At 41.9% G+C, this 115,343-nt stretch carries 83 protein-coding genes, 1 tRNA gene and 1 pseudogene (2 of these 85 only partly in view); 36 read left to right on the forward strand and 49 right to left on the reverse strand.

The window, feature by feature from the left end; genetic code table 11:
* From KQP79_RS02760 to folE, 5 genes are all read left to right on the forward strand, one after another.
* Positions 1-487, forward strand: partial view of a DUF1599 domain-containing protein gene (locus KQP79_RS02760; RefSeq protein WP_015532310.1) — the 3' portion only. 56 nt of this gene lie to the left of the window's left edge; the window shows 487 of its 543 coding nt (coding positions 57-543); the start codon falls outside the window, past its left edge; its stop codon occupies positions 485-487.
* On the forward strand, positions 477-1,835 hold the full coding sequence (locus KQP79_RS02765) for a BT_3928 family protein (protein WP_234120518.1): 1,359 nt from the start codon (positions 477-479) through the stop codon (positions 1,833-1,835). Before KQP79_RS02760 ends, KQP79_RS02765 begins: the two co-directional genes overlap by 11 nt.
* Before the next feature lie 107 nt (positions 1,836-1,942).
* Complete coding sequence (gene tpiA / locus KQP79_RS02770; RefSeq protein WP_004297259.1) at positions 1,943-2,698, forward strand: triose-phosphate isomerase; 756 nt, start codon at positions 1,943-1,945, stop codon at positions 2,696-2,698.
* A 140-nt stretch (positions 2,699-2,838) separates the two neighbouring features.
* A complete protein-coding gene (locus tag KQP79_RS02775) occupies positions 2,839-3,282 on the forward strand; it encodes an SPOR domain-containing protein (RefSeq protein ID WP_004297260.1) in 444 nt (147 codons plus the stop codon).
* Between the two features lie 7 nt (positions 3,283-3,289).
* Positions 3,290-3,880: a GTP cyclohydrolase I FolE gene (gene folE, locus KQP79_RS02780; RefSeq protein WP_004297261.1), complete on the forward strand. Its 591-nt coding sequence runs from the start codon at positions 3,290-3,292 to the stop codon at positions 3,878-3,880.
* A gap of 29 nt (positions 3,881-3,909) precedes the next feature.
* Here the strand turns inward: folE and dnaG are convergent, their stop codons facing one another.
* The 8 genes from dnaG to recJ all read right to left on the reverse strand — a co-directional run bounded on the left by dnaG (position 3,910) and on the right by recJ (position 15,002).
* Positions 3,910-5,991, reverse strand: coding sequence for a DNA primase (gene dnaG / locus KQP79_RS02785; protein WP_004305478.1), 2,082 nt, complete (start codon positions 5,989-5,991; stop codon positions 3,910-3,912).
* A gap of 106 nt (positions 5,992-6,097) precedes the next feature.
* The gene (locus tag KQP79_RS02790) at positions 6,098-6,871 is read right to left on the reverse strand and encodes a prephenate dehydrogenase (RefSeq protein ID WP_004297263.1); all 774 of its coding nucleotides are present in this window, start codon (positions 6,869-6,871) and stop codon (positions 6,098-6,100) included.
* 57 nt (positions 6,872-6,928) lie between these two features.
* Positions 6,929-7,990: a bifunctional 3-deoxy-7-phosphoheptulonate synthase/chorismate mutase type II gene (locus KQP79_RS02795; protein ID WP_004297264.1), complete on the reverse strand. Its 1,062-nt coding sequence runs from the start codon at positions 7,988-7,990 to the stop codon at positions 6,929-6,931.
* Positions 7,991-8,077: 87 nt separating this feature from the next.
* Positions 8,078-9,256 carry a pyridoxal phosphate-dependent aminotransferase gene (locus KQP79_RS02800; protein ID WP_004323592.1) on the reverse strand — a complete coding sequence of 393 codons (1,179 nt, stop codon included), beginning with the start codon at positions 9,254-9,256 and terminating at the stop codon, positions 8,078-8,080.
* On the reverse strand, positions 9,231-10,079 hold the full coding sequence (locus KQP79_RS02805; protein WP_004297266.1) for a prephenate dehydratase: 849 nt from the start codon (positions 10,077-10,079) through the stop codon (positions 9,231-9,233). Before KQP79_RS02805 ends, KQP79_RS02800 begins: the two co-directional genes overlap by 26 nt.
* Positions 10,080-10,379: 300 nt before the next feature.
* Positions 10,380-11,342, reverse strand: coding sequence for a tetratricopeptide repeat protein (locus KQP79_RS02810; RefSeq protein ID WP_004297267.1), 963 nt, complete (start codon positions 11,340-11,342; stop codon positions 10,380-10,382).
* 38 nt (positions 11,343-11,380) lie between these two features.
* Positions 11,381-13,291, reverse strand: coding sequence for an ATP-dependent DNA helicase RecQ (locus KQP79_RS02815; RefSeq protein WP_061447554.1), 1,911 nt, complete (start codon positions 13,289-13,291; stop codon positions 11,381-11,383).
* Positions 13,284-15,002: a single-stranded-DNA-specific exonuclease RecJ gene (recJ, locus tag KQP79_RS02820; protein ID WP_004305474.1), complete on the reverse strand. Its 1,719-nt coding sequence runs from the start codon at positions 15,000-15,002 to the stop codon at positions 13,284-13,286. The genes KQP79_RS02815 and recJ overlap by 8 nt, the downstream gene beginning before the upstream one ends.
* A 232-nt stretch (positions 15,003-15,234) precedes the next feature.
* Here recJ and KQP79_RS02825 point away from each other — a divergent pair, with 232 nt between their 5' ends.
* From KQP79_RS02825 to KQP79_RS02850, 6 genes are all read left to right on the forward strand, one after another.
* Positions 15,235-15,765: an RNA polymerase sigma-70 factor gene (locus KQP79_RS02825; RefSeq protein WP_138343178.1), complete on the forward strand. Its 531-nt coding sequence runs from the start codon at positions 15,235-15,237 to the stop codon at positions 15,763-15,765.
* Between the two features lie 179 nt (positions 15,766-15,944).
* Positions 15,945-16,880 (forward strand): FecR family protein, encoded by a 936-nt coding sequence (locus tag KQP79_RS02830; RefSeq protein ID WP_009000287.1) that lies wholly within the window; start codon positions 15,945-15,947, stop codon positions 16,878-16,880.
* Between the two features lie 173 nt (positions 16,881-17,053).
* Positions 17,054-20,611: a TonB-dependent receptor gene (locus KQP79_RS02835; RefSeq protein ID WP_081104590.1), complete on the forward strand. Its 3,558-nt coding sequence runs from the start codon at positions 17,054-17,056 to the stop codon at positions 20,609-20,611.
* A gap of 21 nt (positions 20,612-20,632) precedes the next feature.
* The gene (locus KQP79_RS02840; protein ID WP_061447551.1) at positions 20,633-22,381 is read left to right on the forward strand and encodes a RagB/SusD family nutrient uptake outer membrane protein; all 1,749 of its coding nucleotides are present in this window, start codon (positions 20,633-20,635) and stop codon (positions 22,379-22,381) included.
* A 29-nt stretch (positions 22,382-22,410) separates the two neighbouring features.
* Positions 22,411-24,393: a phosphodiester glycosidase family protein gene (locus tag KQP79_RS02845; RefSeq protein ID WP_225483979.1), complete on the forward strand. Its 1,983-nt coding sequence runs from the start codon at positions 22,411-22,413 to the stop codon at positions 24,391-24,393.
* 41 nt (positions 24,394-24,434) lie between these two features.
* On the forward strand, positions 24,435-25,295 hold the full coding sequence (locus tag KQP79_RS02850; RefSeq protein WP_061447549.1) for a phosphodiester glycosidase family protein: 861 nt from the start codon (positions 24,435-24,437) through the stop codon (positions 25,293-25,295).
* Positions 25,296-25,572: 277 nt separating this feature from the next.
* Here KQP79_RS02850 and KQP79_RS02855 read toward each other — a convergent pair whose 3' ends face one another.
* From KQP79_RS02855 to KQP79_RS02970, 24 genes are all read right to left on the reverse strand, one after another.
* The gene (locus KQP79_RS02855) at positions 25,573-26,313 is read right to left on the reverse strand and encodes a hypothetical protein (RefSeq protein ID WP_004311053.1); all 741 of its coding nucleotides are present in this window, start codon (positions 26,311-26,313) and stop codon (positions 25,573-25,575) included.
* Between the two features lie 17 nt (positions 26,314-26,330).
* Entirely contained in the window at positions 26,331-26,900 is a 570-nt protein-coding gene (locus KQP79_RS02860; RefSeq protein ID WP_004311052.1) for a hypothetical protein, read from the reverse strand.
* A 56-nt stretch (positions 26,901-26,956) separates the two neighbouring features.
* The gene (locus tag KQP79_RS02865) at positions 26,957-28,252 is read right to left on the reverse strand and encodes a phenylacetate--CoA ligase family protein (RefSeq protein WP_004311051.1); all 1,296 of its coding nucleotides are present in this window, start codon (positions 28,250-28,252) and stop codon (positions 26,957-26,959) included.
* Entirely contained in the window at positions 28,236-29,933 is a 1,698-nt protein-coding gene (locus tag KQP79_RS02870) for a C45 family autoproteolytic acyltransferase/hydolase (protein ID WP_004311050.1), read from the reverse strand. Before KQP79_RS02870 ends, KQP79_RS02865 begins: the two co-directional genes overlap by 17 nt.
* Complete coding sequence (locus KQP79_RS02875) at positions 29,926-31,416, reverse strand: phytoene desaturase family protein (protein WP_004311049.1); 1,491 nt, start codon at positions 31,414-31,416, stop codon at positions 29,926-29,928. Before KQP79_RS02875 ends, KQP79_RS02870 begins: the two co-directional genes overlap by 8 nt.
* 1 nt (position 31,417) lies before the next feature.
* On the reverse strand, positions 31,418-35,275 hold the full coding sequence (locus KQP79_RS02880) for a trifunctional MMPL family transporter/lysophospholipid acyltransferase/class I SAM-dependent methyltransferase (RefSeq protein WP_004311048.1): 3,858 nt from the start codon (positions 35,273-35,275) through the stop codon (positions 31,418-31,420).
* Positions 35,272-36,462, reverse strand: a complete 1,191-nt coding sequence (locus tag KQP79_RS02885; protein ID WP_032856124.1) for a DUF2062 domain-containing protein — start codon at positions 36,460-36,462, stop codon at positions 35,272-35,274. The genes KQP79_RS02880 and KQP79_RS02885 overlap by 4 nt, the downstream gene beginning before the upstream one ends.
* Positions 36,459-36,893, reverse strand: a complete 435-nt coding sequence (locus KQP79_RS02890) for a 3-hydroxylacyl-ACP dehydratase (RefSeq protein ID WP_004311046.1) — start codon at positions 36,891-36,893, stop codon at positions 36,459-36,461. Before KQP79_RS02890 ends, KQP79_RS02885 begins: the two co-directional genes overlap by 4 nt.
* Before the next feature lie 3 nt (positions 36,894-36,896).
* Positions 36,897-37,457 (reverse strand): hypothetical protein, encoded by a 561-nt coding sequence (locus KQP79_RS02895; protein WP_004305461.1) that lies wholly within the window; start codon positions 37,455-37,457, stop codon positions 36,897-36,899.
* On the reverse strand, positions 37,432-38,067 hold the full coding sequence (locus tag KQP79_RS02900; protein ID WP_004323602.1) for a LolA family protein: 636 nt from the start codon (positions 38,065-38,067) through the stop codon (positions 37,432-37,434). Before KQP79_RS02900 ends, KQP79_RS02895 begins: the two co-directional genes overlap by 26 nt.
* Before the next feature lie 13 nt (positions 38,068-38,080).
* Positions 38,081-38,758 carry a polysaccharide deacetylase family protein gene (locus KQP79_RS02905; protein ID WP_061447547.1) on the reverse strand — a complete coding sequence of 226 codons (678 nt, stop codon included), beginning with the start codon at positions 38,756-38,758 and terminating at the stop codon, positions 38,081-38,083.
* The gene (locus KQP79_RS02910; RefSeq protein WP_004297287.1) at positions 38,755-39,753 is read right to left on the reverse strand and encodes a beta-ketoacyl synthase chain length factor; all 999 of its coding nucleotides are present in this window, start codon (positions 39,751-39,753) and stop codon (positions 38,755-38,757) included. The genes KQP79_RS02905 and KQP79_RS02910 overlap by 4 nt, the downstream gene beginning before the upstream one ends.
* Before the next feature lie 24 nt (positions 39,754-39,777).
* Complete coding sequence (locus KQP79_RS02915) at positions 39,778-40,968, reverse strand: beta-ketoacyl-[acyl-carrier-protein] synthase family protein (protein ID WP_004311043.1); 1,191 nt, start codon at positions 40,966-40,968, stop codon at positions 39,778-39,780.
* Positions 40,969-40,971: 3 nt separating this feature from the next.
* Positions 40,972-41,253 (reverse strand): phosphopantetheine-binding protein, encoded by a 282-nt coding sequence (locus tag KQP79_RS02920; protein WP_061447546.1) that lies wholly within the window; start codon positions 41,251-41,253, stop codon positions 40,972-40,974.
* Positions 41,246-43,018, reverse strand: coding sequence for a beta-ketoacyl-[acyl-carrier-protein] synthase family protein (locus KQP79_RS02925; RefSeq protein WP_061447560.1), 1,773 nt, complete (start codon positions 43,016-43,018; stop codon positions 41,246-41,248). Before KQP79_RS02925 ends, KQP79_RS02920 begins: the two co-directional genes overlap by 8 nt.
* Entirely contained in the window at positions 43,003-43,446 is a 444-nt protein-coding gene (locus KQP79_RS02930; protein WP_004324733.1) for an acyl-CoA thioesterase, read from the reverse strand. The genes KQP79_RS02925 and KQP79_RS02930 overlap by 16 nt, the downstream gene beginning before the upstream one ends.
* Positions 43,443-43,880 (reverse strand): hypothetical protein, encoded by a 438-nt coding sequence (locus KQP79_RS02935; RefSeq protein WP_004305453.1) that lies wholly within the window; start codon positions 43,878-43,880, stop codon positions 43,443-43,445. The genes KQP79_RS02930 and KQP79_RS02935 overlap by 4 nt, the downstream gene beginning before the upstream one ends.
* Positions 43,877-44,947, reverse strand: a complete 1,071-nt coding sequence (locus tag KQP79_RS02940; protein ID WP_004311039.1) for a class I SAM-dependent methyltransferase — start codon at positions 44,945-44,947, stop codon at positions 43,877-43,879. Before KQP79_RS02940 ends, KQP79_RS02935 begins: the two co-directional genes overlap by 4 nt.
* An 18-nt stretch (positions 44,948-44,965) precedes the next feature.
* Positions 44,966-45,883 carry an acyltransferase gene (locus KQP79_RS02945; protein WP_004305451.1) on the reverse strand — a complete coding sequence of 306 codons (918 nt, stop codon included), beginning with the start codon at positions 45,881-45,883 and terminating at the stop codon, positions 44,966-44,968.
* A gap of 2 nt (positions 45,884-45,885) precedes the next feature.
* Positions 45,886-46,137, reverse strand: coding sequence for an acyl carrier protein (locus tag KQP79_RS02950; protein WP_004305450.1), 252 nt, complete (start codon positions 46,135-46,137; stop codon positions 45,886-45,888).
* Between the two features lie 21 nt (positions 46,138-46,158).
* Positions 46,159-47,382: a beta-ketoacyl-[acyl-carrier-protein] synthase family protein gene (locus tag KQP79_RS02955; protein ID WP_004311038.1), complete on the reverse strand. Its 1,224-nt coding sequence runs from the start codon at positions 47,380-47,382 to the stop codon at positions 46,159-46,161.
* Between the two features lie 26 nt (positions 47,383-47,408).
* Positions 47,409-48,137: a 3-oxoacyl-ACP reductase FabG gene (gene fabG / locus KQP79_RS02960; RefSeq protein WP_004297297.1), complete on the reverse strand. Its 729-nt coding sequence runs from the start codon at positions 48,135-48,137 to the stop codon at positions 47,409-47,411.
* 1 nt (position 48,138) lies between these two features.
* Positions 48,139-49,662 (reverse strand): HAL/PAL/TAL family ammonia-lyase, encoded by a 1,524-nt coding sequence (locus KQP79_RS02965; protein WP_004305448.1) that lies wholly within the window; start codon positions 49,660-49,662, stop codon positions 48,139-48,141.
* Between the two features lie 207 nt (positions 49,663-49,869).
* Positions 49,870-50,301: an acyl-CoA thioesterase gene (locus tag KQP79_RS02970; RefSeq protein ID WP_004297299.1), complete on the reverse strand. Its 432-nt coding sequence runs from the start codon at positions 50,299-50,301 to the stop codon at positions 49,870-49,872.
* A 489-nt stretch (positions 50,302-50,790) separates the two neighbouring features.
* Here KQP79_RS02970 and KQP79_RS02975 point away from each other — a divergent pair.
* The 19 genes and pseudogenes from KQP79_RS02975 (at position 50,791) to KQP79_RS03065 (ending at position 85,907) form a co-directional block, all read left to right on the forward strand.
* Positions 50,791-53,818: pseudogene (locus KQP79_RS02975) on the forward strand (SusC/RagA family TonB-linked outer membrane protein).
* A 24-nt stretch (positions 53,819-53,842) separates the two neighbouring features.
* Complete coding sequence (locus tag KQP79_RS02980; protein ID WP_004305446.1) at positions 53,843-55,465, forward strand: RagB/SusD family nutrient uptake outer membrane protein; 1,623 nt, start codon at positions 53,843-53,845, stop codon at positions 55,463-55,465.
* A 251-nt stretch (positions 55,466-55,716) separates the two neighbouring features.
* Complete coding sequence (locus KQP79_RS02985; RefSeq protein WP_004297304.1) at positions 55,717-56,280, forward strand: L-threonylcarbamoyladenylate synthase; 564 nt, start codon at positions 55,717-55,719, stop codon at positions 56,278-56,280.
* Positions 56,281-58,074, forward strand: coding sequence for a chloride channel protein (locus tag KQP79_RS02990; RefSeq protein WP_004297305.1), 1,794 nt, complete (start codon positions 56,281-56,283; stop codon positions 58,072-58,074).
* Between the two features lie 71 nt (positions 58,075-58,145).
* Complete coding sequence (gene fmt, locus KQP79_RS02995; protein WP_008776731.1) at positions 58,146-59,117, forward strand: methionyl-tRNA formyltransferase; 972 nt, start codon at positions 58,146-58,148, stop codon at positions 59,115-59,117.
* A gap of 98 nt (positions 59,118-59,215) precedes the next feature.
* Complete coding sequence (gene rpe / locus KQP79_RS03000; protein WP_004311036.1) at positions 59,216-59,866, forward strand: ribulose-phosphate 3-epimerase; 651 nt, start codon at positions 59,216-59,218, stop codon at positions 59,864-59,866.
* A gap of 8 nt (positions 59,867-59,874) precedes the next feature.
* Positions 59,875-61,968: a ComEC/Rec2 family competence protein gene (locus tag KQP79_RS03005; protein WP_022200051.1), complete on the forward strand. Its 2,094-nt coding sequence runs from the start codon at positions 59,875-59,877 to the stop codon at positions 61,966-61,968.
* A gap of 46 nt (positions 61,969-62,014) precedes the next feature.
* The gene (locus KQP79_RS03010; protein WP_061447544.1) at positions 62,015-63,052 is read left to right on the forward strand and encodes a DHH family phosphoesterase; all 1,038 of its coding nucleotides are present in this window, start codon (positions 62,015-62,017) and stop codon (positions 63,050-63,052) included.
* Positions 63,053-63,170: 118 nt separating this feature from the next.
* Positions 63,171-63,863 carry a DUF4827 domain-containing protein gene (locus KQP79_RS03015; RefSeq protein ID WP_004305441.1) on the forward strand — a complete coding sequence of 231 codons (693 nt, stop codon included), beginning with the start codon at positions 63,171-63,173 and terminating at the stop codon, positions 63,861-63,863.
* A gap of 42 nt (positions 63,864-63,905) precedes the next feature.
* Positions 63,906-65,294: a phosphoglucosamine mutase gene (gene glmM, locus KQP79_RS03020; protein WP_004305440.1), complete on the forward strand. Its 1,389-nt coding sequence runs from the start codon at positions 63,906-63,908 to the stop codon at positions 65,292-65,294.
* Between the two features lie 975 nt (positions 65,295-66,269).
* Positions 66,270-66,542 (forward strand): hypothetical protein, encoded by a 273-nt coding sequence (locus tag KQP79_RS03025; protein WP_004305439.1) that lies wholly within the window; start codon positions 66,270-66,272, stop codon positions 66,540-66,542.
* 164 nt (positions 66,543-66,706) lie between these two features.
* Positions 66,707-70,666 (forward strand): helix-turn-helix domain-containing protein, encoded by a 3,960-nt coding sequence (locus tag KQP79_RS03030; protein WP_004311033.1) that lies wholly within the window; start codon positions 66,707-66,709, stop codon positions 70,664-70,666.
* A 282-nt stretch (positions 70,667-70,948) separates the two neighbouring features.
* Entirely contained in the window at positions 70,949-74,086 is a 3,138-nt protein-coding gene (locus KQP79_RS03035; protein ID WP_055235515.1) for a SusC/RagA family TonB-linked outer membrane protein, read from the forward strand.
* Between the two features lie 27 nt (positions 74,087-74,113).
* The gene (locus KQP79_RS03040) at positions 74,114-75,739 is read left to right on the forward strand and encodes a RagB/SusD family nutrient uptake outer membrane protein (RefSeq protein WP_138343158.1); all 1,626 of its coding nucleotides are present in this window, start codon (positions 74,114-74,116) and stop codon (positions 75,737-75,739) included.
* Positions 75,740-76,046: 307 nt separating this feature from the next.
* Entirely contained in the window at positions 76,047-78,332 is a 2,286-nt protein-coding gene (locus KQP79_RS03045; protein ID WP_015532323.1) for a GH92 family glycosyl hydrolase, read from the forward strand.
* A gap of 6 nt (positions 78,333-78,338) precedes the next feature.
* A complete protein-coding gene (locus KQP79_RS03050; RefSeq protein ID WP_008776738.1) occupies positions 78,339-80,681 on the forward strand; it encodes a GH92 family glycosyl hydrolase in 2,343 nt (780 codons plus the stop codon).
* A 13-nt stretch (positions 80,682-80,694) separates the two neighbouring features.
* The gene (locus tag KQP79_RS03055; protein WP_015532324.1) at positions 80,695-81,489 is read left to right on the forward strand and encodes a basic secretory family protein; all 795 of its coding nucleotides are present in this window, start codon (positions 80,695-80,697) and stop codon (positions 81,487-81,489) included.
* A 10-nt stretch (positions 81,490-81,499) separates the two neighbouring features.
* Positions 81,500-83,857 carry a GH92 family glycosyl hydrolase gene (locus tag KQP79_RS03060; RefSeq protein WP_015532325.1) on the forward strand — a complete coding sequence of 786 codons (2,358 nt, stop codon included), beginning with the start codon at positions 81,500-81,502 and terminating at the stop codon, positions 83,855-83,857.
* 103 nt (positions 83,858-83,960) lie between these two features.
* The gene (locus KQP79_RS03065) at positions 83,961-85,907 is read left to right on the forward strand and encodes a glycoside hydrolase family 97 protein (RefSeq protein ID WP_234120525.1); all 1,947 of its coding nucleotides are present in this window, start codon (positions 83,961-83,963) and stop codon (positions 85,905-85,907) included.
* Positions 85,908-86,203: 296 nt separating this feature from the next.
* On the opposite strand, the gene KQP79_RS03070 is transcribed toward KQP79_RS03065, so the two are convergent.
* The 4 genes from KQP79_RS03070 to KQP79_RS03085 form a co-directional block, all read right to left on the reverse strand.
* Positions 86,204-86,998: a LytR/AlgR family response regulator transcription factor gene (locus KQP79_RS03070; RefSeq protein ID WP_195310683.1), complete on the reverse strand. Its 795-nt coding sequence runs from the start codon at positions 86,996-86,998 to the stop codon at positions 86,204-86,206.
* Positions 86,999-87,003: 5 nt separating this feature from the next.
* A complete protein-coding gene (locus tag KQP79_RS03075; protein WP_004313051.1) occupies positions 87,004-88,071 on the reverse strand; it encodes a sensor histidine kinase in 1,068 nt (355 codons plus the stop codon).
* 70 nt (positions 88,072-88,141) lie between these two features.
* Complete coding sequence (locus tag KQP79_RS03080; RefSeq protein ID WP_120080263.1) at positions 88,142-89,035, reverse strand: efflux RND transporter periplasmic adaptor subunit; 894 nt, start codon at positions 89,033-89,035, stop codon at positions 88,142-88,144.
* Positions 89,036-89,097: 62 nt separating this feature from the next.
* Positions 89,098-93,423 (reverse strand): CusA/CzcA family heavy metal efflux RND transporter, encoded by a 4,326-nt coding sequence (locus KQP79_RS03085; RefSeq protein ID WP_234120528.1) that lies wholly within the window; start codon positions 93,421-93,423, stop codon positions 89,098-89,100.
* Between the two features lie 210 nt (positions 93,424-93,633).
* Between KQP79_RS03085 and KQP79_RS03090 the strand changes: the two genes are divergently transcribed.
* Positions 93,634-94,176, forward strand: a complete 543-nt coding sequence (locus KQP79_RS03090) for a glutathione peroxidase (RefSeq protein WP_032856121.1) — start codon at positions 93,634-93,636, stop codon at positions 94,174-94,176.
* Here KQP79_RS03090 and KQP79_RS03095 read toward each other — a convergent pair.
* From KQP79_RS03095 to KQP79_RS03105, 3 genes are all read right to left on the reverse strand, one after another.
* The gene (locus tag KQP79_RS03095) at positions 94,154-94,672 is read right to left on the reverse strand and encodes an NUDIX hydrolase (RefSeq protein ID WP_004301145.1); all 519 of its coding nucleotides are present in this window, start codon (positions 94,670-94,672) and stop codon (positions 94,154-94,156) included. The genes KQP79_RS03090 and KQP79_RS03095 overlap by 23 nt on opposite strands.
* 44 nt (positions 94,673-94,716) lie before the next feature.
* A complete protein-coding gene (locus tag KQP79_RS03100; protein WP_074706649.1) occupies positions 94,717-95,937 on the reverse strand; it encodes an S-adenosylmethionine:tRNA ribosyltransferase-isomerase in 1,221 nt (406 codons plus the stop codon).
* Positions 95,938-95,994: 57 nt separating this feature from the next.
* Positions 95,995-96,069: transfer RNA gene (locus KQP79_RS03105), tRNA-Pro, on the reverse strand.
* Positions 96,070-96,532: 463 nt separating this feature from the next.
* Here KQP79_RS03105 and KQP79_RS03110 point away from each other — a divergent pair.
* Positions 96,533-97,402, forward strand: coding sequence for a helix-turn-helix domain-containing protein (locus KQP79_RS03110; RefSeq protein WP_004314597.1), 870 nt, complete (start codon positions 96,533-96,535; stop codon positions 97,400-97,402).
* Positions 97,403-97,514: 112 nt separating this feature from the next.
* On the opposite strand, the gene aroB is transcribed toward KQP79_RS03110, so the two are convergent.
* The gene (aroB, locus tag KQP79_RS03115; RefSeq protein WP_008020580.1) at positions 97,515-98,576 is read right to left on the reverse strand and encodes a 3-dehydroquinate synthase; all 1,062 of its coding nucleotides are present in this window, start codon (positions 98,574-98,576) and stop codon (positions 97,515-97,517) included.
* 80 nt (positions 98,577-98,656) lie between these two features.
* On the opposite strand from aroB, the gene KQP79_RS03120 reads away from it, so the two are divergent.
* The 3 genes from KQP79_RS03120 to cls all read left to right on the forward strand — a co-directional run bounded on the left by KQP79_RS03120 (position 98,657) and on the right by cls (position 103,638).
* Positions 98,657-99,061: a hypothetical protein gene (locus KQP79_RS03120; RefSeq protein ID WP_004305412.1), complete on the forward strand. Its 405-nt coding sequence runs from the start codon at positions 98,657-98,659 to the stop codon at positions 99,059-99,061.
* Positions 99,062-99,144: 83 nt separating this feature from the next.
* The gene (locus KQP79_RS03125; RefSeq protein ID WP_004311007.1) at positions 99,145-102,066 is read left to right on the forward strand and encodes a TonB-dependent receptor; all 2,922 of its coding nucleotides are present in this window, start codon (positions 99,145-99,147) and stop codon (positions 102,064-102,066) included.
* Between the two features lie 132 nt (positions 102,067-102,198).
* Complete coding sequence (gene cls, locus KQP79_RS03130) at positions 102,199-103,638, forward strand: cardiolipin synthase (RefSeq protein ID WP_061447537.1); 1,440 nt, start codon at positions 102,199-102,201, stop codon at positions 103,636-103,638.
* Positions 103,639-103,662: 24 nt separating this feature from the next.
* Here cls and KQP79_RS03135 read toward each other — a convergent pair whose 3' ends face one another.
* Genes KQP79_RS03135 through KQP79_RS03145 form a run of 3 tightly spaced genes read right to left on the reverse strand, consistent with a single transcriptional unit; the run spans position 103,663 to position 105,643 of the window.
* A complete protein-coding gene (locus tag KQP79_RS03135; protein ID WP_004314595.1) occupies positions 103,663-104,196 on the reverse strand; it encodes an RsmD family RNA methyltransferase in 534 nt (177 codons plus the stop codon).
* Positions 104,187-104,957 (reverse strand): DUF3822 family protein, encoded by a 771-nt coding sequence (locus tag KQP79_RS03140; RefSeq protein ID WP_004311006.1) that lies wholly within the window; start codon positions 104,955-104,957, stop codon positions 104,187-104,189. Before KQP79_RS03140 ends, KQP79_RS03135 begins: the two co-directional genes overlap by 10 nt.
* A complete protein-coding gene (locus tag KQP79_RS03145) occupies positions 104,957-105,643 on the reverse strand; it encodes a hypothetical protein (RefSeq protein ID WP_004301363.1) in 687 nt (228 codons plus the stop codon). Before KQP79_RS03145 ends, KQP79_RS03140 begins: the two co-directional genes overlap by 1 nt.
* A gap of 95 nt (positions 105,644-105,738) precedes the next feature.
* Between KQP79_RS03145 and KQP79_RS03150 the strand changes: the two genes are divergently transcribed.
* Complete coding sequence (locus KQP79_RS03150; RefSeq protein ID WP_004311005.1) at positions 105,739-107,157, forward strand: ATP-dependent DNA helicase; 1,419 nt, start codon at positions 105,739-105,741, stop codon at positions 107,155-107,157.
* Positions 107,158-107,424: 267 nt separating this feature from the next.
* Here the strand turns inward: KQP79_RS03150 and KQP79_RS03155 are convergent, their stop codons facing one another.
* From KQP79_RS03155 to KQP79_RS03180, 6 genes are all read right to left on the reverse strand, one after another.
* Positions 107,425-108,927 carry a BACON domain-containing protein gene (locus KQP79_RS03155; protein ID WP_004311004.1) on the reverse strand — a complete coding sequence of 501 codons (1,503 nt, stop codon included), beginning with the start codon at positions 108,925-108,927 and terminating at the stop codon, positions 107,425-107,427.
* Positions 108,928-108,959: 32 nt separating this feature from the next.
* Positions 108,960-110,384 (reverse strand): BT_3987 domain-containing protein, encoded by a 1,425-nt coding sequence (locus KQP79_RS03160; RefSeq protein WP_004301366.1) that lies wholly within the window; start codon positions 110,382-110,384, stop codon positions 108,960-108,962.
* Between the two features lie 25 nt (positions 110,385-110,409).
* Positions 110,410-111,576: a DUF1735 and LamG domain-containing protein gene (locus KQP79_RS03165; RefSeq protein ID WP_004301367.1), complete on the reverse strand. Its 1,167-nt coding sequence runs from the start codon at positions 111,574-111,576 to the stop codon at positions 110,410-110,412.
* A gap of 11 nt (positions 111,577-111,587) precedes the next feature.
* Positions 111,588-112,673, reverse strand: a complete 1,086-nt coding sequence (locus KQP79_RS03170; protein ID WP_004323633.1) for a glycoside hydrolase family 18 — start codon at positions 112,671-112,673, stop codon at positions 111,588-111,590.
* A 90-nt stretch (positions 112,674-112,763) separates the two neighbouring features.
* The gene (locus KQP79_RS03175) at positions 112,764-114,386 is read right to left on the reverse strand and encodes a SusD/RagB family nutrient-binding outer membrane lipoprotein (RefSeq protein WP_061447536.1); all 1,623 of its coding nucleotides are present in this window, start codon (positions 114,384-114,386) and stop codon (positions 112,764-112,766) included.
* Positions 114,387-114,397: 11 nt separating this feature from the next.
* Positions 114,398-115,343, reverse strand: partial view of a TonB-dependent receptor gene (locus KQP79_RS03180; RefSeq protein WP_004301370.1) — the end only. It continues 2,381 nt past the right edge of the window; the window shows 946 of its 3,327 coding nt (coding positions 2,382-3,327); the start codon falls outside the window, past its right edge; the stop codon is at positions 114,398-114,400.

Here is a 115,343-nt window from a genome sequence, read left to right on the forward strand (position 1 = left end):
TTCCAAGAAGCTGCACGATTACGGACCTGCATGGCGTATCCTGCGTCCGGCTTCGGTGACTGACCAGATTTTTATTAAAGCCAATCGGATTCGTAGTATTGAAACCAAAGGAGTAACCCTGATTGACGAGGGAATCCGTGCCGAGTTTATTGCGATTGTCAATTATGGCATTGTCGGACTTATCCAGTTGGAACTGGGGTATGCCGAGTCTGCCGACATCAGCAATGAAGAAGCGATGGCTTTGTACGATAAGTATGCAAAAGAGGCATTAGAACTGATGCTTGCCAAGAATCATGATTATGATGAAGCCTGGCGGAGCATGCGTGTCAGCTCTTACACAGACTTGATTCTGATGAAAATCTACCGTACCAAGCAGATTGAGAGCTTGGCCGGCAATACATTGGTGTCAGAAGGTATTGATGCCAATTATATGGATATGATTAATTACTCTGTTTTCGGACTGATTAAGATAGAATTTGAAGGATAAGAACTTACATATCATTCAGGAGGTAGTGGCGAATATGTGTCGCTTTCTTTTGGCGGCATCGTTCATCTTTTCCGGATTTGTAAAGGCAGTTGATCCGCTGGGTTTCCAGTATAAGATACAGGATTATCTGACTGCATTCGGAATGGCTTCCTGGTTCCCTTCATTCTTCCCTTTATTGGGAGGTATCGTTTTATCTGCCGTTGAGTTTTTTATAGGTATCTCTTTGTTCTTTGCAACAAGAAGAACATTGGCTACCTCATTGGCTTTGATGCTGATGATTTTCATGACGCCACTGACCTTGTATCTTGCCATCTTTGATCCGGTTTCGGACTGCGGTTGTTTTGGTGATGCCTGGGTGTTGACAAATTGGGAAACATTTGGAAAGAATATCATTCTGCTATTTGCGGCAATAATGGCTTTCCGTCACAGGAGGATGCTGATTCGTTTTATCAGTGTGAAGATGGAATGGCTGGTTTCTCTTTATACACTGTTTTTTGTGTTTACTTTATCGTTCTATTGCTTGGACCGTTTGCCTGTTTTAGACTTTCGTCCTTACAAGATCGGAAAGAATATCCTGGAAGGAATGACAATGCCCGAAGGAGCCAAACCAAGCGTATATGAAAGCATTTTTATCCTGGAGAAGAACGGAGAGCAGAAAGAATTTACGTTGGATAACTATCCGGATAGTACCTGGACATTTGTCGATACGCGTACTATCCTTAAGGAAAAAGGATATGAACCGGCTATTCACGATTTCTCTATGATAGATCTGAATACGGGGGAAGATATAACAAACGATGTATTGACAGATATAGGATATACTTTCCTGTTGGTTGCCCATCGCATTGAAGAGGCGGATGATAGTAACATTGATTTGATTAATGAGATATATGACTATTCGGTGGAGCATGGCTACAAATTCTATTGCCTCACTTCTTCACCGGAGGAACAGATAGAATTGTGGAAGGACAAGACAGGAGCCGAATATCCTTTCTGCCAAATGGATGATATTACTTTGAAGACGATGGTTCGTTCCAACCCGGGGTTGATGTTGATTAAGAACGGAACAATTTTGAATAAATGGAGCGATGAGGATATACCGGATGAATATGTGCTGACGGACAAACTGGAAAATCTGCCGTTAGGAAAGCAGAAGGTGAGCAGTGACACTCATACGGTAGGATATGTATTCTTATGGTTTGTTATTCCATTGTTGTTAGTGCTTGGGGTGGATGTTTTGGTCGTTCGCCGCAGAGAACGGAAAAACGCGAAGCGGAAGCAACAAGAGGAAGAGATGAAAAGCAAAGAATTAAAAACGGAGAATCCGAAAATAGAAGAACAAGAATAAAAAAAATAAATGATAACGAGCGGCCTCTGTAACGAACGCTAATTCCGATCGTTCAATTGTCAATCGTGAAATCGTAAATTTATTAACCCTTTAAAATAAAAAACAAAATGAGAAAGAACATTGTTGCAGGAAACTGGAAAATGAACAAAACCCTTCAAGAGGGTATCGCTTTGGCTAAAGAATTGAACGAAGCATTGGCTAACGAAAAGCCTAACTGTGATGTAATCATCTGTACTCCGTTTATCCACCTGGCTTCTGTTACTCCGTTGGTAGACGCTGCAAAGATCGGTGTAGGTGCTGAAAACTGTGCAGACAAAGCTTCAGGTGCATATACAGGTGAAGTTTCAGCTGAAATGGTTGCTTCTACAGGTGCAAAATATGTAATTCTGGGACACTCTGAACGTCGTGCATACTACGGTGAAACAGTTGCTATCCTGGAAGAAAAAGTAAAATTGGCTTTGGCTAACGGTCTGACTCCGATTTTCTGTATCGGTGAAGTGTTGGAAGAACGCGAAGCTAACAAGCAGAACGAAGTGGTAGCTGCACAGATGGAATCTGTATTCTCTCTGTCTGCTGAAGACTTCTCTAAGATTGTATTGGCTTACGAACCGGTTTGGGCTATCGGTACAGGTAAAACTGCTTCTCCTGAACAAGCACAGGAAATCCATGCTTTCATCCGTTCTATCGTAGCTAACAAGTATGGTAAAGAAATCGCAGACAATACTTCTATCCTTTACGGTGGTAGTTGCAAACCTTCTAACGCTAAAGAACTGTTCGCTAACCCGGACGTTGATGGTGGTTTGATTGGTGGTGCTGCTTTGAAAGTATCTGATTTCAAAGGTATCATTGATGCCTTCAATTAAATGATAGTTGATAAATGATAGTTGATAGTTGCTATGTACTATAGCCTGCTATCGACTATCGTTTATCTTTTCAACTATCATTTTCCGACTGTCATTCTCTAACTGTCATTTATCATTTATCAACAATCAACTGTTTAATAATGAAAGTTTTACTTACCCTATTGTTTGTTTTGACAGCTACTTTTGCGCAAGCGCAAAGTATTATCAAGAGTTTGGAACGTAACATTCCGGGGCAAGGAAAGGTGACTATCCATCAAGATCCCCGCATCGAGGCTCTGATAGGTATGGAACGTCCTGCAACAGGTGAACAGAAAGTAATAAAGACTTCCGGATTCAGAATCCAGGCGTATGCCGGTAACAATACTCGTCAGGCGAAGAATGATGCTTATCATGTAGCATCGCGTGTGAAAGAGTATTTTCCTGAATTGACGGTATATACTTCGTTCAATCCGCCTCGTTGGCTTTGTCGTGTAGGTGATTTCCGTAGCATTGAAGAAGCGGACGCAATGATGCGTCGGTTGAAAGCTACCGGTGTGTTTAAAGAGGTTTCTATTGTAAGAGACCAGATCAATATTCCTTTATAATTGTATCATGTTAGAAAAAGAAGAAATTGTTTCTCCGAATCTGGAGGAGTTGAAGAGTCATTATCGTAGTATTATAACTTTGTTGGGTGAAGATGCCGAAAGGGAAGGGTTATTGAAAACTCCGGAACGGGTGGCTAAGGCGATGTTAAGCTTGACGAAAGGGTATCACATGGACCCTCACGAAGTGCTTCGCTCCGCTAAATTCCAGGAAGAATATAGCCAGATGGTGATTGTGAAAGATATCGATTTCTTCTCTCTTTGTGAACATCACATGTTGCCGTTCTACGGAAAGGCGCACGTGGCTTATATTCCTAATGGCTATATCACAGGGTTGAGTAAGATTGCCCGTGTAGTCGATATATTCTCTCATCGTCTGCAAGTGCAGGAACGCATGACACTGCAAATCAAAGAGTGCATTCAGGAAACGCTGAATCCACTGGGAGTAATGGTGGTGGTGGAAGCCAAACACATGTGTATGCAGATGCGTGGTGTAGAAAAACAAAACTCTATTACTACTACTTCTGACTTTACCGGAGCTTTCAATCAGGCAAAGACTCGTGAAGAGTTTATGAATCTGATTCAACACGGAAGAGTATAATCCGTTTTCTGCTTACTAAACAAATAAGCTTATCGTAAAACGACGCGATCTCCCAACCGCTTTGCCATGATGCTTTGTACGGTTCTCAACTCATTATAGCGTTGCATAAGTGAGTCGCATTTCTCATTATCATGGGCAAGAGCAGGATCTTGGAGGGCATAAAGCATGTGCTTCAATTCCTCTGTTACGATTGCATACTTGAAGTTAATCATTAACATCGGAACCATTTCATAGAGCCGCTCTTCATCCGTCACAATCTTTTGGGACTTGGAGTGATATTTACTAAGCTGATAACGCACATTAATCAAGTCTACACTCAATTTACTGATTACCGGATCAGGATGTGCCAGGAAATAACGTTCGGCAATGAAGTTGGAATCGTGCATGTGTGCAGCAGCTTCCGATAACATTTGGCGGTGCAGCGGATTATGGAAGGCTAACTCATCCTCTTTCAGATCATTAACCACATATTCTATGACGGTTACCGGAATTTCGTTTCCTTCTTCATCGGTCAGGTTACACATGATTTTCTCTCCATAACGAACTACCGCCTGTAATATCAGTCGCTCGAATTTGTAGAATTCCTGCCCTTCCTTTCCTTCCTGCGGAATAAAGGAAGCATAACTGTCTTCCTGCAGAGCAGGAGGAACATCTGTATATCCGCCATCCACTTCAGGAGGTAACGGAATATCTCCATTAGGTATTGGAACATCTTCAGGAGGTGTGCTGCCCTGTGACATCATAGCCGTTCTTTCAGCCATCCGGCGTTCCCGTTCCGTTTGTTCAGCTCGCTTCTCTGCTTGAGTTTCCCGTCTTTTGGCAACTTCTGATACTAGCAGCTTATCTTCTACATGAAGTAGCTGCGCGCATTCTTTGATATAGACGTCTCTGACAATTGCTTCAGGGATGACAGAAATACTTTGCACCAGATTACCAATCAGTTCCGCACGCTTGATGGGATCTTTTCCTGCATCCTCCAGTAGCAAGTTCGTTTTGAAGCGGATAAAGTCCGTTTCATGTTCCGAGATAAAAGTCTGAAATTCCGTTGAGTTGTGCTTGCGGGCAAAAGAGTCCGGGTCGTCCCCATCGGGAAGAAGACAGACTTTGATATTCATACCTTCCTCCAATAACATGTCAATTCCCCGGATAGAAGCCTTGATACCTGCTGCGTCGCCGTCGTAAAGCACAGTCATGTTGTTGGTGAACCGGTGAATCATACGGATTTGTCCCGGTGTAAGGGCTGTTCCCGAGGAAGCAACCACATTCTCTATGCCGGATTGATGCATGGAGATTACGTCCGTGTAGCCTTCAACCAAAAAGCAACGGTCTTGTTTTACAATAGCCTGTTTGGCAAAATATATACCGTATAACTCGTTACTTTTGTGGTAAATTTCCGATTCGGGCGAATTGACGTATTTGACTTTAACCCCTTTCGTTGCACTGGCAAGTACACGTCCGCCAAAAGCCACCACTTTGCCGGAAAGCGTATGTACAGGGAAAATAACACGTCCCCAAAAACGATCCCGTAACCGGTGGTCGTCCGTTTCGTAGCAAAGTCCTGTTTTTACCAAGTACTCTTTCTTATATCCTTTTTGGATTGCTTCTTTGGCGAATGCATCGTGGGCTTCAGTGCAGTAACCTAATTGGAATTTCTCAATGATGTCGTCGCGAAAGCCACGGTTGCGGAAATAGGCCATACCGATGCTACGCCCGTCTACATGATTTTTTAGTATGTTCTGGAAATAGTCGCGTGCAAAGTTATTAACGATAAACAGACTTTCGCGTTCGCTTTGCACAAACTTCTCTTCATCGCTTAATTCCCGCTCCTTGATTTCAATATTATATTTCTTGGCAAGGTACTTCAATGCTTCCGGATAAGACATCTGCTCGTGTTCCATAATGAAATGCACGGCATTTCCACCTTTTCCACAAGCAAAACATTTGCATAATCCTTTGGCGGGAGAGACATAAAAAGAAGGGGTTTTATCACTGTGGAACGGACATAAACCGACATAATTGACACCACGTTTGCGCAGGGTGACAAAATCCGAAACGACATCCATAATTTGTGCCGCGTCCAATATCCGGTCTATGGTAATTTGATCTATCATTCTTTCTCCTGTGAATCCGTTTTTGCGGATACAAAGGTACACATAAAAAAATCCCCTGCAAAGAACTTTTTTGCAGGGGATCGTTAAATCTTGGCACCGGTATTGATTATTTAATCTTTTCCCGGATCTTCGTCAGATACTTTTTCATACCTTCCGCATCCTTGTTTTCGATGATTTCGAGAAGGTTTTTCAACTCTGTCCGGATATTAGTCACTTGTCCCGGAGTGCGTGGGTTGAACAGTATTTCCTGAAGCAGGTAATCATCTTCGCTTAGCAGCCCTTTGGCGATTGCCATGTGCTTTTTGAACGTAGTTCCCGGGGCTTCCTGATGTTTCATTACGGCAGCAAATACGAACGTCGATACGAACGGAATAGAAAGCGAGTAGGCTACTGTTTCGTCGTGCTCATCAAATGTATATTCGAAGATGTTCAACCGTAATGTCTGGTAGAGGTCTTTGAAGAATATTTTTCCCAGGTGGTCGCCTTCACTGATGATGATGGCATTTTCGCTGCTTAGATTGCTAAGACTTGCGAAAGTCGGGCCAAACATAGGGTGACTGGAAACGTAGCGGAAACCACTTTCTTCATAGAACTTCTTCAATCCTGTTTTTACAGAGGCAATGTCACTAATGATACAGTCTTTCGGTAATACAGGCAGTATTTTGCGAAAGGCATCCAACGTGTACTTCACTGTAACAGCATTAATAACCAGTTCCGGTTCAAATTCCTTAATCTCCTCCAATGTAGTGAAACGATACGTGTTATAGACGAAACGCAACTGGTGCGGGTTGACGTCGAACACGGCCGTCTCGTGTTGAAAGCTCAAAATATCAGTAAAGAAGGAGCCCATTTTACCAGCTCCAAGGATTAATATTCTCATAATGTTTATTATTTAGTAGTCAAGTAGTAAGTAGTAGATACTACTTGACTACTCTAACTACTTATTAATAATTTCCATCTGTTGACGAACTGATTCTTCGTGGATGGCTTCGAAAATCTTCTTCATAAACTCGCTGTCCATACCGCATTGTTCGCCCTGCGCGCCACGTTTTTCCAGAATCTCATTGTAACGTCCGGCTTGAAGGACTGTGATTCCGTGCTCTTTTTTGTAAGTACCGATTTCACGTGCCACACGCATTCTTTTTGCTAATTCCTGAATGATATTGTCGTCACATTCGTCAATCTGTTTACGGAGCTGTGCCAGACTTTCGGTAGACTGTGTTTCCGTACGGATTACCAACAGATTGAGGATATAGTCGAGTACGTCCGGAGTAACTTGTTGAGAAGCATCGCTCCATGCGCAATCCGGGTTGCAGTGGCTTTCTACAATCAGACCGTCGAAATTCAAGTCCATAGCCTGTTGGCAAAGCGGTGCTACCAACTCACGTTTTCCACCGATATGGCTCGGATCACAGAAAATCGGAAGATTAGGGATACGGCGGCGTAGTTCGATAGGAATATGCCATTGGGGAAGATTTCGATAGATCTTTTTGTCATAACTGCTGAAACCTCGGTGGATAGCACCCAGACGCTTCAAACCAGCGTTGTTGATACGTTCCAGTGCTCCGATCCATAATTCGAGATCCGGGTTCACCGGGTTCTTAACCAATACAGGGATATCAACCCCTTTCAGTGCGTCAGCGATTTCCTGTACGGCGAAAGGATTGGCAGTGGTGCGTGCACCTACCCAAAGAATATCGATTCCCGCTTTCAGACATTCGTAAACGTGTTTGGCTGTTGCTACCTCTGTAGAAACATACATTCCAGTTTCTTTCTTCACCTCTTTCAACCAGGCAAGACCTTCTACACCGATACCTTCGAAACCTCCCGGTTTGGTACGCGGCTTCCAGATTCCGGCACGATATATTTTTTGTCCTTTAGCAGCCAGTTGTTTGGCTGTATCCATTACTTGTTCTTCTGTTTCTGCGCTACACGGGCCGGCAATGACAATCGGTCTTTTAGCTTCAACGCCCGGTAATAAAATTGATTCGAGTTCCATATTCTTATTTGTTTTTATTCTTTTAATAACTTGTTTTCATTGAAATTGTTCTGTCTCATTCTACTGTCGTTCTCTCTTTGGGAGAGGTTAGATTCTTTTAATTCTTTCCAGAGCTTCTGCCAGCTTATTGTCCTTGCAACAAAGTGAGATACGAATATACCTTGCTCCGTTACTGCCGAAGATAAATCCCGGAGTGATAAACACTCTTGCTTCATGCAGCACCTTTTCTGTCAGTTCCTCTACATCTTTGCAGGAAGCGGGAATCTTTCCCCAAAGGAACATTCCTACTTGTTTTTCGTCGTAGGTGCATCCCAATGTTTTCATAATCTCACCGGCGAAGTGACGACGGTTGCGGTAATTCTCGTTATTGCCTTCATACCAGTCCGCTTCGGCCTCAAGAGCAGTTGCTGCAGCCAGTTGCATAGCACGGAACATACCGCTGTCGATATTACTTTTCACTTTCAATATCCATTGTACGAATTCCGCGTTTGACGCCAGCATGCCGATACGCCAGCCGGGCATATTGTGGCTCTTGCTCATAGAATTGAACTCGATGCAACAGTCTTTGGCTCCCGGTACACTTAGGATACTGATAGGTTTTTCGTTCAGAATGAAGCTGTATGGATTATCATTCACAATTACGATATTCTTGCGACGGGCAAAGTCAACGAGACGTTCATAGATTTCCGGAGTTGCATTGGCTCCCGTCGGCATGTTGGGATAGTTGGTCCACATCAGTTTTACACGGCTAAGATCCATTTTTTCCAGTGCCTCGAAGTCAGGCATCCAGCCATCCTCTTCTTTCAGGTCGTAGTTGATAACTTCCGCTCCGAGTATTTTACTCAAAGAAGTATAGGTAGGGTATCCCGGATTCGGGACTAGCACCTGCTCACCCGGATTGACGAATGCCAGCGTAACATGGAGAATTCCTTCTTTAGAGCCGATTAAAGGCTGTATCTCCGTATTCGGATTCAGTTCCACTCCATACCAGCGTTGATACCAGGCAGCGAAGCCTTTGCGCAGTTCAGGGATACCTACATACGGTTGGTAACCGTGTCCGTTGGGATCATGAGCATTGTTGCACAATGTTTCGATGGTTTCCCTTGAGGGAGGCATATCGGGGCTTCCGATACCGAGGCTGATAACATCCTTTCCCTCTGCATTCATCTGTGCTACCTCTTTTAGCTTCTTTGAGAAGTAGTATTCGCTTACACTTGCCAATCTGTCGGCAGGAGCGATTTTATACGTTTGACTTTCCTTCTGCATATTCGCCTAATAATTTAAGTTCTTTGGTTAATGGAGTGATTGCAGCAATAGACTGCTTGTATCTTAGATAATCGTTGAAAGCTACATCTACGTAAAACTGGTATTCCCATTCCCGTCCGATGATAGGCAACGATTGAATTTTTGTCAGATTGATATTATAGAACGATAGAATGGATAAAACCTGTGACAGGCTGCCTTCCGTGTGTGGAAGAGTGAATACGATACTTGCCTTGTTGGTTGCATTGGCATGATGTTGGCGGAGTTCGTCTACTTGCCAGGGATCGGCAACAACCAGAAAACGGGTGAAGTTGTGCTTGTTCGTTTCAATACCTTCCTGAAGGACTTTCATGCCGTAACGTTCAGCTGCTGCTTTGGAGCAGATGGCAGCGTGTCCTTTCAGATTTTCATTCTTGATGATTTCTGCGCTGCGGGCCGTGTCTTCACCTTCCACCACTTTCAACTGCGGATGTTGATTCAGAAATTCGCGACACTGCATCAGGGCGATAGGGTGGGAGTTGACTTCTGTCAGATCTTCCCAGTTCTCATCGGGGAGACAGACAAAACTGTGCGAGATGCGCAGTTTGTATTCACCGATAATCTGTGTGCCGCTTTGTCTCAACAATTCATTGTTGTGCAACAAACTTCCCGCAATCGTATTCTCGATGGCTAGCATTCCGATAACCTGGCTGTCTTTCCGTATCGAAGTAAACACATCTTCGAAGTTGGCACAACAGATTAACTCTATTTCTTCTCCCTCGAAGTACTTGTGTGCGGCGATATCATGATATGAGCCGAGTGTTCCTTGAATTGCTATCTTTTTCATTGTTCTAAATATATTATATAAAAAAATCCCGCGTCCATATTGGAGCGGGATTCATATGATTGATTTCTCTATTCAGTCCTTAAGCATCACTGTCACTTGATACATACAAACTCCCGCTCTACTTTGTTGCTAAAGTAAAAGTAAAAAAAGAAGTAATATGCATAAGTAAATGATTTCATTAGAATCTATCTTTTTTGCTTTGGTTTTTAATTCTGGGGCAAAAGTAATAATTTTCTGTTAGATGCAAACAAAAAACGATACTTTTTTTGTTTTCTTGCCTAAAATAGATGAAAAGGATACTTAAAAGATGCCGGGAAGTGCTTCAGGCTTTGGTCCCAGGTTCTTGAATTCTCCGTTCAGACCAGCTTCCTCTTTCGGATTCAATTCCAGAGATTTCTTCATGTCCTCTACCGAACCGTCCTTATCACCATTCAGTAATTTAGCACGTCCGCGTTCTTTGTAGGCTTCCGCAAAGTTCGGATTCAGCTCGATGGCTTCATCAAACAGGCCGATGGCTTCCGTCAGTTTTTTCTGGTTGATATAAAGTTGCCCTAAATAAAGGTATGCCTGTTCGTTGAACGGGTTTATTTCCGTCACCAGTTTGTAATCTTCTTCTGCCTCTTCGTCCTTGCCGTCTGCTTCTTTCACTTTTCCGCGCAGGAGCATGGCTGTCTCTTCTTCCGGATTCTGGGCGAGCACAGCATCTATATCTTCCATCATATCTTTATACTGTTTCAGGTTCATCAAAGCTTCCGCACGTAATAGGCGAGCTTCAATGAAATCATCTTTCAAAGTGATTGCTTTGGTGAGATGGGCAATAGTCATCAGGTCGTCATCCTGTCCCTTACGGGCTTTCCCTAATAGATAATGAGCCACGGCATTTCCTTCTTCGATGGCAATCGCTTTATTGGCAGCTTCTTCCATAGCCTGATAATCTTCCTGGATGAAGCATACATTGGCCAGTGTCAGGAAAGTGCTTGTGACGTCAGGTTCCATAGCAGCCATCTTTTCCAATAGCTCGCGGGCCTTTGCCGTTTCCCCCATCTGGATATAGAGTTGGCTAAGATAGCCCATTGTTTCAAACTCTTCCTTGATGGCAAGAGCTTCAATAAAACATTTTACTGCATAATCTGGACGTCCCATGCGTTGCGCACGTAAACCGTCGTATTTGAAAATCTCGAAATTTTTCTGATCGTTTTTCTGTTTTTCACTTTCCGGAGTTTCCGACTTACCGGAGAAGAAAGATTTAAAAAAGTTCGGCATGGTGTGTTATTTTTGAGTTACTTTGCAAAGGTAGTAACTTATTTTGAAATATGTATCATTCCATCCTGCATCTTCCATTCACCTTCCTCCAATAAATATTGGATGACTTCGCTGATGCTCTCTTTTTCCGCTTCTATCTTATCGGCTATTTCTACTGGTGTCAGCGGTTTCTGGGTGAGTAATTCTGATATTTTCTTTTTCAGTTCCTCGAAATCGAAAGAATTCTCGGTCAGGGCATCGGTTGCACGGTGACTAAGACAAACATCGCATTGTCCGCAGTTGTGCTCGTTCTTCTCTCCGAAGTAACGGAGCAGCATCCGGCTCCGGCACACATTCTCCGAAGTGACATACTCTTCCATCGCTTTGATGCGGGCTTCATACCGGGCTTTGCGTTCTTCGTAGACGGAAGGAGGAATATGCACAAAACGAAGTTCCTGCCGTTCGCGGGTGTATATAATATAAGGTGTCTTTTTGTGCGGAATGTAATCCACGATACGACGTTTGGTAAGCGTGACCAGTATATTATAAATTTGTTCGCGGGTCAGTCCGGTACGTATGGACAGGGTTGCTTCGCTGATATAGGCATAGTCGGTGAATACTCCGGTGTAAGAGCGGAGAATCGTCTGTATCAGTGCTTCGGCTTCCGTTCCCATTTCTCGCAATTTGTATAGTTCGTCCCGGCGAATCGTGAAAAGAATACGAGAGGCATTATCCTGTTCGTCCGTATATTCCAGATAGCCGGCTTGAGTCAATATTTTCAGTGCACTGTCTACCGGAACCGGGAAGTATTTGAACTTCCGGCAAAACTCTTCCAGATTAAACTCGCGGACACATTGGAAACCGTCGCCCATTGCCATCTGATAGTAATACTGCAAATGTTCGTAGACATTGAGAATATACTCCTTGTCGGGGAAAGTATCCACAACGCGCCTGTGCAGCGTCGTTCTGTCCGTTTTGGTGTATAAGATTACAGCATACGCTTTTTCACCGTCTCTTCCTGCACGACCGGCCTCCTGGAAATAAGCTTCGAGAGAGTCGGGGAGATCGAGATGCAATACGATACGCACGTCGGGTTTATCAATCCCCATTCCAAAGGCGTTTGTAGCTACCATTACACGAACTTCTCCGCTTTGCCAGCGTTTTTGCCGGAGGTCTTTTACGGCATTATCCAGTCCGGCGTGATAGAAGTCGGCGGTAATATCTTCGTTTACCAGTAACTCGGTGATTTCCTTGGTGCGCCGTCTGTTGCGGGCATAGATAATGGCGCTGCCGGGTATCTTTCGTAAGATATGCAACAGCTCTTGAGTTTTGTTATCCGTTTGCCGGACGATATACGCCAGGTTTTTCCGTTCGAAGCTCATGCGGAAAACATTCTCTTCACGGAAATCCAGGCGAGCTTGAATATCCTTCACTACTTCCGGAGTGGCGGTCGCCGTAAGTGCCAGTACCGGAATTCCCGGTAGCAATGTCCGTATTTCGGCAATTTTTAGGTAAGCAGGACGGAAGTCATATCCCCATTGTGAGATACAGTGACTTTCGTCGACCGTAATCATGGAGACTTTCATAGATCGCAGTTTGGTACGGAATATGTCCGTGTCCAGACGTTCCGGAGAAATATAGAGGAATTTATAATTACCGAAGATGCAATTCTCAAGAGCAGTGAGAATCTCCTGCCGTGTCATGCCTGAATAGATGGCAAGCGCCTTGATGCCGCGTTTACGTAGGTTTTGCACCTGATCTTTCATCAGGGCGATGAGAGGAGTAATGACAATGCAAATCCCTTTCTGGGCGAGAGCAGGCACTTGAAAAGTGATGGACTTACCGCCTCCGGTCGGCATAAGTCCCAGTGTATCTTTGCCTTCGCCGATACTGGTGATGATCTCCTCCTGCAAGTCGCGGAAGGAGTCATATCCCCAATATTGCTTTAATATCTCCTGATACTTATTCAATCGGCTTTATATCCTCGATTTGAAGTTGTACTTCACCACGCTTGTGCGTGTTTTCTTCAATGGTGTAACAGATGTCGAACGAGCGTTTCGTTTTGATATAACGTACGTGTGAGCTCTGTCCGAACGCGATACCGTTCATTACATTATTCGATTTATTATCGACCAGTTCGAGTTTGATATGTTCCTGATCGCGTCCCACCACTTTACTTGTTCCGTAATCATAAACATGATGAGTGCAGAAAATAGGTTTCGTGTTATCAGGACCGAAAGGATTAAACTTTTTCAGGTCGCTGAAGAACTTGGATGAAATATCCCTGAAATCTATTTCAGCATCAATCTCGATAACGGCACTGGTTTGTTCCGGTAAGATATGCTGTGAAACGTATTCTTCGAATCGTTTGGTAAAGGCATTCACGTTTTCCACTTTCATCGACAGTCCGGCGGCGTATGTATGTCCCCCGAAGTTTTCCAGCAGGTCGCGGCAATGCTCGATTGCTTTATATACGTCAAAGCCGGAAACTGAACGTGCGGAGCCTGTTGCCATATCATCCGTCCGGGTCAGTACCACGGCAGGGCGGTAGTACACTTCTGTCAGACGGGAAGCTACGATACCAATCACTCCTTTGTGCCATTCTTCGTTGTAGAGCACGATGGAGCGGCGATCGGCTAATCCTTCCAGATTGGCAACGATGTTGTTTGCCTCTTCCGTCATACTCTTGTCGAGGTCTTTCCGGGTTTCGTTGTATTGGTTGATTTGTCCGGCTTTCTCAAGCGCTATCGAGAAATCTTTTTCCGTCAGCAGGTCTACGGCTTCTTTTCCGTTTTGAATACGTCCTGATGCATTGATGCGCGGTCCGATTTTAAACACAATATCGCTGACGGTGATTTCCTTTTCAGAAAGTCCGCATACGTCGATAATAGCCTTCATACCAATGCTCGGGTTACTGTTCAGTTGCTTCAGACCGTGGTAGGCGAGGATACGGTTTTCACCCATAATCGGAACGATGTCCGATGCAATACTCACAGCTACAATATCCAGCAAAGGAATCAGGTGGTGGAACTCGATACCATTACTGATAGCGAATGCCTGCATAAACTTGAAGCCGACTCCACAACCGGAAAGGTGAGTGTACGGATACGTATTGTCCAGGCGTTTGGCGTTCAGAATAGCTACGGCAGGCGGAAGCACATCATCCGGTACATGATGATCGCAGATGATGAAATCAATCCCTTTCTCTTTGGCATAAGTGATTTCCTCTACTGCTTTAATTCCACAATCGAGTACAATAATCAGTCCTACACCGGTTTCTGCGGCATAGTCCACTCCTTTTTTAGAAATGCCATACCCTTCATTGTATCGGTCGGGTATGTAATAATCAAGGTTCGAATAGAACTGTTGAATAAACTTGTAGACCAATGCTACGGCAGTAGTACCGTCTACGTCATAATCTCCATAAATTAGAATACGTTCTTTCTTTCCCATCGCCCTGTTCAGACGTTCTACTGCAATATCCATATCCTTCATCAGGAACGGATCATGCAGGTCGGGCAATTGCGGGCGGAAAAACTTCTTGGCATCTGCTGCCTTTGTAATTCCCCGCTGCACCAAAAGTTGTCCAAGTATCGGGCTAATCCCTAGTTCCTGGGCCAATGTCTGGCTTGTCTCTGCCTGTTCGGGTGTAATGGGTCGATAATTCCATTTGTGATTCATTTTATATATTGTTTTTTCTTTTTCTGTTCTCAAGGGTTGAAAAGGCACTTCTTTCCAACAAGGGGTAAAAGTACGAAAAAAAGCGGAAGTGTATAGTAGATAAGACGAAAATATTTCAAGGCTGGCTTTTGGAAGATAACTTCTTTTAGCTATCTTTGCTTCGTTAACAAAAGTCTAAACAGGTGAGAAATACGCTAAAATGAGAAGACAAAACGGTGCCATAAGCTCTAATATGACATTTGATGATATCTATATTGAGTATTATCAACGTTGTTTCTTGTTTGCTAAATCCTATCTTCACGATGAGATGCAGTCGAAAGATATAGCCTCTGAGGCAATGATAACTTTATGGAGTACGATGAAGACTGAAGAGGTGAAAAATATCCGTGCTTTTTTGATGACTGTGGTAAAGAATCAGGCCTTAAACTACCTGCGAAATGAGCATCTGCGGATGGAGGCCAGGGAAAACATCCTGGATGATGAACTTTACGAACTTGATTTCCGTATCTCTTCTCTTGACTCTTCCGATCCTAACCAACTTTTCTCTGAAGAAATAATCGCCATTGTTAATCATACTTTAAATGAATTGCCGGAAAAAACAAGAAGGGCATTTATGATGAGTCGATATGAGAATAAATCGATGAAAGAAATCGCTGAATCATTAAATATGACAGTGAAAGGGGTAGACTATCATATTGGCAAAGCGTTGCAAGCTTTAAGGAAGAACCTCAAAGATTACCTTTATACTCTACTTTTTTTCTAATAGAATACCTTACCGATAAAGTTCTCCTTCGGCATTGATGCATATCCTCCTCGGCATTGATGAACAAATGAAGGACCTCAAAGCACTTTTTTTATTTTTCTTCTAGTGAAGTTTGTAAGTGGCGTGTCTTATATATGTAAGCCCTCAAAAAGCTTATGTCTTAACCCCAAGGAAAAAGTATGGATACGAAACTATTAAATAAATATCTTGCAGGAGATGCTCTTCCCGAAGAAAAGAGAGAAGTCGTGCGCTGGATGAAAGAAAGTGAAGAACACCGTGAACAACTGATGCAAATGCGTCATATTTATGACGCTACTATCTGGAATGGTAATTTGCAAGAAAAAAAGGCGGAAAATAAGAAAATTATGATGCGTTATCTTTGGGCCTCTATGAAGATAGCGGCAGTCATTGCCATGATTGCTTTTATTATTCATAAGGAATATCAAGAGTATCGGTTTGAACACTCTACTGAAATGCAGATGATGACGGTTCCCGCAGGGCAAAGGGCTAGCCTGGTTTTGGCTGACGGGACAATTGTCTGGTTGAACTCCAACTCTACTTTAAAATATCCGGCTACCGGATTTCATGCCAAAGAGAGGAAAGTGATTTTGGAAGGAGAGGGGTATTTTGAAGTGGCTCATAACGAGAAACATCCTTTTATTGTTGAGACCGAGAAATATGATATCAGAGTATTAGGAACTACTTTCAATGTCTCGGCATATCCTAACTCCGGTTTATTTGAAGCTTCTTTGATAGAAGGTAAAGTCACCGTATACCATCCTGAAACGCAAAACGAAATAATCTTGAATCCACATGAAAAGGTGGAAGTTAGAGACGGGAAACTTTATAAAGAGACCTTTACTTCGGATCATGATTTCTTGTGGAGGATGGGTATTTATTCTTTTAAAGATGAACCGTTGGAAACTGTCTTTAAGAAATTAGAGCAATATTATGAAGTGAAGATCATTAATAAAAACATAGAAATAACTTCTCATCCGTGTACCGGTAAGTTCCGCCAGAAAGAAGGAATCGAACATGTGATGAGAGTATTGCAGAAATACATCAAATTTAATTATATACAGGACGACGAAAAGAATCAGATCATAATCTATTAACCCTAGTATTTAATCTAAAAAAACACTGAAAATGAGAGCAAGAGAACCTGCCCGTTTAAAACAGAAATATCGGTAAGTGTTGCAGCACTTACCGATATGTGAGAAGTCAATAAAAAAGACTCGTCATCTGTTACAAATCTTTATGTATTAACTTAATAACTCTAGGCAAAGATATGAAAAATAATCTTTGGTGTGGACGTATTGTCCATAGAAAAACACACTGTACTCAAATTTTAAGAATTATGAGGTTAACTGTCTTTTTCCTGTTATTCATTGTTTTTGAGACATATTCCTTGAATGTCCGTTCTCAAAATCAGAAAGTAACGATGAATAAAGGTACCGCAACACTATCTGACATTATCAGGCAGATTGAAAAACAAACAGACTATTTGTTTATTTACAATGAGCATGAGATTGCTTTAGACAAACGAATAGCAGTATCTACTCGGGAAACCACGGTTGCCGAAATTCTTAATAGAGTTTTGCAAGGAACAGGTTTCTCGTATACGATGGAAGGCAACCATATTATTCTGGTGAAAAATATGGAGAAAATGAAAAACGTAACTCCCGGTCGGAAGATAACAGGAACTGTGAAAGATGATTTGGGAGAGGTTATTGTCGGTTGTAATGTAGCTGTTAAAGGTGAGAAAATAGGAGCCATCACCGATATGGATGGAAGATATACTATCGAGGTTCCGGACAATAGTATATTGGTTTTCTCATTTTTAGGTTATAAGAGCGTTGAATCTCCCGTCAAGAATAATTCGGTTGTCAATATAACCATGCAAGAAGACTCCAGATCTTTGGAAGAAGTGGTGGTTGTAGGTTATGGAACACAGAAGAAAGTCAATTTGACAGGTGCCGTGTCTGTGGTAGAGGGGGATCAATTGGCAGGGCGTTCTGCTTCGACTATGTCTCAATTACTGCAAGGAGCAGTTCCTAACATGACTGTCTCTTTTTCTTCCGGTCGTGCAGGAGATGGAGGTTCGTTTAATATCAGAGGAGTGAATTCCATTAGTGGTTCTGCCAAACCGTTGGTCCTTATTGATGGAGTGGAGGGAGATGTGAATCGTGTCAATCCGAATGATGTCGCCTCTGTTTCGGTCTTAAAAGATGCGTCGTCTGCGGCAATTTATGGAGCACGTGCCGCCTATGGAGTTATTCTGGTAACTACAAAGACGGGAGAAAAAGGCAAAGTCACTCTTAATTATAACGGACGATATAGCTTTAGTGATGTAACTACGTCGACAGATTATGAAACCCGTGGATATTATGCGGCCGGTATTAGTGATATGTTTTTCTCTACCTGGCAAGGGACACCATTGCTTACATATACGGAAAAGGATTATCATGAGTTGTGGATCAGGAGAAATGATAAGACGGAACAACCCGAACGGCCCTGGGTAGTAACTGAAAACGGACAGTATAAATACTATGGGAATTTTGATTGGTATAATTATTTATATGACCATAAACGTCCGACGCATGAACATAATGTAAGCATTTCCGGTGGAAGTGAACATTTGAAGTTCAGGCTTTCCGGAGGATATTATAATCAGAAAGGAGTTCTTAAAATACAACCGGACAAGTATGAACGCTATAACTTCAAATCAAGGCTGGAAGCCAAAGTGACTCCATGGTTATCCGTCAGTAATAATACCTCTTATTTCAAATCGAATTACTCCTATCCGGGACTTGGTGGAGTGAATACAATATTTAAGAATGCAAGCTATCGTGCCTTGCCTATATTAGTGCCTGTACATCCTGATGGTACACTGGTGTATGAAACTAATATCATGAACTATACTTTGGCGGGTACCACCGTTGCATTATCTAATAAGAAACATAATAATAAAGATGAGATAGACGAGTTTATGACCACATTTGAAGTCGTTATAAATCCGGTAAAACATGTTGAAATCATAGGGAATTACACATATTCGAAATATGACAAGAAATGTACCAATAGAAGTGTAGACATGCAATACTCCAAGGTACCGGGTGTTACGATTACCATGCCCGAGAGTACAAGCGGAGGGAATAAACTGACTGTGTTGAATACAAAAAATCTGTATTATGCATATAATGCTTACGGAACTTATGGTAACTTGTTTGCCGGCTCTCATAATGTGAAACTGACAGGCGGTATCAACTATGAGACAAAATCTTATGAAGATCTGACTGTGAGTAAAGATGGACTGTTATCTGATGAATTGAATGACTTTAATTTGGCTAAGGGAGAAAATACAGTAGTCACCGGAGGAAAGAATAAATATGCTTTATTTGGTGTCTTTTATAGGGCAAACTATGATTATAAAGGAAGATACCTGTTTGAGGCGAGCGGAAGATACGATGGCAGTTCCCGGTTTAAAAAAGGCCATCGGTACGGCTTCTTCCCATCGTTCTCCGCCGGATGGCGCATTAGCGAAGAGCCTTTTTATGGAGCATTGAAAAATACAGTAGATAACCTAAAGTTACGACTGTCTTATGGAACTTTGGGCAATCAGCAAGTTGGTTATTATGATTATCTGCAGCAAATAGAAACAGGAAAAGTTCTTAATTATTCGTTTGGTGATAAAGAAAAAGCCTCGTATGCCTATGAAACCGCTCCTAATGCTTCCGACTTGACATGGGAAACCGTAGTTACTAAAAATATTGGTCTTGATATCGGTATCTTCAATAATAGATTGAATATTTCGGCAGATGCTTATATAAGGGATACAAAAGACATGCTAATGCCCGGCAAAGCATTACCGTCTGTCTATGGCGCAAAATCTCCTAATATGAATGCTGCTGACTTAAGGACCAAAGGTTGGGAATTGGTCGTTGCCTGGAATGACCGTTTTAATGTGATGGACAAACCTTTTAACTATGGTGTTTCGTTTGGAATCGGGGATAATGTCTCCAAGATTACGAAATATGATAACCCTAATAAAGAAATCAGTTCTCCTTATGTCGGTCAGAGACTGGGGGATATATGGGGGTATATGGTTGATGGCTATTTTGCGACAGATGAAGAGGCAGCTAATTATGGAGTAGACCAGAGTGTCGTAAACTATATCATCAACAATGCCGTTGTCGATAGAGGACTGCATGCTGGAGACATGAAATATCTCGATCTTGATGGCAATAATAAGATCGAACAAACTGTCAGTGCTAATGATATTAAGGATCAACGGATTATAGGTAATTCTCTTCCGCGCTATACGTACAGTATCAGACTTAATGCAGAATGGAATGGCATTGACTTTTCCGTGTTCTTTCAGGGAGTGGGGAAACAAGACTGGTACCCATCCAGTGATGCATTTGCCTTTTGGGGACCGTATAGTTCACCAGCACCAAGTTTCATTCCAAAGGATTTTTTGGCAGACGTATGGAGCGTAGACAATCCTGATGCTTATTTCCCCCGCCCCAGAGGATATATCGCATGGACTGATGGCCGTTCCTTGTCATCGGTTAATAACAGATACTTGCAAAGTCTTGCCTATTGCCGACTGAAAAACCTGACTGTGGGATATACGCTACCTGTTAAATGGTTATCAAAGATACATGTGCAGAAAGCCCGTCTCTATTTCAGTGGTGAGAATCTGCTCACATTAGACAGGCTGGATACGGATTATATTGATCCGGAAGCGGCTGCTGCCGGAACAAATTGGAAAACAGGTAAGACTAATGCACTCTCTTATCCGTTCTCAAAGACCTATTCTTTTGGTATTGATATTACATTCTGATAATAACTAATATATCTATATATGAAAACCAAGTTTAGTATCATATTTATGTGGTTGTTTACCATTCTTTTTATATCGTGTGATAAACTGGACCTTTATCCTGAAGACAGTTTGTCTCCAACCACCTATTTCAAGAATGAAAACGAACTTCAACTGTATAGTAATCAGTTTTACTATAATATACTGCCTACGGCAGCAGATATTTATAAAGATAATGCAGATGTATTGATTGTTTCTCCGTTGGATGATGAGGTAACTGGGCAACGGATCATTCCATCGACGGGTGGAGGATGGAATTGGGAGGCATTGAGAAGTCTTAATTTCTTGTTAGAGAATTCTCATAATTGTGAAGATCAAGATGTACGTAATAAGTACGATGCAATCACCCGTTTTTTCAGGGCTTATTTTTACTTTAAGAAAGTACAGCGATTTGGAGATGTCCCCTGGTATGATAAAGTACTGGATTCGTCTGATGCTGAACTGTTGTATAAACCTCGGGATTCCAGAGAGTTTGTGATGCAGAAAATCATTGAAGATTTGGATTTTGCTATTACTACTTTATCCAAAGATAAAGAACTTTACAGAGTCAGTAAATGGGCTGCATTGGCATTGAAGTCAAGAGTTTGTCTGTTTGAAGGCACTTTCCGCAAGTATCATGGGATAGCAGACTACGAAAAATATTTGGATGCGTGCATTACTGCTTCCGATGACTTTATGAAGAATAGTGGATATAGTTTGTATAAAACAGGCAGTACTCCTTATCAGACTCTTTTTTCTTCCTTGAATGCCATTCAGCAGGAAATTGTTTTGGCTAGAGACTATAATGGGACACTGAATATCCGCCACGACGTGCAAGGTTTTGAAAATACAGCTTCGAAAGGCAGACCCGGATTATCGAAAAAGATTGTAAATATGTATTTGAATAAGAACGGTTCCCGTTTTACGGACATGCAAGGATATGCCACTAAGGTATTTTTTGATGAATGTCAGAACAGGGATCCTCGTTTGGCACAGACCATCCGTACTCCCGGATATATACGTCCGGGAGAAACGAAACAGTCGGGTCCTAATTTCTCTTCGGCAATGACTGGGTATCATTTAATTAAATATTCGGGTGCCACCAAATATGATGTTGGTGACACGTCTGAAAATGATTTTCCTATTTTCAGGACGGCGGAGGTTTTTTTGAATTATGTGGAAGCCAAAGCGGAAAGGGGAACGTTGGAACAGAATGATATTGACAGGACAATTAAATTAATAAGGGATAGGGTAGGAATGCCGAACCTGAATATGAGTGACGCTAATACAGGACCCGATCCTTATCTGCTGAATGTCTATCCTAATGTCTCTGAAACGAATAAAGGAGTCATACTGGAAATCCGTCGTGAAAGAGTCATAGAATTGTTAATGGAAGGCTTCCGCTATTATGATTTAATGCGTTGGAAAGCGGGGAGTTGTATGGATGATGAGTTTTTGGGAATGTATTTCCCCGGTCCGGGCAATTATGACCTGAATCATGACGGGACTATTGATGTCTGTTTGTATAAAGGAGCAAAGCCTGGTGGTGTCAATGCGCTTGAATATCTGGAGATTGGAGTTACGGTAGAACTGACAGAAGGAGAATCCGGAAATGTGATTTGCTATAAAGATGTTCCTCGCCAGTGGAATGAAGAACGGGACTATTTATACCCGATTCCAAGGCAGGACCGTATTTTGACAAATGGAGCTCTGACACAGAATCCGGGATGGAATGATAATTTAAACTTTTAATTTGATCGGTCATGAAAGAATATAGAATAATGATATTACTAGTTTCTACGCTTTTTATAATAGCTATCAGCTGCTCCAGCCAACTGGACAATGAAGATTTCAGCGATATGATAGGAAAGGGACAGAATTATACTCCTCCTCCTATCCCGGTTGAAGAACCGACATTGAAGGACAAAGATGGCTGGAAAATAGATTCTATTGACGGAAAGAGTTTTATATGGTACTCCTATAATAAAGGGGCTTTCAATGCCCAACAACAAATAAATGTGCTTGAAATCGACCTGTCGAGTCCTGATTACGAATTGGAGTTTGTTTCGGCTCCTCAACTCGATTCTTTGTCAAGCGTTGCTCTGAAACATGATGCGGTAGCCGGAATTAATGGTACGTATGAACTTGAAGCCTCTTTCGTAAAAGTCAATGGCTCAATAATTTCACCGATCACTCTTCCCGAAGGGCATTTAAGATATTGGAAACATGAAGGGGCCATAGCTTATGACGGCTATAAGGTTGAAATTGGATATGGAACAAAGGAATCATATTCCTATAATTCAATGCCTAACATATTCTCGGGAGCACCAGTCTTGATAGATGATTATCAACCAGTAGGTGAAACATTTATTGGAGATATAACCGGAATCAACCTGAATTCCCTGGATGGAGAGGATTACCGAAGACATCAGGGAGTACGTCATCCCCGTACCGCTGTGGCTTTGACTGAACAGAATAAACTTTTGTTGGTAACAGTGGACGGTCGTGCGGATTTGGCGGCAGGAATGACTGCCAAAGAGCTTACCTCCTTTATAAACCAGTATTTTAAACCACAGCATGCCTTGAACGTAGACGGAGGAGGGTCTACAACGATGTATATACGCGACAGTAATCTTTCAGCCACAGATGTAGTCAACTATCCGTGTGATAATAAAAAGTTCGATCATTACGGACAACGCAGTGTCAGGACTTTCATCTTGGTAAAGAAGCATAGCAACGGGCAGTTGTTTGACTCTGGTGACGGTTCGGAGGATAATCCTTATATTATAAAAACGGCGAGACATATGCAGGATATGCATAAGGTCAATTATTCTAAAGGAATGGTTTATTTCAGAATGGAGGCCGATGTGAATATGTCAGGGATTGATTGGCAGGCTTTGAATGTGAGTGAGCCTTATGACAGACTCGTCCATTTTGACGGAAACGGGCATGTTATAAAAGGCTTGAAATCGCAAGGTAACTATGCCAGCTTGTTCGGGGTGTTATGTGGAGTCTGCAAGAATTTGGGAATTGTGGATGCAGATATTGTGGCACAAAATGGAGGCGGAATATTAGCCGGCTATGTAGGGATAAAAATCCCGACTTCGGATGTACTTACCGGAAGTGTAGAAAATTGTTATACGAGCGGAAAGGTATCGGGATTTGATATAATTGGCGGTATTTCCGGTAATATCGGTAAACCGAGCGGATCTGTGTATTCGTCCATTAAGAATTGTTATTCTACTGCCACAGTTACAGCGAAGAATGAAACAGGAAATTCACGTGCCGGGGGAATAGTAGGTATTGTCTGGGCTGGTGGTATATTGGAGAATTGCTATGCGGCAGGTGAAGTTATTTCAATGAATTCCGGAGCAGCAGGTATCGGAGCTTATTTTGATACTGCACCTAAAAGATGCGTTGCTTTGAATAAATTAGTGGAAAACAAGAAAAATGGTGTAAATTTGGGGCGTATTGCCGCCTTCATGGGAGCAGCTAATATGACGGTTGTTGATTGTTGGGCAACAGACGATATGAAGATTTTGAATGCCGGAGTACCTAAAACCGAATTTTCCGGTGAATTAGTCGGTGTGAAGCAACCCCACGATGGGGAAACTAAGTCGAAGGAGTTCTTATCGAATATGCAGAACTACCTTGATGCAGGATGGGGAAACTCATGGTATTACAAGGTAAATGCGAAAGGATATCCTATTCTGTTATGGCAATATAATCGGGAAGATTATAATACGGATATTACTGGTCATTAAGACTAATATATATTATACTTAACACATTTATTCGTTAGTTTATGAAGAAAAACTTGTTAATCGTCGTTATCCTGGCTGTATGCTCCATTGAAATGGTAAAAGGGCAGACAGTAGCGGATTCATTGGCAATTGTATCTGCTTGTTGGAAGATAGAAAATCCTCAAAAAGGAATTGTATATAAGTATGCTTCTATCCCTCAATTATATCAAGGTCCCCAATCTATCAGCCTGATAGAAATTGATCCTGTTGCAGGTTTGAAAGTCAATGTTGCCGTTTCGGATAAAATGAAAGAAACAAGTAAGATTGCTTCTGAATATAACGCCATTGCAGCCATTAATGGCTCCTATTTTGACATGAAACGGGGAAACTCGGTCTGTTTCCTGAAGACGGATCGCCAAGTTATTGATACAACGCTGCAGAGTGAGTTTAAACAGCGTGTCACAGGAGCCATTAGTGTGCGCAAAAGGGGAATGAAATTAATTCCTTGGAACAAACAGATAGAAAAGAATTATAAAGGCAAAGCAGGTACGATACTAGCTTCCGGTCCGTTAATGTTGAAAGACGGACAGGTTTGTGATTGGAACTCGTGTGAACCGAATTTTATCCGGACGAAGCACCCTCGTAGTGCTGTTGCTACTACTAAGGATGGAAAAGTCCTGTTGATAACGGTAGACGGGCGTTTTCCTGAACAAGCAGGAGGAGTGAATATTCCGGAATTGGCACATCTGATCCGGGTTTTAGGAGGTGAGGATGCATTAAATTTGGATGGAGGTGGATCTACTACTCTTTGGTTGTCCGGTGCATCGGATAATGGAGTCGTTAATTATCCTTGTGACAATGGGCGGTTTGACCATGCCGGAGAACGGAAAGTTCCTAATATTCTTTATATAACGCATCAATAACGTTTCCATTATTCTTCATTGTATTTAAGGTCTTTCAGTGCATAGATTAAGACTTTTCAGTGCAGAAACTAGTGACTTTTTATGCAGTCGGGTGGTTGTCCTGTTGTAACGGGACAATGGGCACTTTATAAAAAGACGAATGTCACCTTATAGGGTGACATTTATCATTCTATAAGGTGACTAGCTATCCTCAAAAGGATGAAAATTACTAAAGATACAAAATTAATTAGTGAAAAGCAATAGTAGGGTAAGAAATTTATCTGTATTGCAAACAGGCTTAGAATTCAAATCCGAATCTAGCTCCTACTCCATGTAACTCCCATGTATCATTCCAACTGTTATGATAATAATGCCCTCCATAGCTGCAACTATAATCTGTTGTGGCGTCATAATCTTGGAAGTTATACATCAAAGCTAAATTCAAGGCCTTTTTCCCTTTTAAAGAGAAACGTACTCCTACTCCTATTGAAGCATACGCTCCTTCTATGTCTCCTACAGCATATCCGGCTTTTACGTCGGCGAACGGAGTCACTTTTTTGTTGATGAAGTTAGCTCTGAAGTTAGCATAGATGGGGGCTGCATAAAGAACTGCATCGGTATAGTAGTTGAAAGCAACGCCACCACCTACAAAGAAATAATTGTTGAATTGATAACCATGTGTGGTTGATAATTCAATTTTAGAGGCATTGTAGTCGCTCACATCGCCAATATATGCAAAGTCTACGAAACCCTTATAGCCTTTTAATGTATTTCTTGCGGCTTTGCGGTCGTTGGTATCCTTACGATAATCTCTTGTGTACCGCTCTTCTTTTGTGATTTTAGTCACATCACTCATCTGACAGATGATGAGGCTGCCATCACCTGTTTTGATTTTTAAAGAGACATTGGGCACTTGTTCAATGATTACTCCTTTAATAATGCTGCCATTCTTTAAATACACTACTTCTGTGTAATTCTGTGCTGCGACATACGTACTGATACTTAATAATAAGGTCAGTACTAATAGTAGTTTTCTCATACTTGTATTTTTATTGTTTATAGTTTCTTGAGTGCGCTATAGATAGAGCCTGCCCAATAGTTGCGCAATCCGAAACCACGTGCCTTGCCGTCGGTAATCCATTCTTCAATGATTTCCTTTGTTTCGGTATTGAAGAATACGACTTCATACGTACCTCTATTGTTTGATTTGTCCAGGAACTGTGCGATAAACACCATACCTACTCCGGGTGTTTTCTGGATAGGCAATGCGTTGATGGCTGCTTTGATTTGCTCTTTACTAAGAGTATATTCTCTTTTAGCAGTCATTAGCTCGGTCAGGTCGATGTTTTCGTTCACCTGATTAACGGCATCCAGTGAAATCTCTGTCACTTCTTTTTTCAATTGTTTTCCTACGTTATACTTCTTAGCTTCTGTGATGAACAGTTCATTGATACGTCTGAAAGCATCTTTGAATTGTGCCGGTGATTCATCTGCACCGAAAATTTTTACTTGGGAGTAGTCTACCCCATAGAACTTAATAGACTGAATGTCTTTCAATGCACTCTTGCCTTGTCCGAAACAGAACAGGCTCGTGCTCAAGAATAAGAATAGAATAAGTTTTTTCATATACGTTAATGTTAAAGTGATATAGTTGGTTACTAACTTCCAAAAGTAGAAAATAATTATCGTAAATCAATGAATTTTATCGTTTTTCGACTCATTGGAGGCATTTGTATCTTGGCAATGTACTCTGCCGATTCAAAATTGATGCTTGGCGCCACTCTGACTTTCGAACGGAACAGATCTTTAATCTCTTTGGCAAAGGCTTCGCTACGGTTCTCGCTTCCGATACGAATCAGAATCTCATCCGTTCCCAATTCATTGGTATAAACTTCAATGATATAGTTTTTTACCGAAGGTATATTATCCAGAATGTCGAATAATGCAGGCGGATACAACGTCGTTCCTTTGTATTTAATCATTTGTCCTTTCCGGCCGAGGATGGAGCTTAGGCGGATGGTATTTCTCCCGCAACCACAGGGATCGGTGTGGTGGTAACAAATATCACCTGTTTTGAAACGGAGCAACGGCATACCTTTGACTCCGAGCGTCGTGATCGTCACTTCCCCTGCTTCTCCCTCTTCCACAGGACGATTGTTATCATCCAGAAACTCTACAATGATAAGTTCCGGTTGCAAATGCCCTCCGTGGAATTCATTACACTCGGTAAAGGACGACTGCATTTCGGTGGAGGCATAAGTGGAATACAACTGCAAGGCAGGCCATTTATCGTGTATTTTCTGTCCGAGCGTATTCAACTGGAATTCCTGATTGCGCAATGCTTCTCCGATACAGATGCACTTCTGCATGGAACAGGTATTATGGTTGATATGATTCTTTTCGGCAAACTCTATCAGTTTGATAAGGAAAGAGGGGACTACCATTCCACAAGTCGGATGTATCCGTCGAATTGTGTCCCATTGCAGTTCCGGGATGCCGTTGCCTACACGGATCACTCCCATACCCAGTTCGCGGGCTCCCATATAATATGCCAAGCCTGCCATGAAACGGCGGTCGATGGTAGTCATCAATTGAAGAATATCTTGCTTGGTGCATCCGGTGGTGGTGAAAGATAAGTATTCGTTGTAAGAAAGACGGTCCAGGTCTTCAGAGGTGAGAACGAAAGTGACCGGATCTCCCAATGTGCCCGAAGTCGTCACATAGTCGATAATTTCCTCTTTGTCTACGCAGATGAAATCATCGTTATGGAGTTGCAGGTCCGTCTTGGTAGTGACGGGGATCTGTTGCAAGTCTTCAATCGTCTTTATTTGATTGATATCAATGTGATGTTCGGCAAACATCTGTTGATAGAACTTGGAATGTGCTTGCAGGTAGGCTAACACTTTGGCTAACTGTTCTTCCTGATAGCTTTTGATATCTTCCGGTGAGCGGAACTGAATTTCAGGATTCTTTTCCATCTTTGGATTGTTTTTGAATTTTCTGTTGGATACGTTCTTTCTCTTGCAACTTGGGAATGGATTTCTTCAATGCCTGTTGCCAGTATGCAATGGCCTGTTTAGATTGCTGCATGGCCTCGTAGTAATCTCCTATTACTTCATATACATAGTATAGGGAAGGATTGGAGGCTTGGTATGTTTTTAAAACAGATTCCTCTATCTGTTCCTTTTTTCTGATTTTCTTCAATAAAAGCGGAGTCAGTTTCTTATACGTGAGAAGATGCTGGAACTCCGGTGTGTCGATGAATTTATCTTCCGGAATGGTCAGGTCGGAACTGTATATTTCGTGTTGCCAATCAATCGTGTCTTTGAATATCTTATTCAGGTCATAGGCTACGTATTTCCCACATTGCCAGGGAGAGGTCGATACCCACATCAGCCGTTTCTCCGGTTGGAAGATGACGGAATGATGGGCAATAAACTGATTGATGGCCATTTCGTTGGCCAGTCCCAGGTCTGTGTTTTGCAGGCCTTTGTGGTCACGCAGGATAGAGGCGGCTTTGGAGACATCGATCGGAAGATCCTCATTAATGAGTTCCGTTAATCGTGCAAAACGGTATGGGCTGTCGGAAGTGCGGATATTTTCCATGTTTCGTTCGTCCTTGCTGAATTCTTCCGATTGGTAATGGTTGGTGCAGATGAGCCGATTGGCTTCTTTTCCGGTGAAAAGCACAGTTTTCTCCGGAGATTTCTCGATAATCGCGGCTTTGCCATCTTTGGCAGAACCTATCAATATGGATTCGGAGACGAATGTTTCCCGTTTTTTGGCGATGGCAAAGGCTTCATCAATAGTGGCTGCATATTGCAGAATCTCTCTGGTCAGGATGGAAATGGGGGTGGCGGAACCTGTGGGGACAGCAGATTTGGCAGCATTAATTGTCACGGTAAGACCTGTCTCGTTCATGCCGGATAACACTCCTATCATACCGGGCCATCCGACGGAAGCAAACCTGTATCCTTGCTCCGGTACATAAAAAGCCACCTGCTTGTTCTCTGCGAAGGCATCTCCTACATAGAAATCGAAGTTACGTCCGATCAGCAGGGATGAATCTGCACTTTGTGTTCCCCAAGTGGCGAACGAACTGCATCCCACTAACATATAATCTTGCATGGCATGTCCCAGGTCGTGTGCCGAATGGTAATTCAACTGGCGTTCGTAAGGAGTGCCGATGAAGTCGTATTCATGCGTACATGATAGCGAGATTCCGTAGATCTCGTCGCGGTATTCTTCGAGGACGTTCTCACCCAGATTACGGTTGAATAATACAATGAAGAACCGGAGGAATTTCAGATAACTGTCTGAAGGAACAATCTCACGAATCTGATCCACGAACACTTTCTCTTGATGGTGGAGCAGGTCGGAAGACAGTTGCCCGATAGCTTCTCCTCTCTGGAAAGCATCCCCTTTCACAAACAATTCCCATAAGCCGCTGTCGCTGTGCCGGAGAAAGTTATCTCCATAATGCCGGAGGTGGAGACTGTCTATATCAATCACTTTGTCTGTGGTCATGCTTTGCTCATGTTTGGGCGTTTGCATATCCGCAGAAAAGTAGAGATAGCTGATTCCGGCTATCAATAGAACGATGAGCGACAGGAAAAGGAAGCCCGTGTATTGGAGTGTCTTTTTGACTATTCTATGCATTTCCTACTTTTTTAGCCAGATATTCTTGTCCTACAAACTCCGCACAAGTCAGCATGGCAGTTAGTGTTACCCCTAATGCACCATGCACATTCAGGTTTTGCCCGGTGAGAAAGAGATTTCCCAAGCGGCTTCTTGTAGATACGAAACCAATTTGCGGACATTTATAATCTTTGATAATCCCATACGCGGAACCATCCACTGTTCCTGTATAGTCCCGATAGCTTAATGGAGTAGTGGTATACATCTCTTCTATGTTTTCTGAAAGGTCAATGCCATGTCCTCGGATGAAGCGGAGAATCTGTTCTGCTTTCTCCTTTTTGAAGGATTGGTAGTCTTCTCCCCGATGTTCGGGAGTCGTGTCCTTCCAGGCAGACAGTTCATCTATATACATAGGTGTCAGGATGGAAATGACACTGGCATATTGACTGTCCTCGGAAGACGCTTGCATGGAAATCATACAGTTGGTGGTCCGTCCCGGATAGAGCAGTTTGTCATACCACACTTTATTGTTCGCATGCAGATACAGGTTGCGGTTCTGATAAGGAGTGCTTTTTTTCTTCATTACCAGGTAGAGCGTAAAAATGCCGTAGGTATTTTCCAACGAACGGATGCGGGAAATATAGGCATTCTTGATGCTACGGTTTTTATCCAGTATCTCCAATGTCCGTTGGGGATGCATATTGGAGATGACGAAGTCGCTTTCCAGTCGCTCTTCTCCATTGATGATAACCCCTTGTACCTTTTCGTTTTCAACGATGATGCGGGTGGCTTCACTGTTATTGAGCACGGTCCCTCCGTTTGCCCGGATTACATTGATTAGCTCCAGACTGACTTGCATACTTCCGTCTACAAAACGGTAGGCGCCTTCAATATAGGAGTGATTAATCATGGCATGCTGGTAGAAAGTGGAGACATCTTTCAAACCTCCGTAGAGTAAAGCTGAACCTGCCAGTACATTTCGTAAGGCGGGGTCCGGAGTGATATCCGCAATCAGATGGGCGGCAGAGGTACAAAAGTATTTCATACCCTCCAAAGCGAGTGTGCCTTGTTTCAGGTGGTCTACGCTAATCAGGTTTCCGACAGCCTGAAGCTGTTCGGCATAGCATTTCAAGTTTTCTTTCTCATGCGGGAAGGAACGGCAGATGGTTTCAATAAACTGCGGGTATCCCATTGCATAATCGTATGTTTTTCCTTTATAGTAGATCGTATCAAAAGCAGCATCGTCCAAGCGTTTTATTTTCAGCTTGTCCATGATACCGAAATAGCGGAAATACTGGTTCATCACTTGACCCTCATCCAGGCTTCCTACATAATGAATACCCGTATCCAACAGATGCCCTTTTCGTTGGTAAGTCTGGAAGCATCCGCCGAATTGCGCATTTTTTTCTACTACGCATACGTTGAATCCCTCTTTGCTAAGAATCGCTCCGCATTCCAGTCCGCCAAGGCCGCTGCCGATAATGATGATGTCATATTTGCTCATACTAGTTCGGTTTTCTAAATATGTAAATGGTGTTTGATGTATATTTGTCATTAGGAATGATTTCGACAGCCATTCCACAGGCGACTGCTATTTCCCGTAATTGGGTTTCAGTGGTGAAATACAGTTCTCCGGTTGTCCGGTTGAAGTTGAAGATACGGGTGGATAGTAATTCCGTGAACCGGGTTAACCGGTGCTTGGAAGCGTTGGCTGAATTTCCGTCGCGTATGATAATCATTCCTTGTGAACGCAAGCGACCGGCACATTTCAACAATAGGGTTTGTTGATGTTCGTAGCTCATATAGTGAAGCATGTCGTTCAGGATAAAGACATCACTTTCCGGCAGGGGATATTCCAATGCATTGCCATGCTTGAACTGGAGATGCTCGTTGCGTAACCATCCGTGCTGCGCCAGCGCTATCTTGTCTTCATCGTAATCAATACCCAGGATTTCCCGGTCCTCGGAAAGCAGAGACAGCATATAGCATAACGGGCCGAAGCCGCAACCGATGTCTGTGATTTGCCCTTGGACGGGAATCAACCGGTTGAATAGCCGGTAATTCTTTTCCATCTTTACTTTAATACGGATATACCATTCTACGACGGGACCTTTATAGATATAGTTCTGGATAAGAGCTTCGTAGAACGCCGGATTGTCCGTCGTGTTCTGTTCACGGCAGATACGGGCATAAACCTCTTTCATGTAAGCGGATATGCGTTTGGTACGCTCCTGATAAGTACTTCCGAAAGACAGATCGTCTAGTGGTATACGGGGAAGTATTTCTGTATAGATGATTCCTTTCCGGATATTGAAAGGCTGTGCTTTGGCAATGATTTTGTTATTACCGTAAAGCAGGATCGGCAGAATATCCAGTTTCAATGCTTCTGCCAGATAGAATGCTCCTTTGTGGAAACGTTTCATCTTTCCGTTATAGGTACGTGTGCCTTCCGGGAAAATGGCGATGGAGTAGCCCTCCTTCACTTTTTTCCGCATCCGTTCCATATATTGCTCGTATCCTTCGCCTATATAATAGAAGTCGACATAACGAATGATGGCTCCGAAGAAAGGAGAGTGCCATACCCAATGGTTGGTTACCATCAGGATTTTAGATGAAAGAGACAGCAATACCAGAATGTCGATGAACGACTGGTGGTTGGCAATGATAATTGCCGGATGCCGGAAGCGTTCGTTGGCTTTGTTGATATGTTCTTTTTTGACGGCGGTGGCCAGTAGCAAAATTCCTTTGCAGGTGATTTGTATCAGGCGGCACACCAAACGCTGCTTGCTGCTTTTGCGCACAGGCACCGGATAAAGCAGGATAATCAATATACGGAGGACGATGCAGCCGATAAAGAAAAGCAGGAAGAGCAACACGGTACGTATCAATCCGATAAGCGTATAAGGCGGTAATCCTTTGGAAGCGGGGCCTGCGATGAAGAACCGGAAAATGAGTGGCTGAATGGTATAAGCCACCAGTACCACTGCTATCATACCCAGAATGGAAATCAGGGAAATGGATTGCAAAGCCGGGTGTTTGGCAAACACAAGTGCTCCCATACCGACCACTGTGGTGAAGGCGGAGAAGAAGATGGCTGTTTTATGGGAATTCAACACCTTCTGACCTGTACGGTATTTGTTTTGTAGCCCGTCCATAATGAAGATACTGAAGTCATCTCCAATGCCAAAGATAAAGGTGGACAGGATGATGTTGATAATATTGAACTCAATCCCCAGAATTCCCATCAATCCCAAGATGATTACCCAGCTGATTAGCATTGGGAGAAAGCTCATCAGGGTAAGTTCGATACGTCCGTAGGAGAACCATAGTGCAAAGAATATGAGGAAAGAAGAGATGTACAGAATCAGGTAAAAGTCGTCATTGATGGCCGATACCCATTTGTTGGCAAAATAGGAACGGTCGAAGATGACTACATTCGGGTCTTTATTAAAGTTCTGGTACACAGCTTCCTTATTCGGTTCGCTGATCCGTATCTGGCTGATAAGCATGGTGATGGAATCGGCAGAGGTTTGCCATTCATTCAATAGCTTGCCGGATAAATCGTCTTCTTGCGCGGTGTAATGATATTCACCGAAAGGCTGGTTCATCCATTGATAAAAAGGTTCGAAGCTTCCCGGGCGGAAACGATATTCGGCGGCAACTGTTTCCAACTGTTCACGGACTTGTTGCTGTTTTTCATCCGTCCAGTAATCTTTCCATTTCTTCAGGCGTTTTTGCTGCTCTTGCGGAGAGATCAGAAACTGTGAGGCGGAGGCATACTCTTTGATGAGTCCCTGCTCTTTCAGTGCCGATAACTTCTGATTGGTCGTTGCATAAATTTCGGTAGCCTGATTCATGTCTTTGCCCACACTGACAAAAAGCACGGTCTTTTCGTCGTTGTCGAAGAGTTGCAGTAATTTTTCTTCCGATTGTTGGAGATGGCGGGGCTCATAGTTGAGACTCATCATATCGTTGTTGAAGCCTACCTTTTGCGAAGTAAACAAACAGATCACTGTAATGAGGAGGATGCCGCCTACCAGCCATTTATTCTTTTCGTAAGAATAAGCATTTATTTTCTCGATGATGCGTAGTATGCGTCCCTGTTTGACGTCTGCCTGTCCTTTCAGAAAATGAGGCAGGTAAATGAGACAGAAGAGGGTGGTGCCCACCAATGCCAGAGAGGCAAACAATCCGAAGTCGCGTAACAGATCGGAACTGGTGAATATCAATCCCAGAAATGCGCCGATAGTGGTGAAACTACCTACCGTAAGCGGATAGGCTATCTCTTTAATAAGTTGTTGAACGGTGGAAACATGGTTCTGGTGTGCCAGCATGTGAATGGAATAGCTTAGTGCAATACCCATCACTGCCGAACCAGCTCCCACTGCAATGGCGGAGATACTTCCTTTGATAAAGAAAATGAGAAACAGGGCAAATAATCCTCCGAACAGTACTGGAGTAATAATCAACGGTATCGATCTCTTTCGTTTAAAAACGAGTGAGATGAATACAATGATGATAAGCAGTGCCAGAGAGGAGGTCAGGATGGTATCTTTCTTAATCTGACGGGCGTTGTAGACTCCCACGGAGGGACCGCCGAAGTATTCAGCTCGAATGGTAGGAGATTCTCCCTGTACGTGCTTGAGCTCTTCTTCGAGTATCTTTATCAGTTCGTCGTTCTTTCCGGTGCTGCCTGTACTGAATACCGGGGTAATGAACATAAGTAAGGTGGAACCGTCTTTGGAGAAGATATGTTCGTCATAAATCTCGTAGTTGGCTTCCAACTGGAAATCTTGCAAATGTTTCAGGGTTTCGCTTCCCAGTCCGAGCGGGTCCCGGAGAATATAGCTTCTTAATGCAATTCCGGCAGGAGAGAGGAGATTGGTATAATTCTTTTGCATGACAGCCTGTATCCCTTTATCCGTCAGTAAGGAATCGAAGCGTTGATAGTCCGTATCTGTCAGGAAAAGCGGAAGATGTTCATAAACGAAGTCTGTGGCTCCTTGGATGAGGCTTTGGTCTACCTGTGCGAGAATTCCTTTAATCAGTTTTCCTCCGGCTTTTTCAGTCAGGGTTTGTTGCAGTTGTCCGGCTGCTTCTATCAGGGAGTCGGGTTCTACGCGGTGGCAGGTATCTGCCGAGGATAACATAATGATAATCTTATCCTTAATCTTGAGATTGTCGAATACTTTGATTGTGTTCTGGGAATCTTTAGTGTCGGGGAAAAATTGTGTGATGTTCTCTTCGAACCTTACTTGCAGGGCAAAGAATCCCATTAACAGGACACAACTGATGAGTGACAAATAGAACAGAATCTTGTGCCTCTCGAAATAATCATATAGTCCGATAAAAAACTGGGTCATATCTTTTTTTTCCTACACGCCGTGAGCAGAATGAACGCGATGGTTCCTGCCAGTATGCTGCAACCGACTGCAAAGATAACACTTCCTATTAAATATTGCTCTATGACTGATTTTACATTTTCAAAAGAAAGTTCGTTTAAATGCAGATTGACAGGATCTCCCAGCACTTTGCAACCGGTTACGTAACTGCCGTACAGCAAAAATGGAATCATCGGAGGGATACTGATATTGGCTGCTACAATAGCTATGACTTTATTCAGTCTGAACAAATGTGCCAGAAATAACGTGATTAGCATTTGATATCCCCATACCGGAACGATCCCCATGAATACGCCGAGTGTGATGGCAGCCGTGATCCGCAGATTAGATTCGGGGGAGTGGGTGACATGATCCGAGAAAAACTGCTTGCAGTTCTTCCAGGTCAGTTTACGGAAGAAGTTTCGGGGGATGATCCAAAGGAAAGTGACGAGCACCAGTACTGTGTTCAGGATACTGATACGGGTGAAATCGCGGAACGGTCGGAAATGAGAAACTCGCTCTTCCTGTGGCGGATAATAAACATGTACCGGAATGTTTTTAACGGTAATGCCTCCCCAGGCAGCAAAGACAAGTGCTTCCAACTCAAATTCGTATTTGGCGGTGTAATACCACTTGTCCACATTCATTCGTTGGATGGGGTACAGGCGGTAGCCGGATTGAGTATCTTGCAGTTTGATACCTGTTTCGAGGGTAAACCAGAAGTTGGAAAACTTATTGGCAAATGTATTCTTTCCCGGCATGTTGTCCGAGGCGAGGTTACGGGCACCTACCAATAATGTGTCCGGTTCCTTTTCTATGGATTCGATCAATGCAGGGATATCCGAAGCGAAATGCTGTCCGTCAGAATCAATGGTGATAGCATACCGGAATCCTTGCTTTTTGGCAAAGGATAGTCCATGTCTCAAAGCTACTCCTTTTCCTTGATTGACAGGGTGGGTGATGGTATGTAAGTTAGATTCCCGGCTAAGTATTTCGGCTGTTTCATCTGTAGAACCGTCGTTGACAACAAGGATATCGGGGGCGTAGAAACGTACACTTTCTATGACGTCCGCCAGTGTCTTTCCATTGTTGTAACTTGGGATGATAACGATGATCCCTAATTGTTTCAACTTCTCGTGCCAATAGGCTGTACTTATTTGTTCCTTCATACTGTCGGGGTAAGTGCAGCTTTTAGTTTGATGAAACATTCGTTCTTTACGGTATTTTCCTCTACAGTGCTCTCTTTCACAGTACTCTTTTTTACAGCTTCCTTCTTTATAGTCCCTTCCGCTTGCAACTGAAGTGTACCTTCTTCTGTCTCTTTAAAAGTCAGTGCCACCGAAATGTGCGGTGTTTCTATAGGATTGATAGCCGAAAGAAACTTGCAGGAAGACACTTGTGTTACTTGCAATTTTTGCTGGCGAATGTCTTCTACACATTCCTTGATAAGTTGTAACAGGCAAACTCCCGGAACTACCGGATGTCCGGGGAAATGTCCCTGATAAACAGGATGCCCGGGATTCAACTTTACCTGGATAGTCCAGATCGTTGAGTCCGATGATTCGGAGGAAAGGATGGTATAGAAGTTATCAAGTAGCATATATTAAATCTCTTTAGATAGTTTGTCCAGACGGATCGTTAACCGAATCCACGGATGTTTGATTTTTATTTGTGCGGGATCGCCCGGAGTATTGCCAATGATGTAGACCACTGACTTTCCAAAGCCTTTTCCACTGGTTCTTTTTTCAGTAGCACTGTCTTTAGTCGTTTTCACACGAATATCTTTCCCACTTAAGAACAGACGTCTGAAATCCATCTCCAGAAGTTTCAGCACCTTTTCCTTTTTCATGGGTTCAATGCAACTGTTGACAGTAAACTGATCGTTGCGTAGAGAAAAATCGAAAAGGCTTAGTCCGAAGTAAGTAGACGCTACGATCCGGATTTCGTTATCAGGCATACGGCGTACTATTAGCATACCGCTCATGTGATGTTTCATGAAATCCAGTTGGATATTGTATTTTTGCGAGCTTTCTCCTTGTGTTAGTTCGATAGCGGGGAGCACAGTACTTCCTTCCCCGCTCATCCGTGGAGAGCAGGAAGTCTGGATCTGTATCCATAAGAACAGCAGAACCATCAGACTAACGAATCGCAAACTTCGTCTCATTCTTCAGGGAGTTGAACTTTTTATTATAGAATTCGTATTCTGTATAGTTTGTGGCTGTTTCGGACAGACGGAGTTTGTGTACCGACATATCTTTCTTGTCCAGATAGATTTCTATACCGGCAATATAGGCTTGTACCGCTTTGTTGGTCGGTTTTATTTTAACCAGATAGTATCGTGCGTCTTCAAAATACTCCAGCAGGTAGTTGGACGACATTTTAGACAGGTCGCCTATCATACACGCGGTCAGCATATCCTGCATCTGTGCCATCATTTTGTTCGAACTAAGATTCATGATACTTTTCTTGCCATCCGAAACGATTTTGAGCTTACTGCCGTTTATCACGATGAGATAATCCATCGGGCGGAAATATTCCATGCAGATTTTATGGGTCTTCTGGTAGTAGAACTTCCCTTTGGAAGTAACCTTCTCATCGAATACATCGAGATATTTCACTTGGGTGAAATCGCTTTCGATGGACTCTACGGTTTGCGCCTCCTTTGCCAGGCGGCTTTCAAACTCTGTCTTTTGCGCCATCTTTTTCATGCTCTGGGCATGGATAGAGGCTATTGACAAGAAGAAAAGCGATAAATATATTAATAAAGTTCTCATACCTTTTTTTATTTTATGCCAATAGTTTGTCCGGACGGACAACGGTATATCCTTGTTCTTTCAGCAAATCCAAGATTTGTTTCACTAGCTGGTCGCTGTCAGGCATCCGGTCGTGCAACAGAATAATGGCTCCCGGTTCAAGATGTTTCCGAATCCTGGCAAGGACTTTATCCGGTGCTTGTTGTGTATCCAGTGTACGGATGCTCCATCCTATAGGGGTATATCCTAACTGTCGAACGGCTTTCGCAATCGTTGGATTAGTGACACCGAACGGCGGACGAAACAAACTAACCGGCTGCGAAGTTACTCGTTCTAGTTCACACTGACAAGTTTGCAAGTCTTTTTTCATCTTGGAGAGCCCGTATAGCGGGAATAAACCGGAATGGGTATGCGAATGATTTCCAATCAGATGACCTTCTGCCACCATTTTTTGCAAGATTGCTTCATTCCCTTTTACCTTATGACCGATACAGAAGAAACAGGCGGTTACCTGATATTCTTTTAGTACCTGCAGAACTTTGGGAGTCTGTAGGGAGTCGGGGCCGTCATCAAAAGTCAGGGCGACACTCTTTTCCGCAGTATGCTTTTTGCAAAATGACCGGAGGTAAATTCCCGATTGAATGCTATAAGAGGCATAAACGAGAAAAGACAGGAGCAAGAGCAAGCAAAGAAGGAGGCAAACGATTATCATACGCTTTTCCGGATTAGAATCAATGAATGATTGATGGAGTGGTGATGATTATAAATCAATATATGGGTCGAGGTAGTGCAGTTGGCCGATTCGTTCACTGCTTTCCATACCGCATACGATGTTGCGGTAGGATATTCACCACATTCATTCTTAAAACTAAGATGAACACTTTCCGGGAAAAGGTTTGTTTCAAGCTCTTCATAAATAGAGTTGCCATTGTCAACAGTTTGCTCGTGAGAGTCATCTTGATTGTGTGGCTTCTTGTTTTTCCCGGTAACCAACCACTGAATATCCTGACATTCTAAACCATTTCGTTGCAAAAAACGGATGATTCGGGAGCTGATTTCTTCTGTAGTCTGTTTCCCTATGAAAGTTTCGATTCCCTGTATTTCAGCCAACGGATGCTCTCCGGCTTCCCGACTTAACAGGAAGAATTGAGCACCTTCTCCTGCTGCTATCCCTTTCAGCACTCCCAGCCGTTGCTGAATCGTGTAACTGGTTTCTGTCATTTCATCGATGGCTCCCACAAGTATATTCTCGCTTCCTTCTCCTATTTTCATCATAGCGTCCAATAAAGCACTTTCAAAACTAAGACCACGGTGGACATAAGTCATGTTGTAGGCATGTATTTGATGAATCAGAGCTATTTGTGCACCGATTGTATTGAATGTCGACTGGATAAAAGGAGTAGGATTCAGCATCCGCTCTTCATTATCCAATAGGTTGTTCAGGAATTTTTCCGTATCTGTCAAGCAGCCCAATCCTGTTGCTGTGATGATTCCTTGTATCTTTTCAGGAGATAGTTCACCCATACATTCCAATCCGCAAGCCACCCCCATTTTTACGATACGGCTCATGCGTCTGCGCAAGGTCGCATTGGTGATAATATCCTTATAATCGGGTTCGCAAGCCTGAAGATAAGGGCGATTATTTCCTGGTGAATGATCCTTTGGCGGATGAATGGAAGCGATGCGTTGAATATAAACTGGCTGCATAGGCTTAAATACTTAAAGGTGCGTTTATGCTGGAAAATTCGTTGCGGAAAAGAGGAGCGATGAATCGTTTCCTCCGAAACCGAAAGAGTTGGATAACACATGTCGGATGGGGATTCCTTCTTGAAAAGAGGTTTCCGGTATCAGTCCTGTTTCCGGCATCGCATCCGTAAAGTTCAGGTTGGGATAAATCAGCCCTTTATCTATTGAAAGAACGGAGTAAACAGCTTCAATTCCTTCGGAAGCTCCTAAGGTATGTCCGATAAAAGCTTTTACCGAACTAAATGGCGGAACGTGTTCTCCAAAGATTCTTCGGAGCGCCATGCCTTCTGACGCATCATTGCCGGGAGTACCTGTTCCATGTACATTGATATAATCGATTTTTTCAAGGGAAATACCACTGGAAGCGATAGCTTCACTCATTGACAGAAAGGCACCGTCCCCTTCAGGAGAACTTCCTGTTTGATGATAAGCCTCATTCGTATTGGCGTAACCGCTAAGTTCGCAATAAGGAGTTCTTTGGAGTGAACTTTCCGATTGAAGCACTAAGTAACCGGCACCTTCTCCCAGATTTAATCCGGTACGTGAGCGGTCAAAGGGACGGCAATGTGTTTTGTCCAAAATCATCAGGGAGTTGAATCCATTGAGCGTAAACCGGCAAAGTGCATCCGTACCTCCCACGATAGCAGCATCCAGTAGCCCGTGTTTAATCATTCTTGCTCCCAGCATGATGGCATTGGCTGCTGACGAGCAGGCTGTACTGATGGTGGTTATAAAATCATTGATACCCAAATACGAAGCAATCAATTCTGTACTGGCTCCGCAGTCGTGTGAAATTACTTCCCGTAACCGTCCCTGTCCCGGGTTTTTCTTGAAAGATTCATAGAAGTGCTCGCTCAAATCCATGCCGCCAACGGAAGTGGCGGAAATAAAACCGATACGTAATGGTGGTGTGAGTCCCGCATCTTTCATTGCTTCTTTGGCTGCTATCATTCCCAACAAGGCCGTACGTGATACAGTGCGTTGCGGAGGTAAAGAGATCAGTTGCTTTAGTTCCTCATTGCTACGTTTCACTTCGGATACGGGCACATCGAGAGCAGTCGGAAAAAGAGTTACTTTTCCGATGCCATGCTTTCTTTGTCTCAACGCTTCTATATTTTCGGAAACTCCGATACCGATGCCCGAAACAACTCCCAATCCGGTGACGTATATCTTCATCGGTTAAGCTTTGCGATTAGCAATGATGTAGTCTGCCAGTGTACGTACCGAGTAGAAGATTTGTTTTCCTTCACTGGGGTTCTCTATCTTTATACCGTATTCGCATTCCAGAATCAGGATGATTTCGAGTGCGTCAATGGAGTCAAGGCCAAGACCTTCGTCGCCAAACAGAGGGGCTTCATTGTCAATATCTTCCGGAGTGATTTCTTCAAGGTTCAACTCTTCGATTAGTTTCCCTTTCACTTCGTCCATCAGTTCTCTTTTGGTTTGATCTAAATTATCCATAAATCGTTGATATATTATTAAGTTGTTTAAATTCTGCTTGATAATGTCCGTCCAGTAGTTCGCACCAGCCTATGATACAGGTGCGTAACTTACCTTTTGCCATCACAATCCTTGCATAATCCTCTAATGAGGCAGCATCGGATTGCCGACGGACAAAGAATGTATTCTCTCCCTGAATCTTGTGCCGGATACAGATTTCTCCCAATACTACATTGGGGAGAGTGTAGACAAACACGGCAGGACTGGCTGCTTTGTCCCCTTCTTTACTGATGATTGCCTGATGTTTGCAGTCCGTATCCAGAGAGGAAGAAGCATTGGCAAGAATGATTCCAATCTCTTCCGGACGGTGGTGTGTATTTTTCAGTAAATATTCGGCAGCTACATATCCCAGCTTACAGAGGTTGTCCATCTTATAGAACTTCATATTGTTTTCTCCCAGATGCTTGTATGCTTCCCGGATGAACGGTGCAAAGTCAGTTTCCGAAGAGCTGAATACAGTTGTTCCTTTACTTTCTACTGCTCCTGGCCTGATTGTGACCATGTTGCCCGATTCCACCACTGCTTTGCAAACTGACGGAGCACTCGCTTTGTCGGTTGCCTGCAAGTTTACTTTCTGTTTCAGGTGAGCATCGGGGAGGGATAATACCAGTGCGGCATTACAGCCTCCGAAACCGGAAGCGGTTTTGATGCAGCATTTCATCGGCATCGGCTGATGAGTGGTATAGACAGTGATAGGCATGGGAACACCGAGTGTTTCATACCCTAAAGTTCCGTAGTATCTTCCTTCTTTTAGTTGCTCTATGCAAAGTATGGTTTCGATAATGCCCGAAGCTCCTAATGTATGACCGAAATAGGGCTTGAGGCTATTCACCGGAACTGCAGCTAATCCCGCCAGATGTATGGCTTTGGATTCCATTTCATCATTGTAAACCGTAGCTGTTCCGTGTGCATTGATAAAGCTAATGTCTTCGGGGAGTGCTCCGGCTTCTTCCATTGCCTGATTAATGGCTAGAGCTAAACCGTCCCCTGTTCGGGAAGGACCGGATATATGGTTGGCGTCATTGCTGATTGCTCCTCCGGAGAGAATAATATGATTCGCGTTTCCTTGAGTTTCTAAAAGAACAGCTCCACAGGCTTCGCCCAGACTTAATCCATCCCGTTGTATATCGTATGGTCGGCAAAGGTGTGCGCTGACAGATCGAAACGATAGAAAGCCGCTGGTAATGAAATGAGAAAGAATATCCCCACCTGCCACAATCACTCGTTTGTAACGTCCTGATTCTATCCATCTCTTAGCGACGATTAGTGCCGAGACTCCTGATATACAGGCATTGGAGATGACCTCTACCTGATTTGTCGCTCCAAAGAAATCTCCGATTCGTTCCGCCGTTTTCCAAAGAAAAACCGGACTGTCAGCAGGTAATTCACTCAATAAATCTATATTTCCTTTAGTGGTAGATAATAACAAGGTACAATCCGGCTCCCGCAAGTCGGCTCCCGATTGAGAAATAACCTCTTGGATAGCCAGTATGAATAATTGCTCCATTCGGGTATAATCCGTAATCTGCATCAGCTTCGCCCGTTTTTCCAATTCCACAGAATCAATCATTCCCGCCAATAGGGGATGATCGGAAATTAGGCCGGCTTCTTGCATACGGATTCCGCTTCGGTAGTTATGGATGGCTTCCAGGTTTTCCGGGATGCCGAAACCTAACGAACTAATCAGCGTATGGGCTGTGATGTATATATTTAAAGGATATTCCATTTCTTTTTCCATTCCAGATAAAACGGAGGATTCATAAGCTCCAATTCTTTATTCAGGTTCAGGAACACTTGTATGGTGCTTCCGGTGGCTACTATACTCTGGTCGGTAGCCCGGTAGATAATGTATTCAAATTTTATCTTGGCTGCTTCACAGGCAATATAGCGCGTTTCGACAATCGCTTCTTCACCAAAAGATAGTGATTGTTTGAACTGACAGGTTAAATCCACGATAGGAACCATGTATCCCTCCCGGTAAATACTCATATAATCCAAACCATACTGTTTGCCAAAAGCTTCTCTTCCATCTTCAAAATAGCGCACATACTCACCATGCCATACAATCTGCATGGAGTCTATTTCGCTGAACCGCACTCTGAAGGTAGTCCGGTTAGTCAAAGCTGCAACCTGTTGATTCGTTTTCCGTTTCATTCTTTTTTTATAAATATTTTCATCCTGCATTCAGCTATCAGCTTGTCTTCCACTTTCACTTGTGCAGAAATCAATGTAATGTCGAATACCTCCTGTACAACGGTAATCTCCGTAAATAGTTTCATCCCGTTCTTTGGCAAATCGTAGATTTTAAGTTTGTCTACCGAGCCGATAAACCCTAACGGTACTTTTTCACCCTGCCGGGTATAAAGAAATCCGATACGTGCCGCTGCTGATTGAGCGATGTGTTCAATAATTCCTGCCTCTTGCAGTTTTCCGGTTTCGTAGAAAATATTATCAGCAGTAACAGTCAGTCCGGAATAAGAATGATTCTTTTCGATACCAAAGAAACTGTCCACCATCACGATGGGCGGACGCTGTGGAATCAAATTGAGTATTCCTTCTCCTTGTATGATAACTTCCCTGTTGTTCATTTCAATCTGCATTGTACAATGCTGTGTCCCATTCCTAAATGGTCATCTATCTTTTCAACTTCCAATCCCGCTGCTTTGATGCACCGTTCCATATCATCCGAATGATACATTTTGCTGTTACCATTTGCCATGGCTGTGAAATAAAGACTGATTTGTGTCAGGCAATAAGCGGCTGTGTCAAACTTTTGCCGGTTCCAGAAAGTTTCCATGATATAGAGGCGACTCTCCCCACTCATAGAACGGGCTGCACGGGTCAGTATGCTGGTTACTTCTTCTTCCGAGAAACAATCAAGGAACTGGCTCATCCAGATAGCATCGAACCCTGTCGGGAAAGGTACTTCGGGATCGAGCAGATTGGCGCCATACCCGTGAATACGCATTGCTCCGGGTAGGTCTTTAGTTTGTTGACGCATCATCTCCAATTGTTGCGGAAGGTCCATAATAGTTACTTCCACTGCATCGTCATAGCTTACGCATTTGGTCGCCCATCGACCGGTATTACCTCCCACATCCAGTAAAGTCTTGGGATGACGGGCGAAAACAATTGCCAAAGCTTCGTCAAACGAGCAATCCGAGTAATAATGATCGAAACCGAACCAGCTCTTTTGTACCTGTGAGGGCAAGCTTGACAGCCCTTCATAGATAGTGCTCCATTCGCCGAATACTTTCAGCCCTCCGGGACGTCCGTTGGTGAGAGCCTCTTCGAGATGGAACATTCCCAGATAGTTGACATCGTGGTTGAAATCCATATTGACACGTACCATCCTGTCGTTGAGCAGGAACCATCCGGCTTTGGCAAGGCGGTAAAGGTTTTCGTGCCGCAATACGGTACCGATCGTTAATGAGGCTTCCAGCAAAACTTGTGTTGCATAAGAAGACAGGCCACAAGCCTTGCTGATTTCTTCTTGTGTCATGCCTGCACGTTCGTCGGCTAGTAACTGGAAAATACCGAATTTGAGCATAAGGCGTGATACCTGAAACACGATGGGCCCGAAAGCTATTTCTTGTGCCAAGCGTTGTGCCTCTACCGCGGTCAACGGTTCCTTATCATATTGATTCTGTTGCATCTTTATTTTGTTATATCTTTATTTCAATCCTTTGGAGGGCGAACCGTCACTCGTGGTTTTCCAGAATGAGTAATAGTTGAACCATTGTTCCGGATGGCGTTTCAGTATTTGGTCCAAAGCGGCCGTATATTGTTCGAGCAGAGCGATCTCTGCTTTCTTTTCTTTGGTTCGTATGACTGGTTCCGTCCTTATAAAATGAAAACGGTAGGTTCTGCCCGGCTCTCTCATGGCAAAGTAGAATACCACCGGAACTTTCATTCGCGAACCAAGCAAGAAAGGACCGGCAGGGAAAGGAGCTTTCTGTCCCAGGAGTGTTCCTGTCAGCAGTTTCTCTTTATTCAGATAACGGTCGCCCTGGAAGCATACATATTCTTTCTTGTTTAACGCCTCGGTAATACGGAAAACGTGTGTCAGGTTATCTTCGTTGACGGGGATAATCTTAAAATCCTTGTCCTGACCATTTTTCTCCAATATCTCTTTGATTCTACGATGTTCGGCATCATACATCACGATATTGATTTTCTTTCCGTAATCGTCGAAGAAAGGAACGCCTATTTCCCAGTTTCCCACATGGGCACCAATCATAATTACTCCCTGTTCGCTGTTCAGCAATTGCAGAAATTCCGGATACCGTTCGAACTCAAACCGGTATTGATCGACTTTTCCGTTACCAATAGCTACTTTGTCAATCAGGATTTGCCCTAACCGGTAATAGTTGCGCAGCAACATACCCAAAGAGCGTATTCGGTTGTATTTCAGAATGTGGCGGGCATAAAACCAGGTGCTTTTAGTGGCTTTCGGAGCAAACGGTACGAAGTACAATACTACCAGACTTAGAAATATATAAGCGGCAGTAATGCCCAGATACTTAATCAGGTAAATAAAGAATAAGTATCCGAATGTTCCTCCCCGGGTTTTGCCTTTCCACGTCGACATATTTACTTGGCTTCCTGCATACGGGTGATAACGAGATCGTAGAAGTCCTGGAAGGTTTTGATACCCGCAAAATCTTGTCCGGTTACGTTGAAGCCGAAGTTCTTTTCTACCAGTACCACCATATCGACCAAGTCCAGGCTGTCCAGTTCAAGAGTTTCCATTAACGGTGCATCCGGCTGGATGACGTCGATGTCTACTTCAAACTCTTCTGCCAGAGTGGTTCTTATTTTCTCGATGATTTCTTCGTTTGTCATATATCTGTTTTCTTTAGTAAATTATGGATTGATTTTGCGTATGATTAGCGTGGAATTGGTTCCTCCGAATCCGAATGAGTTGGAAAGGAACGTATCAAATTCCAGGTTTACCCGTTGGGTAGGTATATTTAATTGTGCAGAGGCCTCGTCCGGTTCCTCGAAATTGAGATTGGGAGCGATGAAACCGTTGTTCATCATGAGGGTGGAATAAATCACTTCACTGGCACCGGCCATCCACATTTCATGTCCTGTCATGGACTTTGTGGAGGTCACATATGGGTGATGCCCTTCAAATACTTCCGCAATGGCTTTCGCTTCGTTCAAGTCACCTACCGGAGTTGAGGTGGCGTGTGCATTGATATAGCTGATCTGTTCGAGTGCAATCCCTGCATCTTTGATGGCCATTTGAAGAGAACGTTTCGGGCCGTCCACATTAGGCACGGAGATGTGATCTCCATTGGATGAAAAACCGTAACCGATGACTTCGGCCAAAATGGGAGCTCCTCTTTTTACAGCCGATTCATAACTCTCTAATACCAGACTGGCGGCTCCTCCACTCGGAATCAGTCCGTCACGTCGTTTATCAAAAGGTTTCGAGGCTTTCTCGGGGGCTGCTTCCTGGGTGGAAAATGCGCTTAGTCCGTCGAAACTTCCTACTGCATAAGGATTGACTTCTTGTGCGCCACCGCAAAGAATACAATCCTGTAATCCCGATTTTATAAGCAGGTAACCCATACCAATAGCGTGAGAACCGCTTGCACAGGCTCCGGCAATGGTGAAGTTGACCCCTCTTAGTTTGAAAATAACTGACAGGTTCATTGTCACGGTGGAATTCATCGACTGGAAAATAGAACCGGAACCTACCAGTGCAGTGTTTTTCTTTTCACGAATGATGTCCACTGCATTAATAACAGGAGCGGCACTACTATCATTGCCATACAAAATACCCACTTCATTGGCTTCGAGAAAATCCTCATTAATACCGGCATTACGGAAAGCTTCTAATGTAGCGAGATAAGCATATTCTCCCTGCTCCGGTAGACAGAGACGTTTACGGCGGTCCAACAACTTCTTCAAGTCGGGACGTTCCAATATCCCCGTTAATGCAGAAAAGTAACCCAATTCTTTCCGTACCGGGTCTATGCCAATTCCCGATTTCCCATTATATAGTGAGTCTTTTACTTCATCCAGATTCTTGCCGATGCAAGAGTAAATCCCCATTCCCGTGATAACAACTCTTTTCATTATTTTGTCTATTCTATGCTTTTATTTTAAGTATATAGTCCTCCGTTGATGGAAATCACTTCTCCTGTGATGTAGGATGAGGCTGGAGATGCCAGGAAACCGACCAGGTCGGCAACCTCTTCCGGAGTGCCGAAACGTCCCGCGGGAATATGTTTCTTCCATTCGTTCTCATCAATTCCTTCCGTCATATCCGTACGGATGAATCCCGGAGCTACTGCATTGACTGTTACTTTCTTCTTGGCAACTTCCTGTGCCAGTGCTTTGGTAGCAGCTATTACGCCACCTTTGGCTGCGGAGTAATTGGCTTGGCCGGGCATTCCCTGAATGCCCGACAATGACACGATATTTACGATACGTCCATAACGTTTGACCAGCATATTCTTCAATAAAGGCTGTGTCACGTTGAAGAATCCGTTCAGGCTGATATCGAGCACTTTGCTCCATTCTTCTCCTGTCATCCAGAGCATCAGGTTGTCTTTGCGGATACCTGCATTGTTTATCAGTACCTCGATATATTCGTCAGGGTGTTGGGAAGCCCAGTTGCCCAAAGCAAGGGTGATAGCGGCAGGGTCGGTCACATCGAACTTCATCAACTCGCCATTACTTCCTTTTTCCTGTACTAACTGCAACGTTTTCTCCGCTTCTGCGTCATTATTCTGATAATTTATCAGTATAAAGTAGCCCATTTCCGCCAGTTTACAACTGACAGCACGGCCGATACCTCGGCTTCCTCCGGTTACTAATGCATATTTCATTTTATTTATCTTCTTTTTTGAGATAGTCTATCATCATTTCTATCTCTTTATATTTAGGTGTGTCATTGGTAAATACAGGGAAGAAACTGCGTATTTCTTCATAAACCTGCCTGCTTTTGGAACTTAGGCGATCCTGTATTTTCAGGTAGTCGATAGCTTGTGCCATTCCCATAAACTGGATAGCCATCACCTGATAAGAATTCTCAATGACTGTTTTTGCTAATAGAGCCGAGTTGGTTCCCATGCTGACAATATCCTGATTATCATTGTTGTTGGGGATACTGTGTACATACATCGGATTTGATAATGTCTGACATTCCGCTGTGGTGGAGGTTGCAGTGAATTGTGAAGCCTGTAAACCATAGTTCAATCCAAGCACTCCCAAATTTACAAACGGAGGCAGGATGCCATTGATACGGTCGTGGAACAGATAGTTAATCTGTCTTTCGCAAAGCATAGTCAGCTTGGTCACGGCAATTTTCAACTTGTCCATTTCGAAAGAAATGTAATCTCCGTGGAAGTTGCCGCCATGATAAATATTTTGTGTATCCGGATCGACAATCGGATTGTCACAGGCGGAATTTATTTCGTTTATTAATACTTCTTCCGCATTCTCCAGTTCATCGTAAATAGGACCGAGTATTTGCGGAACACATCGCAAGGAATAATAGGGCTGTACTTTGTGTTCGAAGATTTTCTCTTTATGCACCTGGTTGTATAGCTCGTTCTCTCTTTGAAGCACGCATTTACTGCCTGCCACCCATTCTCTCATCATAGCAGCTATCTCTTGTTGACCTTTATGATGCTTGGCCTCGTTTAATGACTGTGCCATAAAATCATCATAAGAGGCGGCAATCTCATTCATCATTACAGAGGCAGCCACCGACCAACGGAGTAGTTTTTTTGCATAAATCAGATTGACAATACCGATGCCTGTCATTACAGAAGTACCGTTTGTAACGGATAAACCTTCACGAATACGCATGGAAAAAGGTTTCAGGCCGTTTTCCTGAAGCACCGTAGCTGCGTTACACAATTTACCCTGATAAAAAACTTCCCCTTCCCCTATTAACGTCAGGGCGATATGGGCCAGTTGTACGAGATCGCCGCTGGCACCTACACTTCCGTGTTCGGGTATGAACGGATAAATTCCGCGGTTGATAAATTCACAGAGGAGAGAAACCAGTTCCAGATGCACTCCTGACTTCCCTTGTAGAAAAGTGTACAAACGGGCAATCATAGCTGCTTTTACATAAAGTTCGGGAAGCGGTTTGCCGGCACCGGTGGAATGGCTTCGGATGATATTATACTGAAGGTCGATCAATGACTGATCTTCTATTCTGTATTGTGCCATTGGGCCGAACCCCGTATTGATACCATAAATAATCTTATCGCTGGAAAAGGATTGCAGAAAATCGAAGCTTTCCTCTACTTTTCGAATACATTCTTCAGAGAGTTCCAGCTTCTCATTATCAAACAATACTTTATGAAGGGTATCTAAATTTATACTTTTGTCAGCTATCATTTTCTGTACTAGATATTTTATGCCTTAATAATAAGGTGCAAAAATAGGCAATTTCTGTTATATAGCGGACATGAATCAGGATAAAACTTTTTCTAAGGAATTGGTTTTGCTTGTTTTGTTTCTTATTCGTGGGAGATTTGTTCCCCGGTACCGCTCGATGCTTTCATTGGTGCCGGAGGGTGTCTTCATCGGTGGGGGGGAATCAATCTATGCTTTTTGCAAATCCCGTCCTTCATACTTGCAGATCGCTTCTATCCATTCCTTGGTTAGTGGCATGGACTCATGTCTTTCAAGATTGAAAGTAACCATGATGGACTTGCAAACACATTTCACCTCATTGGTTTTCGTGTCAATGACTTGTTGAACCAGATGAAAGCTTTTGGTACCTATCTTAGAGACGGCGGTTTGTACAGCGATGTGGTCCGATGCGAAAATTTGCTTAACGAAATTCGCTTCAATATGAACAACGACAATGCCAATCTTTTCCCAATCTACTCCCGGACATACCGAACCGAAGTATTCAGTCTTTCCCAAGTCGTAAAAGGAGAAGTAAACTGTGTTGTTGACGTGACCAAATTTGTCTACATCATTGAATCGCAATTGGATAGGTAATGTGTGATGAAATACGATTTCTTCCATTGTTTTCTCTTAAACGTTTTAAATTCGACACAAAAATAGCACTTTTGCTTTCTTGCTTGAAATTGGGGCAAAGATAGATATTTCTGATGATTCTGTTCTCGGAGACGGGGGAGAAATTAGTTAATAATCGTTTAAACTGGAGTTTTGGAACGTTTATTCTGACTTCTGATATGTGGAAACAATCAGAAGGATGGAAAGGAACTTTTAAATACGGATTATTCTTAACTTATTATCTTGTGGAATATGTCCACATTTCTGTGGAATTTTTGCACAGGATCGTGCTTGAAACTTAATCTGGTTATTAATGCTTTTTTTCTTTATTGCAAATTGTTTATGTATTTGAAAATTAGTGATATAATCTCTTTTGTTAAACTTGATAAGTCTCGTTGTATCAGTCTTTTGTTATGCTTTTGGCACATAAATTGCCCAATATTGATGGTAATCTATCCTAATAACTATTCTAATTTTAGAACAATAATGGAAGTAATAATGAAAAACAAATGGCTATTATGCATTCTTTTAATGCTGTTTCTGCCTTTCGGATTATTCGCGCAGGTTGCTCCTCCTCTTGAAAAACAGAAGACAGAAACACAGGAAGCCCCGGAAAATAACAATGAAGTTACGACAAACAGCGATACTAATACCGACGGGGATGCTGGAAAGACAATCAAAGGAGTGATTAACGACGAACAGGGAGAGACAATCATTGGTGCTTCCGTCATTATCAAAGGTGAAGACACCGGAACTACCAGTGATATGGATGGTAGGTTTACTCTCGAAGCTCCGGAAGGAGCGATTTTAGTGATCTCTTACATCGGCTATCATACGCAGGAAGTGAAAGTCAGAAAGAGATCTCTTCTTCGTGTTGTGTTGAAAGAAGACAATCAGTTATTGGATGAAGTGGTAGTGGTAGGATACGGAACCGTCAAAAAGAGTGACCTTACGGGTGCTGTGTCCGGTGTATCCAACAGACAATACAAAAATCAACCAGTACAACGGGTTGAAAATATACTCCAGGGTCGTACTCCCGGTGTAGAAGTCACTGCTACGAGTGGTATGCCCGGAGCAAGTATGAAGGTGCGCGTTCGTGGAACTACCTCTATTAATAAAAGCAGTGATCCTTTATATGTGATTGACGGTATCATCTCTTCCAGTGGCTTGGACGGTATTAACCCTTCTGATATCCAGTCGATGGAAATATTGAAAGACGCTTCCTCCACTGCCATTTACGGTTCCCGTGGTTCGAATGGCGTTATCCTGATAACCACCAAACAGGGTAGTGAGGGAAAAGCACAGGTAACATTCGATGCATCGATCGGGCTTTCGACTGTCAGAAAACAGTATGACCTGCTGAACGCCTATGAATATGCAACTGCACTGAATGATATTCGCGGATCGTCCACTATCTCTGCCGAAGACCTTGAGGCTTATAAAAATGGAACGAAAGGAATCAACTGGACTGATCTTCTGACTCGTACAGGTATCACTCAGGATTATCGGCTTGCCATATCCGGAGGAAATGAAAAAGTGAAATACCTTATTTCGGGAAATGTGCTTGATCAGGAAGCCATCACGATCATGTCCGATTATAAACGCTATGGAATTCGGGCAAACATCGACTCGGAAGTGAAACCCTGGTTGACAATCTCTGCAAAATTAAACGCATCCAGTCTTCACAAACACAATGAAGGTGGGGCGAACTGGTTGCATGTCACTAACTTTTCGCCTACCATGGAGCTGAAAGATCCCGAAACCGGCGTGTACAATACAGACCCGTATAATATGATCGGTTCCAGCCCTTACGGTGAAATGATAGTGAACAATAGCGATAGCTATAGCTATAATTTAAACGCCAACCTGACATTGCTGTTTAAGATCATGAAAGGACTGACGCTTTCCGTTCAGGGAGGTTATGACTACGATAATAGTCCTTCTTATTCTTTCCGGTCGAAACTGGATTCACCGGGTGCTATCAATAGCACAAGCAATACCAACGCATTGCATAACTATTGGCAGAATACTAACAATCTGACCTGGCAAAAGCAATTCGGAGATCATAGCTTCACTGCCATGGGTGTATGGGAAATAAGTCGTTCGTGGGACTCACAACTAAAGGGAACCGGTTCCAATCTGAACAATGAAAGTGTTGGGTACTGGAATCTTGGCAATGCTGCTATCAGAGATGCGAGCAATTCATATACGGAATTTTCTTTGGCTTCCGGCATCGTGCGTGCTAATTACGATTATAAGAAACGATATTTTATTACTGCTGCATTAAGAGCTGACGGTTCTTCTAAATTTCAGGGAGACAACAAATGGGGATATTTCCCTTCCGCAGCTGTGGCTTGGGATATTGCACAAGAATCTTTCATGAGCAACCAGCACGTGCTCGATCAGCTGAAGCTGCGTGCCAGCTTTGGTGTCACCGGAAATCAGGATATTGCTGCTTACAGCACATTAGGTATGTTGTCGGGGGCATCTTACGGCTGGGGAACTTCCACTTCCTCTACGGGATATTGGGGATATCAGTTTGCTACACCCGGCATTACCTGGGAAAAAACTTACCAATATGATTTGGGATTGGATATGAGTATCGGAGGCTTTAATATTACAGTGGACTGGTTCAAGAAACAAACGAAAGATCTGCTTTTTCAGAAACAGGTGCCTAAATATAACGGAGGTGGTACTTATTGGGTGAATCAAGGAAAACTGAACAATACCGGAGTCGAATTATCCCTTACCACTTTCCCTGTAAAGGGGGCTGTGACATGGGAAACCAAGTCTGAATGCTTCTTATGTGAAGAATGAAGTAGCAGACCTCGCAGGAGATGACTTTGTACTCACTGCTAACTATAGCGATTTGGGAGGTCCTCTGCAGATTATGAAGCCCGGTTATCCTATGGGATCTTTCTATGTTTATCAGTGGAAAGGATTCGATGATAAAGGCGCCAATCTTTATCAGAAAGCAGATGGTAGTCTGACAACGAATCCGACTTCCGATGATCTGGTCGTGAAAGGACAGGCAAGTCCCAAATGGACAGTAGGTTGGAATAACACTGTTACTTGGAAAAACTGGACGCTGAATGTCTTTTTCAATGCTGCCACAGGATATGACCGGCTGAATATCAGTCGTTTTATGGCGGCATCCATGACTGGAGTCTCTCGTTTTATTACCTTGCGCGATGCCTACTTCAAAGGCTGGGATCATGTTGCTAACAAAGCTGACGCCCTTTATCCGAGTCTCACTAACACCGATAACAAGAGTTATGCCAATTCAGATTTTTGGCTTGAAGATGCTTCTTTTATTAAGTTGAAGAATATCAGTCTCTCGTACCGCATTCCTCGCCGTGTATTAAAGTTTGCAAGTGTACAATTGTCTGTCAGCGCACAGGATCTCTTTACGATCACCCGCTATAAAGGAATGGATCCCGAAGTGTATACCAGTTATGACGGACTGGACTATGGCGCTTATCCGATTCCGCGGACGATTACTTTCGGTGCTAAAATCAGATTTTAAACCACCTATTAAGACAATAACCGTATGAAAATAACATATACCTTTATAATGAAAGTTTTGCCTGCTCTTCTGGCAGCTTTGTGTTGGACTTCGTGTAGTGATTTCCTGGAAGAAGATCCGAAAGGACAATTGCCTTCGGATACCTATTTCAGCAACAAGGAAGATTTGGATGCTTCACTGACGGCTCTCTATTCCGTGATAGCAAGTTCACAGGCTAGTAATAACCTTTGTGGTACGAACTTCTTGGTGGGAGACGATATTTCCACTCATCCTTCAAGTAATAAGCAGCCTCTCCGTGAGCATGATCAGTTTGATGTGAAAGACAATAACTCGTGGTTGTCCAGTATGTGGGAACAGCGTTTCAAAGTTATCAAGGCCGCTAATTTTATCATTAATAATGCGGAGCGTACGCCGGAGGTGTCGAAAGAGGATATTAAGGTGGCTATTGCACAGGCGCATTATTGGAGAGCCTACTCTTATTTTTATCTGGTGACGACTTGGGGACGAGTTCCCATTATGCTGAAAGAAGAAATAGATTATAATGCTCCCTTAAAGACAGAGGAAGAAGTGTACGAACTGATCCTGTCTGACCTGAAAATAGCCGAAACCGGTTGTCCCGCAATGTATACAAAAGAACCTTATGCCAGAAACGGAATGAATATTGCCGTAAGTGAAGGAGCTGTGAAAGCAACAATGGCTTATGTTTATATGTGTATGGCGGGGTGGCCGCTTAATAAAGGAGTTGAATATTATAAACTGGCTGCCGCTAAAGCCAAAGAAGTGATAGACGGTGCAGATAATGGCACTTATTATTATAAACTGCTACCGGAATATAGTCAGGTATATTCGTGGGAGTACAATAATAAGAATACGGAGCTGCTGTTAGGTATCTACTATAACAGGGATGCGATGGGGCAGGCCGCTCCTTTAACTGATTTCCTTCAGGATATGAAACAGGCCGGTTGGGGAGATACGAATGGGGAAATCAAATTTTGGAAGAACTTTCCTGAAGGCCCTCGTAAAGATGCTACGTATTTCCCTAAAATCATGTTTAGCGACGGGAAACTATATGATTGGTGGTATGATACCGATCCTGCTTCTCGTGAAGTAGTCGCCCCCGTCTTTATGAAAACTGCAGAAGGAGCGGTGCGTGGAACAGAATTTGATTATACAAATCCTACCGTAGTCAATGCGTCGGGTGAGAAAACATTCCAGTTGTTACGTCTTTCGCAAGTATATTGCTGGTATGCCGAAGCGACAGGGCGTGCGGGAGAGATCAATGATCAGGCGGTCAAAGTTCTAAACGAGGTACGCAACAGGGCAGATGGTGAAGATACTGATAAATATACGACGGATATGTCTCCTGATAAACTGGCGGAAGCGGCTTACGATGAACATGGCTGGGAAATGGCGGGATACTATTGGGGAGGAATCGCCAGCAGAGCCAGGGATATGTTTAGAATGTACCGTTATAAGGATCATTTTGAATCCCGTAAGCTAAATGAGCCTATTGAGGTGGCGCACGATGTTTTCAGGAAAGAAGCTGTAGCAGTCACAGGAACTTGGGATGACAGTAAGATGTATGTTCCTTATCCTTATGAAGACGTGATTTTAAATCCGAACCTGGATAACAGTTGGAAAAACTGACAGTATTTAGTATGACTTATTGAATGATCTGTTTTTTATAGAACGATGTAGATTCTCACAATGGATTACATCGTTCTTTCTTTTTGTATGGCTTGTGGTATCAACCTATATCATTGTTCGATAGTTAAACTCTTGTCTTGTGTGCGAATAGCTGATTTGAAAGGGGAATTTAAAAACGTCGGGCTAGATTTCACTAAATGGAATAAAAGTGTTATTTTTGCATCTTGTTCTTAACGGAAATTAATCAAGAAATGATAGAAGATATTAAAAAAGCCTGTCAGGTGATGAATGAAGGAGGAGTGATCCTTTATCCCACCGATACCGTATGGGGTATAGGCTGTGATGCGACTAATGAAGAGGCTGTACGCCGCGTGTATGAGATTAAGAAGCGCGCTGACAGCAAGGCTATGCTGGTCTTGGTAGACTCTCCGGTTAAAGTAGATTTTTATGTACAGGATGTGCCTGATGTTGCATGGGATTTGATTGAAGTTGCCGACAAGCCGTTGACGATTATTTATTCCGGAGCACGTAACTTAGCATCGAATTTGCTGGCCGAGGATGGTAGTGTAGGGATTCGGGTGACGAATGAAGATTTTTCCAGACGACTCTGTCAGCAGTTCCGTAAAGCAATCGTTTCTACTTCGGCTAATGTCAGCGGGCAGCCGGGTGCGGCTAATTTTAGCGAAATCAGTGATGAAATCAAATCGGCGGTAGATTATATCGTTGGCTTTCGCCAGGACGATATGAGCCGGCCGAGACCCTCAAGTATTATTAAGTTGGAAAAAGGTGGAGTGATAAAGATAATTCGCGAATAAATGAAGGGAGAAAAACTTAGTTTATTACAGCGTTGCATCAAATGGCGGGAAGCGAATATAAAGGAGAAGCAATTTATTCTGATATTAAGTTTCCTGGTCGGAATTTTCACAGCGTTTGCCGCATTAATATTGAAATTCTTTATCCATCAGATACAGAATTTCCTAACTGATAATTTTAATGCAACGGAAGCTAACTACCTGTATTTGGTATATCCGGTAGTCGGGATTTTTCTTGCAGGTTGGTTTGTTCGTAACATTGTTAAGGATGACATCAGTCATGGAGTCACCAAAATTCTATATGCTATTTCCCGTAGACAGGGACGTATCAAGCGACATAATATCTGGTCCTCTACCATTGCCAGTGCGATCACCATCGGGTTTGGTGGATCGGTTGGAGCAGAGGCGCCGATTGTACTGACAGGTTCGGCAATCGGTTCCAATTTAGGGAGTGTATTCAAGATGGAGCACCGCACGCTGATGTTGCTCGTCGGCTGTGGCGCGGCAGGTGCGATTGCCGGCATTTTTAAAGCTCCGATTGCGGGATTGGTATTTACATTGGAAGTCTTGATGATCGACTTGACCATGTCCTCTTTACTTCCCCTGCTGATTTCTGCCGTGACAGCGGCAACCGTTTCATATATAATCACCGGTACGGAGGCTATGTTTAAGTTTCATTTAGATCAGGCATTCGAACTGGAACGTATTCCTTTCGTTATTTTACTGGGAATTTTTTGCGGACTGATTTCATTGTACTTTACGCGTGCCATGAATTCGGTGGAAGGTGTCTTTGGTAAACTCAACAACCCTTATAAGAAACTGGCTTTCGGTGGTGTGATGTTGAGTATATTGATCTTCCTTTTCCCGCCTCTTTATGGTGAAGGATATGATACCATTAATCTTTTGCTGAATGGAACGTCTGCGGCAGAGTGGGATACGGTCATGAACAATTCTATGTTTTATGGTTATGGCAATTTGCTGCTGGTTTATCTGATGCTGATTATTCTGCTGAAGGTCTTTGCTTCCAGTGCAACGAATGGTGGCGGTGGTTGTGGTGGTATCTTTGCACCTTCGCTTTATCTGGGATGTATCGCCGGGTTTGTCTTTTCTCATTTTAGCAATGACTTTGCTTTCTCCGCTTATTTGCCGGAAAAGAATTTTGCATTGATGGGAATGGCGGGAGTGATGAGTGGCGTTATGCATGCTCCGTTGACAGGAGTGTTCCTGATCGCTGAATTGACAGGGGGATATGATTTATTTCTTCCGTTGATGATTGTATCTGTAAGTTCATATCTGACCATTATAGCTTTCGAACCTCATAGTATCTATTCGATGCGTTTAGCTAAGAAGGGACAGTTGCTTACACACCATAAGGATAAAGCTGTGTTGACGTTGATGAAGATGGAGAATGTGGTGGAGAAAGATTTCGTTGTCGTACATCCGGAAATGGATTTGGGCGAATTAGTGAAAGCAATTGCTGCTTCCCATCGAAATGTCTTCCCGGTGACAGATAAAAAAACAGGTGAATTGTTAGGTATTGTACTTCTTGACGACATTCGTAACATTATGTTCCGGCAAGAACTTTATCACCGTTTCACTGTTAATAAATTAATGACATCTGCCCCTGCCAAGATATTCGATACGGATGGAATGGAGCAGGTGATGCAGACGTTTGATGATACGAAAGCCTGGAATCTTCCGGTAGTGGATGAAGAAGGGCGATATCAGGGATTTGTTTCTAAATCGAAGATATTTAATTCATACCGGCAAGTTTTGGTACATTTCTCTGAAGACTAACCGACAATCGGCAAGATGCCGGAGCCGGGGTTATGCAGATAACAGGTTGCTATGCAGATTATAAGACGATTATGAAAAAAGAAGATTTAAGAATAGTATATATGGGGACTCCCGATTTTGCGGTAGAGGCCCTGCGTCAATTAGTAGAAGGCGGTTATAATGTAGTGGGTGTGATTACAATGCCCGATAAGCCTGCCGGACGCGGACATAAGATTCAGTATTCTCCTGTAAAGCAATATGCGCTTGAACAAAATTTACCGTTACTTCAACCGGAAAGGTTAAAAGATGAGGTTTTTGTAGAAGCATTGCGTGAATGGAAGGCGGACTTGCAGATTGTAGTTGCTTTTCGTATGTTGCCGGAAGTGGTATGGAATATGCCACGACTGGGTACGTTCAATCTTCATGCTTCTTTGCTTCCTCAATACCGTGGAGCTGCGCCCATTAATTGGGCGGTTATCAATGGTGATACGGAAACAGGAATTACTACTTTCTTTTTGAAACACGAGATAGACACCGGAGAAGTCATTCAGCAAGTACATGTACCTATTGCAGATACGGATAATGTGGAAGTGGTACATGATAAGTTGATGGTACTGGGAGGAAAACTGGTTCTTGAAACGGTAGACGCTATATTGAATGGAACGGTAAAACCGATTCCTCAAGAAGAAATGGCGGTTGTCGGTGAACTTCGTCCTGCTCCGAAGATCTTTAAAGAAACCTGTCGGATTGACTGGAATCAGCCGGTGAAGAAGATATATGATTTTATCCGTGGATTATCACCTTATCCTGCTGCCTGGAGTGAACTGATTACTTCTGAAGAAGGAGCAGCAGTGGTCGTGAAGATATTTGAAAGCGAGAAGATTTATGAATCACATCAATTAGCTACAGGAACAATTGTGACCGATGGAAAAAAATTCATGAAAGTAGCTGTACCGGATGGATTTGTATCTATTCTTTCTTTACAGCTTCCCGGTAAAAAACGTCTGAAAATAGATGAATTGCTTCGTGGATATCACCTGGAAGATGGTTGTCTGATGAAGTAATTAATCGGATGAGCAGAATAAAACGAGCAAGCCATTAGATTATAAATAGAATAAAACGTCCCGAATAAGAGACGGCTAGAACCTAAAATAAAAGAATTATGAAACCGATTATCGCTCCTTCCATTCTTTCTGCCGATTTTGGATATTTGGCAAAGGACATTGAAATGGTAAACCGCAGTGAAGCGGAGTGGGTACATATTGATATTATGGACGGAGTATTTGTTCCGAACATTTCATTTGGCTTTCCGGTACTGAAATATGTGGCGAAGTTAAGCCAGAAACCGCTGGATGTGCATTTGATGATTGTGAATCCGGAAAAGTTTATTCCGGAGGTAAAAGCGTTGGGCGCTCATACGATGAATGTACATTATGAAGCTTGCCCGCATCTGCATCGGGTGATTCAACAAATCAGAGAAGCTGGGATGCAGCCTGCTGTAACTATCAATCCAGCCACTCCTGTAGCTCTTTTACAAGATATTATCCGGGATGTATATATGGTGCTTATCATGAGCGTGAATCCGGGATTTGGCGGACAGAAGTTTATCGAACATTCAGTAGAAAAAGTTCGTGAGCTGCGTGCCCTGATTGAACGGACAGGTTCGAAAGCGCTCATTGAAGTAGACGGTGGGGTGAATCTGGAAACAGGTGCCCGCTTGGTTGAGGCGGGAGCCGATGCGCTGGTGGCTGGAAATGCTGTCTTTGCGGCACCCGATCCGGAAGCGATGATTAGTCAGTTGCACGAACTGTAACTCATCAGTTGAGTACTTTTTACATCCATCGATATCCCTATATACGCCTGATTATCCCTTGGATAACAGGCGTTTTTTGTGGAGATCATTTTTTTGACCGTTCATGGGAACTTTTTTGGAGTATTCTAGCCCTTGGACTTTGTATTGCTTTATTATTTGTGCTTTATTTCCTGAAACGCCATTCTTTGCGATGGTGTTTTGGATTAGCAGTCTCTATCCTTTGTTTTATAGGAGGATGGCTTGGAATAACTTGGCAATTACAACACGCTGTCTACTCTTTTCCGGAAGAAGAAACAGTGTATCGGGTTTTAATAACGGATGCACCTCAAGCGAAAGAACATACCTACCTCTGCCAGACATTATTAAAGGAACGTCGTGATACTGCCGGCACATATCCGATAGAACGTACTGCAATCCTTTATCTACAGCAAGATTCGGCCGTCACCCGGTTGAAAAGTGGAGATGAACTGCTGATTTCTGCCCGTATTTCTCCCCCTCTCAACAATCGCAACTTTGATGAATTTGATTATGCCCGCTTCCTGATGCGGAAAGGAATCAGTGGAACAGGATATGTTGCATCCGGGAAATGGACAAAACAGGACGGAATGAATAACCTTGATCTCAAAAGTATAGCCAGCTCTTGCCGAAGAAAGATGATTTCACTTTATCAGAAACTAGGGTTTTCCGGCGATGAACTGGCTGTACTTTCAGCACTGACCATAGGAGACAAAACGGAATTAAGTGATTCGGTTCGTGAAAGTTATTCGGTGGCCGGTGCAAGTCATATTCTAGCTCTATCCGGTTTGCATATCGGGCTTTTATATACATTGCTTTTTTTCATACTGAAACCTATTGCCCGAAGAGGAAATATAGGTAGAGTTATACGTTCTGTTCTTCTTCTTATCCTATTATGGGCTTTTGCCTTTTTCACAGGACTTTCTCCTTCGGTAGTACGCTCGGTCAGTATGTTTTCGATTTTAGCAATGGCAGATATGGTTGGTCGCCAACCGCTATCTTTAAATACATTGGCGGCAGCTGCATGGTTGATGTTATTCTGCAATCCGGCATGGTTGTTTGATGTTGGTTTCCAGCTCTCTTTCCTTGCTGTTGCTTCCATCCTATTGATTCAAAAGCCAATCTATCACCTGATTACGGTGAAAGGTAGAATAGGAAAATATATTTGGGGACTGATAAGTGTGTCTGTTGCTGCACAAATAGGAACAGCTCCGCTTGTCATGTTTTATTTCTCCCGGTTTTCTGTACATTTTCTATTGACGAACTTGGTTGTTATTCCTTTCATTACGATTATCCTGTATGCTGCTGTCATTATGCTTCTTCTGACTCCTCTTTCGTGGCTTCAGATCGTAGTGGCCGAAGGTGTTAAGAAACTATTGGAAGGACTTAATTTCTTCGTCCGATGGGTGGAACAGCTTCCTTACGCTTCTATAGATGGAATCTGGCTTTATCAGTCAGAAATATTGGGTATCTATATCGTTGGCTTTTTGTTAACCTATTATTTCATGAACCGTCGATACCGGAATTTATTGATTTGTCTTTTTACTATCTTATTACTAGGGACTTATCATGCAACATTATATTGGCTAGATCGTCCCCGGACAAGTCTGGTCTTCTATAACGTGCGCGGTTGCCCTGCAGTACATTGCATTGAGAGCGATGGACGTTCCTGGATAAACTATGTAGATACTATCCCCAATGAAAAACGTCTGAAACGCATGGCTGCTAACTATTGGAAGCATCATCACCTTCTGCCTCCCAAAGAAATAACTGGCGATTGCCGGTATATGGTACTTAATCGTCAGCAGCAGATTATATCCTATCATGGCTGTCATATTTGTGTAATAAATGATAACCATTGGCGGAACAAAACCACCGTTTCTCCGTTATATATTCAGTATCTTTACTTATGCAAAGGATATGACGGACATCTGGAAGAGCTCACCCGAATCTTTTCTTTCTCTTACGTCATATTGGACGCATCTCTCTCGGAATACCGCAGACACCTCCTTGAAAGCGAATGCAAGCAATCCGGTCTGCGGTTTATCTCGCTATCCGACGAAGGTTCTGTCCGCTTTTTGCTCTAAGTACAAAGATTTATCGTACATTTGCACCTTGATAAAGTATAAGAGTATGTTGACGAAAGTAATTGAACAAGCCAAAATAGACCATTTTACCAAATGGTTTGAACGAGCTGACAAAATAGTAATTGTATCTCATGTTTCTCCTGACGGCGATGCTATCGGTTCTTCATTGGGATTATATCATTTTTTAGATTCACAAGAGAAAACAGTAAACGTAATTGTGCCGAATGCTTTTCCCGATTTTCTGCGGTGGATGCCGGGCAGTAAGGATATCCTGTTGTATGACCGTTACAAAGACTTTGCAGATAAATTGATCGCCGAAGCAGACGTCATCTGTTGCCTCGATTTCAATGCACTGAAGCGTATCGACGATATGGCAGATGCTGTGGCCGCTTCTCCGGCACGTAAAATAATGATCGATCATCATTTATATCCCGAAGATTTCTGTAAGATAGTAATGTCCTATCCCAAAATATCTTCTACTTCCGAACTGATATTCCGTCTCATCTGCCGTATGGGATATTTCAGTGATATCTCTAAGGAAGGCGCAGAATGTATCTACACAGGGATGATGACAGATACCGGTGGGTTCACCTATAACTCGAACAACCGGGAGATTTATTTTATCATTAGCGAACTCCTTTCTAAAGGAATCGATAAAGATGATATTTATCGTAAGGTGTACAACACCTATTCGGAGAGCCGTTTACGTTTGATGGGATATGTATTATCGAACATGACTGTGTATTCGGATTATAATTCGGCTTTAATCACCCTGACAAAAGCAGAGCAAAGTAAATTCAACTATATAAAAGGCGATAGCGAAGGCTTTGTTAATATTCCTCTTTCCATTAAAAATGTCTGTTTCTCTTGCTTTTTGAGGGAAGATACCGAGAAACCGATGATTAAAATATCCCTTCGTTCAGTAGGAACCTTCCCATGCAATCAGTTAGCTGCCGAATTCTTCCATGGAGGAGGTCACTTGAATGCTTCAGGCGGTGAATTTTTCGGAACGATGGAAGAGGCAAAAGCGGTCTTTGAAAAGGCGCTTGAGAAATATAGACCTTTACTAACAGCGAAAAGCTAAAGATGGAAGGTTAAAAGTGAATATGGAAAGGTTAAAAGATACGAACTTTCAACTTCCCCCTTTCAACTTTTAATGATTTTGAGATACATTTGTGCGGAATATAGCTAAATAACAGATAATGAAAAAACTTGTATTTTTATTTCTCTCTTTGTTAACCGCCGGAAGTCTGTTCCAGGCATGCGACAATTCGAAGACTTATGCAGAAATGCTGGAAGACGAGAAAAATGCGGTGAATAAGTTCATCAAAGATAATGATATTCGTGTCATTTCATTGGAAGAGTTTGAACGGGATACGATTACAGCTTCTAAAGAAGCGGGGAATGGATATGACGAATACGTTGCTTTCTCCAATGGCGTATATATGCAGATCGTAGATCGTGGAGGAAAAGAGGATAAGAATGGAGTTGAAGTTATTAATGAGGTAGATACTTTTGCTAACAATAATGTCATTTGTACCCGCTATGTAGAACAGGATATGATGACAGGAGATACTACATGTTTCAATGTTCCTTTGGAAAGATGGATGGATGTTCCTGATTATTATAAGTTTCCATTAACATTCCGTTATGTGCAAAACACGTCTACTGTTTATGGAATCGTTTTATCCGGTAGTTTGGATTACGATTTATTATGGAATAGTAAAGGTTATGGAACTGCAATTCCATCCGGATGGCTGATTGCCTTACCTTATTTGCGTAATAATGCGCATGTACGCCTGATTGTGCCTTCTAAGATGGGACATACAACTGCACAACAATATGTCAATCCTTATTTCTATGATATCCGGAAGTTCGAGAAAGCAAAAAGCTAAAGCACTAACATTAGATAAATCAAATCTTTAACTAAAGAACCTATGACTCTAATCAAATCTATCTCTGGAATCCGCGGAACTATCGGCGGAGGAGCGGGAGAAGGACTGAACCCGCTTGACATTGTAAAATTCACCTCGGCTTATGCTACTTTGATTCGTAGAACCTGCAAGGCAAAGAGTAATAAGATTGTTGTGGGACGTGATGCCCGCATTTCCGGTGAAATGGTAAAAAACGTAGTAGTCGGCACATTGATGGGAATGGGCTGGGATGTAGTAGACATTGATCTTGCTTCTACCCCGACCACAGAACTTGCTGTAACAATGGAAGGCGCCTGTGGCGGTATTATCCTGACAGCTTCTCATAACCCGAAACAGTGGAACGCACTGAAATTGCTGAATGAACATGGTGAATTTCTGAATGCAGCCGAAGGCAACGAAGTACTTCGTATTGCTGAAGCTGAAGAATTTGACTATGCCGATGTCGACCATCTGGGATCTTACCGCAAAGACCTGACTTATAATCAGAAACATATCGACAGTGTATTGGCTCTCGACCTGGTAGATGTAGAAGCTATCAAGAAAGCCAATTTCCGTGTAGCGATTGACTGTGTGAACTCTGTAGGCGGTATCATTCTCCCTGAACTTCTTGAACGTTTGGGTGTGAAACATGTAGAAAAACTCTACTGTGAACCTACCGGCAATTTCCAACACAACCCCGAACCGCTTGAAAAGAACCTCGGTGACATCATGAACTTAATGAAAGGTGGAAAGGCCGATGTAGCTTTTGTTGTAGACCCCGATGTTGACCGTCTGGCAATGATCTGCGAGAATGGCGTAATGTACGGTGAAGAATATACACTGGTTACTGTTGCCGACTATGTACTGAAACATACCCCCGGTAACACTGTTTCTAATTTGAGCTCTACTCGTGCTTTGCGTGATGTAACTCGCAAGTATGGAATGGAATACAGCGCTTCTGCCGTAGGCGAAGTAAATGTTGTAACGAAGATGAAAGCAACCAATGCCGTTATCGGCGGTGAGGGAAATGGTGGAGTAATTTATCCTGCTAGTCACTACGGACGTGATGCATTGGTAGGCATCGCATTATTCCTTAGCCATCTGGCTCACGAAGGAAAAAAGGTTAGCGAGCTCCGTGCTACTTATCCTCCTTACTTCATTGCTAAAAACCGTGTAGACTTGACTCCGGAAATCGATGTAGATGCTATCCTTGCCAAAGTGAAGGAAATCTATAAGAACGAAGAAATCAACGATATCGACGGTGTGAAAATAGACTTTGCCGACAAATGGGTGCATTTGCGCAAGAGTAATACAGAACCGATCATCCGTGTGTATAGTGAAGCTTCTACTATGGAAGCTGCCGAGGAAATCGGTCAGAAGATAATGGATGTGATTAATGAATTAGCAAAATAATATCCTGTAAAATAGGATTTTATTTATAACATTTGAGTCTCGTATATCATAAAGATAACTGAATAAGTTGTCTCATTGATATACGAGACTTTTTATTAGGATGATATCCACTGAATAATGATAGTTACTCTTCTCCTTGAGTATTAACAATAAAGTTTCTTTTGATTAAGTCTAAACTTCCTTTCGTCCAATAGTAAACTTCTCTTTTGTTATTTACAAACTTAAAATGCAAGCTTCATTTTTATAAATGCAAGTTTTGTTTTTAAAAACGGAACCTTTGTTTTTATAAATGAAGCTTGCATTTATAGATTGGAAGGGATGAAAAGCAACTTTACTGTTAATAAAAAGAAAGTTTGGACTTAATCAAGAGCAACTTTTCTATTAATAGATTACATGAGAAGTAAGCAGTATTGAGAGGAAACTAATCTATATAGCTTACTTCTCTACTTCGTTAGAATAGATACGCCACAAGAATATCAATTGATATACAAAACTTTATAGGTCTTATATCAATGATAAACACATGGCTTAATTATACAGAATTGATATATGAAAAGCACAATTGAGGGAAAATTGTAGTATATTTGTACTGTTCTTTGAGGCGTCTTTATTATTAAGGAAGCGTTTAGTGCTTTTTCTCAAGTGCGAATCTGGACAATTCGAGCTGTGTTGAGGAAATAAACAAAACGTTCTTCCTTTGGTTTGTATGTTGCATCTAGGTACTGATATACAGTCAAGGGCGTGAGCTGTTTTTGCTTGTATCCAACACAGAGGTAGTTCAGAACCTGCACTTGGATATAAGTTTAGCGGTCTCGCGCTTCTTTTGTGTATACACTTCTGTTGAGACTAGGAAGGAACTAATAAATTGAAAAACATACAAACAGTACAAGTGTTGCCAGTAATGTTGCTAATGTCCGTAACAGTATCAGCAAGAGACCTAACAGGTTTTGAACAGCTTATTGATAAACGTACGACATGAAAATAAAACTGATTGCATTATTTATAATGATGGGATCGTTGGCTGCCGTAGCTGATAATGATACTTATTTCTTTTCAAAAGTAGATTATGGTTCAGTGTTCGTTGTTCAAACAGCCGATGGATTCTTGTATCAGATAATTTTAATTGGCAGGATTTTTTTCCGGTGTGGGGTGGTGAGACGGAGGCAAAGATTGGCTGTTTCGCGGATGGGAATTGGCAAGAATGAAAGAGGCGGAATCCTTGGATTGTGCGAATTAGTAGTGAAGTAGTTGCTGAAAAATAGAGGTACTTGATAAAATAGAGTTGCATTTTCCGTATAAAAACGTATCTTTGTGTAAAGAGAATTAAAGACATCGATTATTAATGGCTATTTTCTTTCGCACTACGAAACAGAACATATAAGCGATTGCCTGATATTTAATAGATGATATTAATGATTAACACAATGAAAATACGCTTGATTTTGTCTTTTGTTTTATTGATTTATTCATTGGTCTGTCAAGCAGATGGCGGTAAAGATTCATATATCTTCCGGAAAGTAGATTATCAGCAAGGATTATCCAATAGTGCTGTGCTTTGTCTTTTTCAAGACAATACAGGGTTGATGTGGTTTGGTACATACGATGGTGTCAATTGTTATGATGGCCGAAACATGGAAGTTTTTCGTTCTGATTTTTCAGCCCCCAAAGCTTTGAGTAATAATGTAATCCATTCTATTCAGCAGGCAGATAATAATTGTTTGTGGATTTCTACACATTTGGGTATCAATCGTCTTTCACAGGATTCGCGGCAAGTTGTCGGATATTATGACTTTACAGATGATTATTATCTACATTCCAATTCTAAAGGAAACACATGGGTGGTGAGTCATGGTGGAATTTTCTACTATAATACATCTTATAAACGATTTGTACAGATTAAGAATCTGAAAGTACCCGTAGAAGATATGGATAAACGGGCATTCGTAACGGATGATGGTGTTTTGTGGATTTTCACTCAACAAACAGGGGAGCTGTTACAGGTTTCGCAGGATGCTTTTGATTGTGACACATTATCAATTCATTCAACTGTTTCATCTACTGATTTTCATGCGAAACCTATTGAAGATGTCTTTTATCAGAATGGCGTTCTTTGTTTTATCGATAGTGAGCATGATCTTTATGTTTATGATATTTCCCGACAATCTAAAATTTATATTCGTAACCTTTCTTCATTAGTGCAGAAGAATGGAACTATTGCAGGAATAGCCCTTTTCTATGAAGATATTATTATTGGTTTTCGAACGAATGGGTTAGTCCGTCTCCGTACTTCACAAAAATATAAAGAAGAAGTGGTCGACCGGAATGTACGTATATATAGTATTTATCGAGATCCTCATCAGAATGTCTTATGGGTTGCTTCGGACGGACAAGGAACGATTATGTATGCTAAGAAATATTCTATTGCCACCAATTTGATGCTCAATCAACTGTCATCTAACTTAAGCAGGCAGGTACGTTCTGTTATGACAGACGATAGTGGTGGACTATGGTTCGGGACGAAAGGTGATGGACTGCTGCATATACCGGATTATCGTGAGAATGAGGAGGCTTCTGCCGTTACAGTTTACTCTCCTGAAGGAAAGCAAAATGTTGTGTCTTATATACGATGGAATAAAGAATTTCCTGTTTATAAATTGGTTCAAAGCCGTTATATGGATGGCTTTTGGATAGGATCTGGAGATCCGGGACTATTTTACTATTCTTTTGAAGACAAAGCTTTGCATTCTGTGGAGAATCTGCCGGCACAACCCACCGAGATACATGGCATTTATGAGGAAAATGATAGTGTACTTTATGTGGTGACAGCCGGTTCCGGTTTTCATAAATTAATACTTGAGAAGCAGGCAGGTACCATTCGTTTCAAGTCGCAGAAAAGTTATCATTTTTTTCACGGTCAGCGAGAAATTACGATGTTCTATCCAATGTTGCCCGAAGGGGATTCTATTTTGTGGCTTGGCAGTCGGGAGAAAGGACTCGTACGGTTTGATAAGCGGACTGAAGAATATAAAGTGATTTCTTTGAAAGAAATGCTTCATAAGTCGGTAGACGATGTGCTCAGCCTGTATCGGACCAAAGAAGGGTTGTTATATGTAGGGACAACATCAGGATTGGTATGTTTGAATTCTAATGGCAAACAGATGAAAGCTACCTATATCGGACGGGAGCAAGGTTTGCTCAATGATATGATTCATGGTGTACTTGAAGATGAGAACGGACTCTTATGGCTTGGTACGAATCGGGGGCTGATTAAATATAATCCGATAAATGGCTCATCACATGCCTACTTTTACAGTGCAGGTGTTCAAATCGGTGAGTTTAGTGATGATGCTTATTACATGTGTCCATATACACAGGAGCTTTTTTTCGGTGGGATTGACGGGTTGCTTTATTTGGATAAAGAGGTGCAGGCTGCTCCGGAATTTTATCCGGATATTTTGTTACGTAAGTTGACTGTTGGACATACGCAAGTGGTTCAGGGGGATGGAGATTACTATACAGACGATGGTAAGGCATTACAGTTGAAGGGGACGGAGGTTTCATTTGCACTTTCTTTTGTTGTTCCGGATTTTTTATCAGGAGAAGATATAGAATATTCTTACCAGTTGGAAGGATATGATAAGGATTGGACCTCTTTTAGTAGTATTAATGAAGCCTCATATACAGGAGTGCCGGCAGGTGATTATATCTTTAAGGTACGCTATAAGAGGGATGTATTTGATACAGAATATCGGCATTTTTCTATTCCGGTATATATCCTTTCTCCCTGGTATCGATCGGTGGCGGCTTATTTTGTTTATTTGATCATTTTTTTGTTGTTGTTAGGGTACGTGATATATTTGCTACGTAAAAACTACCTTCAGGAACGGATGATGAAAACACTGATGGGGACAGAAAGTTGCCGGAAATCCGAGACTGTATATACAAACCGTAGGATGCTTGAAGATTTTACTCTTATTTATAATTATTGTGACCAATTGCGTGCAGAGAATCTTTCTTATGAGCAATGTCTTGAGAAAGTGTCACTGATACGCGAAACTGTGATGAGCGCACTTCTTAATCCTGACGCTCTGTTTTTGGAAGAACTTAAACAATTCTTTCCGGATCGGTTTATTGTTTCTGCGCGTATGAGTATACAGGGAGTTTCTCAAGAGGTGTTGCGTACGTTGGAAGAACAAGGGATTGATCATTCTTCTATATCGTCAATGATTCCGGAACACTTAACATTTCCAGTTTACAAGAATGCGTTATACAGTATTCTTTATTGCTGCTATCTCCGGATTACTGAAATGAAGGGTACTCATGGCGTAATAGTAGAAATGTCAGAACAGGATGGTAAGATGCAGCTACATTTTTCTTCTAAAGATGCTACTGCGAAAGCGTTGTATGAATATCTTTCAGATAAAGCTTCTTCAGTGACGGAGAAAGATTCCGATCATGTGTTTGTTGTGCATTTACTTTTAGGTTTTGTACGGTCAGCTTTGGAACGTATTCATGCCGTTCTTCGTTATGATGATGATGAGAGTGGTAGTCGGTTGACGATTATCTTTGAACCGGCGGTCTTGACAGTAGCAGGTGAACAAGGGAAAAAAACTGTGCTTTTGTTGGAAGACAGAGATGAAATGACTTGGTTGATTAGTAATTTCCTGGCTGATGAATACGTGGTTCATCAAGTAAAGAGTGTGCAGCTTGCTTTTGACGAAATTCGTCGGTCGGCTCCGGCTCTATTATTAGTGGATATGACAATGTATGCCAATGCTGAAAGTACTTTTATGGAGTATGTTAGCCGGAATCGTACTCTGCTTTCAAAGACAGCTTTTATTCCATTGTTAACCTGGAAAGTTGGTTCGGCCATTCAGCGGGAACTGATCTTGTGGTCTGATTCTTATATTGTACTTCCTTATGATATATTATTCTTGCGGGAAGTTGTCCATAATGCTATTTATGGAAAGCGGGAAGCGAAGCAGATATATATGGAGGAACTGGGAGATTTGGCGGGACAGATTGTCTGTACAACTACCGAACAAGCTGATTTTATTCGTAAATTGTTAAAGGTGATTGAAGAAAACCTGGACAAGGAAGAACTGGGCTCAACGTTGATCGCTGATCGTATGGCAATGAGTTCCCGTCAGTTCTATCGTAAATTCAAGGAAATTTCCAATACTGCTCCCGGTGATTTAATAAAGAGTTACCGTATGGAAAAGGCAGCCCGCCTGTTACTTGATGAAGAACTTTCTATTCAAGATGTTATTATGGAGGTCGGTATTTCCAGCCGGTCTTATTTTTATAAAGAGTTTACCCGTCGGTTCGGGATGACACCGAAAGATTATCGGGAACAGCGAAAGGTATGCTGATTGTCAGGTTAAATTCTTTCGTATAGGTGATTAGTTGGGAAACATTATTATTTATTTGTTTGTCACAACCTTGTGCTCTAAATTCCTTTTGTCGATTTTATTGTATTGATTATTAGTGTGTTAATCTGTGCTCTAATTTACCATTCTGTGCTTTAGATATGTGTCTTTATTTTGCCGTTTTTTTGGCAAGGTAGAGCATTGGACTTTTATTCGAATAGCCTTTATTTGCAACAATCTTTTTAAAGGGAATTAACCTTATTACTAATCAAATTTAAAGGAATTATGAATGAAAAACTAAAGTATCTTACCTTATTTGTAATAGGTATGATGTTGAGTTTGGGCATGAATGCTCAATCTGTAAAATCAATCTCCGGTACGGTAACCGATGATCAGGGAGAGGCGGTTATCAGTGGTACGGTGAAAGTTAAAAACGGTAGTACAGGAACAATCACTGACATTAACGGTAAATACACTCTCTCTGTTCCTTCCAATGCCACCTTGGTGTTTTCGTATATTGGTTATATCACACAAGAATTTAAAGTCTCGGAATTAAAGAGTAATGTTCTGAACGTAGTTCTGCAATCGGATACGAAAGCACTGGACGAAGTAGTCGTTGTAGGTTATGGTACCATGCGCAAATCAGACTTGACGGGTTCCATTTCCACAGCCAAAGGTAAAGACATGCTGAAAGCACAATCATTCAATGCGCTTGACGGATTGAAGGGTAAAGTGGCCGGTGTGAATATCTTCTCTAATACCGGTCAGCCGGGTGGAGAATCACGTGTCATCATTCGTGGTATTTCTACTATCAACGCGTCGGCATCACCGCTGTACGTAGTAGATGGAGTGGTGATGTCAAACTTCGAATTGCTTAATCCGAATGATATCGAATCTATCGAAGTATTGAAAGATGCTTCCTCTGCTGCCATCTATGGTGCCCGTGGTGCGAATGGTGTTATCATGGTGACTACCAAGCGCGGTAATGCAGGAAAAGGAGTCCATGTTTCCTATGATGGTTCATTGTCTATCGGTAAGATGGCTAGAAAAATAGATGTAATGGATGCTAACGAATGGATGTCTACCTTCAAGCAGGGATTGGAAAATGCCAACGAATTTCAAGGCAAGAACTTCACAACTGATCTGTCACAGATATTCACAGACGAACGTTTGTTCAATGCAGACGGTTCTCCGAAATATAATACCAACTGGCAGGATGAAGCATCCCGCACTGCCATCTCTCATAACCATCAGATCAGTATCCAACGTACAGGAGAAGGATCTTCTATCGGAGCATTCATCAATTATACCGATCAACAGGGTATTTTGTTGAATTCTTACTTCAAACGTATCAATGCAAAATTGGCGTATGATGACAAACCGACTGATTGGCTGTCTACTTCCGTTAATTTATTAGTAAATCATACTTGGGGTAATAGAACTTCTGATAACCCTTACGGACAAGGCGCATTGCGTACGATGATCGAACAGTTGCCTTTCTTACCGGTTAAGCTGGATGGTGAATATACGCAGACGAACATTATTAATACAAGCTCTATTCTCAATAATCAGACTGATCCTAATAGCGGAAAACAAGGATTCAGCCCGGAAGGTGTAGGTAATCCCGTTGAGTTGCTCGAACGGATGCAGGCTATGCAATATCGTACGCAGATTTTTGGTAATGCTGCTTTGACTTTCCATCTCATGAAAGGATTGGATTTGAAGACCCAGTTCGGTATCGACTACCACAATAATCGTGATGCTAACTATACGCCGTTCACTCCGCGTCCGATGATTAATCAAAGTTCCGAGGGAGCAGCTTCTGCAAATAACTCCAACTCTTTGTATTGGCAGGAAGAAACCTATTTGACTTATGTGAAAGATATAAACAAACATCACATTAATGCAATGGCGGGTATGTCTTGGCAAGAGTATAATTATACCAAATTCGAAGCTTCCGACAGTAAGTATATTGATGACTTCTACGGATATTATAATTTAGGTTCCGGAACGAACCGTCCTTCTGTAGGCAATGATTACGACAAGTGGGCGATGAACTCTTATTTCTTGCGTCTGGCATATTCTTATGACAACAAGTATATGGCTACCGTAACCGGTCGTTATGATGGCTCTTCCAAATTCGGACAGAACAATAAATATGCATTTTTCCCGTCAGTCGGCTTGGGTTGGATGATTTCTAATGAAGACTTTTTGAAAGATAACTCATTGATCAGCAAGCTGAAATTACATACTTCTTACGGTCTGACAGGTAATTCGGAAATTGGTACATATAAATCATTGGCTACGGTGAGCCAGTCGAATACGATCATTGGTGATGCTCTGCACGTAGTGTCTTATCTGGACAATATGCCTAATCCGGACCTGAAATGGGAAAAGACAGGACAGTGGGACTTAGGATTCGAGTTGGGTTTATTCAATAACAGACTGAATTTCGATATTTCCTATTATTATAAGTATACTTCGGATTTGTTGCTCGACCGTCCGGTTCCTGAATCAACAGGTTACTCTTCCATTATGGATAATATTGGAGCCGTTTCCAATCGTGGTTTAGATATTCTGGTTACAGCATATCCTATTCAGACACATGATTTCCAATGGACTTCCACTCTTAATTTAGGTTTCAACAAAAATCGTGTAGAGAAACTGGATGAAAGTGCATCTGTTGATCCTGTCACCGGTAAGCGTCAGATTACAACCGATGGTTTTGTGGGTTACGATATGTTGATCCGTGAAGGTGAAGAGCTTTCTTCTTTCTATGGTTATAAGCGTGCCGGTATTTACGATGGTATTCCGTCTAACTGGGATCCGGAGACAATGAACATACCTTCCACTATCGGTGAAAAGGTAACTTATAAGAAACGCGAAATTATCGGTAACGGATTACCTGACTGGATGGGCTCATTTATCAATACCTTCAATTATAAAGGATTTGATTTGACTTTAGACTTTCAGTTTACATGGGGGGTAGACGTGATGCAAGAATATTATCACTCTACTGTAGCCCGTTTCCTAACTAACGGTATAGACCGTCTTTATAAGGAAGCATGGCATCCAACTCTCAATCCGTCGGGTAAAGAACAGGCAATTCGTCTGAATAACTTTGGTCAGGGAGCTAATAACCAGGCAGATGATGACTGGGTTTGCAATGGTTCTTATTTGCGTTGTAACATGATTCAGCTCGGATATACCTTCAATCCAACATTGATTAAGAAGATCGGTCTGTCTTCATTGCGTTTGTATGCGAATGTGAATAACGCGTTCCTGATTACTTCTAAGGACTATAACGGATACGATCCGGATAACTCATCTCGTTTAGGTGACAACAAATGGGGGGCTAACCGCCAATTCTTCACCTATCCGCGTCCGAGAACGTTTACGTTCGGTCTTAATGTAGCATTTTAATTCACCGTTATAAAAACTATAAGAATTATGAAACTATTAAAAGTATATATATCTGCATTTTGTATGTGTTCACTTTCTGTGTTGTTGAATTCATGCGACGATTTCCTGAAAGAAGAACCATTGGATATGAAGTCATCTGACCAATTCTGGAAGACGAAAGCTGATGCGGAGTCGGGTGTGAACGCATTGTATTTCGGTGGTGTACCTTATTTACATAACACTGATGTAGGCGGTGGCTGGACTCCTAAAGCGACAATGTGGGGTGGTATTGTGTCCGGATTGTACGTTGATAAGCGTAAGGATAGAACATTTACTACGGCATCCGAAGGGTGTAACTTCAATATTGAGTCTTTTGATGATATTGCAATGAAATACTGGCATGAGTTTTATAAAGGTATTTCACGTGCTAACTTTGTTATAGCCAATATTCCGACAATGACCGGGGTGCTGGATGAAGCTACTATTAATAATTATGTGGCTCAAGGTAAATTCTTCCGTGCATACGGGTATTTTTGGCTGGTCAAAGAATTTGGTGGTGTTCCTTATATTTCAGAACCTTACACATCTACAGAAGGTATGTACAAAGAACGTCTTTCTGCTGAAGAGGTTTATAAGAAAATTGAAGCCGACTTGCTGGATATTGTCAACGGGGATGCATTGCCGAATAAAACGTTCTATGAAAATGGCTGTTATGTTACCAGAGCAATGGCGCAGACTTTGCTGGCACAAGTTTATCTACAATGGGCTGGTGCACCGTTAAACGGGGGGGCAGACTATTATGGAAAAGCTGCACAGATGGCATTGAAAGTGATTAATGATAGTCCTCACGGACTTATTCATCCGAATGGAACGACTGATGATTTGAACTCTGCGTATAATGTGATTAAGACAACGAAAGAATCAGCTGAAATCATTTATGCTAAAGAATACAATTATAGTGATTATAGTGTAGGTAACTCTTATGCTTGTCGTTCTATCGGGACAGATGCTTTTCAGTGGGGAGTGTTCCATCCGGGAGGAGACGTGCTGTATAATGCATACCTTCCCTGTGATATGTTGCTTAACAGCTATGCCTCTAATGATATTCGAGGACATGAGAAACAGTTCTTCTTTAAGCAATATACCGATGCTGAAGGAAATACTCATACTTTGAATAATGCAGGCAACTGGGCATGGTTTGATGAAAATGCTTTGATTAGCGGTCACGACGGTGATTATAATATGCCGGTATTCCGTTTTGCGGAAGTCTTGCTGATTGCGGCCGAAGGTCTGGCACGTACAAATCATGAAGATAATGCTGTCGGTGGAGCTAAATATTATCTCAATCAAGTGCGTAAACGTGCTGGATTGGCAGATGAGACGGCTACAGGAAACGATTTAATACAATCGATTTTGACTGAACGTTTGCATGAGTTACCGTTGGAATTTAAGATTTGGGATGACATTCGTCGTACTCGTTTGTATCCGGAAGCATCTACCGAATCAGGAAAATTGAAATGGACTGCTCTTGCATCGGCTCAAATCCAAAACAAGCCCGATGGAAGCATAAGAGCCGGCGCCATTCCTGAATATGCTTTGTTATGGCCTATCCCGTTAGATGAAATTCAGGCTAATCCTGCGTTGGAAGGACATCAGAACCCGGGATGGAATTAATTAGGTAATAATAAATATTTGTTTCTGATAGAATTGGAGAGAGGGTAAAGGCTAATTATCCTCTCTCTATTGCTTAAACGGTTAGTCTTTCGGTTGTACTCTCATTGTATACACATAAATATTATATTTTGATTCTCAGTTATTTAACTTGTACTCTCGTTGACACTCGTTTCCTTTGGTTGACTATACTGCTATTTTTTCTTATTTTGGCGTATCAGAGGACTGATAATTGCTGAAAGATGCTTTAATTTGTAACATAAATAAAAAAGACTTGATAATCTAGTATTAATAGTTTAATTCGTAGACCATGAACAAAAAGAAACTACTATCTTTCGCAATAGCCCTGCTATTGGGAGTTTCCTCTACCTTTGCACAAAAGCAACCGGTAGACTATGTGAATCCTTTAATGGGGACTGATTCGAAAATATCACTATCCAATGGAAATACATATCCCGCCATTGCGTTGCCTTGGGGAATGAACTTCTGGATGCCACAAACCGGAAAGATGGGTGACGGTTGGGCTTACACTTATGCATCCGACAAAATCAGAGGTTTCAAGCAAACGCATCAGCCCAGTCCGTGGATCAATGACTACGGTCAGTTCTCAATCATGCCGATGACTAAACAGTTGAAGATCGATCAGGACAGTCGTGCTTCCTGGTTCTCTCATAAGGCAGAGAAAGCCACTCCTTATTATTACAGTGTTTATTTGTCAGAGTATGACATGACAACTGAAATAGCTCCGACAGAACGTTGCGCATATTTCCGTTTCACTTTCCCTGAAACCTCCGATGCCTATGTGGTGGTAGATGCTTTCGACCGCGGTTCGTATGTGAAGGTGATTCCCGAAGAAAATAAAATAGTTGGTTATACGACACGCAATAGTGGCGGTGTTCCTCAAAACTTTAAAAATTACTTTGTGATAGAGTTCGACAAGCCTTTTACTTTCAATAAAGTATGGGCAGACTATCATTTGGTTGAAACACATCTCGAACTACAATCCAATCACGTGGGTGCTGCTATCGGATTTTCAACGAAGAAAGGAGAACTGGTACATGCAAAGGTGGCATCCTCATTCATCAGTCCTGAACAGGCTGAACTGAACTTGAAAGAAATTGGTAATAAGACCTTTGAACAGACAAAAGAGGCCGGTCGTAAGGCATGGAACAATGTCTTGGGGCGTATCAAGGTTGAAGACAGCGATGAGAACCGTATGCGTACGTTCTACTCTTGTTTGTATCGTTCGGTGTTGTTTCCCCGTATGTTTTACGAAGTAAACGGTAAGGGAGAAACTGTGCATTACAGCCCCTATAATGGTGAAATCCGTCCGGGATATATGTTTACCGACACTGGATTCTGGGATACTTTCCGTTGCTTGTTTCCATTTGTTAATTTGATATATCCTTCAATGGGTGAGAAGATGCAGGAAGGCCTGTTGAATACCTATCTTGAAAGTGGATTCTTTCCTGAATGGGCAAGCCCGGGCCATCGTGGTTGTATGGTTGGGAACAATTCAGCTTCTGTAGTGGCGGATGCCTTCATGAAGAATGTAACCAAAGCGGATGCAGAAAAAATGTACGAAGGCCTACTGAAAGGGGCCAATAGCGTACATCCGAAAGTTTCTACTACCGGACGCCGTGGATATGAATATTATAACAAACTGGGCTATGTGCCATACGATGTGAAAATTAATGAGAATGCGGCACGCACATTGGAATATGCATACGATGACTGGTGCATTTACCGTATGGGTGAAAAATTAGGCCGTCCGGCAGAAGAACTGGATGTTTATAAGAAAAGGAGTCAGAACTACCGTAATCTGTTCGATCCGGAAACTAAGTTGATGCGGGGAAAGAATTCCGACGGAACTTTCCAGACTCCTTTCAATCCTTTTAAATGGGGAGATGCCTTTACGGAAGGAAATAGTTGGCATTATACATGGTCGGTATTCCACGATGTACAAGGACTGGTTGACCTGATGGGCGGCAAGAAGATGTTTGTCAGTATGCTTGATTCTGTATTCAATCTTCCTCCTGTATTTGATGATAGCTATTATGGAGGAGTGATTCACGAGATTCGTGAAATGGAAATTGCTAACATGGGTAACTATGCACATGGCAACCAACCTATCCAGCACATGATCTACTTGTATAACTATGCCGGCGAACCGTGGAAAGCCCAATATTGGTTGCGTGAGACGATGAACCGCCTCTATCTTCCTACTCCGGACGGTTATTGTGGAGATGAAGATAACGGTCAGACTTCGGCTTGGTATGTATTTACTGCATTGGGATTTTATCCGGTATGTCCGGGCAGCAATGAATATGTGATGGGAGCTCCTTACTTTAAGAAAGCAACGATTACACTGGAGAACGGCAAGAAATTGGAAATCTCCGCCCCGAAGAATAACGATGATAATCGTTATATTCGTTCATTGAATTATAATGGCAAGAATTATACAAAGAATTATCTGAACCATTTCGATCTGTTGAAAGGCGGTCGTCTGGTGTTTGATATGGATAACAAACCGAATAAGGGAAGAGGTATCAACGAATCAGACTTCCCGTATTCATTCTCTCGTGACGCAAAGTAAGCTGATATGAATAATTTGAGAAAGAAAGTATTGATGATGACTATGGCGGCAGTAACTTTGTCCGCCATAGCTCAACAGCCGGTAGACTATGTGAATCCGATTATCGGGACCAATGGGATGGGGCACACTTTTCCCGGTGCTTGCACTCCTTTCGGATGGGTACAGTTGAGTCCGGACACAGACACAATTCCGCATAATATAAATGGAGCTTATCAGAAAAATGCCTACGAGTATTGTGCTGGTTACCAATATAGGGACAAGACCATTGTTGGCTTCAGTCACACTCATCTTAGTGGTACGGGACATTCTGACTTGGGAGACATCTTGTTGATGCCTGCTGTTGGCGATGTGAAGTTAAATCCCGGTCGGGCGGATTATCCGGAAGAGGGATACCGTTCACGTTTTGACCATGCTACAGAAAAAGCTGTTCCCGGATATTATGAAGTGATACTGGACGATTATGGCATTAAGGCCCAACTGACAGCAACACAACGGACGGGTATACATAAATATACCTTCCCGAAAGGAAAAGATGGTCATTTGATTTTGGATCTGGTGCATGGTATTTATAATTATGACGGCAAAGTTCTATGGGCCAATTTGAGAGTCGAAAACGATACTCTGTTGACCGGATATCGTATCACCAATGGATGGGCGCGTACGAATTATACCTATTTTGCTATCTCTTTGTCACAGCCGATTAAAGACTACGGATATAAGGATAAGGAAAAAGTATTGTACAATGGCTTTTGGCGTCGTTTTAAGTTGGAAAAGAACTTCCCCGAAATCACAGGTCGAAAAATCGTGGCTTACTTTAACTTCGATACCGCTAACAATTCGGAACTGGTTGTAAAAGTGGCATTGTCGGCAGTCAGTACGGAAGGGGCCATTAAGAATCTGCATGCCGAGGCTTCCGGAAAGAGTTTCGAACAGTTGGCGGAGGCTGCTCGTACAGATTGGAATAGTGAACTGGAGCATTTCGAGATCGAAGGTACGCCCGATCAGAAAGCAATGTTCTATACTTCTCTTTACCACACCATGATTAATCCGTCTGTGTATATGGATGTAGACGGTTCCTATCGTGGGCTGGATCATAACATACACCGGGCGGAAGGATTCACCAACTATACTATATTTTCCCTTTGGGATACCTATCGTGCGGAACATCCTTTCCTGAATCTGGTGAAACCGGGACGCAATGCGGATATGGTGGAATCCATGATTAAACATGAGCAACAAAGCGTGCACGGAATGTTGCCGATATGGAGTCTGATGGGAAATGAAAACTGGTGTATGAGCGGTTATCATGCTGTGTCTGTACTGGCGGATGCAATAACCAAAGGCGTCTTTTCGAATGTGGATGAGGCATTGGCGGCAATGGTCAGTACATCCACCGTTCCGTATTATGAAGGTATAGCTGATTATATGAAGCTGGGATATATTCCGCTTGACAAAAGTGGTACAGCAGCCTCTTCTACTTTGGAGTATGCATACGACGATTGGACTATCTATCAGACAGCTTTGAAGGCAGGTAACAAGGAAATAGCGGAGACTTACCGAAAGCGTGCCCTCAATTATCGTACTATCTATGATACAAGTATTGGTTTTGCACGTCCCCGTTATAGTGACGGTTCTTTCAAGAAAGAGTTTGATGTATTGCAAACCTATGGTGAAGGTTTTATCGAAGGCAATTCATGGAATTTCTCTTTTCATGTGCCACACGATGTATTTGGCATGATCGACTTGATGGGAGGAGAAGGGACGTTCGTGCAGAAACTGGATGAACTGTTCTCCATGCATCTGCCGGAGAAGTACTATGAGCATAATGAGGATATTACGGAAGAATGTTTGGTCGGCGGATATGTGCATGGTAATGAACCGAGCCACCATGTTCCTTATCTATATGCGTGGACTTCCCAGCCGTGGAAATCACAGTACTGGCTGCGTGAGATTCTGAATAAGATGTATAAGAATGATATTAACGGATTGGGTGGAAATGATGATTGCGGACAGATGTCAGCATGGTACCTTTTCTCCGTGATGGGTTTCTATCCGGTTTGTCCTGGTACAGACCAGTATGTATTGGGAGCGCCCTACCTACCTTATCTGAAGATGACGCTTCCTAATGGAAAGACATTGGAGATCAAAGCGCCGGGTGTCAGCGATAAGAAACGTTACGTGCAGTCGCTGAAATTGAACGGTAAGGTATACGACAAGATGTACATTACACATGAAGACATTTTGAAAGGAGGCGTGCTTGAATTCAAGATGGGGGCGTCACCTAACAAACGTCGCGGATTATCACCGGAGGATAAACCTTATTCATTAACTAACGGAATCAACGAATAATCAATAAAGGAGTATGAAAAAGATACATTTAATCTATGCAGCCTGCCTGCTGGTAGGTATGGGGGCTTGTGCTGCAAGTGTGCAAAAACAGGTGAAGGATAGTTCTGATGTATGGAAAGAGTACAATACAGGTGCTGTATTGTTTGAGGATAAAGCACCGGAAACGCTGGGATCGGACATTTACCACCGGATCATTCCCGATGCTGAATCGTACATCAAGGAACAGGCACGTACTGTATTAGCTACTCTTTACAATTCTCCGGAAGATAGTATTCCCGCAGTGCACAAGATACATTATACTTTGGAAGATATCAACGGTATTTCTGCTAAAGGCGGTGGCAATGGTGATGTGACGATTTTCTACAGTACACGTCATATTGAAAAATCTTTTGCAGCGAATGATACGGCAAAGTTGTTTTTCGAAACGCGCGGGGTATTGTTGCATGAACTGACACATGCTTATCAGCTGGAACCGCAAGGAATCGGTTCTTATGGAACCAATCGTGTGTTCTGGGCATTTATCGAGGGAATGGCAGATGCTGTGCGGGTTGCCAATGGAGGATTTGACGGACCGAATGCCCGTCCGAAAGGTGGAAATTATATGGACGGATACCGTACGGCGGGTTATTTCTTCGTGTGGTTACGTGACAACAAAGATCCTGAATTCCTGCGTAAGTTTAACCGGAGTACATTGGAGGTTATCCCTTGGTCGTTTGATGGAGCTATCAAGCATGTTTTAGGAGACGAATATAATATTGATGAACTGTGGCATGAATATCAAGTTGCGGTAGGTGATATACAAGCATAATAATGTAAATATGGTGAGTGTAATGGGTAAAAGAGGATTGTTTTTAGTATGGCTGTGCCTGGTGAATATTTTGCCGGGCATGGCTCAAACCGAGAAACTGATTGATTATGTGAATCCATTTGTGGGAACAGATGGTTATGGTAATGTGTATCCGGGTGCGCAGATTCCTTTCGGGGGAATTCAGATGAGTCCGGACACGGATAGTAAATACTATGATGCGGCTTCCGGTTATAAATATAATCATTCCACTTTGTTGGGGTTCAGTCTGACTCATTTAAGCGGGACTGGTATACCTGATTTGGGAGACTTCTTGTTTATTTCCGGAACAGGAGAGATGAAACTGGATCCGGGGACACGTGAGGAGCCGGAAAAGGGATACCGTTCACGTTATTCTCATGAAAAGGAATGGGCATCACCTAATTATTATGCGGTGGAACTGTCAGATTATGGAGTAAAGGCTGAAATGACGTCAGGGGTACGTAGTGGTATGTTCCGCTTCACCTATCCTCAATCGGATAAAGCTTTTATTATGATCGATATGAACCATACTTTATGGCAATCTTGTGAATGGGCGAATCTGCGCATGGAAAATGATTCTACCATCACCGGATATAAACTGGTGAAAGGCTGGGGACCGGAACGGCATATCTATTTCACGGCTACTTTCTCTAAAAAGTTGACCGGCTTGCGCTTTATGCAGAATAAGAAGCCGGTGATTTACAATACCTCCCGGTTTCGTAGCAGCTATGAAGCTTGGGGAAAGAATCTGATGGCTTGCATCTCTTTTGATACAAAAGCCGGAGAGGAGGTGATTGTAAAAACTGCTATTTCATCGGTCAGCACAAACGGGGCAAAAAACAATATGGCGGAACTTGCCGGACTCACTTTCGATGACCTGAAAGCTAAAGGAGAAGCACTATGGGAAAAAGAACTTGGAAAATATACCCTTACTGCCGACCGTAAAACGAAAAGAACATTCTATACGTCGGCTTATCATGCGGCTTTGCATCCGTTCATCTTTCAGGATGCAGACGGGCAGTTTCGAGGATTAGATAAAAATATAGAGAAAGCCGAAGGATTTACTAACTATACGGTATTCTCTCTTTGGGATACCTACCGGGCTTTGCATCCCTGGTTCAATCTGGTTCAACAGGAAGTGAATGCCGATATTGCCAATTCCATGCTGGCTCATTATGATAAAAGTGTGGAGAAAATGCTTCCTATCTGGTCGTTTTATGGAAATGAGACTTGGTGTATGATTGGTTATCATGCAGTTTCCGTATTGGCTGACATGATTGTGAAGGGAGTGAAAGGATTCGATTACGAACGTGCGTATGAGGCTATGAAGACCACGGCGATGAATCCGAATTATGACTGTTTGCCGGAATATCGTATGATGGGATATGTGCCTTTTGATAAAGAGGCGGAGTCAGTATCTAAAACATTGGAATATGCGTATGATGATTATTGCATGGCACAGGCTGCCAAGGCTTTGGGTAAAGAGGATGATTACCGTTATTTCTTGAATCGTGCACTCTCTTATCAGACTTTGATTGATCCGGAAACGAAGTATATGCGTGGCAAGGACAGTCAGGGAAACTGGCGTACACCGTTTACTCCGGTAGCTTATCAGGGACCCGGATCTGTAAATGGATGGGGGGATATTACGGAAGGATTTACTGTACAATATACCTGGTATGTACCACAAGATGTACAAGGATATATGAACGAAGCTGGCGAAGATTGGTTCCGCAACCGGTTGGATGAACTGTTCACGGTAGAGTTGCCGGATGACATTCCGGGAGCACATGATATTCAAGGCCGTATCGGAGCCTATTGGCATGGAAATGAACCTTGCCATCATGTAGCGTATCTTTATAATTACTTGAAAGAACCTTGGAAATGTCAGAAGTGGGTCCGTACGATTGTTGACCGTTTCTATGGCGATACTCCGGATGCATTAAGTGGCAATGACGATTGCGGGCAGATGTCGGCTTGGTATATGTTCAATTGCATTGGCTTTTACCCGGTGGCTCCTTCAAGCAATATGTATAACATTGGTTCTCCTTGCGTTGAGGCAATAACAGTTCGGATGAGTAACGGAAAAGTTATTGAAATGGTAGCAGATAATTGGTCGCCGAAGAATGTGTATGTAAAGGAATTGTATGTAAATGGCAAGAAGTATGACAAATCTTATTTGAAATATGAGGATATACGTGATGGCGTGAAACTACGTTTTGTCATGAGCAGTAAACCGAACTATAAGCGTGCGGTATCGGATGAAGCGGTAGCTCCTTCTTTGTCGTTGCCTGGAAAGACAATGAAATATCAGGTAAATTTGATGAAAACGGGTATATCAAACCAGTGAAAATAACTTTTGAAGGAGTATTACCCAGTCCGTTTGATAGTACGAAGTGATGTTTTTATTACATTTGCCAATGTAAAACGATTATTAATTAAATATCTAAATCATGAGAAGATATTTCCTGTTAGTTGTGTGTTTGTGCTTGGCATCACTACTTCGTGCACAGAATAAGTTAGAGTTAATTTCTCCCAATGGAGAGCTGAAAGTGTCCTTGAATCTCTCGGATAAAATCTATTATAGTATAGATTATAACGGAGATGTATTGTTGAAAGACAATACCCTTCAGTTGACATTGAAGAATCAGGTGTTGGGAGAAAATCCCAAACTGCGCCGTCAGAAACGTACGAGTGTCGACGAGCAATTAACTCCTATTGTTCCTTTGAAATATGCGAAAGTCAATAATCGTTATAATCAATTGCTACTGACCTTTAAAGATTATTCAGTAGAATTCCGTGCTTTTGACGATGGAGTTGCTTACCGGTTTATTACCTCACAAAAAGGTGATGTTGAAGTAATGAACGAAGAGTTTGCTATCAACTTCCCGTCGGATTATCTTCTTCACTTGCAACAACCGGGAGGCTTCCATACAGCTTATGAGGAACCTTACACACATGTTCAAAGTAATGCGTGGAAGCCTGAAGAACGGATAGCTGTTTTGCCGGTATTGATTGACACACAAAAAGACTATAAAATATTAATCAGCGAGTCGGATCTGGCTGATTATCCATGTATGTTTCTCAAAGGAACAGGCACGAACGGAGCAATTTCTGTTTTTCCTAAAGCTCCGCTTGCGTTTGCCGAAAACAGTGATCGAAGCGTGAAGATTACTCAAGAAGCTGATTACATTGCTAAAACAAAAGGTACGAGAAATTATCCTTGGCGTTACTTTGTGATAAGTAAAAATGATAAGCAGTTGATTGAGAATACAATGACTTATAAACTGGCTGAAAAGAATCAACTTCAGGATGTTTCATGGATTAAGCCGGGACAGGTGAGCTGGGAATGGTGGAATGACGCTTCTCCTTACGGACCGGATGTGAATTTTGTTTCCGGTTATAACTTGGATACTTATAAGTATTACATTGATTTTGCTTCTAAATTTGGTATTCCATATATCATTATGGATGAAGGCTGGGCTAAAAGTACACGTGATCCTTATACGCCTAATCCCAAAGTAGACTTGCACGAGTTGATCCGTTATGGCAAAGAAAAAAATGTAGGGATTGTGCTTTGGTTGACGTGGTTGACGGTAGAAAACAATTTTGATCTCTTCAAGACTTTCAATGAATGGGGAGTAAAAGGACTTAAGATTGATTTTATGGACAGAAGCGATCAGTGGATGGTCAACTATTACGAACGGGTAGCCCGGGAAGCAGCCAAACATCATTTGTTTGTCGATTTTCATGGCTCTTTCAAACCTGCCGGACTGGAATATAAATATCCGAATGTATTGTCTTACGAAGGAGTGCGTGGCATGGAACAAATGGGCGGTTGTTATCCGGATAATAGTCTGTATTTACCGTTTATGCGTAATGCTGTCGGTCCGATGGATTATACTCCCGGGGCGATGATTAGTATGCAGCCTAATGTGTATCGGTCGGAACGTCCTAATGCTGCAAGTATCGGAACACGTGCTTATCAGTTGGCACTCTTTGTGGTTTTTGAGAGTGGTCTGCAGATGTTGGCAGATAATCCTACTCTTTATTATCGTAATGAAGATTGTACCCGTTTCATCACACAAGTTCCCGTAACATGGGACGAGACTGTGGCATTGGAAGCTAAAGCGGGTGAATACGTCATTGTAGCAAAACGGAAAGGCGATAAGTGGTTTATAGGAGGAATGACTAATAATGGTAAAAAGGAACGTGAGTTTACCATAAAGTTAGATTTCTTGAATAAAGATCGCTCTTATCAAATGATATCTTTTGAGGATGGTATCAACGCAGGACGTCAGGCGATGGATTATCGTTGCAAGTCAGCCCAAGTGAAAGCCGGAGAACAGCTAACTATAAAGATGGTTAGAAATGGCGGCTTTGCAGCTGTCATTGAATGATGGCACATATTCTAACTTTCCATACGTAAAAATGGAATCCTCTTTCAATCTATCACCATCCTTCTGAAACGCATTGTTCATCGAGCTTTCAGGGTGGTGATAGATTGTTCTCCACCTATCACCTAATCATTCATCTATCACCGTTTGAAATGAACATGCCTGCATATAAATATAAGCTTGTATGTAAATAGAAGTTTCAACAGGAGATACCTTTGGTTTCAAGCGTTGAAACCAATCGTTTCACGGCACGAAACACTTTGTTTTGCTATTTGTTCTAAGAAGGCAATGTCTCGGAATCAACGTTTTCTCTTAGAGAACCACTCTTTAAACTCTGCTACTCGGGCTTTACTGACAAGTATTTTTTCTTTGATTCCTGAATAGTACAAGTTGATGGACAGTCGGCTGTTGAACCATAAGTCAATATCTTTGATAGCTTCTCGCGAAATAAGATATTGGCGGTTAGCCCGAAAGAAAAGAGAAGGATTGAGACACTCCGTAAGTTCATCTAATGTTTGAGAAAAACAGTATTCGGTTTCATCGGTTAAGACTACTTTGACCTGACAGTCCTTAATATAAAACAATTGTATCATATCTACAGAAACGGGCAATAGTTTGTCTCCTTTGGTAGGAATAAGGAAATGACTTTTATAGTTTTCTTGCTTTTGGAGTGAATGTATTAGTTTCAGTAGCTCATTCTCCTGTTGTGGAAAAGGAAACTGGTGTTTGTCAGCAGCATCCTGTAAACCTTGGAGCTTATCGAAAGCGTGTTCTATGTCTTCCTTACCGATGGGTTTTAATAAGTAGTCGATGCTGTTTACTTTGAATGCACGTAACGCATATTCATCATAGGCAGTTGTAAAGATAATCGGACAAGTAATATTGATATGATTGAATATCTCGAAGGCGGAACCATCTGCCAGGTGAATATCCATGAATACCAGTTCCGACATCGGATAAGAACTGAACCATTCGATAGTGGAACTGATACTATCCAGTATGGTCACGATTTCTCCATTCGGTTTTATTTCATTAAGCAGTGAAGTCAGGTTTCGTACTGCTGCTTTTTCGTCTTCTATAATGACAATCTTCATGGTGGTTATTGTTCTAGTTGTGATTTTTCAATCAAAGGAATACAAACTGTAAACTCTCTGTCCTCCGTTATTTGTATATCCCGTTTAAACAAGAGCCTGTATCGTTTGGCAAGGTTGGCAAGTCCGATACCGGTTCCGGAAGTTGCAGTCCATTTGGGCTGAATGTCGTTGCTGATAGACAAATTGCCGTTATCGTCCGTCGTGATATGAATAGTCAACGGCTTCCGGTTGCTGATTTCGTTGTGCTTTACTGCATTCTCAATCAACACTTGCACCGCCATTGGAGGGAGGAGATATTCTTCGTAGGCATTGCTTATCTGTATGTCGAATTGTAGATTGTTCTCAAAACGCATCTTTAATAGAAATATATAAGCGGAAACAAATTCCATTTCTTCCCGGAGACTGACACATTGTGACTCATTACTTTGCAAAGTATACCTTAGTACCCGGGAGAGTTCCTGAATGTAATCCTGCGCTTTATCCTGATTTTCGCGTACCAGCGAACGCAGGGTATTCAGCGAGTTGAACAGCATGTGTGGGTTCAGCTGATTCTTCAGTACTTCATACTGATTGCGGAGATTCTCTGCCTGAAGCTGTTCGTTCTCAATAAGTACCAGTTGCTGCTTGAATATAAGATGAATGATACAGCAACTACTGGTGACGAGACATGCCACAATAAAATCCCGCAATGGATGCAAATAATGATGTACCATGGCATCGATGGCCGGAATATCAAACGTTCTGTGAAGGAAAACAAAAAACTGTCCTGACAAGTTACTCAATATCCATGTCACGATAAAGGAAAGCAAAATCTTTGTCCCTGTAATTTTAATGGAAGCCTGATTGAAATGAAACAAACGGGTATTGATGGCAAAAAGTAACAATAGCGACAGAAAGGTAAAAAGTATTTCGTTTGCCACATCTATAAACTTCATCCCTGGGAATAAGGAATGACTTTCGAAACGGTCGAAAAGAGATACTGATTCAGGAAAATGAATCAGTACAGCAACCGCTAAGGAGATGATGACTGTGGAAAGTATATATTTATCTTTTTTTATTGCTTTGGCTATCATACAACAAAGATAGTGGTAAATTATGAGTTACCGGTTATAAAATGTCAATGCTGTTGTCACAGTTGGTCAATTATTGTTTCTGAATGTGTGCCGTGATATACATACCGGGGCGGAATTGTACATTTTCCTCCTTGATGGAAGCATATACCTCGAGCGAACGATTGGTTTCGTCTACTTTTTGTCCGATGGAAATCACGATACCGTGAAAGGTTTGTGTCCCCATTCCGTTTACACGAAACTGTACCGGGCTGCCGACTTGTATGTCTGCAAGATCTTTCTCGTAAGTAGTCAGGCAAAGCATCGGGCTGCTTTTATCGATAAGTTCGCAAAGTGCTTCTCCCGGATTGATATATTTGCCGATATTCATCGCTACATTAGCGGCATAACCACTAATGGGGGCTTTGACTTCCAGTAGCGGTTGTATTCCGTTCTTAAGTAATGCCTCCGTTTGAACGCCTAAAAGAGAAAGTTGTGCAGCAGCGGCGTCCTGGCGACTCTTCATGGAGAGAAAGTCCGCTTTACTTTGCTGGAATTTCTTTTGAGAAGCTGCTTGTTCGGCAGACAGATTTTTTTGCCGTTCGTATTCAGCTAAGAGATATTCGGTTTGTGCGTGACTGTCCAGATAAGTTTGTTGCAGGGTGATGAACTCCGGATTCTCTAACGTGGCGATTACACTGTTTGCAGCCACCCATTGCCCTGGAAGCAGAGAAGCCTTTTTTACAATGCCTCCCATGGTTAAAGCAATGGTTGCCTGACGTTGAGGAGGAAGAACGATTCGTCCGTTGAACGAAACCTGATTAGGCTTTGAGGTAGCTGAAGTGATGGCATCCACTTCGGGTTGTGCGATGGTATCTGCTATCGTTTCGGCAACGGGAATTGCGGCGGATTCGTTATTTGTAGTTTGCTGGTTTCCTTTGCAAGCCGTTAGAACTAGTAAAAGGATGGGATAAACTATTTTTTTCATATCTTATGTTTTATAATAATTATTCAGGGTGATGTATCTCATTCAATGTCTCGATTTTCCACCTACTTGAAAAGTTCATATTCCAGTGCAGCAATATTGTATTGGTAGACTGTTTCAATATAGCCTCTGCGTATCTCTCTGGCGGTGGTAATCGACTGTATATATTCGGCAATGCCTGTTTCGCTCTGCTGCAATTGCAGGTTGGCTGCCTTTGTCAGTTCATCCGCTTCTTTCAAGGCAGAAGAGGTATAATATCGTAAACTCTCATTATATCTGCGAAGGGATGCTTCCAGTTCGAGTGTCTTATTTCTTAACTCCCGGATGTTGGCGTCTGCCTGTATTTGCGCTGAAGTGGCAGTTAGCCGTGCCTGCTTCACTTTGCTCTTTTGTGGCAGGAAGTAGATGGGGAAAGAAACCCCGATCATCCAGGCATTCAGATTCTTAAGTGGGAGAATGTCCTGACGTGTATACCCCACACTGATTTCAGGAAAGAAATGGCTCTGCTCTACATGGAGCATTGCTTTCGCTTCATCTGCCTGGCTTTGAAAGTAAGCAGTATGTGCTCCCGATAGGTTTCCATCCGAAATGCCGGTATAGAATAAGGATAAAGTGGAATCTACCGGAACAATGGGATCGTTGGAGTAGCAACTCCATTGAAAACGTGCCAATGCCATTTTCTCTTCTTCTTTTGCTTGGAACCAGCGGTTATGCAGATCGGCAGCTATGGTGGTCATCATATTTTTTTCGAGCAAGGTAATCTCTCCTTGTTGGTATCGTAATTCTCCGATGCGCTGCAGCTCTTCTGCCATTTTATCCTGATCCCGATACATTGAGCAGAGATTAGTGGCATATTGGTAGTAGGCCCACGCCCTTTTCACTTCTGCTGTGATTTCTTTCTCTACCATCTGCCGATAATAGGTGTTCGTTTTTACCTGACGGTTGACTAACGCATTCTTGTAGAATGGCGTTAGAAGGGAGCCCAGGCTTTGCTCGAAAGCCAGTTCCTTGTCTTTTTTGTTTTCTCCGTTAAGTTGACCCCAGGAATAGCTGAACGAGGTAGGCGTTGCTTCTATCACTTCTCCGCGAGTGGCTTTGGCTTGTTGAATAGCATTATTGGCTATTTTCAGGCGAGGATGATTTTGTTTGGCTATTTCTATCGCCTGTTCGAGACTAACAGTTTGTGTCTGTTGAGCGGAAACGAACGCGGGAAGAAATAAGAACAGGAGAAACAATTCCCCGAAAGGCCGGTGCAGTTTGATTCCCGGGCGTCTCCAGGTAGCAAATGAATTTACAATTTTGTAAAACACCGGAATGATGAGTAAAGTCAGTACGGTAGAAATAATCAAGCCACCGATGACCACTGTTGCCAACGGACGTTGTACTTCTGCGCCGGCTGAAGTGGCTATTGCCATCGGGACGAATCCCAAAGATGCAACCAGTCCTGTCAGGAATACAGGACGGAGCAAGTGTGGAGTCCCTCTTTTGATAATCTGGTTTGTAGTCATGGAATAGGTATTTTGTTTACGAAGTTCGTTGAAGTGATTTACCATCAGGATACCATTCAATACTGCTACCCCGAACAAAGCAATGAATCCTACTCCGGCCGATATGCTAAACGGGAGCCCGCGTAGCCAAAGTGCGGCGATACCACCGATGAGCGATAGGGGGACGGTTGAGAATACCATCAGGGTATAGGTGATGTTCTTGAATGCGAAGAACAGAATCAACAGAATAAGCATTAATGCCACTGGGATGACCACCAGTAAGGTATTGATGGCATTTTGCAAGTTTTCGAACTGGCCGCCGTATTCGAAGTAATATCCCGGCTTCAGTTTGATGTTCTTGTCCAGTGTCTCTTGAATATTGGCGACAACTTGCTGGATGTCTGCGTCACGCACATTGACACCGATGACGATGCGCCGTTTGGTTGCATCCCGATTGATTTGCAGTGGCCCACTGACAAGGTCGATGCTTGCTACCTCTCCAACAGGAATTTGAATTCCTTCCGAAGTGCGTACAAACAACTTATCAAGATTCAAGTCGGCCACTTTCTCCTGGTCAAGCCGTACCACGAGATCGAATCTCCGTTCGTTTTCAAAGACTACACCTGTTGACTCTCCGGCATAGGCAGTTCGGATAATGGTGTTAAGCTCTTGTATGTTGATGCCGTAACGGGCTATTTTGCTACGGTTGTATTTCACTACCAATTGGGGTAATCTCATCGTCTGCTCAACGATGACATCCGCTGCTCCCGGCACTTTTTCTACAAAGGTAGCTGCTTCTTTGGCTCTTTCATATAATTCGTGCGTGTCTTCTCCATATAGTTTGATGGCAATATCTGCTTTTGCTCCCGTCATCAGCTCGTTGAAGCGAAGCTGTATCGGTTGCGAGAAGTTGAATTCGGCACGTTCAGAGAGCGGAGCAAGTGCATCTTTCATTTTATCCACCATTTCTGCACGGCTTCCGGCACTTGTCCATTCTTTGAATGGTTTCATGATAATCATCACATCAGCATCTTCCACTGCCATCGGGTCAGTGGGAACTTCCGCCGTTCCTATTTTGGCTACCACGTGTTTGATTTCAGGGAATTTATCCATTAATGCTTTCTCTGCCAAGCGGGAAACTTCGATACTTTCGGTCAGCGAACTTCCTGCGGGTAGTGTCATTTGCATGGCAAAATCACCTTCGTCCAAAGTGGGAATGAACTCTGCTCCCAGGCGGGTAAAGAGAAAAAGTGAACCGATCAGCGCGGAGAAGGCTATGATGACGGTACGCCATTTGTAACGAAGACAGGCGCGCAGGGTGTGCTGGTAGATCTTGTTCAGTTTCTCGAAGAAGCGGTCGGCAAGGGTGGGTTTCACAACAATGGTATGCTTCAGAAAGAGGGAGGCCATCATAGGAACATAAGTCAGTGAGAGAATTAAGGCTCCGATAATGCAGAACACAAGTGTTTTTGCCATGGGGGTGAAGTATTTCCCTTCAATCCCGTTCAATGTAAGGATGGGGAAGAAGACGATAAGGATAATCAACACTGCAAAAGTGGCCGAACGTGTAACGCCGGAAGCTCCTTTTTCCACTTCTTTGTCCATCTCTTTGCGGGTCAGTGTGCGGCCTCGGAATTGTTTTCCGTAAATGTGGGCGAGGATACCTTCCAATATAACGATAGAGCCATCTACTACAATACCAAAGTCAATGGCACCGAGACTCATTAGATTGGCGGTGACATTGAATACACGCATCATGATAAAAGCGAAAAGCATTGCCAGCGGGATGACGGATGCGACAATCAGTCCGGCACGGAGGTTGCCGAGGAAGAGGATGAGTACAAGGAAGACGATAACCGCTCCTTCAATCAGGTTGTTGACAACCGTAGAGATGTTCCGGTTTACCAGTTCCGAACGGTTCAAGTAAGGTTCTATACTGACTCCTTCGGGTAATAGCTGCTGTATTTTTTCTACCCGTTTTTCGAGTTCTTGAGTCACTACATTTGCGTTGGCACCTTTCAGCATCATGGCAATTCCGCCGACACACTCGCCCTCACCATCCTTTGTCATGGCACCGAAACGCTTTGGAGAACCGAAGCGGACAACTCCTACATCACTGATATGTACCGGAATCCCATTCCGGTTGGTCACTACAATCTGTTCAATATCCTTGATGCGGGTAATCATACCTTCCGACCGGATATAGTAGGCATTCTTTATCTTCTCAATGTAGCTTCCGCCGGTATTTTGGTTGTTGCTGCTAAGTGCTTCGAACACCTCGCCGATAGTGATATTCAAAGAAAACAGGGCGTCCGGATCGACGGCTACTTCATATTGTTTCAAGTAACCGCCGAAACTATTGATTTCTACTATACCGGGTATACCGGACAACTGACGTTTCACCATCCAATCTTGAATGGTGCGGAGTTCCATTGCGTCATATTTCTTCTCATATCCGGGAGCTACCTTTAATATATACTGGTAAATCTCTCCCAGACCGGTAGTGATGGGCATCATCTCCGGTGTTCCGAGCTCGGAGGGAATTTCGCTTGTTACGCTTTGTATTTGTTCATTTATCAGCTGCCGTGCATCGAGTGTGGGGACACTTTCTTTAAAAACGACCGTTACGACCGATAGTCCGAAGCGGCTGACAGAACGGATATCTTCGACATTCATAATATTGCTCATCGCTATTTCGATAGGCATAGTGATGAGCTGTTCCACCTCTTGTGGCGCGAGTGTAGGGGATACGGTCACTATTTGTACCTGATTATTGGTAATGTCGGGCACGGCATCAATAGGTAGTGTCAGCATCGCATAGATACCTCCGATAAACAGGAAGAGAGTAGTGAGTCCTACAAATAGTTTCTTCTTGATTGAAAAACGTACAATAGCTGTAAACATGACTTTCGTTGTATTATTATTTCACAGTACAAAATTACGGCCTATCTTCATCCGTTATCACTAAGAATAAATGAAGCGGAAAGATTGTGGGGTGAAGTGACGGATTGGGGAATTGAAAGATGTAAAATCATAGTTCTTGTTTCACTGCTGAACAAACATTTCTTTCAGTTTACTCGTTTAATATAAAAACAAACTAAATGTATATTCAGCATGAAAACATTCGTCTTGATGATGGTAAGCCTGTTGTTTGCAATTTCTTCGGAAGCGCAAAACAAGTCTTTTTATGATTTTACAGTGAAAACTATTGATGGTAAGGACTTTCCTCTTTCTTCACTGAAAGGTAAGAAAGTGCTGGTAGTCAACGTGGCATCTAAGTGTGGGCTGACGCCCCAGTATGCTCAACTGGAGAAACTATATGAGAAATATAAAGAAAAAAACTTTGTTGTTATCGGTTTTCCGGCGAATAACTTTATGGGACAAGAACCGGGTAGTAATGAGGAAATAGCCAAGTTCTGTTCTTTGAACTATGATGTTACTTTTCCGATGATGGCTAAGATTTCCGTTAAAGGAAAAGATATGGCTCCTCTTTACCAATGGTTGACGGAGAAAAAACAGAATGGAAAAGAAAGTGCACCGGTTCAGTGGAACTTTCAGAAGTTTATGATTGATGAGAACGGACATTGGGCGGGAGTTGTGTCTCCGAAAGAAAGTCCGTTCTCTGAAAAGATTATTACTTGGATAGAGAAGGAATAAGAGAGACTTTTTTCAGCTCTTCTTCGAAGTTGGGAGTGAAGATTCCTTTACCCAGATTTTCTTTTATTTCTTCGATCTTCCAAAATCGTCCACCGTCCAGTTCGTCGCTGGGATGGATTTCTTCCTCATAAACGGTTTTGTGGACAAAAACAAGCTCTTTTTCACGGCTGGATTCAAAAATATAACTGGTGAGAAGCTCGGGAGTGAAGTCTGTGATGCCTAATTCTTCACGGACTTCTCTCTTTAGGGCGATTTCTACGCTTTCGCCCAAATCAATATGTCCGCCTACAGCCGTATCCCATTTCCCCGGTTGAATGTCTTTCCATTCGGGGCGTTTCTGTAAGTAGATGTCTCCTTGGGCATTGAATACGTGAAGGTGAACTACCGGATGAAGCAGTTTGCTACCGCTGTGACATTCTCCGCGAGTGGCAGCTCCGGTGATATTTCCCTGTTCGTCTACGATAGGGAACATTTCCTGGTTATTATCGCTTGGCATAGTGTCTTTTATATTGCGTAAAATCTTTTGGAGAGAAGAATATCTTATGGTATTAATAAAGAAGAATCTCCATAACTTAGGAACCGGAAATCATGCGCCAGTGCATAATCATAAATAGTGCGCCAATTCCCTTTTACAAAAGCTGAAACCAAAAGCAGCAAGGTACTTTGCGGCTGATGGAAATTAGTAACCATCGCTTTCACTATTTTATAATTGTATCCCGGTGCTATGATAATCTGTGTACTGGTGTGAAGGGTTTCTAAACCATTCCTGTCGAGATATCCTAATATCTTTTGCAACGCAACAACGGGAGGAATCTGGTCGTACTTTTCATAAGGCTGCCATTGTTTGACACGTAGTTCTTCTTCCGTAGCATACGGATTTTCAGCCAATGTAACTCCAATGTGATACAGGCTTTCCAGAGTCCGTACAGAAGTAGTCCCTACTGCAATAGCACAACCGTCGTGGTCAATCAGTTTTTTGATGGTGCTCCGGTTGACCGATATATATTCCGTGTGCATTTCGTGACCTTCGATTTCTTCACTTTTTACAGGTTTGAATGTGCCTGCTCCTACATGTAGAGTTAATTCTTCAAGATTAATCCCTTTTTCTTGAAGAGCATCCAATACTCGTGGAGTAAAATGTAATCCCGCCGTAGGCGCAGCTACCGAACCTTTAATCTTAGAATAAACAGTTTGATAAGTCTCCTTGTCACTTTCTTCCGTATCCCGGTTTAAGTAAGGAGGAATAGGAAGTTCTCCGAATACTTCAAGGATATCGGCAAACGTCACTTCCGGATTATCCCATGCAAAATCTACCCAATGGCTGGTTCCTTTGCATTCTCCTCGGGTAGCGGTCAGAGTAATGGGGAATCCTTTGACGGTCATTTCACGTTTCAACTGTCTGTCTTTCCATTTCTTCAGATTGCCGATCATGCAAAGCCAGGCGGCATGTGCTGTCTGTTGGAAATTTAAGACATAATCGTTTGGCTGGATCGGTTCAAGACAAAACACTTCGATCAGTGCTCCCGTCTCTTTTCGAAAATGGAGGCGTGCCTGAATGACTTTTGTATTATTGAATATCATCAGGCTGCCTTGCGGCAGATATTCCGGCAAAGACGTGAAAACATCTTCACTAACTTCTCCACGACGGTATATTAAGAGTTTGGACTGGTCGCGGGTAGGCAACGGGAATTTAGCAATACGTTCATCCAAAAGAGGATAACTGTATTCACTGATATGGATATGTCTAGGATCTTCTTTCATTGTTTTCTAAAATAAAAAGAGGTTAGAACCCATTCGGTTTCTAACCTCTTTAACCAGTCGGGGTGACTGGATTCGAACCAGCGACCACACGCCCCCCAGACGCGTACTCTAACCGGGCTGAGCTACACCCCGAATTGCGGATGCAAAAGTACAGATTAATTTTTAATTAGCAAATAATCCGTTGATTTTTCTAGTATGAATTGTGCCGATTTATAGCTATTATTCTGATTATTAGTCTTTCTTGTGAACATACAAATCTTTATTTCAATGAGTTAGTAGTTTTTTTGATTGCCTCTTATGTGATATAAAAGTACATTTCTTTAATTTTGCTTGAATTAGAAAACAATCTGCTTATTTTTCATTTGAAAGCATTAATCCTTTTCCTGTCCTAAAAACACTATAAAAACCAGGTCAGTCTATAATAAAACGAAATAGGAAAATGATAAATGAACTAACAATCAGAGAGTTTGTTTATAAATTAATGTAAATAAAAGGTGTTTGACTTCCTTAGTATGATACTATATTTCCATTTTTGGTGCGTGGTAAATTAGGAAGTTATACATTTGTAAAAAGACTTAGTTTAGAAAGGTGTTAAATGTTAGACATTAAAAATAGAGAGACATTAGAGATATACGTCCTGGGTGACGATTTTAAATTTTATCAAAATCTGAAGTATCTTCCTTTGACTTCTTATCCTTCTAATAATCAATCAGCTTTGATTATATATTGTTTAGGTGGAAAGGCCAAAATTACAGTGCATGAAGATGTACATTGGATACAACCGGAGGAATTGATTATATTATTACCCGGACAATTTGTCTCATTTAGTGAGCCAAGTGAAGATTTCTCGACCGTTACGATGGTTATATCTACTTCACTGTTTAGTGATGCGTTAAGTGGTGTGCCCAGATTTTCTCCGCATTTCTTTTTCTATATGCGGACTCATTACTGGTATCCGCAGACGGAACGCGATATTCCCCGGATGTATAATTATCTGGGTATGATAAAAGATAAAGTTACCTCTCAAGATATATATAGGCGTGAGCTGATTATTCATTTGTTGAGGTATCTGTATCTGGAACTGTTCAATGCTTATCAAAAGGAATCGACCTTGATGACTGCCCGCAGGGATACCCGTAAAGAAGAGTTGGCTAATAAATTCTTTGGGCTTATCATGAAGCATTTTAAGGAGAATAAGGATGTGGCTTTTTATGCGGATAAACTGTGTATTACTTCCAAATACCTGACTATGGTAATTAAGGAGACAAGCGGGAAGTCTGCTAAAGACTGGATTGTTGAATACATCATATTAGAAATCAAGGCTTTGTTGAAAAACACAAGCCTGAACATTCAGGAAATAGCGATTAAAACGAACTTTGCGAATCAATCGTCGCTTGGACGTTTTTTTAGAAAGCATACAGGAATGTCGCTTTCACAATATCGAATGAGTAACTTAGAACAATAGTGCGGACAATTGCCTCACAATAGGCAATAATATCTATAGGGATTGGGAAGAGAAAGGGAATGAAGTCTATTTCATTCCCTTTTACTATGTGGTATATCTGATGTAGGATGGATTAAATTCCCATACATTCGCGATAGAAGTCGAGCATTTCGAAGATAGTGTCCTTATCGGCAGTCTGATTGATGCAAATGTCTCCAATATCTTTTAGTAAGGTGAAATTGATAGTACCTGAAGTATTCTTTTTATCATGCGTCATAAATGCATACAGTTGGTCATATTTCTTGCAGTCGAAAGTAAATACACCATAATTATCCTTGATAAACTGGATCGTTTGCCGCATTTTCTCTTTCGGGAAACCTACTTTGAGATGAGAAAGATACAGTTCGCACACAATTCCCCAAGCTACTGCATATCCATGTAATACAGGACGGTTTTCTGCCAGTGCCATACTTTCGAACGCATGTCCTACGGTGTGTCCCAGATTTAATGCTTTGCGGATTCCATGTTCGAAGGGATCCTGTTCTACAATATCTTCTTTCACTTGTACCGATTGACCTACCAATTGTTTGAGAGCTGCATAATCAATACTAGAGGAATCGAAATTGAGCAATTCTGCCCAATGTGCCGTATTGCTAATCAAACCGTGCTTCAACATTTCAGCATATCCGGAGAAGAAATTGTGTGTGTCCAATGTGCGTAGGAATTCAGTTTCAATCAATACACTGTTTGCCGGAGCGAAAGCACCGATTTCATTTTTCAGTCCGTTGAAGTTGATTCCTGTTTTACCCCCCACTGATGCGTCCACCATAGCGAGCAGAGTGGTTGGTATATTGATATAGGAAATGCCCCGTTTGAATGTAGCTGCGGCAAAACCTCCGAGATCTGTCACCATCCCTCCTCCAAGATTGATAAGTAAAGAGTGGCGGGTAGCCCCTTGAGTACTTAATGCCATCCAGACGGAAGCGAGTGTTTCCAGAGTTTTATGCACATCTTCTGCTCCGATACAGATTTCTACAGCATCTTTTAACAGATCCGATTCCTTTAGAGAAGGGAGACAAAGACGCTGGGTATGCTCGTCTGTGAGGACGAATAATTTGTCATGCGGACATAGCTCAATGGCACGACCGAGGCTCGTTTCCAAGCTTTCGCAGAGAATAACTTCTTGTTTACTCATGATTCTTTTGCTTTTTTACTCTGCAAATGTATATAAAATATCTTTTTTTACTTACTTTTGTCTCATTAAAACGTTTAATCATGAAAGCATTATTACCTGTATATTGTCGTCCTTTAGGATATGTTGTCTTGTTGGTAGCTCTGTTCATCCCTTTTATTTTGGTGATGCAGGGAGTAGTAACTGATACTAACTTGCTGTTTTATAAAGAATGTACAAAGTTGTTGATGATGGCAGGATGCTTGTTAATAATCTTTGCATTGAGTAAGAATGAAAGCCGTGAAACGGAGCAAATCCGGAATTCGGCTGTTCGTAATGCTATCTTTTTGACATTCTTGTTCGTCTTTGGTGGTATGTTGTGGCGTGTTATGCAAGGAGATGTGATAAACGTCGATACTTCCTCTTTCCTTACTTTTCTGGTTTTTAATGTGCTTTGTCTGGAGTTTGGTCTGAAAAAAGCGCTTGTTGATCGATTCTTTAAAAGATAATTTTCTTTTCAATTAAACCTTTTACGATTCGATTTGTCAAAAAGACATTGTTATTGCTACTAATATAATCGTAAATAAGGTAAATGAAAAGATTTTCAGCAGGGTTGGTGCTGATGTTGCTATGCACCTTCTCAATTTTTGCACAGAATAAGGTTATTACCGTTTCGGGACGTGTGGTGGAATCCGATACTAAAGAGCCCGCAGCGCAGGCTACAGTTCAATTGCTATCATTACCTGATAGTGCTTATGCCGCCGGTATAGCCAGTAGTAACCAAGGATGGTTTACTCTCCCCAAAGTAAAAGCCGGAAAATATGTGTTGAAAGTTTCCTATATTGGATTCCGAACCAAGCTCGTACCGGTACAATTATCTGCTAACGCCACTGATAAAAAATTGGGAACCATTACATTGGACCCTGATGCTGTCATGCTGAAGGAAGCGGTGATTACTGCCGAAGCTCCGCAGGTGGTCGTGAAAGAAGATACGCTGGAATATAACTCAACAGCTTACCGTACTCCCGAAGGGGCGATGCTCGAAGAGTTGGTGAAGAAACTTCCGGGAGCAGAAATAGACGATGACGGTAACGTCAAAATCAATGGTAAAGAAGTAAAGAAGATTATGGTGGATGGTAAAGAGTTCTTTGGCGGTGATGTGAAAACCGGATTGAAGAACTTACCGGTCAACATGATCGACAAACTGAAAACATACGATAAAAAATCGGACTTGGCACGTGTTACCGGAATAGATGACGGAGAAGAAGAAACTGTTCTTGACCTGAAAGTGAAGAAAGGTATGAATCAAGGTTGGTTTGGTAATGCAAGTGTTGCCGGTGGTACAGAAGATCGTTACGGAAGCAACTTGATGTTGAATCGTTTTGTCGATAATAGCCAATTCTCTTTAATCGGTTCTGCTAATAATGTGAACGATCAGGGATTCTCCGGTGGAGGTGGCGGACCTCGTTTCCGGAACAGCAATGGTTTGACTGCTACCAAGATGTTAGGGGCTAACTTTGCTACCCAGACTGAAAAATTGGAACTGGGAGGTAGTGCCCGTTATAATTTCAGTGATCGGGATGCAACATCTACAAACTACTCGGAACGTTTCCTGCAAAATGGAAATTCTTATTCAAATTCGAACAGTAAAGGCCGCAATAAGAATACGAACTTTAATGCAGACTTTCGGTTGGAGTGGAAACCGGACACATTGACAAATATCATTTTCCGTCCGAACGTTTCTTATGGAAAGTCTAATAGTTATTCTATTTCCGAATCGGGTACTTTTAATGGAGATCCATTTAATTTGGTGTCTAATCCTAATGAGTTTTTGAATAAGATTTTCTGGGGAAGTACGGATGATCCTTTAGAAGCTATTCGTGTCAACGCCAGTAATAGTGAATCAAAATCTGAAGGGCAGAATCTCTCTGCAAATGCTTCTTTGCAAGTGAATCGTAGATTGAATAATCAGGGACGAAACATCACTTTCCGTGGTACATTTAGTTATGGAGATAATGACAGCGAACAGTTTAGTGAATCATTGACGCGTTATTTTGATGATAATGCAAAAAAAGAAGATGATGAGCGTAAACAATATACTACTTCTCCAACCAAGAATTATGATTATACTGCCGAACTGACTTATAGCGAACCGATTGCGAGAGCTACCTTCTTACAGTTCCGCTATAAATTTCAATATAAATATAGTGAAAGTGACAGAAGTACATACAGCTTGATTCCTGATGCCGATAAAGGACAGGATTGGTTTTGGAATTTTGGTGATGGCCTGCCTGTAGGATATGAAGAGAATAAAGATAGAGATTTGAGTAAGTATGCTCAATATAAATATTATAACCATGATATTAATGCAGGACTAAATATTATCCGCGAGAAATATAGATTGAACTTTGGAGTATCTTTGCAACCGCAGAACACCAGATTGGATTATAAGAAGGCCGAAGTAGATACTGTGGTAAAAAGAAATGTGTTCAATTTTGCTCCTAACGTTGATTTTCGTTACAGATTTTCTAAAGTCAGCCAGTTGCGCTTTACCTATCGGGGACGTGCAAGCCAGCCGAGTATGGAAAATTTGCTTGATGTAACTGATGACTCTAATCCGTTGAATATCCGTAAGGGTAATCCGGGATTGAAACCTTCTTTCTCTCATTCTATGCGTTTGTTTTATAATACTTATAATGCAGATAAACAGCGTGGCATGATGGCTCATGCAAACTTGAATATGACTCAAAATAGCATTACTAATGCCACTACTTATAATCAGAGTACTGGTGGAGTGACTGTTAAACCGGAGAATATCAACGGAAACTGGAATGCGATGGGAATGTTTGGATTCAATACAGCATTGAGAGACAAGCGGTTTACCATAAATTCTTTTTCCCGTGCTAATTATACCAATGCGGTTTCTTATCTTTTTAATGACGATACTAAAATAAATGACAAGAACACTAGTACGACACTGACTTTCGGAGAGAATTTGAATGGAACTTTCCGTAACGACTGGTTTGAATTTACCTTGAATGGTTCAATCAACTATAACTTTGAGCGAAATCAACTGCGTCCGGAAAACAATCAAGAACCCTATACATTTGGTTATGGTGCAAGTACTAATATCTCTTTACCTTGGAGTATGACGTTGTCTACCAATATCACTAATAACGCTCGTCGTGGTTATCGTGATGCCAGTATGAATAAGAATGAACTTATTTGGAATGCACAGATTGCCCAAAACTTCCTGAAAGGCAATGCCGCAACCATCAGTTTTGAAGTATATGATATTCTGCGGCAGCAATCTAATATCAGCCGTTCGTTAACAGCCGATATGCGTTCTGTTTCTGAATATAACGGAATTAATAGCTACTGCATGCTTCGTTTCTCTTATCGTCTGAATGTTTTTGGAAATAAAGAAGCTCGCGGCAATATGCGTCATGGCGGTTTTGATGGTGGTGGACCTCGTGGCCCGCGTGGTGGCTTTGGAGGTGGCAGACCACACTAAAGCAGAGTAATAGGTTTAAATAAAAACAGGAAGTCCCGGCACAACGATTCAATGTTGTTGCCGGGACTTCTTTGTTAATCCGAGAATTTACTCTATATTTGTTGTTTAGTATCCGTATGAAAGGAGATTCCTATGATTGATTGGAACTATATGCTTAGCCAGATAGCAACAGTGGCTTTTGATATTCTTTATTTTGGAGCCATTATCGGTACGATTGTCATCATCATTCTTGACAACCGGAATCCGGTTAAAACCATGGCATGGATACTCATATTACTTTTCCTTCCTATTGTCGGACTTGTCTTTTATTTTTTCTTTGGGCGGAGTCAACGTCGCGAACGTATCATTGGGCAAAAAAGCTACGACCGCTTATTGAAGAAACCAATGGCCGAATATCTCGCACAGGATTGTTCGGACGTTCCTTATGAATACTCCCGTCTTATTCAGCTTTTCCAGCAAACGAATCAAGCGTTTCCATTTGAGGGGAACCGTGTGGCAGTCTATACCGAAGGATATACCAAACTTCAATCATTGTTGCGTGAACTGCAAAAAGCGAAGCAGCATATCCACATGGAATATTACATCTTTGAAGATGACGCTATCGGGCGTATGGTCAGGGATGTGCTGATAGAAAAAGCTTCTCACGGGGTTGAAGTACGGGTTATCTATGATGATGTAGGTTGCTGGCATGTGCCTAACCGTTTTTTTGAAGAAATGCGCAATGCCGGTATTGAAGTCAGGAGCTTTTTGAAAGTACGTTTTCCCTTATTTACCAGTAGGGTGAATTACCGCAACCATAGAAAGATTGTCGTTATTGACGGACGCGTGGGCTTCGTTGGGGGAATGAACCTGGCAGAACGTTATATGCGTGGCTTTTCTTGGGGGATTTGGCGAGATACGCATATCATGTTGGAAGGCAAGGCAGTGCATGGTTTACAAACGGCTTTTTTGCTTGATTGGTATTTTGTAGACCGTACGTTGATAACCGCTTCCCGTTATTTTCCGAAGATTGACTCTTGCGGAAGTTCTTTAGTGCAAATTGTCACGAGTGAGCCTATCGGGCCATGGAAAGAAATCATGCAGGGATTGACTGTTGCCATTACCAGTGCAAAAAAATATTTCTATATGCAAACACCTTATTTTTTGCCTACAGAACCAATATTAGCAGCTATGCAAACAGCAGCATTGTCTGGGGTGGATATACGCTTGATGTTACCGGAACGTGCAGATAACTGGATAACTCATCTTGGATCGCGTTCTTATTTGGCAGATGTGATGCAGGCAGGTGTTAAGGTCTATTTTTATAAGAAAGGTTTTCTACATTCTAAGCTGATGGTTTCAGATGATATGCTTTCCACTGTAGGCTCTACCAATGTTGACTTCCGTAGCTTTGAGCATAACTTTGAGGTGAATGCTTTTATGTATGACGTAGAAACTGCCCTTGAAATGAAAGAAATATTTCTTCAGGACCAGCGCGAAAGTACACAGATCTTTTTGAAGAATTGGGGCAGACGTTCGTGGAGACAAAAAGCTGTGGAGTCTATCGTGCGTTTATTGGCTCCGCTACTTTAATAAGGATGAAATTGTATTTGGATCTTATCTGAATAGTGAGAAGTTCACACTTCCATACACCCTTCTCTCAAGGAAATGTGGATTTTCTTCGAAATTATTATCTTTTCCATGCTCCAGTACCAATAATCCTCCTTCTTTGAGAAGATTATTCTGAAAGATTAATTCGGGTATTGTTTCCAACTCTTTTAAAGCGTAGGGAGGATCGGCAAAGATGAAGTCGAACTGTTCGCGGCCATTTTTGATAAACTTGAATACATCTCCGCGTATCGGCAGACATTTGTCTGTCTGCACCTCTTTCATAATTTTGCAGATGAATGAGTGATGTGCAGGATCTTTCTCAATGCTGATAACACGGTCGCATCCGCGGGATACCAATTCGATACTGATGCTTCCCGTTCCGGCAAACAAATCAAGAGCTGTTATTCCTTCTTCAAAATCGATATAGTTATTGAGTACATTAAACAGATTTTCTTTGGCGAAATCTGTCGTAGGGCGTGCTTTAAATGTCCGAGGCACGTCAAATCTTCTTCGTTTGTAAATACCGCTGATTACTCGCATGTTAATAAGGCTTGCATGTCAATATTAGTTGCAGGATTCATGATGAATACCTGTAGGATAAACTTTTTCAATTCACTCATTAAAACGTCTTTCTCCGGAAGTATTCCGGTTAGGTGTAACTCATCCCGTTCCTGATTAAACTCCAGTTGTTTCCAGGCGTACAATAAATAGTAAATACGGTCTTCTGTGTGCGTACATTCAAAGGAATTAGCCAGAAGCAGATGTCCTCGTTCAAAACAATAGATGTCAATGCCGTCTTTGCGTATAGAAGCATACATCTTCTTACTGTTTCCCAATCTGCTTTTTACAGAAAAATAATCGATGAATGGAGTAGATTGAGAATAGAAACGAGCTTCGGGATATTGTTCATTCAAAAAGGTCTGTGCGCTTTTGTCTATGCCGAAGATGACAGCTACATTATTCTTTCTTAGAATATTATAGAGCACCGTTTCGTTTTCTTTTTTCTGATGATTATGATAAAACAGAAGTTCCGCCTGTTCCTCTTCAAACAATTCTAATGGCGCAATCGTAAAACGCTTGCCTGCCATCATAATGTTTACTCGTTTGTAAGGATGATTGAGGAAATCCGATTCGTGAAAGAGTGTTTTTAGATTTGCTGTAAGGGATGAAGACGCATTTATCTCTTTCTCTATTATTGAAAGCGAATCGTCATGAATCGGGTTATAGATAGAAAAAGAAAATCCATCCGTACTAAGACGGATGGATAAAGTATATTGTTTTGATTTAGTAAAATCAATCATTATTCCCAGTTACCAGCACCATTGTTTGGAGTATCGATAGAACCTACCATCAAGCCGCTATATTTGCCTAGTTTAGAATCCAGGTCTTTTAGGTTGATGATTTCTTGTTTGTCAAGTCCGCTCAAATAAGTTTCGTATGGAGCTTTCACTTCGAACAAATATACCGGAGCACCAGACTTGGCAGTGTCATTTTTCACGTTCATTTCGAATTGAGCACCATTTCCGTGAGGAATATATTTCATAGAGTCGGCATTGAATCCTTTGGGATAGATAGTATCCAATACAGCTACCCACATAGTGTCACGTTTGAAGTTTTCAAGTCCCCATTTCTTAACTTCATCGTATCTACCGGTTTTCTTTGCTTTTTCGATGATAGCCATGGCTTTCTTTTCAGTCAGTCCATCTTCCAATTGCTTGTCAGTTAACATTCCCATCTTCATAACGAACGGCAATTTTTGATTTTTAACGAAATCAATCAGTGTGTCTAATTTGGGTGCATACATTCCGCGGTGCAGCGAACGGTATTCCTGCTGTGCCTTACGGATGTCGATCAAACGGGCAATGACTGCTTTTTCTCTTTCTTTTTTTGCGTTTTCAAAATTGATAGGACCCATAATGCTGGTGTAACAGATGTAAATCAGTGCAGCAGCACAAAGCACCAATACAATATTAAATACTGTTTTCATGATAAATTATGTTTTTAGTTGTTATATTCGCATCGCAAAAATAGAATAAATAAATTTAAATACGATAGTTCCTCGAACTTTTTTCTCGTACAAAAATGATAAATAACTATTTAGAAAGGCAAATTAAGGAAAATTTTCCTTATCAGCCAACTTTAGAGCAGGAAATTGCTGTAAAATCTCTTTCAGAGTTTCTGCTGTCCACACTGGCAGATGAAGTCTTTATCTTAAGAGGGTATGCTGGTACTGGTAAAACATCGTTGGTAGGGGCATTGGTGAAAACGATGGATCAGCTGCAGCAGAAATCTGTATTGTTGGCTCCTACAGGACGTGCGGCAAAAGTTTTTTCAGTGTATGCAGGACATCCGGCTTTTACTATTCATAAAAAAATATATAGACAACAATCTTTTTCTAATGAACTTAGTAACTTTTCGATCAATGACAATTTAGCTACCAATACATTGTTTATTGTCGACGAGGCTTCCATGATTTCAAACGAAGGACTGTCGGGCAGTATGTTTGGAACAGGACGTTTATTGGATGATTTGGTGCAATTTGTTTATTCAGGACAGGGATGTCGTCTCTTGTTAATGGGTGATACCGCGCAGCTTCCTCCGGTAGGAGAGGAGTTAAGCCCGGCACTTTTTTCCGATGCATTGAAGGGGTATGGACTTGAAGTACGTGAGATTGATCTTACTCAAGTAGTCCGTCAGGTGCAAGAATCCGGAATATTATGGAATGCCACACAGTTGAGGCAATTGATAGCAGAGGATGATTGTTATTCTCTGCCTAAGATAAAAATAGCAGGTTTTCCTGATATTAAACTGGTGCCGGGAACTGAACTGATAGAGGAACTAACTAATTGCTACGATCATGATGGTATGGATGAGACGATTGTTGTCTGTCGTTCCAATAAACGTGCAAACCTATATAACAATGGAATACGTGCTCAAATTCTTTGGCGTGAAGATGAATTGAATACAGGAGATATGTTGATGATAGCCAAAAATAATTACTATTGGACGGAGAAATATAAGGAGATGGATTTTATAGCTAATGGAGAAATTGCAGTTGTCCGGCGTGTTCGTCGAACTCGTGAAATATATGGTTTTCGTTTTGCCGAAGTTACTCTCCGCTTTCCTGATCAGAATGATTTTGAATTGGATGCGAATCTATTATTAGACACTTTACATTCGGACTCACCTGCATTGCCGAAAGAAGACAATGACCGATTGTTCTATACGGTACTTGAGGATTATATAGATATTCCAAACAAAAGAGACCGGATGAAAAAGATGAAAGCCGATCCGCATTACAATGCTTTGCAGGTGAAATATGCATACGCAATAACCTGTCATAAAGCGCAAGGCGGACAGTGGCAGAATGTGTTTTTAGATCAGGGGTATATGACAGATGAGTATTTGACTCCGGATTATTTCCGGTGGTTGTATACAGCTTTTACTCGGGCGACAAAGACACTGTATTTGGTGAATTACCCGAAAGAGCAGGTGGAATAGTTTTGTTTTTTGAATGACTCTTAATCTTTATATGATTTAGAGTTTTAAGGTTACATTGATTATATAATCAGTTGATTTCAATATTGTTGGATTCAAAAAGGTCTTTGAGTACTGGTTGTGGTTTGTTTATAGATGAAAAGAGTATTTTAAGATAAGAGCTAGCATTAGATAAAAATAGATAGCAATAATCCCTTTATTTGACTCTATTCACAGATTTGGAAAGAGTAAATAAAGGGATTCTCTATAAATTATTTCTCTATATATTAATTATTTGTAAACAATAGTAGTTGCATCATTCTTAGTTAACTTTGGTATCACTTGACCAGTCTTTAAATAAAGAGTCTTAATTTTGCTGCTACGATTGGCGTTTAAGTTTGTTAATGCTGGACATTCCGAAGCATCAATTGACGTAACATAATCATAACTTGCATACCAGGAAACAAGACTTAAATCCAAAGACTCAAGTTTACTACTGATGACTTTAAGACTTTCTGCCTCCGAATAAACATAGCTACCTCCTGCATTGAAACTAGTAATTGGATTATCTCCCAAATTATACTCTTCACAAATAGTAGGGCTATTAAATGTGAGTGATGATACCTTATGTAAACCTGAAATATCAAGCTTTTTCATGTTTGAACAATAACCTAAACGTAATGAAGTCAGGTTAGGGAAATACTCTATTCCGGTTAAATCTTTAATCTGGTTAGAGTATGAGGTGTTAGAGAATGAAGTTGCGTTTAATCCTTCTTCAAGAATAATACATTTGGTATCATCAATAGGGAGAGCCCAACCGTTAGATATACAAAGTGCTCGAAGAACGGCATCTGGAATTTCCACAGGGCTGGCGTCCGGATCTTTTTGAACAATAGCAATATCTTTTACTAATGTACCACTGGTTTGGGCAATATGAATTGTACCTCCACGCGAAGCTGGTGATGCGGATAGTTTATAAGTAACAGTAACCGTAGTCAAACCATCATCGCCTTTTTGTGGTTCGGAAATTGATTGATCAGTAATCCAATCTTTCCCTTTTGTTATGGAAATAGCGTAATTGACGTTGTATTTCACTTTAAAAGAGATAGTTCGTGCTGTTAGATCATATGTTAAAGTGTTACTTTCGGTGATAATTGCATCTGTTTGTTTTTGATTAATATCTACATTGACACTTTCAGTAACGAGTGGGCTTGAGATTGTAATTTTTGTACTACGATCTTTATATGTCTTGTTCTCGGCAGCAGTGAATGATAAAGTTACTTTGCCACCGAATTCATTACGTCTATCGAATGTCAGCCACTCTTTACCACCGTCACTATATGTTATCGTTGGGTCGGCCACATTGGTATTAAGTTGAATTCTCACAGTACTTTTTTCTTTAGTAATAGAAAGAGCTTCGTCAGAAAGTAAATCCATTATATATGCAGGTTGAGACTCTACTTGTAGTGGCACAACTGAAGAACCTGTGAAAAACTTGAAGGTTGCAGTACGCTTTTCATCTAATTTGTTAGGATCGATGGTAAAAGTAACTACATCACCATCTTTACCTGAAGTTATTGACGGATGTGCCCAATCACATATTCCTGACAACCGCCAGTTATCGGAGCTTGTTACAGTAACTGTAGCATCCCCTCCATTTTTATCCACTTGGAGTATATTGGTCGATAGTGAGATTGTTGAATTACCATTATTGATTGATTCATCATCATCAGAACAACCCCATAGTAGGAGGGATACCGATAACACTATCATTAAATTCTTAAATAATTTCATATCTATTCTTTTTAAGGTAAAATATACATTAATCAGTTAATAGCTTCACGTTCTGTACTATTCTTTTTATAATAGTAACTTGGATAAACTAATGTTTCATCGTACAAACCTTTACAAACGGATTGGCATCTATATACTTGTGAACCATATAATGATGGGTCAAGTGCGAAGAACATGTAGTATCCATAACCAGCTTCTTTTCTAGAACGCGCTGTAGATTCACTTGAGTTGCCACTGCCTCGTCTTAGTTCTATTGACATACCAGCACACTGTTTCAATGTCATACCGGTACCTGGCCCAGCAGCCCCACCATAGTCAGCTACAGCATAATCGCAATACTGACCAGGTTCGATACCATCGATAACTTGGAGACTACTTGAATACATGTTGCCAAGGTTATAGAGCGAGACAATTTTTTCCGGCATGACAGCTTTACATTCATACATTAATCGTGAACCTGCATAAGCTGATGGGCTTGCAAGCCAGGGGTTTGAAAGGTCTGGTGAGTTCGAATATTCGTCATCGAAAGCGACGCCGTCCAGATTATAAGCACGGCAATAAGCTGCCAGTTCCCGGGCGAATTCCCTAGCTCCCATATCCGAAAGTTGAGCGACACCAGCTTCGTCATGATTACCAAGGATGCTGATAATAATTTTCATACCAGCTTTACGCAATGGTTGTAGATACTTATCATTATTGTCGAGCAAGAATTGAACATTTTCATTGTTCGCTAAATATACTCGTTGTTTCTCTGGATCCCAATTGATATTAGCAGCAAAAAGTACGATATGGTCGAAAAAATATTTACCACTTTCAGTCAGAAACTCAAGGGCATTGAGCGGGTTAGTATCATTAACTTCGAAATAAAGAACTGTTTGTACCGCATCTTCTCCTTTGTTAGTATTAGGTTTGTTGCGATAATCTTGAACGAGAAGCACCATATGCTTGGACGTTTCAGTAAATGTTACTCCTTCAGTAGAAGATGTTACTGTCAAAGGTACTATGTAGGTTTTATCCTCTTCCATTCCATCAAACGCAGTCAGTGTAACTTTCACGCTTGGGGTAACTTTATCATCTGGGGCAAGTACAAAAGTACCATTATTTGCGATTTTCACATTAGCGGCAGGAAACACTTCGAAATCCGTTTCATGGATAGTGTTGTATATAGCTGCATATGATTCCTCGACAGCTATTTGAACATCTACTCCTTTTTGAGGTAGTTTAGAAAGACGGAATACCACATTAGTGCTATATTCATTATTTCGGAGCTCGATTACCGAACTGTTTTTATTCGTATTTTCGTCCAATAATAATCCGCTCAGTTGAGTCGATGCCAAATAAGAAGATTCATCTATCTTGTTTCCTATTTCAATGTCTTCCTCACAAGATGTGAAGGTTGCCATAGTGAACATTACCACTGGCAGGAAAGCATATTTGATATTGTTTATCATATTCATATTCAATTCTTAGTTAAATGATTTATTATTGAGGCAATGAAACAGATTCCCATTTAGGTTCTTTTTCGATTGTCAAATCATAGCCACTCACGCTGTAATCTTTAGCTACTGTACCCGAACCTTCGTCGAATTTCCAATATGCAATGAGCCCTTCCGATTCAGGTTCTATTGTGTAGAAGTGATTTGTTGCCTGAATTTCTTCTGCTGTTAATGCACGATTCCAGATTCGTACTTCGGAAACGACGCCATCAAAATAGCGGTCATCTTTATAGGAATAACCTACCCAGAAACAACGTGAGCCGTCTTCCTCATTGGTATGTTTAGCACCAAGACTAACAGAACTCTTTCCCGTTGAACCGGAAAGCTTTTCTACGCCATTGATATATACTTTGACATTACCTTTATTGAATGCGACAGCTACATGATACCACTTGCCACTTTCAAGTTGAAGGTCTGCGCTTGTACAATTGTTAACAGAAGTAGCTACTTGAAGTTGGTTATTCGGAATGGTTGCGTCACCGATACGGAGCAAATAATTGCTTTCGATACCCATCAACGTGTTCAGAGTATTAGGGAATGAATTGGCCTTGAACAGTATCTCCATCGTATTCTCCGTTAGATTATTGAATTTGGAGTCATTCTTGAAGTCCGGATAAGCACGATTACGACTGATATTACATACCACATTAATAAGTGATGCTCCGCGGAATACATAATAATATGTCTTAGCACTTTGCAAAACGCCGATTCCTTCCACTGATTTAATAGTGACTGGAAGCACATAAGTGGTTTTGATATCAAGTTCTCCTGTATTAATGAATTCAATAGGCAATTCTGGACTAACTATACTACCTGATTTGATGGTAGTCGAAGTTTCTGGCATTGAATAATGTTCTTCAGAAAGAAGTACTGCAGTTTCATCGTAATATGCCAGTTTATAAGTTGATAAAAGTTCGGGAGCAGGTGACATAGTCACTTTGATATCATGTTCTTCAGGCTTTGCTATGGCTACTGAAAGACCAGTTTCTACATTTGTATCACCAGCTTTGAACAGTATTTCCTTAGTAAAGTTCGATGCCGAAATGAAGAGTTTATTGTCATAATGCTGTTCATTTTCATCGTTGTTCTGGCAACCGGCAAGAATTATTGAGAAACCGGCAAGAGCTGTAAATATTAAATTGTTTAATTTCATAAGGCAGTTTTTTATTTAACGGTTGGACTCAATATACTTATAGCTTCTTTTAAGGTTGGGTATACATTGCTGGCATTAAAATAGTCTTTTTCCGCTGCATCAATTGAAATTCCAGCTTTGGTGTAGTCAGGCGTCTTTGCCACTGCCCATTGAGCAGCTCCAATGATGGCAGATGAGCCATCTCCGAGTTCACCATTGTAACTCCCCGAATTGGTAAGATAAGGCGTTGTTACTCCCATGATGAAGCGGTCGGTTGGTACGTTTTTTGCTGATGCCATGAGTATGAGATAAGACATCTCGTATTGGTTTTTTGCTCCATGCGCATTGACAATGATGTATTTACAATCAGAAAGCAGACTTTTACCAATAACGTTCTGCGGGTAACCTTTGAAAAGCAAGTCCTTATTAGTATTCGCAACTTTCCAGTTAGCTACCGCGTCAAAGAATGCTCCTTGACGTGCTGTTTCAGCGGCAATTTCATTCTCTTCAACAAGCGAATTGAGGTCGAAGCCTGTATAATTCACTACAATTCCATCTACATCTAAAGCGTTACTTGCGGCGATTTGTTTAGTGACCTCACTTTTGCAGTATTCAATAAAACGTGTTGCATCGTCGACAGTCTCTTCTCCTTCTTCTCCATTTTCTGTTTCATCAGATTCGGGATTAGGTACAGCGTTGGCTGCTTCTTCTTCAAGAATCTTTTTCCATGCACTTTCTATAGCATCGAAATCAACTAATCCCAATACTTTTGTACCCAATCGACGTACTTCCTTCATCTCAGATATATTTGCCTGATTTACTTCCATTGTATTGTTTAGACAAATATAGTCGAGACTGTCAGGCATATCAGTAAGATGTTGACTGCGTGAGGTTGTTACAGTACTTACATTATTAACTGAAACAATTACTACCTGATGGTCTGTTGCTTTAAAGTTGTTGAGAGATTCCAGGTATTGAGCATAAAGTTCCGGATTTTGTTCCTCCATAGAAGGAGTATGTATATTGATGCTTTCTGGATCTGTCCAGTCAGAACACGAGAACTGCATCATAGAACATGCCAGCATTACAGGCATGAGATATTTTATTTTTCTTCTCATATATGCTATAATTAAGGTAATTTTATTTGTATAATTTAATATACTAAGTACTTGGTATATATTTTTATTTTTTGTTACTCATTGGTTGATTTATTTACAGTCCCACCATACGTGAGTTGCCATCGTATCTCCTCTTTTAGTCTTGGACTCTTGTGTCAATGTCGCAACTGCTGCTTCTACGCTTTCTCTATTTTCACGATATTCATCAGTTGGATATGGCATGCGTCGTGCACCTTCCGCATCATTAACAATTCCTCCACTTGCATTTGCTGCCATTGGCATTAATTTAGGATAGCCTGTACGACGGTACTCAGTCCATGATTCCATACCATTTGGAAAGTTTGCAATCCATTTTTGAGTAATAATCTGTTCTAAGCTTTTTTCAAAATCACCTCCAGACCATGCCACAGTTACATTTGTATTAATAGCTCCAGAGTAATCATAAGTTTGGGCACTTTGTCCTTTCAGTGGATCTTTATATGCTTCTACTTTTCCCGTACTTGCAAGATAATTTTCGACTCCACTGGTAATTCCGTTTTCTTCAAACGACAAACGGATTCCTTCCTCATAGAAGTCTTTAGCTGTTCCTCCCATGTTCCAGTTACGAAGAGCTCCTTCAGCACGCAAGAAAGCGACTTCTGATGCACGGAACACAACTATATTATCACTCGTAGTGACTTTCATACAAGAAGAGCCTTGTGACCAGGAGTTATATTGTCCTTGCAGAATACCCCGACGTAAACCTACATAACTTTCTTCTCCAGTATATGCATTTCCCGACACGGTGCCAAAAGTACTTTTATCATAATATGCTTCGCGACGAGGATCGTTGTATGCATTCATGTAGCAGGTTAAATCCGCTGAAATTCGTGCATCTGACCATAGTACCATAAAACGTTGCCATGGATTATGATCGGCAACTTTACGATAAGCGCCATCAGTTGCAGCAGTCATAACACCTGCTGCTACAGCTTCTTCAGCCAATTGCTGTGATGTTTTTCCATTCACGTTAAATCCTGCTACATAGCAAGTACGCATCGCCATTCTTAGCTTCAAAGAGTTGGCAAACTTATACCATGCTGATGTATTGCCATTATAAATTCTATCAGCACTTGAGCTGAAGCTTTGGTTGCTAAACTTTCCTAATACTGTAATAATATTATCCAAATCTTCTAGCATTTTGGCATAGACAGCTTGCTGAGAATCATAAGGGGATTTGATCGCATTAGCTGCACCTACTTTTGAATAAGGGATGGGACCATATGTATCTGTTACACGTAACATTACGACGATACGATATAACTCGGCCAACGATAAGAAAAGTTCATCATCGCTTTGATTTTTCAAATTGAAGTAATCAGGGTAAAACTTTGAATAAAAATCATTGAATGGAATTTTTTTCCAATCGTCTGAAGGATTATAAGTTGCGTAACGACCAGACCAACCTGTACCCAAATTGGAGTCTGCTACATATCCCGAAAATGCTCCTGCCATCAAACAGTCTACATATTGAGAAAAGTTCTCTTGTTCTGGCATCATCAAATCTTGTAAATTAAGAGCTAATGATCTTACCAAATACCAATCTACTCCCATGTCATTTTGGTCTGGTTCATGAGGATTTTTATTGTAATCTTCAAAGTTTCCTGTACATGCAGTTGCACCGAAAAGAAACATACCAGTGACTATAAACTGTATTATTGTATTTTTCTTCATCTTTTCCGTTTTTAGAATTTAAGTTTCAAATTGAATCCTACGCTACGAAGGCTAGGCATCATAAAGTAATCAATTCCCTGGTAATAGTTACCTGTAGTGGCTACAGATTCAGGATCGAAAGGAGCCTTGCAATAAATCATCCACAAGTTACGACCTACCAGCGAAAGAGTGATATCCATAATATTTTTCAATTTCTTTCTTGGGATAGTGTAGCTGACAGAAGCTTCTTGCAGACGTAAATTGGTAGCACTATAAGTGTAATATTGAGGAATACCGCTGTCGGCACCAACCACTGTATACCACTTTTGCGCGTCAATCATATCGTTGCCGTTTATCACGACTCCACCATTATCACGAGCTGCTGCTGTAGCTTCGGATACACCATAGGAGTCAAGAACGGCTTGAGTCGCAGAGTAAACGACTCCTCCCAAACGGGCAGTAAGAAGGAAGCCAAGTCCCCAGTTACCATATTGAAAGTCATTGCGCCATGCCATATTAGCTTTTGGAAAAACAGATCCTAAATAAATATCATCAGCTTTGTCATTCACTGCTACATTTCCATCGGCATTTACATAAATCTTATTATTTGAATCTCGAAGCAAGTCAGACTGTGAGTAGAGATCACCTAAAGATCCACCTACTTTTAGAATGAACCGTGCCTTTGATAAACCACCTACATCCATACGGTCTTTTGTTATTTCTTCACCGGTTACAGGGTTTATGTAACCATCAATCAGGCTTAAAATCTTGTTTTTATTGGCACTGAATGTGTAGTTAGAACTCCATGAAAACTTGTTCCATGTATTCTTGTAACCAAGTGAAAGTTCTACACCACGGTTACGTACGTTACCAGTCTGCGCATAGAATGTACTATAGCCTCCTGTTGGAGAAAGCTTTGCATCCATGGTTTGATTGTAAGTCTTGGTATTATAGAATGAAACATCAAAATTGAAATGT

Origin of the sequence: Bacteroides sp. DH3716P, from assembly GCF_025914115.1 — a bacterium.
Taxonomy (GTDB): domain Bacteria; phylum Bacteroidota; class Bacteroidia; order Bacteroidales; family Bacteroidaceae; genus Bacteroides; species Bacteroides ovatus.

Coding starts and splice junctions, on each gene's coding strand:
- tpiA (WP_004297259.1), top strand. CDS start 1,943: ATGAGAAAGAACATTGTTGCAGGAAACTGGAAAATGAACAAAACCCTT.
- KQP79_RS02775 (WP_004297260.1), top strand. CDS start 2,839: ATGAAAGTTTTACTTACCCTATTGTTTGTTTTGACAGCTACTTTTGCG.
- folE (WP_004297261.1), top strand. CDS start 3,290: ATGTTAGAAAAAGAAGAAATTGTTTCTCCGAATCTGGAGGAGTTGAAG.
- dnaG (WP_004305478.1), bottom strand. CDS start 5,991: ATGATAGATCAAATTACCATAGACCGGATATTGGACGCGGCACAAATT.
- KQP79_RS02790 (WP_004297263.1), bottom strand. CDS start 6,871: ATGAGAATATTAATCCTTGGAGCTGGTAAAATGGGCTCCTTCTTTACT.
- KQP79_RS02795 (WP_004297264.1), bottom strand. CDS start 7,990: ATGGAACTCGAATCAATTTTATTACCGGGCGTTGAAGCTAAAAGACCG.
- KQP79_RS02800 (WP_004323592.1), bottom strand. CDS start 9,256: ATGCAGAAGGAAAGTCAAACGTATAAAATCGCTCCTGCCGACAGATTG.
- KQP79_RS02805 (WP_004297266.1), bottom strand. CDS start 10,079: ATGAAAAAGATAGCAATTCAAGGAACACTCGGCTCATATCATGATATC.
- KQP79_RS02810 (WP_004297267.1), bottom strand. CDS start 11,342: ATGCCGAACTTTTTTAAATCTTTCTTCTCCGGTAAGTCGGAAACTCCG.
- recJ (WP_004305474.1), bottom strand. CDS start 15,002: ATGAATCACAAATGGAATTATCGACCCATTACACCCGAACAGGCAGAG.
- KQP79_RS02825 (WP_138343178.1), top strand. CDS start 15,235: ATGACATTTGATGATATCTATATTGAGTATTATCAACGTTGTTTCTTG.
- KQP79_RS02830 (WP_009000287.1), top strand. CDS start 15,945: ATGGATACGAAACTATTAAATAAATATCTTGCAGGAGATGCTCTTCCC.
- KQP79_RS02835 (WP_081104590.1), top strand. CDS start 17,054: ATGAAAAATAATCTTTGGTGTGGACGTATTGTCCATAGAAAAACACAC.
- KQP79_RS02840 (WP_061447551.1), top strand. CDS start 20,633: ATGAAAACCAAGTTTAGTATCATATTTATGTGGTTGTTTACCATTCTT.
- KQP79_RS02845 (WP_225483979.1), top strand. CDS start 22,411: ATGATATTACTAGTTTCTACGCTTTTTATAATAGCTATCAGCTGCTCC.
- KQP79_RS02850 (WP_061447549.1), top strand. CDS start 24,435: ATGAAGAAAAACTTGTTAATCGTCGTTATCCTGGCTGTATGCTCCATT.
- KQP79_RS02855 (WP_004311053.1), bottom strand. CDS start 26,313: ATGAGAAAACTACTATTAGTACTGACCTTATTATTAAGTATCAGTACG.
- KQP79_RS02860 (WP_004311052.1), bottom strand. CDS start 26,900: ATGAAAAAACTTATTCTATTCTTATTCTTGAGCACGAGCCTGTTCTGT.
- KQP79_RS02865 (WP_004311051.1), bottom strand. CDS start 28,252: ATGGAAAAGAATCCTGAAATTCAGTTCCGCTCACCGGAAGATATCAAA.
- KQP79_RS02870 (WP_004311050.1), bottom strand. CDS start 29,933: ATGCATAGAATAGTCAAAAAGACACTCCAATACACGGGCTTCCTTTTC.
- KQP79_RS02875 (WP_004311049.1), bottom strand. CDS start 31,416: ATGAGCAAATATGACATCATCATTATCGGCAGCGGCCTTGGCGGACTG.
- KQP79_RS02880 (WP_004311048.1), bottom strand. CDS start 35,275: ATGACCCAGTTTTTTATCGGACTATATGATTATTTCGAGAGGCACAAG.
- KQP79_RS02885 (WP_032856124.1), bottom strand. CDS start 36,462: ATGAAGGAACAAATAAGTACAGCCTATTGGCACGAGAAGTTGAAACAA.
- KQP79_RS02890 (WP_004311046.1), bottom strand. CDS start 36,893: ATGCTACTTGATAACTTCTATACCATCCTTTCCTCCGAATCATCGGAC.
- KQP79_RS02895 (WP_004305461.1), bottom strand. CDS start 37,457: ATGAGACGAAGTTTGCGATTCGTTAGTCTGATGGTTCTGCTGTTCTTA.
- KQP79_RS02900 (WP_004323602.1), bottom strand. CDS start 38,067: ATGAGAACTTTATTAATATATTTATCGCTTTTCTTCTTGTCAATAGCC.
- KQP79_RS02905 (WP_061447547.1), bottom strand. CDS start 38,758: ATGATAATCGTTTGCCTCCTTCTTTGCTTGCTCTTGCTCCTGTCTTTT.
- KQP79_RS02910 (WP_004297287.1), bottom strand. CDS start 39,753: ATGCAGCCAGTTTATATTCAACGCATCGCTTCCATTCATCCGCCAAAG.
- KQP79_RS02915 (WP_004311043.1), bottom strand. CDS start 40,968: ATGAAGATATACGTCACCGGATTGGGAGTTGTTTCGGGCATCGGTATC.
- KQP79_RS02920 (WP_061447546.1), bottom strand. CDS start 41,253: ATGGATAATTTAGATCAAACCAAAAGAGAACTGATGGACGAAGTGAAA.
- KQP79_RS02925 (WP_061447560.1), bottom strand. CDS start 43,018: ATGGAATATCCTTTAAATATATACATCACAGCCCATACGCTGATTAGT.
- KQP79_RS02930 (WP_004324733.1), bottom strand. CDS start 43,446: ATGAAACGGAAAACGAATCAACAGGTTGCAGCTTTGACTAACCGGACT.
- KQP79_RS02935 (WP_004305453.1), bottom strand. CDS start 43,880: ATGAACAACAGGGAAGTTATCATACAAGGAGAAGGAATACTCAATTTG.
- KQP79_RS02940 (WP_004311039.1), bottom strand. CDS start 44,947: ATGCAACAGAATCAATATGATAAGGAACCGTTGACCGCGGTAGAGGCA.
- KQP79_RS02945 (WP_004305451.1), bottom strand. CDS start 45,883: ATGTCGACGTGGAAAGGCAAAACCCGGGGAGGAACATTCGGATACTTA.
- KQP79_RS02950 (WP_004305450.1), bottom strand. CDS start 46,137: ATGACAAACGAAGAAATCATCGAGAAAATAAGAACCACTCTGGCAGAA.
- KQP79_RS02955 (WP_004311038.1), bottom strand. CDS start 47,382: ATGAAAAGAGTTGTTATCACGGGAATGGGGATTTACTCTTGCATCGGC.
- fabG (WP_004297297.1), bottom strand. CDS start 48,137: ATGAAATATGCATTAGTAACCGGAGGAAGCCGAGGTATCGGCCGTGCT.
- KQP79_RS02965 (WP_004305448.1), bottom strand. CDS start 49,662: ATGATAGCTGACAAAAGTATAAATTTAGATACCCTTCATAAAGTATTG.
- KQP79_RS02970 (WP_004297299.1), bottom strand. CDS start 50,301: ATGGAAGAAATCGTATTTCATCACACATTACCTATCCAATTGCGATTC.
- KQP79_RS02980 (WP_004305446.1), top strand. CDS start 53,843: ATGAAAATAACATATACCTTTATAATGAAAGTTTTGCCTGCTCTTCTG.
- KQP79_RS02985 (WP_004297304.1), top strand. CDS start 55,717: ATGATAGAAGATATTAAAAAAGCCTGTCAGGTGATGAATGAAGGAGGA.
- KQP79_RS02990 (WP_004297305.1), top strand. CDS start 56,281: ATGAAGGGAGAAAAACTTAGTTTATTACAGCGTTGCATCAAATGGCGG.
- fmt (WP_008776731.1), top strand. CDS start 58,146: ATGAAAAAAGAAGATTTAAGAATAGTATATATGGGGACTCCCGATTTT.
- rpe (WP_004311036.1), top strand. CDS start 59,216: ATGAAACCGATTATCGCTCCTTCCATTCTTTCTGCCGATTTTGGATAT.
- KQP79_RS03010 (WP_061447544.1), top strand. CDS start 62,015: ATGTTGACGAAAGTAATTGAACAAGCCAAAATAGACCATTTTACCAAA.
- KQP79_RS03015 (WP_004305441.1), top strand. CDS start 63,171: ATGAAAAAACTTGTATTTTTATTTCTCTCTTTGTTAACCGCCGGAAGT.
- glmM (WP_004305440.1), top strand. CDS start 63,906: ATGACTCTAATCAAATCTATCTCTGGAATCCGCGGAACTATCGGCGGA.
- KQP79_RS03025 (WP_004305439.1), top strand. CDS start 66,270: ATGAAAATAAAACTGATTGCATTATTTATAATGATGGGATCGTTGGCT.
- KQP79_RS03030 (WP_004311033.1), top strand. CDS start 66,707: ATGATTAACACAATGAAAATACGCTTGATTTTGTCTTTTGTTTTATTG.
- KQP79_RS03035 (WP_055235515.1), top strand. CDS start 70,949: ATGAATGAAAAACTAAAGTATCTTACCTTATTTGTAATAGGTATGATG.
- KQP79_RS03040 (WP_138343158.1), top strand. CDS start 74,114: ATGAAACTATTAAAAGTATATATATCTGCATTTTGTATGTGTTCACTT.
- KQP79_RS03045 (WP_015532323.1), top strand. CDS start 76,047: ATGAACAAAAAGAAACTACTATCTTTCGCAATAGCCCTGCTATTGGGA.
- KQP79_RS03050 (WP_008776738.1), top strand. CDS start 78,339: ATGAATAATTTGAGAAAGAAAGTATTGATGATGACTATGGCGGCAGTA.
- KQP79_RS03055 (WP_015532324.1), top strand. CDS start 80,695: ATGAAAAAGATACATTTAATCTATGCAGCCTGCCTGCTGGTAGGTATG.
- KQP79_RS03060 (WP_015532325.1), top strand. CDS start 81,500: ATGGTGAGTGTAATGGGTAAAAGAGGATTGTTTTTAGTATGGCTGTGC.
- KQP79_RS03065 (WP_234120525.1), top strand. CDS start 83,961: ATGAGAAGATATTTCCTGTTAGTTGTGTGTTTGTGCTTGGCATCACTA.
- KQP79_RS03070 (WP_195310683.1), bottom strand. CDS start 86,998: ATGAAGATTGTCATTATAGAAGACGAAAAAGCAGCAGTACGAAACCTG.
- KQP79_RS03075 (WP_004313051.1), bottom strand. CDS start 88,071: ATGATAGCCAAAGCAATAAAAAAAGATAAATATATACTTTCCACAGTC.
- KQP79_RS03080 (WP_120080263.1), bottom strand. CDS start 89,035: ATGAAAAAAATAGTTTATCCCATCCTTTTACTAGTTCTAACGGCTTGC.
- KQP79_RS03085 (WP_234120528.1), bottom strand. CDS start 93,423: ATGTTTACAGCTATTGTACGTTTTTCAATCAAGAAGAAACTATTTGTA.
- KQP79_RS03090 (WP_032856121.1), top strand. CDS start 93,634: ATGAAAACATTCGTCTTGATGATGGTAAGCCTGTTGTTTGCAATTTCT.
- KQP79_RS03095 (WP_004301145.1), bottom strand. CDS start 94,672: ATGCCAAGCGATAATAACCAGGAAATGTTCCCTATCGTAGACGAACAG.
- KQP79_RS03100 (WP_074706649.1), bottom strand. CDS start 95,937: ATGAAAGAAGATCCTAGACATATCCATATCAGTGAATACAGTTATCCT.
- KQP79_RS03110 (WP_004314597.1), top strand. CDS start 96,533: ATGTTAGACATTAAAAATAGAGAGACATTAGAGATATACGTCCTGGGT.
- aroB (WP_008020580.1), bottom strand. CDS start 98,576: ATGAGTAAACAAGAAGTTATTCTCTGCGAAAGCTTGGAAACGAGCCTC.
- KQP79_RS03120 (WP_004305412.1), top strand. CDS start 98,657: ATGAAAGCATTATTACCTGTATATTGTCGTCCTTTAGGATATGTTGTC.
- KQP79_RS03125 (WP_004311007.1), top strand. CDS start 99,145: ATGAAAAGATTTTCAGCAGGGTTGGTGCTGATGTTGCTATGCACCTTC.
- cls (WP_061447537.1), top strand. CDS start 102,199: ATGATTGATTGGAACTATATGCTTAGCCAGATAGCAACAGTGGCTTTT.
- KQP79_RS03135 (WP_004314595.1), bottom strand. CDS start 104,196: ATGCGAGTAATCAGCGGTATTTACAAACGAAGAAGATTTGACGTGCCT.
- KQP79_RS03140 (WP_004311006.1), bottom strand. CDS start 104,957: ATGATTGATTTTACTAAATCAAAACAATATACTTTATCCATCCGTCTT.
- KQP79_RS03145 (WP_004301363.1), bottom strand. CDS start 105,643: ATGAAAACAGTATTTAATATTGTATTGGTGCTTTGTGCTGCTGCACTG.
- KQP79_RS03150 (WP_004311005.1), top strand. CDS start 105,739: ATGATAAATAACTATTTAGAAAGGCAAATTAAGGAAAATTTTCCTTAT.
- KQP79_RS03155 (WP_004311004.1), bottom strand. CDS start 108,927: ATGAAATTATTTAAGAATTTAATGATAGTGTTATCGGTATCCCTCCTA.
- KQP79_RS03160 (WP_004301366.1), bottom strand. CDS start 110,384: ATGAATATGATAAACAATATCAAATATGCTTTCCTGCCAGTGGTAATG.
- KQP79_RS03165 (WP_004301367.1), bottom strand. CDS start 111,576: ATGAAATTAAACAATTTAATATTTACAGCTCTTGCCGGTTTCTCAATA.
- KQP79_RS03170 (WP_004323633.1), bottom strand. CDS start 112,673: ATGAGAAGAAAAATAAAATATCTCATGCCTGTAATGCTGGCATGTTCT.
- KQP79_RS03175 (WP_061447536.1), bottom strand. CDS start 114,386: ATGAAGAAAAATACAATAATACAGTTTATAGTCACTGGTATGTTTCTT.